Source organism: Staphylococcus sp. 8AQ (assembly GCF_902506595.1).
Lineage (GTDB): Bacteria > Bacillota > Bacilli > Staphylococcales > Staphylococcaceae > Staphylococcus > Staphylococcus pasteuri.
The window spans coordinates 1,268,776-1,384,118 of record NZ_LR733871.1; the positions used below are offsets into that span (position 1 = coordinate 1,268,776).

The 115,343-nt window shown below is 30.7% G+C and carries 105 protein-coding genes, 37 tRNA genes, 1 rRNA gene and 2 riboswitches (2 of these 145 only partly in view); of the genes, 29 read left to right on the forward strand and 114 right to left on the reverse strand.

Annotated features, from left to right (window positions below; translation table 11 throughout):
• Nucleotides 1-988, forward strand: partial view of an NAD(P)/FAD-dependent oxidoreductase gene (locus GVY01_RS06150; RefSeq protein ID WP_017638276.1) — the 3' portion only. It extends 275 nt beyond the left edge of the window; only the last 988 of its 1,263 coding nucleotides appear in the window; the start codon falls outside the window, past its left edge; it ends in the stop codon at nt 986-988.
• A gap of 90 nt (nt 989-1,078) precedes the next feature.
• Here the strand turns inward: GVY01_RS06150 and GVY01_RS06155 are convergent, their stop codons facing one another.
• The 5 genes from GVY01_RS06155 to GVY01_RS06175 all read right to left on the reverse strand — a co-directional run bounded on the left by GVY01_RS06155 (nt 1,079) and on the right by GVY01_RS06175 (nt 17,213).
• Nucleotides 1,079-6,652 carry a YSIRK signal domain/LPXTG anchor domain surface protein gene (locus tag GVY01_RS06155; protein WP_017638277.1) on the reverse strand — a complete coding sequence of 1,858 codons (5,574 nt, stop codon included), beginning with the start codon at nt 6,650-6,652 and terminating at the stop codon, nt 1,079-1,081.
• Nucleotides 6,653-6,898: 246 nt separating this feature from the next.
• On the reverse strand, nt 6,899-12,673 hold the full coding sequence (locus GVY01_RS06160; RefSeq protein WP_159333684.1) for a SasC/FmtB family protein: 5,775 nt from the start codon (nt 12,671-12,673) through the stop codon (nt 6,899-6,901).
• Between the two features lie 318 nt (nt 12,674-12,991).
• Nucleotides 12,992-13,303 carry a rhodanese-like domain-containing protein gene (locus tag GVY01_RS06165; RefSeq protein WP_017638279.1) on the reverse strand — a complete coding sequence of 104 codons (312 nt, stop codon included), beginning with the start codon at nt 13,301-13,303 and terminating at the stop codon, nt 12,992-12,994.
• Between the two features lie 24 nt (nt 13,304-13,327).
• The gene (leuS, locus tag GVY01_RS06170) at nt 13,328-15,742 is read right to left on the reverse strand and encodes a leucine--tRNA ligase (RefSeq protein WP_017638280.1); all 2,415 of its coding nucleotides are present in this window, start codon (nt 15,740-15,742) and stop codon (nt 13,328-13,330) included.
• Between the two features lie 289 nt (nt 15,743-16,031).
• Nucleotides 16,032-17,213 carry an MDR family MFS transporter gene (locus GVY01_RS06175; protein WP_017638281.1) on the reverse strand — a complete coding sequence of 394 codons (1,182 nt, stop codon included), beginning with the start codon at nt 17,211-17,213 and terminating at the stop codon, nt 16,032-16,034.
• Nucleotides 17,214-17,318: 105 nt separating this feature from the next.
• On the opposite strand from GVY01_RS06175, the gene GVY01_RS06180 reads away from it, so the two are divergent.
• Both GVY01_RS06180 and GVY01_RS06185 read left to right on the forward strand, forming a co-directional pair.
• Entirely contained in the window at nt 17,319-18,272 is a 954-nt protein-coding gene (locus tag GVY01_RS06180; protein WP_017638282.1) for a TIGR01212 family radical SAM protein, read from the forward strand.
• Entirely contained in the window at nt 18,269-18,838 is a 570-nt protein-coding gene (locus GVY01_RS06185) for a tRNA (mnm(5)s(2)U34)-methyltransferase (protein ID WP_017638283.1), read from the forward strand. Before GVY01_RS06180 ends, GVY01_RS06185 begins: the two co-directional genes overlap by 4 nt.
• A 52-nt stretch (nt 18,839-18,890) precedes the next feature.
• Here GVY01_RS06185 and GVY01_RS06190 read toward each other — a convergent pair whose 3' ends face one another.
• Together GVY01_RS06190 and GVY01_RS06195 are read right to left on the reverse strand one after the other, a co-directional pair.
• Nucleotides 18,891-19,292, reverse strand: coding sequence for a transcriptional regulator, SarA/Rot family (locus GVY01_RS06190; protein ID WP_017638284.1), 402 nt, complete (start codon nt 19,290-19,292; stop codon nt 18,891-18,893).
• A 363-nt stretch (nt 19,293-19,655) separates the two neighbouring features.
• Entirely contained in the window at nt 19,656-20,483 is an 828-nt protein-coding gene (locus GVY01_RS06195) for an alpha/beta fold hydrolase (RefSeq protein WP_017638285.1), read from the reverse strand.
• Between the two features lie 232 nt (nt 20,484-20,715).
• Between GVY01_RS06195 and GVY01_RS06200 the strand changes: the two genes are divergently transcribed.
• On the forward strand, nt 20,716-21,717 hold the full coding sequence (locus tag GVY01_RS06200) for a proline dehydrogenase family protein (RefSeq protein WP_017638286.1): 1,002 nt from the start codon (nt 20,716-20,718) through the stop codon (nt 21,715-21,717).
• Nucleotides 21,718-21,757: 40 nt separating this feature from the next.
• Here GVY01_RS06200 and ribH read toward each other — a convergent pair whose 3' ends face one another.
• The 7 genes from ribH to GVY01_RS06235 form a co-directional block, all read right to left on the reverse strand.
• Entirely contained in the window at nt 21,758-22,216 is a 459-nt protein-coding gene (gene ribH, locus GVY01_RS06205; protein ID WP_017638287.1) for a 6,7-dimethyl-8-ribityllumazine synthase, read from the reverse strand.
• Nucleotides 22,217-22,228: 12 nt separating this feature from the next.
• Nucleotides 22,229-23,410 carry a bifunctional 3,4-dihydroxy-2-butanone-4-phosphate synthase/GTP cyclohydrolase II gene (locus tag GVY01_RS06210; protein ID WP_017638288.1) on the reverse strand — a complete coding sequence of 394 codons (1,182 nt, stop codon included), beginning with the start codon at nt 23,408-23,410 and terminating at the stop codon, nt 22,229-22,231.
• Nucleotides 23,411-23,426: 16 nt separating this feature from the next.
• On the reverse strand, nt 23,427-24,059 hold the full coding sequence (gene ribE, locus GVY01_RS06215) for a riboflavin synthase (protein ID WP_017638289.1): 633 nt from the start codon (nt 24,057-24,059) through the stop codon (nt 23,427-23,429).
• Between the two features lie 6 nt (nt 24,060-24,065).
• Nucleotides 24,066-25,109 (reverse strand): bifunctional diaminohydroxyphosphoribosylaminopyrimidine deaminase/5-amino-6-(5-phosphoribosylamino)uracil reductase RibD, encoded by a 1,044-nt coding sequence (gene ribD / locus GVY01_RS06220; protein WP_017638290.1) that lies wholly within the window; start codon nt 25,107-25,109, stop codon nt 24,066-24,068.
• A 158-nt stretch (nt 25,110-25,267) separates the two neighbouring features.
• A riboswitch (FMN riboswitch) is annotated at nt 25,268-25,397 on the reverse strand.
• A gap of 198 nt (nt 25,398-25,595) precedes the next feature.
• A complete protein-coding gene (locus tag GVY01_RS06225; RefSeq protein ID WP_017638291.1) occupies nt 25,596-27,095 on the reverse strand; it encodes an FAD/NAD(P)-binding protein in 1,500 nt (499 codons plus the stop codon).
• Between the two features lie 371 nt (nt 27,096-27,466).
• Entirely contained in the window at nt 27,467-28,327 is an 861-nt protein-coding gene (locus tag GVY01_RS06230; RefSeq protein WP_017638292.1) for an N-acetylglucosaminidase, read from the reverse strand.
• Nucleotides 28,328-28,608: 281 nt separating this feature from the next.
• Nucleotides 28,609-28,833: a hypothetical protein gene (locus GVY01_RS06235; RefSeq protein WP_029055630.1), complete on the reverse strand. Its 225-nt coding sequence runs from the start codon at nt 28,831-28,833 to the stop codon at nt 28,609-28,611.
• A gap of 196 nt (nt 28,834-29,029) precedes the next feature.
• Between GVY01_RS06235 and GVY01_RS06240 the strand changes: the two genes are divergently transcribed.
• Nucleotides 29,030-29,518, forward strand: coding sequence for a sigma-70 family RNA polymerase sigma factor (locus tag GVY01_RS06240; protein WP_070454022.1), 489 nt, complete (start codon nt 29,030-29,032; stop codon nt 29,516-29,518).
• A 4-nt stretch (nt 29,519-29,522) separates the two neighbouring features.
• Complete coding sequence (locus GVY01_RS06245) at nt 29,523-29,969, forward strand: competence protein ComK (protein WP_017638163.1); 447 nt, start codon at nt 29,523-29,525, stop codon at nt 29,967-29,969.
• On the opposite strand, the gene GVY01_RS06250 is transcribed toward GVY01_RS06245, so the two are convergent.
• Both GVY01_RS06250 and GVY01_RS06255 read right to left on the reverse strand, forming a co-directional pair.
• Nucleotides 29,944-30,399: a hypothetical protein gene (locus tag GVY01_RS06250; protein ID WP_017638162.1), complete on the reverse strand. Its 456-nt coding sequence runs from the start codon at nt 30,397-30,399 to the stop codon at nt 29,944-29,946. The two genes, GVY01_RS06245 and GVY01_RS06250, sit on opposite strands and share 26 nt — an antisense overlap.
• Before the next feature lie 189 nt (nt 30,400-30,588).
• Nucleotides 30,589-31,302 (reverse strand): transaldolase, encoded by a 714-nt coding sequence (locus GVY01_RS06255; RefSeq protein WP_017638161.1) that lies wholly within the window; start codon nt 31,300-31,302, stop codon nt 30,589-30,591.
• A gap of 265 nt (nt 31,303-31,567) precedes the next feature.
• On the opposite strand from GVY01_RS06255, the gene GVY01_RS06260 reads away from it, so the two are divergent.
• The 3 genes from GVY01_RS06260 (at nt 31,568) to GVY01_RS06270 (ending at nt 32,684) form a co-directional block, all read left to right on the forward strand.
• Nucleotides 31,568-31,873, forward strand: coding sequence for a hypothetical protein (locus GVY01_RS06260; protein ID WP_017638160.1), 306 nt, complete (start codon nt 31,568-31,570; stop codon nt 31,871-31,873).
• A 95-nt stretch (nt 31,874-31,968) separates the two neighbouring features.
• A complete protein-coding gene (crcB, locus tag GVY01_RS06265) occupies nt 31,969-32,331 on the forward strand; it encodes a fluoride efflux transporter CrcB (protein ID WP_017637312.1) in 363 nt (120 codons plus the stop codon).
• Nucleotides 32,328-32,684, forward strand: a complete 357-nt coding sequence (locus GVY01_RS06270) for a fluoride efflux transporter FluC (protein ID WP_017637313.1) — start codon at nt 32,328-32,330, stop codon at nt 32,682-32,684. Before crcB ends, GVY01_RS06270 begins: the two co-directional genes overlap by 4 nt.
• A 63-nt stretch (nt 32,685-32,747) precedes the next feature.
• Here the strand turns inward: GVY01_RS06270 and GVY01_RS06275 are convergent, their stop codons facing one another.
• The 3 genes from GVY01_RS06275 to metK form a co-directional block, all read right to left on the reverse strand.
• Nucleotides 32,748-33,584, reverse strand: coding sequence for an aldo/keto reductase (locus GVY01_RS06275; RefSeq protein ID WP_017637314.1), 837 nt, complete (start codon nt 33,582-33,584; stop codon nt 32,748-32,750).
• Between the two features lie 119 nt (nt 33,585-33,703).
• The gene (locus tag GVY01_RS06280) at nt 33,704-34,612 is read right to left on the reverse strand and encodes a nuclease-related domain-containing protein (protein WP_017637315.1); all 909 of its coding nucleotides are present in this window, start codon (nt 34,610-34,612) and stop codon (nt 33,704-33,706) included.
• Nucleotides 34,613-34,733: 121 nt separating this feature from the next.
• Nucleotides 34,734-35,933: a methionine adenosyltransferase gene (metK, locus tag GVY01_RS06285; protein ID WP_017637316.1), complete on the reverse strand. Its 1,200-nt coding sequence runs from the start codon at nt 35,931-35,933 to the stop codon at nt 34,734-34,736.
• 113 nt (nt 35,934-36,046) lie between these two features.
• A riboswitch (SAM riboswitch) is annotated at nt 36,047-36,162 on the reverse strand.
• Between the two features lie 153 nt (nt 36,163-36,315).
• Here metK and pckA point away from each other — a divergent pair.
• Nucleotides 36,316-37,908 carry a phosphoenolpyruvate carboxykinase (ATP) gene (gene pckA, locus GVY01_RS06290; protein ID WP_017637317.1) on the forward strand — a complete coding sequence of 531 codons (1,593 nt, stop codon included), beginning with the start codon at nt 36,316-36,318 and terminating at the stop codon, nt 37,906-37,908.
• Between the two features lie 23 nt (nt 37,909-37,931).
• On the opposite strand, the gene GVY01_RS06295 is transcribed toward pckA, so the two are convergent.
• The gene (locus GVY01_RS06295) at nt 37,932-38,723 is read right to left on the reverse strand and encodes an alpha/beta hydrolase family protein (RefSeq protein WP_017637318.1); all 792 of its coding nucleotides are present in this window, start codon (nt 38,721-38,723) and stop codon (nt 37,932-37,934) included.
• Nucleotides 38,710-39,177 carry an RNA deprotection pyrophosphohydrolase gene (ytkD, locus tag GVY01_RS06300; RefSeq protein WP_017637319.1) on the reverse strand — a complete coding sequence of 156 codons (468 nt, stop codon included), beginning with the start codon at nt 39,175-39,177 and terminating at the stop codon, nt 38,710-38,712. The genes GVY01_RS06295 and ytkD overlap by 14 nt, the downstream gene beginning before the upstream one ends.
• Before the next feature lie 66 nt (nt 39,178-39,243).
• On the opposite strand from ytkD, the gene yidD reads away from it, so the two are divergent.
• Complete coding sequence (gene yidD, locus GVY01_RS06305; protein ID WP_017637320.1) at nt 39,244-39,501, forward strand: membrane protein insertion efficiency factor YidD; 258 nt, start codon at nt 39,244-39,246, stop codon at nt 39,499-39,501.
• On the opposite strand, the gene menC is transcribed toward yidD, so the two are convergent.
• From menC to GVY01_RS12805, 3 genes are all read right to left on the reverse strand, one after another.
• Nucleotides 39,482-40,498, reverse strand: coding sequence for an o-succinylbenzoate synthase (gene menC, locus GVY01_RS06310; RefSeq protein WP_017637321.1), 1,017 nt, complete (start codon nt 40,496-40,498; stop codon nt 39,482-39,484). The genes yidD and menC overlap by 20 nt on opposite strands.
• Nucleotides 40,488-41,897: an o-succinylbenzoate--CoA ligase gene (menE, locus tag GVY01_RS06315; protein WP_017637322.1), complete on the reverse strand. Its 1,410-nt coding sequence runs from the start codon at nt 41,895-41,897 to the stop codon at nt 40,488-40,490. The genes menC and menE overlap by 11 nt, the downstream gene beginning before the upstream one ends.
• Nucleotides 41,898-42,626: 729 nt before the next feature.
• A complete protein-coding gene (locus tag GVY01_RS12805; protein WP_231290208.1) occupies nt 42,627-42,704 on the reverse strand; it encodes a putative holin-like toxin in 78 nt (25 codons plus the stop codon).
• 770 nt (nt 42,705-43,474) lie between these two features.
• On the opposite strand from GVY01_RS12805, the gene GVY01_RS06325 reads away from it, so the two are divergent.
• Both GVY01_RS06325 and GVY01_RS06330 read left to right on the forward strand, forming a co-directional pair.
• Nucleotides 43,475-44,422, forward strand: a complete 948-nt coding sequence (locus GVY01_RS06325; RefSeq protein WP_029055621.1) for an exonuclease domain-containing protein — start codon at nt 43,475-43,477, stop codon at nt 44,420-44,422.
• On the forward strand, nt 44,415-44,816 hold the full coding sequence (locus tag GVY01_RS06330; protein ID WP_051522835.1) for a hypothetical protein: 402 nt from the start codon (nt 44,415-44,417) through the stop codon (nt 44,814-44,816). The genes GVY01_RS06325 and GVY01_RS06330 overlap by 8 nt, the downstream gene beginning before the upstream one ends.
• 196 nt (nt 44,817-45,012) lie before the next feature.
• On the opposite strand, the gene GVY01_RS06335 is transcribed toward GVY01_RS06330, so the two are convergent.
• The 12 genes from GVY01_RS06335 to hemE form a co-directional block, all read right to left on the reverse strand.
• A tRNA-Ser gene (locus tag GVY01_RS06335) sits at nt 45,013-45,101 on the reverse strand.
• Nucleotides 45,102-45,157: 56 nt separating this feature from the next.
• Nucleotides 45,158-45,229, reverse strand: a tRNA-Glu gene (locus GVY01_RS06340).
• A 1-nt stretch (nt 45,230) separates the two neighbouring features.
• A tRNA-Asn gene (locus GVY01_RS06345) sits at nt 45,231-45,305 on the reverse strand.
• A 7-nt stretch (nt 45,306-45,312) separates the two neighbouring features.
• A tRNA-Gly gene (locus tag GVY01_RS06350) sits at nt 45,313-45,386 on the reverse strand.
• A 28-nt stretch (nt 45,387-45,414) separates the two neighbouring features.
• Nucleotides 45,415-45,490 (reverse strand) — tRNA-His (locus GVY01_RS06355).
• 13 nt (nt 45,491-45,503) lie between these two features.
• A tRNA-Phe gene (locus tag GVY01_RS06360) sits at nt 45,504-45,576 on the reverse strand.
• Nucleotides 45,577-45,589: 13 nt separating this feature from the next.
• Nucleotides 45,590-45,665 (reverse strand) — tRNA-Asp (locus GVY01_RS06365).
• Between the two features lie 15 nt (nt 45,666-45,680).
• Nucleotides 45,681-45,754: transfer RNA gene (locus tag GVY01_RS06370), tRNA-Met, on the reverse strand.
• A 505-nt stretch (nt 45,755-46,259) separates the two neighbouring features.
• A complete protein-coding gene (locus tag GVY01_RS06375; RefSeq protein WP_017638301.1) occupies nt 46,260-46,814 on the reverse strand; it encodes an RBBP9/YdeN family alpha/beta hydrolase in 555 nt (184 codons plus the stop codon).
• Nucleotides 46,815-46,932: 118 nt separating this feature from the next.
• Nucleotides 46,933-48,339, reverse strand: a complete 1,407-nt coding sequence (gene hemY / locus GVY01_RS06380; protein WP_026083532.1) for a protoporphyrinogen oxidase — start codon at nt 48,337-48,339, stop codon at nt 46,933-46,935.
• Nucleotides 48,340-48,360: 21 nt separating this feature from the next.
• On the reverse strand, nt 48,361-49,284 hold the full coding sequence (gene hemH, locus GVY01_RS06385; RefSeq protein ID WP_017638299.1) for a ferrochelatase: 924 nt from the start codon (nt 49,282-49,284) through the stop codon (nt 48,361-48,363).
• A 61-nt stretch (nt 49,285-49,345) separates the two neighbouring features.
• Nucleotides 49,346-50,383: a uroporphyrinogen decarboxylase gene (gene hemE, locus GVY01_RS06390; protein WP_017638298.1), complete on the reverse strand. Its 1,038-nt coding sequence runs from the start codon at nt 50,381-50,383 to the stop codon at nt 49,346-49,348.
• A gap of 338 nt (nt 50,384-50,721) precedes the next feature.
• Here hemE and traP point away from each other — a divergent pair, with 338 nt between their 5' ends.
• Nucleotides 50,722-51,225 (forward strand): signal transduction protein TRAP, encoded by a 504-nt coding sequence (gene traP / locus GVY01_RS06395; protein WP_017638297.1) that lies wholly within the window; start codon nt 50,722-50,724, stop codon nt 51,223-51,225.
• Nucleotides 51,226-51,280: 55 nt separating this feature from the next.
• On the opposite strand, the gene ecsB is transcribed toward traP, so the two are convergent.
• Together ecsB and ecsA are read right to left on the reverse strand one after the other, a co-directional pair.
• Nucleotides 51,281-52,504: an ABC transporter permease EcsB gene (ecsB, locus tag GVY01_RS06400; RefSeq protein ID WP_017638296.1), complete on the reverse strand. Its 1,224-nt coding sequence runs from the start codon at nt 52,502-52,504 to the stop codon at nt 51,281-51,283.
• Entirely contained in the window at nt 52,497-53,237 is a 741-nt protein-coding gene (ecsA, locus tag GVY01_RS06405) for an ABC transporter ATP-binding protein EcsA (protein WP_017638295.1), read from the reverse strand. Before ecsA ends, ecsB begins: the two co-directional genes overlap by 8 nt.
• Nucleotides 53,238-53,368: 131 nt before the next feature.
• On the opposite strand from ecsA, the gene GVY01_RS06410 reads away from it, so the two are divergent.
• From GVY01_RS06410 to prsA, 4 genes are all read left to right on the forward strand, one after another.
• Entirely contained in the window at nt 53,369-53,794 is a 426-nt protein-coding gene (locus GVY01_RS06410; protein WP_017638294.1) for an HIT family protein, read from the forward strand.
• 77 nt (nt 53,795-53,871) lie between these two features.
• Nucleotides 53,872-54,243: a YtxH domain-containing protein gene (locus GVY01_RS06415; RefSeq protein ID WP_017638293.1), complete on the forward strand. Its 372-nt coding sequence runs from the start codon at nt 53,872-53,874 to the stop codon at nt 54,241-54,243.
• Between the two features lie 195 nt (nt 54,244-54,438).
• Nucleotides 54,439-54,996 carry a DUF3267 domain-containing protein gene (locus GVY01_RS06420; protein WP_029056283.1) on the forward strand — a complete coding sequence of 186 codons (558 nt, stop codon included), beginning with the start codon at nt 54,439-54,441 and terminating at the stop codon, nt 54,994-54,996.
• Nucleotides 54,997-55,178: 182 nt separating this feature from the next.
• A complete protein-coding gene (gene prsA / locus GVY01_RS06425) occupies nt 55,179-56,171 on the forward strand; it encodes a peptidylprolyl isomerase PrsA (RefSeq protein WP_017638041.1) in 993 nt (330 codons plus the stop codon).
• 159 nt (nt 56,172-56,330) lie between these two features.
• Here prsA and GVY01_RS06430 read toward each other — a convergent pair whose 3' ends face one another.
• From GVY01_RS06430 to GVY01_RS06470, 9 genes are all read right to left on the reverse strand, one after another.
• Entirely contained in the window at nt 56,331-56,426 is a 96-nt protein-coding gene (locus GVY01_RS06430; RefSeq protein ID WP_108017145.1) for a type I toxin-antitoxin system Fst family toxin, read from the reverse strand.
• Nucleotides 56,427-56,616: 190 nt separating this feature from the next.
• The gene (yhaM, locus tag GVY01_RS06435; protein ID WP_017638040.1) at nt 56,617-57,558 is read right to left on the reverse strand and encodes a 3'-5' exoribonuclease YhaM; all 942 of its coding nucleotides are present in this window, start codon (nt 57,556-57,558) and stop codon (nt 56,617-56,619) included.
• Nucleotides 57,558-60,491 carry an ATP-binding protein gene (locus GVY01_RS06440; protein WP_017638039.1) on the reverse strand — a complete coding sequence of 978 codons (2,934 nt, stop codon included), beginning with the start codon at nt 60,489-60,491 and terminating at the stop codon, nt 57,558-57,560. Before GVY01_RS06440 ends, yhaM begins: the two co-directional genes overlap by 1 nt.
• Nucleotides 60,481-61,677, reverse strand: a complete 1,197-nt coding sequence (locus GVY01_RS06445; protein ID WP_017638038.1) for a metallophosphoesterase family protein — start codon at nt 61,675-61,677, stop codon at nt 60,481-60,483. Before GVY01_RS06445 ends, GVY01_RS06440 begins: the two co-directional genes overlap by 11 nt.
• Before the next feature lie 250 nt (nt 61,678-61,927).
• Entirely contained in the window at nt 61,928-62,272 is a 345-nt protein-coding gene (locus GVY01_RS06450; protein WP_017638037.1) for a YlbF/YmcA family competence regulator, read from the reverse strand.
• Nucleotides 62,273-62,341: 69 nt separating this feature from the next.
• Nucleotides 62,342-63,472, reverse strand: a complete 1,131-nt coding sequence (locus tag GVY01_RS06455) for a DUF445 domain-containing protein (RefSeq protein WP_017638036.1) — start codon at nt 63,470-63,472, stop codon at nt 62,342-62,344.
• Between the two features lie 224 nt (nt 63,473-63,696).
• Nucleotides 63,697-64,161, reverse strand: a complete 465-nt coding sequence (xdrA, locus tag GVY01_RS06460; protein ID WP_002452105.1) for an XRE family transcriptional regulator XdrA — start codon at nt 64,159-64,161, stop codon at nt 63,697-63,699.
• A gap of 250 nt (nt 64,162-64,411) precedes the next feature.
• Complete coding sequence (locus GVY01_RS06465) at nt 64,412-65,035, reverse strand: response regulator transcription factor (RefSeq protein WP_017638035.1); 624 nt, start codon at nt 65,033-65,035, stop codon at nt 64,412-64,414.
• 20 nt (nt 65,036-65,055) lie between these two features.
• Complete coding sequence (locus GVY01_RS06470) at nt 65,056-66,168, reverse strand: GAF domain-containing sensor histidine kinase (protein ID WP_017638034.1); 1,113 nt, start codon at nt 66,166-66,168, stop codon at nt 65,056-65,058.
• A gap of 177 nt (nt 66,169-66,345) precedes the next feature.
• Here GVY01_RS06470 and GVY01_RS06475 point away from each other — a divergent pair, with 177 nt between their 5' ends.
• Nucleotides 66,346-67,176 carry an RluA family pseudouridine synthase gene (locus GVY01_RS06475; RefSeq protein ID WP_017638033.1) on the forward strand — a complete coding sequence of 277 codons (831 nt, stop codon included), beginning with the start codon at nt 66,346-66,348 and terminating at the stop codon, nt 67,174-67,176.
• A 59-nt stretch (nt 67,177-67,235) separates the two neighbouring features.
• Here GVY01_RS06475 and fumC read toward each other — a convergent pair whose 3' ends face one another.
• From fumC to bcp, 42 genes are all read right to left on the reverse strand, one after another.
• Entirely contained in the window at nt 67,236-68,621 is a 1,386-nt protein-coding gene (fumC, locus tag GVY01_RS06480; RefSeq protein ID WP_046466851.1) for a class II fumarate hydratase, read from the reverse strand.
• Between the two features lie 155 nt (nt 68,622-68,776).
• Nucleotides 68,777-69,169 (reverse strand): hypothetical protein, encoded by a 393-nt coding sequence (locus tag GVY01_RS06485; RefSeq protein ID WP_017638031.1) that lies wholly within the window; start codon nt 69,167-69,169, stop codon nt 68,777-68,779.
• A gap of 151 nt (nt 69,170-69,320) precedes the next feature.
• On the reverse strand, nt 69,321-69,497 hold the full coding sequence (locus GVY01_RS06490) for an SAS053 family DNA gyrase inhibitor (protein ID WP_017638030.1): 177 nt from the start codon (nt 69,495-69,497) through the stop codon (nt 69,321-69,323).
• Nucleotides 69,498-69,524: 27 nt separating this feature from the next.
• Nucleotides 69,525-70,124 (reverse strand): 6-phosphogluconolactonase, encoded by a 600-nt coding sequence (locus GVY01_RS06495; RefSeq protein ID WP_017638029.1) that lies wholly within the window; start codon nt 70,122-70,124, stop codon nt 69,525-69,527.
• Nucleotides 70,125-70,305: 181 nt separating this feature from the next.
• Complete coding sequence (gene trmL, locus GVY01_RS06500; RefSeq protein ID WP_017638028.1) at nt 70,306-70,776, reverse strand: tRNA (uridine(34)/cytosine(34)/5-carboxymethylaminomethyluridine(34)-2'-O)-methyltransferase TrmL; 471 nt, start codon at nt 70,774-70,776, stop codon at nt 70,306-70,308.
• Nucleotides 70,777-71,907, reverse strand: coding sequence for a tRNA epoxyqueuosine(34) reductase QueG (gene queG, locus GVY01_RS06505; protein ID WP_017638027.1), 1,131 nt, complete (start codon nt 71,905-71,907; stop codon nt 70,777-70,779).
• Nucleotides 71,908-72,049: 142 nt separating this feature from the next.
• Entirely contained in the window at nt 72,050-72,772 is a 723-nt protein-coding gene (locus tag GVY01_RS06510; RefSeq protein ID WP_017638026.1) for an amino acid ABC transporter ATP-binding protein, read from the reverse strand.
• Nucleotides 72,765-74,225: an ABC transporter substrate-binding protein/permease gene (locus GVY01_RS06515; RefSeq protein ID WP_017638025.1), complete on the reverse strand. Its 1,461-nt coding sequence runs from the start codon at nt 74,223-74,225 to the stop codon at nt 72,765-72,767. Before GVY01_RS06515 ends, GVY01_RS06510 begins: the two co-directional genes overlap by 8 nt.
• Nucleotides 74,226-74,340: 115 nt before the next feature.
• Nucleotides 74,341-75,405, reverse strand: a complete 1,065-nt coding sequence (locus tag GVY01_RS06520) for a PTS transporter subunit IIC (protein ID WP_017638024.1) — start codon at nt 75,403-75,405, stop codon at nt 74,341-74,343.
• A gap of 223 nt (nt 75,406-75,628) precedes the next feature.
• Nucleotides 75,629-75,711, reverse strand: a tRNA-Leu gene (locus tag GVY01_RS06525).
• A gap of 36 nt (nt 75,712-75,747) precedes the next feature.
• Nucleotides 75,748-75,822: transfer RNA gene (locus GVY01_RS06530), tRNA-Gly, on the reverse strand.
• Nucleotides 75,823-75,835: 13 nt separating this feature from the next.
• Nucleotides 75,836-75,910, reverse strand: a tRNA-Gly gene (locus tag GVY01_RS06535).
• Nucleotides 75,911-75,923: 13 nt separating this feature from the next.
• Nucleotides 75,924-75,998 (reverse strand) — tRNA-Gly (locus GVY01_RS06540).
• 12 nt (nt 75,999-76,010) lie between these two features.
• A tRNA-Cys gene (locus GVY01_RS06545) sits at nt 76,011-76,084 on the reverse strand.
• Between the two features lie 5 nt (nt 76,085-76,089).
• Nucleotides 76,090-76,161: transfer RNA gene (locus tag GVY01_RS06550), tRNA-Gln, on the reverse strand.
• An 11-nt stretch (nt 76,162-76,172) separates the two neighbouring features.
• Nucleotides 76,173-76,245: transfer RNA gene (locus GVY01_RS06555), tRNA-His, on the reverse strand.
• 5 nt (nt 76,246-76,250) lie between these two features.
• Nucleotides 76,251-76,321, reverse strand: a tRNA-Trp gene (locus GVY01_RS06560).
• 9 nt (nt 76,322-76,330) lie between these two features.
• Nucleotides 76,331-76,414 (reverse strand) — tRNA-Tyr (locus GVY01_RS06565).
• Between the two features lie 6 nt (nt 76,415-76,420).
• Nucleotides 76,421-76,496: transfer RNA gene (locus tag GVY01_RS06570), tRNA-Thr, on the reverse strand.
• A gap of 8 nt (nt 76,497-76,504) precedes the next feature.
• A tRNA-Phe gene (locus GVY01_RS06575) sits at nt 76,505-76,577 on the reverse strand.
• 10 nt (nt 76,578-76,587) lie between these two features.
• Nucleotides 76,588-76,663 (reverse strand) — tRNA-Asp (locus GVY01_RS06580).
• 15 nt (nt 76,664-76,678) lie between these two features.
• Nucleotides 76,679-76,752, reverse strand: a tRNA-Met gene (locus GVY01_RS06585).
• A gap of 20 nt (nt 76,753-76,772) precedes the next feature.
• Nucleotides 76,773-76,862 (reverse strand) — tRNA-Ser (locus GVY01_RS06590).
• Between the two features lie 32 nt (nt 76,863-76,894).
• Nucleotides 76,895-76,970 (reverse strand) — tRNA-Asp (locus GVY01_RS06595).
• A gap of 10 nt (nt 76,971-76,980) precedes the next feature.
• A tRNA-Ser gene (locus GVY01_RS06600) sits at nt 76,981-77,070 on the reverse strand.
• A 9-nt stretch (nt 77,071-77,079) separates the two neighbouring features.
• Nucleotides 77,080-77,153: transfer RNA gene (locus GVY01_RS06605), tRNA-Ile, on the reverse strand.
• A gap of 28 nt (nt 77,154-77,181) precedes the next feature.
• A tRNA-Met gene (locus tag GVY01_RS06610) sits at nt 77,182-77,255 on the reverse strand.
• A 24-nt stretch (nt 77,256-77,279) separates the two neighbouring features.
• Nucleotides 77,280-77,355: transfer RNA gene (locus GVY01_RS06615), tRNA-Ala, on the reverse strand.
• Nucleotides 77,356-77,381: 26 nt separating this feature from the next.
• Nucleotides 77,382-77,455, reverse strand: a tRNA-Pro gene (locus GVY01_RS06620).
• A gap of 9 nt (nt 77,456-77,464) precedes the next feature.
• Nucleotides 77,465-77,538 (reverse strand) — tRNA-Arg (locus GVY01_RS06625).
• Between the two features lie 15 nt (nt 77,539-77,553).
• Nucleotides 77,554-77,642, reverse strand: a tRNA-Leu gene (locus GVY01_RS06630).
• 9 nt (nt 77,643-77,651) lie between these two features.
• Nucleotides 77,652-77,726, reverse strand: a tRNA-Gly gene (locus GVY01_RS06635).
• 3 nt (nt 77,727-77,729) lie between these two features.
• A tRNA-Leu gene (locus GVY01_RS06640) sits at nt 77,730-77,811 on the reverse strand.
• A gap of 8 nt (nt 77,812-77,819) precedes the next feature.
• A tRNA-Lys gene (locus tag GVY01_RS06645) sits at nt 77,820-77,895 on the reverse strand.
• 6 nt (nt 77,896-77,901) lie between these two features.
• Nucleotides 77,902-77,977 (reverse strand) — tRNA-Thr (locus tag GVY01_RS06650).
• Between the two features lie 8 nt (nt 77,978-77,985).
• A tRNA-Val gene (locus GVY01_RS06655) sits at nt 77,986-78,061 on the reverse strand.
• Nucleotides 78,062-78,070: 9 nt separating this feature from the next.
• Nucleotides 78,071-78,185, reverse strand: a 5S ribosomal RNA gene (rrf, locus tag GVY01_RS06660).
• A gap of 241 nt (nt 78,186-78,426) precedes the next feature.
• Nucleotides 78,427-78,502: transfer RNA gene (locus GVY01_RS06665), tRNA-Ala, on the reverse strand.
• Between the two features lie 19 nt (nt 78,503-78,521).
• Nucleotides 78,522-78,598, reverse strand: a tRNA-Ile gene (locus GVY01_RS06670).
• Between the two features lie 904 nt (nt 78,599-79,502).
• Nucleotides 79,503-79,952, reverse strand: coding sequence for a peroxide-responsive transcriptional repressor PerR (perR, locus tag GVY01_RS06675; protein ID WP_017636959.1), 450 nt, complete (start codon nt 79,950-79,952; stop codon nt 79,503-79,505).
• 93 nt (nt 79,953-80,045) lie between these two features.
• Entirely contained in the window at nt 80,046-80,996 is a 951-nt protein-coding gene (locus GVY01_RS06680; protein WP_017636960.1) for a phosphoglycerate dehydrogenase, read from the reverse strand.
• A 6-nt stretch (nt 80,997-81,002) separates the two neighbouring features.
• On the reverse strand, nt 81,003-81,458 hold the full coding sequence (bcp, locus tag GVY01_RS06685; protein WP_017636961.1) for a thioredoxin-dependent thiol peroxidase: 456 nt from the start codon (nt 81,456-81,458) through the stop codon (nt 81,003-81,005).
• Between the two features lie 79 nt (nt 81,459-81,537).
• Between bcp and GVY01_RS06690 the strand changes: the two genes are divergently transcribed.
• Together GVY01_RS06690 and GVY01_RS06695 are read left to right on the forward strand one after the other, a co-directional pair.
• Entirely contained in the window at nt 81,538-82,827 is a 1,290-nt protein-coding gene (locus GVY01_RS06690) for a glutamate-1-semialdehyde 2,1-aminomutase (RefSeq protein WP_017636962.1), read from the forward strand.
• 265 nt (nt 82,828-83,092) lie between these two features.
• Nucleotides 83,093-84,187 carry an FUSC family protein gene (locus GVY01_RS06695; RefSeq protein ID WP_029055999.1) on the forward strand — a complete coding sequence of 365 codons (1,095 nt, stop codon included), beginning with the start codon at nt 83,093-83,095 and terminating at the stop codon, nt 84,185-84,187.
• Nucleotides 84,188-84,295: 108 nt separating this feature from the next.
• On the opposite strand, the gene GVY01_RS06700 is transcribed toward GVY01_RS06695, so the two are convergent.
• From GVY01_RS06700 to mutY, 3 genes are all read right to left on the reverse strand, one after another.
• Nucleotides 84,296-86,032 (reverse strand): ABC transporter ATP-binding protein, encoded by a 1,737-nt coding sequence (locus tag GVY01_RS06700; RefSeq protein ID WP_017637513.1) that lies wholly within the window; start codon nt 86,030-86,032, stop codon nt 84,296-84,298.
• A 300-nt stretch (nt 86,033-86,332) separates the two neighbouring features.
• Complete coding sequence (gene ntdP / locus GVY01_RS06705; protein ID WP_002452360.1) at nt 86,333-86,875, reverse strand: nucleoside tri-diphosphate phosphatase; 543 nt, start codon at nt 86,873-86,875, stop codon at nt 86,333-86,335.
• A gap of 155 nt (nt 86,876-87,030) precedes the next feature.
• Nucleotides 87,031-88,074, reverse strand: a complete 1,044-nt coding sequence (gene mutY, locus GVY01_RS06710; RefSeq protein WP_159333685.1) for an A/G-specific adenine glycosylase — start codon at nt 88,072-88,074, stop codon at nt 87,031-87,033.
• A gap of 164 nt (nt 88,075-88,238) precedes the next feature.
• Between mutY and GVY01_RS06715 the strand changes: the two genes are divergently transcribed.
• Nucleotides 88,239-89,216, forward strand: coding sequence for a metal-dependent hydrolase (locus tag GVY01_RS06715; protein WP_159333686.1), 978 nt, complete (start codon nt 88,239-88,241; stop codon nt 89,214-89,216).
• A gap of 112 nt (nt 89,217-89,328) precedes the next feature.
• Here the strand turns inward: GVY01_RS06715 and GVY01_RS06720 are convergent, their stop codons facing one another.
• The 7 genes from GVY01_RS06720 to GVY01_RS06750 all read right to left on the reverse strand — a co-directional run bounded on the left by GVY01_RS06720 (nt 89,329) and on the right by GVY01_RS06750 (nt 94,837).
• On the reverse strand, nt 89,329-90,186 hold the full coding sequence (locus tag GVY01_RS06720) for a hypothetical protein (RefSeq protein WP_108016950.1): 858 nt from the start codon (nt 90,184-90,186) through the stop codon (nt 89,329-89,331).
• A gap of 8 nt (nt 90,187-90,194) precedes the next feature.
• On the reverse strand, nt 90,195-91,703 hold the full coding sequence (locus tag GVY01_RS06725) for an ATP-binding cassette domain-containing protein (protein ID WP_108016951.1): 1,509 nt from the start codon (nt 91,701-91,703) through the stop codon (nt 90,195-90,197).
• Between the two features lie 14 nt (nt 91,704-91,717).
• The gene (locus GVY01_RS06730) at nt 91,718-92,032 is read right to left on the reverse strand and encodes a YfhH family protein (RefSeq protein ID WP_017637841.1); all 315 of its coding nucleotides are present in this window, start codon (nt 92,030-92,032) and stop codon (nt 91,718-91,720) included.
• On the reverse strand, nt 92,010-92,828 hold the full coding sequence (gene recX, locus GVY01_RS06735) for a recombination regulator RecX (protein WP_017637842.1): 819 nt from the start codon (nt 92,826-92,828) through the stop codon (nt 92,010-92,012). Before recX ends, GVY01_RS06730 begins: the two co-directional genes overlap by 23 nt.
• Nucleotides 92,829-92,996: 168 nt before the next feature.
• Complete coding sequence (gene sgtB / locus GVY01_RS06740; protein WP_017637843.1) at nt 92,997-93,806, reverse strand: monofunctional peptidoglycan glycosyltransferase SgtB; 810 nt, start codon at nt 93,804-93,806, stop codon at nt 92,997-92,999.
• A 229-nt stretch (nt 93,807-94,035) separates the two neighbouring features.
• Nucleotides 94,036-94,554 (reverse strand): type 1 glutamine amidotransferase domain-containing protein, encoded by a 519-nt coding sequence (locus tag GVY01_RS06745; protein ID WP_017637844.1) that lies wholly within the window; start codon nt 94,552-94,554, stop codon nt 94,036-94,038.
• 121 nt (nt 94,555-94,675) lie between these two features.
• On the reverse strand, nt 94,676-94,837 hold the full coding sequence (locus GVY01_RS06750; protein WP_017637845.1) for an SE1561 family protein: 162 nt from the start codon (nt 94,835-94,837) through the stop codon (nt 94,676-94,678).
• A gap of 234 nt (nt 94,838-95,071) precedes the next feature.
• Between GVY01_RS06750 and yfkAB the strand changes: the two genes are divergently transcribed.
• A complete protein-coding gene (yfkAB, locus tag GVY01_RS06755) occupies nt 95,072-96,214 on the forward strand; it encodes a radical SAM/CxCxxxxC motif protein YfkAB (protein ID WP_159333687.1) in 1,143 nt (380 codons plus the stop codon).
• 95 nt (nt 96,215-96,309) lie between these two features.
• Here the strand turns inward: yfkAB and GVY01_RS06760 are convergent, their stop codons facing one another.
• Genes GVY01_RS06760 through GVY01_RS06770 form a run of 3 tightly spaced genes read right to left on the reverse strand, consistent with a single transcriptional unit; the run spans nt 96,310 to nt 98,332 of the window.
• On the reverse strand, nt 96,310-96,840 hold the full coding sequence (locus GVY01_RS06760) for an acyl-CoA thioesterase (protein ID WP_017637847.1): 531 nt from the start codon (nt 96,838-96,840) through the stop codon (nt 96,310-96,312).
• A 54-nt stretch (nt 96,841-96,894) separates the two neighbouring features.
• Nucleotides 96,895-98,136, reverse strand: a complete 1,242-nt coding sequence (locus GVY01_RS06765) for an aminopeptidase (RefSeq protein WP_017637848.1) — start codon at nt 98,134-98,136, stop codon at nt 96,895-96,897.
• Nucleotides 98,137-98,149: 13 nt separating this feature from the next.
• The gene (locus tag GVY01_RS06770) at nt 98,150-98,332 is read right to left on the reverse strand and encodes a DUF1128 domain-containing protein (RefSeq protein WP_037555624.1); all 183 of its coding nucleotides are present in this window, start codon (nt 98,330-98,332) and stop codon (nt 98,150-98,152) included.
• Nucleotides 98,333-98,493: 161 nt separating this feature from the next.
• Here GVY01_RS06770 and GVY01_RS06775 point away from each other — a divergent pair, with 161 nt between their 5' ends.
• The 3 genes from GVY01_RS06775 (at nt 98,494) to GVY01_RS06785 (ending at nt 100,775) form a co-directional block, all read left to right on the forward strand.
• A complete protein-coding gene (locus GVY01_RS06775; protein ID WP_017637850.1) occupies nt 98,494-98,958 on the forward strand; it encodes a low molecular weight protein-tyrosine-phosphatase in 465 nt (154 codons plus the stop codon).
• 4 nt (nt 98,959-98,962) lie between these two features.
• Complete coding sequence (locus GVY01_RS06780; protein ID WP_017637851.1) at nt 98,963-99,247, forward strand: hypothetical protein; 285 nt, start codon at nt 98,963-98,965, stop codon at nt 99,245-99,247.
• A gap of 289 nt (nt 99,248-99,536) precedes the next feature.
• Nucleotides 99,537-100,775, forward strand: a complete 1,239-nt coding sequence (locus tag GVY01_RS06785) for a YihY/virulence factor BrkB family protein (protein ID WP_017637852.1) — start codon at nt 99,537-99,539, stop codon at nt 100,773-100,775.
• Nucleotides 100,776-100,865: 90 nt separating this feature from the next.
• Here GVY01_RS06785 and vraR read toward each other — a convergent pair whose 3' ends face one another.
• The 5 genes from vraR to map form a co-directional block, all read right to left on the reverse strand.
• Nucleotides 100,866-101,495, reverse strand: a complete 630-nt coding sequence (vraR, locus tag GVY01_RS06790) for a response regulator transcription factor VraR (protein WP_017637853.1) — start codon at nt 101,493-101,495, stop codon at nt 100,866-100,868.
• Nucleotides 101,485-102,528 (reverse strand): sensor histidine kinase VraS, encoded by a 1,044-nt coding sequence (vraS, locus tag GVY01_RS06795; protein WP_017637854.1) that lies wholly within the window; start codon nt 102,526-102,528, stop codon nt 101,485-101,487. Before vraS ends, vraR begins: the two co-directional genes overlap by 11 nt.
• Nucleotides 102,525-103,226 carry a cell wall-active antibiotics response protein VraT gene (gene vraT, locus GVY01_RS06800; RefSeq protein WP_017637855.1) on the reverse strand — a complete coding sequence of 234 codons (702 nt, stop codon included), beginning with the start codon at nt 103,224-103,226 and terminating at the stop codon, nt 102,525-102,527. Before vraT ends, vraS begins: the two co-directional genes overlap by 4 nt.
• 14 nt (nt 103,227-103,240) lie before the next feature.
• Nucleotides 103,241-103,627 (reverse strand): DUF2543 family protein, encoded by a 387-nt coding sequence (locus GVY01_RS06805; protein ID WP_017637856.1) that lies wholly within the window; start codon nt 103,625-103,627, stop codon nt 103,241-103,243.
• A 150-nt stretch (nt 103,628-103,777) separates the two neighbouring features.
• Entirely contained in the window at nt 103,778-104,533 is a 756-nt protein-coding gene (gene map, locus GVY01_RS06810; RefSeq protein ID WP_017637857.1) for a type I methionyl aminopeptidase, read from the reverse strand.
• Nucleotides 104,534-104,698: 165 nt separating this feature from the next.
• On the opposite strand from map, the gene GVY01_RS06815 reads away from it, so the two are divergent.
• On the forward strand, nt 104,699-105,685 hold the full coding sequence (locus GVY01_RS06815) for an FUSC family protein (RefSeq protein WP_017637858.1): 987 nt from the start codon (nt 104,699-104,701) through the stop codon (nt 105,683-105,685).
• 385 nt (nt 105,686-106,070) lie between these two features.
• On the opposite strand, the gene GVY01_RS06820 is transcribed toward GVY01_RS06815, so the two are convergent.
• Together GVY01_RS06820 and GVY01_RS06825 are read right to left on the reverse strand one after the other, a co-directional pair.
• Complete coding sequence (locus tag GVY01_RS06820) at nt 106,071-106,796, reverse strand: type 1 glutamine amidotransferase (RefSeq protein ID WP_017637859.1); 726 nt, start codon at nt 106,794-106,796, stop codon at nt 106,071-106,073.
• Nucleotides 106,796-108,109, reverse strand: a complete 1,314-nt coding sequence (locus tag GVY01_RS06825) for a Mur ligase family protein (protein ID WP_017637860.1) — start codon at nt 108,107-108,109, stop codon at nt 106,796-106,798. Before GVY01_RS06825 ends, GVY01_RS06820 begins: the two co-directional genes overlap by 1 nt.
• Before the next feature lie 194 nt (nt 108,110-108,303).
• On the opposite strand from GVY01_RS06825, the gene ftnA reads away from it, so the two are divergent.
• Both ftnA and GVY01_RS06835 read left to right on the forward strand, forming a co-directional pair.
• Entirely contained in the window at nt 108,304-108,804 is a 501-nt protein-coding gene (gene ftnA, locus GVY01_RS06830) for an H-type ferritin FtnA (protein WP_017637861.1), read from the forward strand.
• Nucleotides 108,805-109,143: 339 nt separating this feature from the next.
• Nucleotides 109,144-109,695, forward strand: a complete 552-nt coding sequence (locus GVY01_RS06835) for a 3'-5' exonuclease (protein ID WP_017637863.1) — start codon at nt 109,144-109,146, stop codon at nt 109,693-109,695.
• Between the two features lie 31 nt (nt 109,696-109,726).
• On the opposite strand, the gene dinB is transcribed toward GVY01_RS06835, so the two are convergent.
• The 5 genes from dinB to gatB form a co-directional block, all read right to left on the reverse strand.
• Nucleotides 109,727-110,797 carry a DNA polymerase IV gene (gene dinB / locus GVY01_RS06840; RefSeq protein WP_017637864.1) on the reverse strand — a complete coding sequence of 357 codons (1,071 nt, stop codon included), beginning with the start codon at nt 110,795-110,797 and terminating at the stop codon, nt 109,727-109,729.
• 140 nt (nt 110,798-110,937) lie between these two features.
• Nucleotides 110,938-111,480, reverse strand: a complete 543-nt coding sequence (locus tag GVY01_RS06845) for a DUF3267 domain-containing protein (RefSeq protein ID WP_017637865.1) — start codon at nt 111,478-111,480, stop codon at nt 110,938-110,940.
• Between the two features lie 144 nt (nt 111,481-111,624).
• Nucleotides 111,625-112,986 carry a 23S rRNA (uracil(1939)-C(5))-methyltransferase RlmD gene (gene rlmD / locus GVY01_RS06850; RefSeq protein ID WP_017637866.1) on the reverse strand — a complete coding sequence of 454 codons (1,362 nt, stop codon included), beginning with the start codon at nt 112,984-112,986 and terminating at the stop codon, nt 111,625-111,627.
• 78 nt (nt 112,987-113,064) lie between these two features.
• Nucleotides 113,065-114,036: a diacylglycerol kinase gene (locus tag GVY01_RS06855; RefSeq protein WP_017637867.1), complete on the reverse strand. Its 972-nt coding sequence runs from the start codon at nt 114,034-114,036 to the stop codon at nt 113,065-113,067.
• Between the two features lie 510 nt (nt 114,037-114,546).
• On the reverse strand, nt 114,547-115,343 hold the 3' portion of the coding sequence (gene gatB, locus GVY01_RS06860; protein ID WP_017637868.1) for an Asp-tRNA(Asn)/Glu-tRNA(Gln) amidotransferase subunit GatB. The gene runs 631 nt beyond the window's last position; the window shows 797 of its 1,428 coding nt (coding positions 632-1,428); its start codon lies off the right edge, out of view; it ends in the stop codon at nt 114,547-114,549.

A 115,343-nucleotide genomic window follows, 5' to 3' on the forward strand; every position in this document is an offset into this window, starting at 1 on the left:
ACTCAAAGAAGAAAATCATGGGCGCATGTTCCCTGTATCAAATAAAGCGCAAGACGTCGTTGATACTTTAGTTGATACGATTAATAAACAAAATGTTACAGTTAAGGAAGAAACCACTGTTCTTAATGTATCACAAGATAATGAGGGTATTTTTTCAGTTGAAACTGCACAACAAACTTATAAATCTAAAAGTTTAATTATAGCAACTGGTGGTACGAGTGTACCCCAAACAGGTTCGACTGGTGACGGATATACTTTTGCAAAATCGCTAGGCCATTCTATTACAGAATTGTTCCCTACCGAAGTACCTATCACTTCTCCTGAACGTTTTATTAAAGATAAAACATTGAAAGGACTAAGTCTCAAAGATGTAGAATTATCCGTATTAAAAAAGAATGGCAAAAAAAGAATTAGTCATCAAATGGATATGATTTTTACACATTTTGGTGTCAGTGGACCAGCTGCATTAAGATGTAGTCAATTTGTTTATAAAGAACAAAAAAATCAAAAGAAACAAGATATAAAAATGGCACTTGATGTCTTTCCAACTATGAACGAAGATGAACTTTCACAACATATTAGAAAATTATTAAAAGATGAACCTGATAAATATATTAAAAACAGTCTACATGGGTTAATTGAAGAAAGATATTTGTTATTTATTTTAGAACAAGCTGAAATTGATAATGAAACAACATCACATCATCTTTCAAATCAACAATTAAATACAATAGTTAAGTTATTAAAAGGATTTTCATTTAATGTTAATGGAACTTTACCAATTGATAAGGCGTTCGTAACTGGTGGCGGTGTTTCTTTAAAAGAGATAGAACCTAAGACTATGATGTCGAAATTGTCTAAAGGCCTTTTCTTATGTGGTGAAGTGTTAGATATCCACGGTTATACTGGTGGATATAATATTACAAGTGCATTAGTTACTGGTCACGTAGCAGGTTTAAATGCTGGAAAATATGATAATTTATTATAAATATTTGTATATAAAAACAGAGTTTAGGATTAATACCTAAACTCTGTTTTATTTATGATTTTATTGTATCAAACTTACAGTTTAACTATTTTATTCTGATTTATCTTTCTTTTGACTTAGTCGTCTGCTAACTATAGCAGCACCAGCCGCAAAGGCAATTCCTGCCACTGGTATGTGACTATCGTTTTGTCCAGTTTCTGGTAATTGTTTAGCTTCTGATGTTGAGTTATTGTCGTTCTCTTCACTTTGTTCAACTGTTGATGAAGTAACTTGTTCATCGATGTTTTCTCCATTTTTTATAGGAGTATTATCTTCATCAGTATTGCTTCCAGTGACTGTTGTTTGTTGAGTTGGAACATCATTATCATTATCTTTGTCTTTTTGAGGTGTTTTTACCGGTTCTTGGTTTGGATCTTTTTGAGGTGTTTTTTGAGTTACTTTTGGAACAATCGCTTCAATTTGTTTGATTGTTTCTTCTTTAACTTTTAACACATCTTCATTTGATTGGGCTTGATCTACTTGTTCACCAATTTTAGAAGTAAGCTGGCTTAATTGACTCAATGCTTTATCTTTTTGTTCTTGATTTGCTTGTGAATTATTAATCTTTTCTTTTTGTTCTGCAATCTTATCATCTAATGCTTTGATTGTTTCTTCTTTAATTATAGCTTTAACATTCACTGATCCTAACTTTAATTGAGCATTTTCAACCACTTCGTTAATGTCATTACTATTATTGGCATTTTTTATTGATGCTAATGATTCATCTTCAATTGCTTTCACTCTATTAATTGCGTCTTCTTTTTCGTCAGTAGTAGCTTTTGTTGAACTTTGAATTAATGCAACTTGGTTATTAACAAATTTCGTTACTTCTGATATAGCTCTAGGTTTAACAACTGTATCCACTTTGATAGCTTTAATTTGATCTATAAAGTTTGATTTTGCATTCGCTACTTCTTCATTAGTATTTTGTACATTTAATACAGCTAAACCTTTTTCTAAAATATTATTCAAATTTTCTTTAGCAGCTAATTTTTCACTTTCTACTGCATCTTCATTTGAATCAATTGTTTCTTTAACTTTATCCGCTTCTTCTCTTAATGCTTTTGCTGCATTAGAAATTTGTTCAACATTAATGACAACTTGATTTAAATCATTCATAGCATTCGCTTTGATTTGAGCTACATCAATGTCAGATGCTGCATTTTCAATTTCATTGTTAGCGTTATTAACAATAGTATCTACTTTTTGTGCAGCTTCTTCAGATTCATCAAGTGTAGCGCCTAATGTTTGTCCAAATGTTTCTTTTAATTGATCAGCAAGTTGATTAATAGATTCAATCGCATTTGGTTTAGTTACAACTTCTGGAGTGACCTGATCAATTTCTGCTTTACCGTTTGACACTGCATCATCAACTTGTTGATTTGTATCAGCGTTATTAATGTTAATAAATGCAATATTTGCTTGTTCTCTAGCACTATTTATAGCATTATCTTTTTCTTGAGAAGTTGCTTTGTTATTTTCATTAATAGAATTTTCTTTAGCTGATAAAGCATCACGAATTTCTGTAATGGCATCTGACTTTTTAGTAAATGTGAATTCAAAACTATTAATATCACTTAAAGCTTGGTCTTTGGCAGTTGTTAATTGTTGTACATTTGTAGCTTGGTTAATCGCTGTGTCATCTTGAGCTTTTATGTTATTTAAATTAATCAATGTAGCTGTAATTTCTTCTTGTGTACCATTCACAGCATCTTGTATTTCATTAACTTTATCATTGTAAACATCATTAACTTCTTTTAATGCATCTCGTCTTAATCCACCTATTGGTTGAACATTTTGTAATGCATTAATTCCATTAGCTTTAGCTTCATCAACTTGTTGATTAGTTTGTGCTTGGTTCACTTGTTCTTTAGCTTTAGATAAAATAGCTTGTACTGTTTGTTTAGCATCATCAATATCTTCTTGACTATTATTTTGAGATTTATCTAACTCAGCTTGTTTTAAATCTGCCGCATCTGTTAATTCTTCATTAGCATTTTCTTTCTTAACAATTGATGGTGTAAATTGATTGATTTCTGTTATTGCATTTGTTTTAGCTTGATCTACATCATTGTTAGTGTTTGCTTGATTAATATTATTGATAACTTTAGAAGATAATTGATCTAATTTATCACCAGCTAATTGCTTTTCTTCAGCAGTAGCATTGGCATTTTGATAAATTGTATCTTTTTGTTGATTCAAGATGTTTAAAGCTTCTTTTTTAGCATTATCTTTGACTGTAGTTTCTGGTTGAATGGCTTGAATGGTTTCATCGTTAGTTTTAACTGCATTATTAACGTCTACAATACTTTGAGCGTTAGTAACATCTGTTAAACCTTGTTGTAATGCATTATCAACTTTTGTATTTGCTGCTTGTTTTTCTTCTTCAGTAGATAAAGGACTATTAGCAATTTCTTGCTTTTTAGCATTAGCTTGATTTTGTAAATCTTGTTTTACAGCAGTTTTAACACCTGTATCTGCAGTTATTTGATTGATATTGTCGATACCTTCATTCTTTTTAGTTTCAACATCTATAGCACTATCTACATCAGTAACAGATTGTTTCGCATTATTAAGAGCTCGATCGATTAATTGATTTGCCGCATCTTTTTCTTCAGTAGTTACATCTTGATTTTGACCTACTAATGCTTTTTGATTTGTAGCAGCTTGATCTAATGCAGCTTTAGCATCACCTTTAGTCTGTGTTGCTGGAAGTGTGTTACTAATAGCTGTTATACCATTTTGTTCAGCTGTAGCCACTTGTGCATTTGTAGTAGCCGCATTAACTTCATTATTGGCGTTTGTAACTACTTGATTTAACTCTTGTAAAGCAATCGCTTTTTCCTCTGAAGTAGCATTTGGTTCGTTGTTTATAATATATGTTTGTTGTTCCTGTTTAGTTTGAATATTTGATAAAGCTGTCGTTTTAGCATTACTTTGTGGTACTACTAAATCTATATCTTGAATGGCTTGATTTTTAACTTGCGCTACCTGTGCATCAGTAGTAGCTTGGTTAATTTGTTCATTTGCTTTTGTAACAATTGCATCAACATTATTTGAAGCTTCTTGTTTTTCTTCATCAGTTGCATGAACATCATTAGGGAAAGTTTGTTTACGTTGATCAGCTACTTGGCTGATTGCGTCTCTCGCATCTTGTTTTACATTCACAAATGCTCTAACTTGGTTGATGTTAGTAATCGCATCATTTTTAGCATTATCAACGGATTGTTTACTCAAAGCTTGGTAAACATTATTAGTACCTTGACCTACTGCTCTATCTACTGAATCAACAGTATCATCACGTTCTTCTTTAGTCATATCAGGATTTTGAGTTAGTTCTACTTTGCGTTGTTCACCTAAATTTTCTATTTCAGCCATAGCATTATTTTTGTATTCTTGTGATGGTAAAATTGAAGCTATTTTAGCTATTTCTTCATTTTTAACATTTTCTACATCCGCATTTGACTGTGCTGCATCTATAGCTTGGTCAGCTTGAGTTTTAGCTGTTTGTAAGGCTTGAAGTGCTTCATTAATTTCTTCAGTAGTTGTACCTCGAGTTGCTTGTATAACCGTTTCTTGTTCAGTAACTTTTTGAGCAATTTCTGCTTTTGCAGCAGGTTTGACTTGAGCATCTTGTTGTATTTGGTTAATCTCTGTTTGGTTAGTTGCAACAGCATTATCTACATCATTATTAGTAGCTGCTTGGTCAATATCATTATTGGCTTTTGCAACTGCTTGATCTATCTTAGCGTTAGCTGCATCATGTTCTTCAGTAGTTGAATTAGTATCTTGATTGATAAGTTGCTTTTGATTATCTGCATCTTGAGCAATAGTTGTTTTTGCTTGTTGCTTTTTAACAGTTGCAGGTTCAATATTATTGAGTTCATTTAAACCATTTGTTACAGCAGTTGACACTTCATCATTAGTTGTAGCTTGATTGATATTATTATCAATTTCAGCTTTTTTCGGATCTAATTGATTAATTGCGTCAGCTTTTTCTTCTGTTGTTGATTGATTTGAATTATTAATCGCTTGTTTTTTATCACTTAGTGCTTGATTAATTTGGTCTCTTGCAGCTGGTTTCTTTGCAACAACAGTGCTAGCATTTTGTAAGGCTTGTACAGTATTATTTTTCACATTATTTACTTCGTCTGTTGTATTAGCAGCTGCAATGTCAGTATGTGCCTCATTGGCTAAACTATCTACTAAATTATTAGCTTCTGTTTTTTCTTCTGTCGTAGCATCTGCATAGTTATTATTATTATGTTCTTTTTGTTGTTGTGCTGCTTGATTAATTTCGTCATTCGCCGAATCTTTTACGGCCGTTTCTGGCGTAATTGCATTAATTTGATTTATACCTAATTCTTTAGCTTGATTAACTTCTTGATTTGAAGAAGAATGATTAATGTTATAAGTTGTAACCCCTGCTAATCCATTTACTTTTTCTTTTGCCTTCGCTTTTTCTTCTGTTGTAGCACCACTATTTCCATCAATAGTACTATTATGTTCAGTTGCAGCTTGATTAACTTCAGAAATAGCAGTTGGTTTCACAGTTGTAGTAGGTTCAACTTTTCCAATTGATGTAACATTTTGATTTTGAATATTATTTATTTCATCTTGTGTATTAGCACCATTGATGTTTTTTAAGGCCTGGTGTTCAACATTATGAACTTGGTTTACTGCTTCTGCTTTTTCTTCATTTGTAGCATTTGGGTTATTATTAATATTTAAGATTTGATCAGCTACCTTTTGAACAATCGCATTACGTGCAGCTTCTTTAGCATGTGTTTGTACAGTAATATTATCAATAGCAGTTAAACCATTATTTTTTGCTGTAGTAACATCGTTTTCAGATGCAGCTTGTTGAATATTATTATTAGCATTAAATTGTTGGTGTTCAACGTCTGTTAATGCAACTTGCTTTTCCTCTTGTGTTGCTTCTGCAGTAGTATTAATTGATTGGTTTTTGTCAGTAGCTTTTTGATTAATTTCATTAGTAGCGACTTGTTTAGCATTATTTAATGTTTGATTTTGAGCATTATCCACTTGGTTATTAGCTACTACATTATTATCGTTTGTACTATCTCCCACGTCACGTTTACTTCTTTTCTTAGGAGACTGACTTGTTTCTACTGTTGCGACTGGTTTGTTTAAACCTTCTGTTGGTACTTTACTATTTTGATTTTCATTATTTAATTCAGTTGGTAATTTTGGTGTTTGTAAGTCATCTAACGAAACGGTAGGTTGTACAACTTCTTCGGCTGGGGTATTAACTTCATCATTTGTAGTAGTATTATCTTGATTACTAACGCCTTCCCCACTATTCACAACAGGATTATTAATATTTTCAGTTGTTGCGTCTTGGTTATTATTCTCAGTAGTAGCTTGATTAACGTTAGGGTCAACTACTTGATTTGGGTCACTGAATTGGTTGTCTACATTATTAGTTTGCTCTTGATTAACGACAGCGTTATCGACTTGGTTATTAGCAACCCCATTCTCTACTTCTGATGCTTCAGCACTATTAGTATTTACGCCTAAAAATGCTACTGTAGCAATTAATGCTGAGAAAATACCAACATTAAATTTTCGAATACTAAACTTTTGTTGTTTAAATAAATTCATAATGATTGTCCTCCTAGGTGTAATTTCATGATGTAAAACATTAGAATTATATTTAGATTTCAAATAGGTTGCACACCTTTGTAATATGCACAACCTATTAAATTTAATAATTATTTTATCATCAACCTAATTATAAATCTAGTATAAAAATATACTTATTTAATAAGAATTAAATATTTATAGCATGAAGAATTAGGTATGTTTTATCTATCTTTATCAAAATTAATTGATGAAGTATCAAACTTTTTATTTTTTATAATCTCTTAGTTTTAAACTTCTTAAATATAACCAAATTCCAAAAGTAAATGTGATTCCAGCTAAAGGTAAATGATTATGACTTAAGCCAGTATCTGGTAATTCACTATTTAAGTTAGAACCAGGTGCTGAAATCTGTTTTTCTATATAGTTTTTACAATTAGTCATTGATCTAACCGTATCTATTTTGATATGAGATTTAAGTGGCGATATTTTAATTCCTTTTAATTTTTCTATCGTTTCAATAACAATTTGTCTAACTTCATCATTTGTTTTTGCTTGTTTGATTCTTATATCTGCTTCTTCTAATATTGACGCGATTTTTCTCATAGCATTATTTACAGCATTGGGATCAACATTTGTTAAAATTCTAATTTGATTTTTAACTTCATCAGCTACTTGATTGATGTCTTTATTTGCTTGAGGTTTAACTTCTATATTAGGTTTAATTGATTCAATGATCTTAGCTTCATCTATATAAACTTGATCCACTTCACTGTTTGACAATGCATTATTAATAAGTTCTTTAGCCTTTTCTAATTCTTTTAGCACTTTAGTAATAGCCAATTCTTTCTCTTCTTTTGTCGCTTCATTTATTTGGTTAATTAATTGTTCTTGATTATTCGCAACTTGTGAAAGAAGTTCATTTGCTTCTGGTTTTTTAACCACTTTAACTTGAACATCATTAATAGCTTGAACCCCTTGTTCTTTTGTTTTATTTACTTGTTGTGTCGTTATATCTTGGTTAATTTGACTTAATGCTTGTTCTAAAATTTTCTCGATTTCTGAAATTGCTGCTTCAATTTCATTGGTAGTGGCGTTTAACGTCTCTTTTATATTTTTAATCTTATTTTGACTAGTTTCATTTAATAATTGTCTTGCATTAGTTTTAACTGCAGTAGATGGCAATATTTGTTGGATCTTATTGATAGCTTCATCTTTTGCTACTTCTACTTGATTATTATTTCTTAGATTGTTGATGTCATTGATTGCCTGATTTGCCAAACGATTAACTTCATCATTAGCTTCATCTTTTTCTTCTTGCGTTGCATCTTGAACTTTACTAATAACTTCATCTTGATTATTGATGGCTTGGTTAATTTGAGTTCTTGCTTCTTCTTTAACTACAATTTTAGGCAAAATAATAGAAATTGCAGATTCTCCATTATTTTGTGCCAGATTAACTTGACTATTCATTGTCGCAGTATTGATTTGGTTAATAATATTTTCAACAGTAGCTTTAAGTTTTTCTAAAGCATTATTTTTTTCTTCATTTGTAGCATCTTCACTATGATTAATTAATTCCGTTTGCTTTTCAGCAAATTCTTGTATTTTAATTCTTGCATCTTGTTTTACAGTTGGTTGAAAAACAGACTGCTCAATACTTACTAATCCATTATCTTTAGTAGTTGCTACTTCTTGATTTGTAGTGTCTTTTGTAATTTGTTGATTCAAATCATTTAATAACGTATTCATTTTAGTCATAAATTGATTTTTTTCTTCTTGTGTAGCTTCTTGATTTTCAAGTACTGGTTTCTCTTTATCTTGAATGGCTTTAGATATAGTTTGTCTTGCATTAGTCTTAATAGCAGTAGATGGCGATATCTGTTGTATACTTTGTATGCCATTATTATATGCCGTTTCCACCTCTTGATTTGTATGAGCTTGATCTATATTTTTAATTGATTGTTCTTTGGCTTGATTCACCAATTCTTGTGCCTCATTTTTCTCTTCAACCGTGGATTCATCACTATTTTGAATGAGCTGAGTTTGTTTATTAGATTGATTTTCTATATTATTTCTTGCATTAGTTTTCACTGTTGTCTCAGGTAATGTATTATGAATCATTTCAATTGATTGCTGAGTAGCATCTGTTACTTGTTGATTTGTTTGCGCTTGATTAATAGCATTATTTGCTTGATTGAATATTTGATTTAATTTTTGTAATGCTGTATTAATTTCTTCAACAGTTGCATCAGGTGTTGCATTAATCACTTGTTGTTGTGCATTTTTTGCAGACTCTAACGAATGTCTCGCATCTGGTTTCACCACTACATCAACTTGAACAGCATCTATGGTTTGAATAGCTTGTTCTTTGGCTTGATCTACATCGTTGTTAGTTTGTGCTTGATTTATAGCTTCTAGAGCCTGTTTCTTTTGCTCGTCTAGTAATTGAATTGCAGCTGCTTTCTCGTCAGTCGTTGCATCGGGTGTTTGATTAATTTGAGATAATTTATCATTATAATGTTGATTAATTTCATTACGAGCATCAGGTTTTTTAACGATTTGTTCTTGTATATTGTTAATCGCTGCCGTTCCATTTTGTTGTGCTTCATCTACTTGAGCGTTAGTGTCTGCTTGATCAATATGATTAAGTGCATCTGCTAGTTGTGTATCTACTTCATTAATTGCGGCTTCTTTTTCTTCAGTAGTTGCATTAATATTTTGATTTATGTCTTGTTTTTTATCAGTAGCTAATTGGTTTAATATCGCTATTGCTTCTTGCTTTTTAGTAACATGTGGTTGAATATTTCCTAAATCATTAATTGCTGCATCTCTTAAAGCTTCAACCATAGGTGTAGTACTTGATGTATTAATATCATTTATTACTCTATTTAATAGTGTGTTTACTTGTGCAATAGCTTCATCTCTTTCTTCCTTAGTAGCACCTGGTGTGGCGTTAATATTATTAATTACTTCTGTTGCTTTTTCATTAACTGCCGTTCTAGCATCTGATTTTACCTTTGTGGCTGGTTGAATACTTTGAATATTTTGTATAGACGTATCTTTTGCATTTTCAACTTCTTGATTAGTATCCGCGTTTTCTATATTTTGAATACCTTGATTAAGTTCTGTATCAAGTATTTGTTGTGCTGCTTGTTGTTCTTCTATAGTTGCATCGTTATTATTTGCAATTATATTAAGTTGTTCTTGTGCTTTTAAATTCAATAAATTTTTAGCATTTGTTTTTACTTGTGTTTCTGGTTGAATGCTTTGAATTGTATTTATAGAATTATTTTTAGCTTGGTCAACTTCATCATTTGTATTTGCATTCGTAATATTTGTATTAGCTTCTGTTAAAGCTTGGTCAACTGCTTGAATTGCAGCTTGTCTTTCTTCTAACGTTGCATCTGTATTGGCGTTAATTTCATCCTTCTTTTGTTGTGCTACATTAGCAACTGCATCACGAGCATTTTGTTTAACTATGGTAACTGGATTAATGATATTAATTGCATTTACACCATTATCTTTAGCTTGATCTACGTCGCTATTTGATACACTATTATCAATTTCACCTATAGCTTGATTAGTTGTTTGATTAAGTTCATTAAGTGCAGCCTCTTTTTCTTCTTGAGTAGCTTCATTATTTTGATTAATTTCTTGACGTTTCGCTGTTGCTGCTTGGTTAATTTCAGCTTTTGCGTTGGCTTTATAAATATCAGCTGGTCTATCTGTATTAATCTTATTAATTGCATTATTTTTAGCTGCTTCTACCTGTGCGTTGTTTTGAGCATTATCAATATTAGCTAAAGCAGTAGTTACATCATTATCTAATTCTTCTAGTGCCGCTTCTTTTTCTTCAGTCGTAGCAACTGTATCTTGATTAATCAATGCTCTTTGTTCAGTAGCTTTATCGTTTACAGCCTGTCTTGCATTAGGTTTTGCTATAGGTGTTCCTGTATCTCCATTTAATATATTTAAACCTGCATTTTTTTCATTTGTCACACCATCATCAGTTGTTTGATCATCAATATTATTGATAGCATTATCTCTATCTTGTTCAATTTTATTAATTGCCGCTTCTTTTTCTTCATCTGTTAGTTCATTATCCTGATTAACAGTATCTGTCATATCATCGGCTTTGTTATTAACTGCACGAGCCGCTTCTACTCTACTAATTAAAGTATGTTGCAATTGATAAGTTAATTGATCAATGTCTGCTTGAGAGACTCTCTGATTAATTGGAACATTATTTCTAGATTCATCTAAGATGGTTTGAGCTCTTGCTTTTAACGTATTATATTCATCTACAGAAGCAATGGTATAATTCGAAGCTATGACTTTAGTATCTACAGCTCGTTGTAATTCATCTTTATTCATAACAATATCTATATTATAAGGTTCTAAATTGACATCACTCGGTGTTGGAGGAGTATCGAAATATTCTTCAGCAAAAGTTTTATATACTAAATTGTCTTGGAAAGTAACTTGTCTTGGTGTTGGAACATTATTAACACGTAATTTATAGTTAATGTTCAAATTTTTATTAGGCATTAATGATGCGTTATTTGAATTCGTTTCATCGCCATTACTTTTTATAGTGATTGTACGAGTTGTTGGGTCATATGTAGTAATCATCGGATTTAACATATTTCCTGAACCATTACCAAATGGCAATTCTGTAGTAAGTGATTGGTCGACATATTCTATACCTTCTGGTAAATGAATAGTATAAACAAATTCGTTTGTATTCATTGAGGCTGCAAAATCACCATCGTTTTTCAATGAAGTTGAAACATTGAATTCTCTATTATTTACTGCCTTTGTTTCTATATTTCTATTTTCAACATATATATGCGAACCAGAAAATAGACCTACATTATCTATAAAATCATAATATTTATAGCCATCTTTGAGTTGATAAACACCCGCAATATCTGTGATAGCATCGTTATTAGGTATAAATTGAATTTTTAAATGTGTAACATTATCAGGTACTTTAAATAATCTCGATTGAGCTCTTGTTGATACTGTTTTTTCTCCAATTATATTATCGTCATCAGCATTTCTAATAACAATATTTACAGCACCTTGCCTATTTTTAGTTAACATTGTAGAAAAATCAAAGACTAATTCAGAATTTGGATTGACTGTTAAAGTCTTCTCAATTCCATTAAAATCTCCATGATCATTAGGATCAGCACCATTGGCTCTACCTAAAACAATGACATTGTTTTGAGCTTGATAATTTTTTTCGTCACTTGAATTAAACATACCAGACCTAACCAAAGTATGACTTATAACACCAACTTTACCTCCGTTTATAAGATTAAATCCGGGTAATTGTTCAACAATAGTAACTGTAGGGTTATTTCTACTTTTACTTGGAGTGACCCCAATATCATCAAAAGTTAATACCTCGTTGATTGCGTTAGGACCAGTATTATTTATTTTTGGATCAATCACAGTGGTTGAATTAACTGTACCACCTGCATTATTATCAACAACTGCACGTCGACTTCTTTTCTTAGGTCTATCTGCTTTAGGCCTTGATTCTGTTACTAATTTAGGTTGATTTTGTTGAGTTTCTCCATTCACTAAATTTTCAGGTAATACAATATCATTATTTATGCTATCGAGTTGAAGTTTTGTTGAATTGTTTGTGCTAGGGTCAAAATTATTATTAGTTGATGATTCAGTCGACTGTTCTTTACTTAAATCAGGATTTGTTTCAGAGATAGATTCATTTCCTAGTAAGTCATTTGCATTGCGTTGATTATCATTAACTTGATTGTCTATCGTACCATCTGATGTATTAGCGACATTATTATTTGTCACATTATTTTGATTAGCAGTTGTTAATTCATTAGTATTTGTTTCACCTGTAAGTGCAGTATTAGGCGTATCACTATTGGTATTTAATTCATTTTCTTCTGCTAATGCTTGATGAGTTTGACTTAAAAAAAGTGTAGTACCAATAATAGTTGAAAAAATGCCTATGTTAAACTTTCTAATACTGAATTTCTGTTTCCTAAATAAATTCATTAATTGTTCCTCCTAGTTGTATCGTCTTTGTTGTTTATAATTAATGAGCGTTTATGATGCATATGTATTAAATGAATCAATTTGCTATTTTAACCAATATAATGAATTGATATTCACTTTGATTTTATCATCAATTTTATTCAAATTCTAGTATACATAAATTAAATATTATAGTACACGTTTTAATTTATTTTTAACATATTTGTCATGTAAATTTTTCAACGTTATCAAATAAGATTTCATAAAAAAAGAGTTAGATTTGAATACCTTAATATAAAAGGCATTCAAAATCTAACTCTTAAAAATCACTTTCCAATATTAAATGTTTTTAATTTCTAATCCTTCTGTTCCCCATTCATTCATGCCACCTTCTACATTAACAGCATGAATATCATTATCTTCTAAATATTCAACAACTCTAGCACTGCGTGCGCCAGCAGCACAAATTATATAATAAGTTTGATTTGAATCGAATTCTTTTAAGTTATCAGGAATTTCATTCATAGGAATAGTCTTTGCACCAGGAATAATCCCCATTGCAGTTTCATTATCATTACGTACATCTACAATATTAATTGGATTTGAATCCAATATTTTTTCTTTCAACTCATCAATTGTAATTGATTCCATTATTAAAACTCCTTTTAAAATATTCTATTTAGCAACAATGTTGACTAATTTTTGTGGTACAGCAATTATTTTTTTAATTTCTTTACCTTCAATACTCATTTTAACATTATCATTTGCTAATGCTAAATCTTGCATTTCTTCTTTAGATAAGTCTTTAGGAATTTCAATTTTTGCTCTTAATTTTCCATTAACTTGGACCACGATTTCTACTTCATCATCGACTAGTAGCGATTCATTATAAGTTGGCCAAGGTTGATAAGTAATAGTATCAGTATGACCTAATCTTGACCATAGCTCTTCTCCGATATGAGGGGCTATTGGTGCTAACATAGTTACAAATCCTTCAATATAAGGTTTGTAAATTTCTTCTGCTTTGTAACAATCATTGATAAATACCATTAATTGACTAATAGCAGTGTTGAAACCTAGGCTATCAAAATCTTCTGTTACTTTTTTAACAGTTTGGTTATATGATTTATCTAAAGATTTATTATTAGTGTCAACAATTTTGTCAGATAAAGTGCCGTCTTCTTTAACAATTAAACGCCATACTCTATCTAGAAAGCGACGTGAACCATCTAGTCCCTTATCACTCCATGCTATAGCTGCATCTAATGGTCCCATAAACATTTCATATAAACGTAATGTATCAGCACCATGAGAATTCACTATATCATCAGGGTTAATAACATTTCCTTTAGATTTACTCATTTTTTCATTACCTTCACCTAAAATCATTCCTTGGTTATATAATTTTTGGAATGGTTCTTTTGTAGGGACAACACCTAAATCGTAAAGTACTTTATGCCAGAATCTTGCATATAATAAATGCAATACTGCATGTTCTACGCCACCAATATATAAATCTACTGGTAACCAGTGTTTTAATTTTTCAGGATCAGCAATCATTTTATCGTTTTTAGGATCAATATATCTTAAATAATACCAACAACTACCTGCCCACTGAGGCATAGTATTCGTTTCACGACGACCTTTCATTCCAGTCTGTTCATCAACAACATTTACAAACTCATCTATATTAGCTAATGGAGATTCACCAGTACCTGATGGTTTGATTTCGTCAGTTTCTGGAAGTAATAATGGCAGTTCTTCTTCAGGTACTGTAGACATAGAACCGTCTTCCCAATGGATAATTGGTATTGGTTCACCCCAATAACGTTGTCTACTAAATAACCAATCACGTAATTTATAATTAACTTTCTTTTCTCCTGCATGATGATTTTCTAATAATTCAATAGCCTTAGAAATTGCTTCTTCATTATATAATCCATTAAGTTCACCGGAGTTAACATGTGGACCATTGCCAGTGTATGCTTCAGTTTGAACATCTCCACCTTCAATCACTTCAATGATAGGTAATTCGAATTTCTCAGCAAATTCATGATCACGTTCGTCATGACCTGGTACTGCCATAACTGCACCTGTGCCATACGTAGATAGAACATAATCTGCAATCCAAATTGGTAGTTGATCACCAGAAATAGGATTGATTGCATAAGCGCCTGTAAACACACCTGTCTTTCCTTTAGCTAAATCTGTACGTTCTAAATCAGATTTTTTTGAAGCTTCTTTTTGATAAGCTTTGATTTCTTCTTCTTTATCATCACTAGTAATTTTATTAACTAGTTCATGCTCTGGACTTAATACTAAAAATGAAGTTCCGTAAATTGTATCTGGTCTAGTTGTAAAAACTTCAATTTTTTCATTAATACCTTTAATATCAAATGAAACTTTAGCGCCTTCTGAACGTCCAATCCAGTTACGTTGCATATCTTTAATTGATTCAGGCCAATCTAAATCCTCTAAATCTTCTAATAAACGATCCGCATATTCTGTAATTTTTAGTACCCATTGTTTCATAGGCTTTCTATAAACTGGATGACCTCCTCGTTCAGATACACCATCCACAACTTCTTCATTTGATAAAACAGTACCTAAAGCTGGGCACCAGTTTACAGCTACTTCATCAACGTAAGCTAAACCTTTGTTATACAATTGTATAAATATCCATTGTGTCCATTTATAATATTCTGGGTCAGTTGTATTAACTTCTCTATCCCAATCATAACTAAAGCCTAATTCTTGTATTTGACGTTTAAATGTTTGAATGTTTTGTTGAGTGAATTCACGAGGATCATTACCTGTGTCTAATGCATATTGTTCAGCAGGTAATCCGAATGCATCCCATCCCATCGGATGAAGCACATTATATCCTTGCATTCGTTTATAGCGTGAAATAATATCAGTTGCAGTATAACCTTCAGGATGACCTACATGTAGACCTGCACCTGATGGATAAGGAAACATATCTAATGCATAAAATTTCTTTTGACCTAAATTATCCTGTGTTTTAAACGTTTTATTCTCTTCCCAATATTGTTGCCATTTCTTCTCAATTTCGTTGTGATTGTAATTCAATACGTTTCCTCCTATTCAATAAAAAGACACCTCTCACTAATGATAAAGGGACGACCTAAGCCGCGTTACCACCCTTTTTCGCATTTTCAGCGCACTTCATTCAATAGTAAGAGATGTCATAATTAAATTCGTTATATTTTATAATGTTATTTTAGTCCTTAACACTAGTTCTCACCACACTAGCTCTCTGTAGAAAAGCGTCTAATAACATGTTATTACAAATTAATAGTATGTGATTATGCGTTCGATTGCAAGAGGTTACTACTAATTTTTAATTAATGTAGATATATTAATAATCCAGATATTTTTTAGCTGCTTTACTTTTAGTAAATAAACTTAAAATAATAATTGAAATACCAAGTAATAAAATGATTGTTAAAAACATTATTCTCATATTAAACATATCTACTAACACCCCACCAAATAATGGTCCAAGTGCTTTACCAACTGTAGAAGCTGAATTGACTATACCTTGATATTGTCCCACTTTGCCTTCTGGAGCTAATTGATTAGCTATCGTTGGAACAGCCGGCCATACAAACATTTCACCAAACGTTAAAATAACCATACCTATAACAAATATAGAAAATTGATGCGCAAAACTAGTAACTAAAAATGAACACATAAAAATAATAATACCAACAAACATTTGCTTTTTTAAATTACCTTTTAAAAGAACGATTACTGGTCTAATTAATGGTTGTGCAACTAAAATCATAATACCGTTTATTGTCCATAACACACTATATTGCGACATAGAAATATGGATAGATTGTGTGAATGACGCTATAGTTGTTTCCCATTGAATATAACCAATCCAACAAATAGCAAAGACAACACAAACTAAAATTAATGAAACAAATCGGCTAACGTTCTCTTGATTTTTCAAATCAATATTATCTTGTCGCTTAAGTTTAGCATTTATTTCTAAATTAAATTGTGTGATTGCAACTAATGCAAATAGAACATACATAATTAAATTTGCCATAAAAATATAATTAAAACTAAATTCAGCAACAAATCCACCTAACGCTGCACCTAATGCTACGCCGATATTTTGAGCTAAATATATTGCGTTAAAGGTTTGTCTACCACCATTAGGCCAAACAGCTCCGGCCATGGCATAAATAGCGGGTATAATCATTCCGCCACCGAACCCAAGCAACACAAGCCATACAGCGTACCAAGGCCAACCATGGAATAAATTTAATAACGTCGTACTAAATAAACATGTAAATGTACCAATAAGTATTGTTTTATAACCACCAAGTTTATCAAATAATACACCGCCAAGTAGGTTGCCTACAACCATACCTAAAGAATTAATTAATAAAACTACACCAGCAATTGTTAAACTTTTATTAAGTTCTTCTTTCATGTAAATCGTATTTAATGGCCACAAAAAGCTGGCGCCCGTAATATTTAGAGCCATCCCAATTACAAGCCACCATACTGATTTTGGTATATTCATTTATTGAGTCCCCTCTTTATATTTTTCTCAATCTATAATAGACACTATAACATTAAAGTATGTTAAAATCTTTACTTAGATACAAAATAGAAAGGAAAATGTCTTATGGGTAATTACTTCCCGTATGCTTTTGAAGATAAAAGATATCATACTTGGAACTATCATTTGAAAAATAAATTTGGTCGCAAAATTTTCAAAGTAGCTTTAGACGGTGGATTTGACTGTCCCAATAGAGATGGCACTGTAGCGCATGGCGGTTGCACATTCTGTTCTGCTGCAGGTAGTGGCGACTTTGCAGGAAATCGTGCTGACCCAATTGAAGTTCAATTCCAACAAATTAAAGAACGTATGCATGAAAAATGGAGCGAAGGTCAATATATCGCCTATTTCCAAGCATTTACAAATACACATGCACCTGTAGAAGTATTAAAAGAAAAATATGAGCCAGTATTAAAAGAAGAAGGTGTTGTTGGTTTATCAATTGCAACACGTCCAGATTGTTTACCAGATGATGTTGTAGAATATTTAGCTGAATTAAACGAGAGAACTTATTTATGGGTAGAGCTTGGATTACAAACTGTTCATCAATCCACTTCTGATTTAATAAACCGTGCACATGATATGCAAACGTATTATGAAGGTGTAGCTAAGCTACGTAAACACAATATCAATGTTTGTACGCATATCATTAATGGTTTACCAGGGGAAGATTATGAAATGATGATGGAAACTGCTCGAGAAGTTGCACAAATGGATGTTCAAGGTATCAAAATTCATTTACTCCACTTATTAAAAGGTACTCCAATGGTGAAACAATATGAAAAAGGTATGTTAGAGTTTATGTCACAAGATGATTATACTAATCTCGTATGTGATCAACTTGAAATTTTACCTCCAGAAATGATTATTCATCGAATTACCGGTGATGGCCCTATTGATTTAATGGTAGGTCCAATGTGGAGTGTTAATAAATGGGAAGTTTTAAATGAAATTGATAATGAACTAGCACGTCGTGATTCTTATCAAGGTAAAAAATTTGTGCAAAAGGTGAATTCATGAAATTAGAACGTATATTACCTTTTTCTAAAAGTTTAATTCAAAGCCATATCACTGAATCAAGTGTTGTTATAGATGCTACTTGTGGCAACGGTAATGATACCTTATTTCTTGCACAAAATGTACCTAACGGCTTTGTTTATGGTTTTGATATTCAACAATTAGCAATCACAAATACAGAGCAGAAAGTAGCTACATTTTCTAATGTAAAATTAATTAAAGATAGTCATAACAATGTAAAACAATATATTAAGGCTGAACATATTGGTAAAATTGATGCAGCTATATTTAATCTTGGCTATTTACCTAAAGGTGACAAATCGATAGTCACTACACCTAATACAACTATTAGTGCTATTAATAATATTTTTGATATTTTAAGTGACGAAGGTATTATTATTTTAGTGATATATCATGGACATGATGAAGGTAAGATTGAACGTGATGCCTTAATGGATTATTTAGTACAAATAGATCAAAATCAAGCACATGTTTTACAATATCAGTTCATTAATCAAAGAAACAATGCGCCTTTTATATGTGCATTAGAAAAACGTGCTAACGTTTAATATAGTAAAAGGATCCGAAGTTACTTCGGACCCTTTTTTTACTATTCAGATGTTAAACTGATAAAATTGAATTTAAACTTGTCTGCATATGTTCTGATTTGCCTGTAATCGTCTTAGCAATAAAATCTAGCAATCCATCTTTTTGTTTAGCAAGTTTCTCGTTGAAATGAATAATTACTGTACGTTCATCATCTTGTGGACGCTCTTTATAAATCCATTCTGAATTCACTAAATTGTTATAAGTTCTTGTTCGTTTATAAGGCTTAATTTCAACAAACTCATCCATTTCTTTTAACGTCATTGAACCTTTTTCCCATAGGTTTAATAAAATTAAAATTTCTTCTTTTGACATATCATATTCTCGTTGAATAGTTTCAAAAATAGAGCTAACATCTGATAATAGTTTGTCTAATTGCAAAATACCGTAAACTCTTTCATTTTCCCTTTGATTCATAGTAAACTCTCCCAAATTACAAGTATAAATTAATATTTCCTAAAGTAACCGATCCCCGAAATGACGCTATCGGTTAATCAAAAAATATGCTTTATAGCTTGTACAAATTTAACTGAATGCTTAATAAATGAAATGATTAACTGAGACATATGCATATGTTATAAATAAAAATATAATTTTGTAAAAATTAGAAACACTTTAATACACATAGCCTCTTTACATATTAAAATTATATTTTTTATCCAAACAAAATATATCAATACTACAATAAAATTGCAACTACAAATTAAAAAACATTCTACGTATTTTTGCCTATCAACCTTATAAAAAAGTGAATTAATATCCTACTATTTAAGTAGGTGTTTATATATCTTCTATCTCTTCTTCCTCAACGATGAAGCCCATTGTGTTAACACTATTATTTAAAAATGTAAGTACATAACGCATGACTTGATCACGTTCTGGTTCATTATGTATTTCATGATACAGACCATTCCATACTTTATAATATAATTCATTAGTAGCAAGCTTATCTTTTAGTTCTTTTGTGGCAGAAATATCAGAAATAATATCTTCTGTACCAAACATAATTAATGTCGGTAGTGATTTAATATCTTTAATGTGTTCCATTGTTTCTTTCATTGTTTCACTGACTAAGTTATACCAATGATATGTCACTTTTTTTAACATTAAAGCATCATTTTCAGTTTCTTCAATGACCTCATCATTACGAGTTAAATCTTGCGCTGTGATACCAATTTTAAAACGAGTATCTTTAGATGCTTTACCAACATTAGAAAGCAATTTATTCTTTCTACCTTTGCCTGATTGATTAAATTCTAATAGTGGTGAAATTAACATTAGTCCTTCAATAGGTAATTCAACACGTTCAAGTAAATTTAATAAGATTAACCCACCTAAACCAACTCCAAGTACAAATGTTGGAATTTTATATTCATTGGCTATCTTAATCCACTCTAGAACATTTTCATGATATTCATTAAAATCTTCAATTTGACCTTTATTTGCTCGAGATGTCTGTCCTTGTCCAGGTAAATCACCCATAATAACATGATAACCATTTCTTCTTAACATCGTAATGACATAAGCATATCGACCTGTATGTTCTAATATATTATGAGCAATGACAACAACGCCTTTCGCGTCATTTTCAGTTTCCCACTTCCACATTCTATAATTGCTCCTTTATCAATAGTCTTTAGTATCATAATTATAGCAAAACATAACAATTGAATGCCATTTTAAATAATCAACTTATTTATTTGGTATCAAACCATTTACTTTTGATGTAATTTTGCAATAAATTTTATTAATTTCTTTATGTAAACGCTTTCTTGAATAAATGTTTCATGATACACTATTTTTAAACAATGATTGTTATTGGGTTATGGAGGTATGTACGATGGGAGTTTTTAAAAATATATTTATAGCTTTGTCTAATAACAAATTTTTAAATGACGCAGCTAAGCAAGTCGGTCCTAGAATGGGTGCTAATAAAGTTGTTGCTGGGAACACAATTCCACAATTGATAGAAACAATTGAATATTTAAATGAAAATAAAATTTCAGTTACTGTGGATAATTTAGGGGAATTTGTTACGACTGAGAAAGAAAGTCAAAAAGCTAAAGAAGAAATCCTTGAAATAATGGAAGCTATCAATCAATATAATGTTGATGCACATATGTCTGTTAAATTAAGTTTGCTAGGAAGTAATTTCGATTTAGATCTTACATACCAAAATTTAAGAGAAATTTTACTAAAAGCTAACGAATATGACAATATGCATATTAATATTGATACTGAAAAATATGATAGTCTTCAACAAATTGTAGAAGTATTAGATAAATTAAAAGGTGAATTTAAAAATGTAGGAACAGTTATTCAAGGTTATTTATACGATGCCGAAAAACTGATAGATAAATACCCTAATTTACGATTAAGATTAGTTAAAGGCGCATATAAAGAAGATGAAACAATTGCGTACCAAACTAAAGAAGACATCGATGCTAACTATATTAAAATTATCGAAAAACGTCTTTTAAACGCAAGAAATTTTACGTCAGTTGCTACTCATGATCATGAAATCATTAGCCATGTAAAACAATTTATGAAAGAAAATCATATTGAAAAAGATCAAATGGAATTCCAAATGTTATACGGTTTCCGTTCTGACCTAGCCCAATCAATTGCAAATGAAGGCTATCATTTCACTGTTTATGTTCCTTATGGTGATGATTGGTTTGCTTACTTTATGAGAAGATTAGCTGAAAGACCTCAAAACTTATCATTAGCTGTAAAAGAATTCGCAACGCCAGAAACGCTTAAAAAAGCAGGATTATTTTCAGCAATTGTACTAGGATCTGCTTCTATTTTAGGCTTAATTTCAAAGTTTATTCGTAAATAAGAAAACAAAAACTCGGTTGAAAACAACCGAGTTTTTATAATTAAAATTGTTTTATTAAATTAGCCATTTCGATTGCGCTTACTGCTGCTTCTGCACCTTTATTACCTGCTTTAGTTCCAGCACGTTCAACAGCTTGTTCAATACTTTCAGTTGTTAATATACCAAAAATGACTGGTACATCTGTTGCTTCATTTGCTTTGGAAACGCCTTTCGCCACTTCATTACAAACATAGTCATAGTGTGATGTTGCACCTCTAATTACACATCCTAATGTAACAACCGCATCATAATCACCTTTTTGAGCTAGTTTTCTTGCCACCATAGGGATTTCAAATGCACCTGGTACATAGGCAACATCAATATTACTTTCATCAACATCATGTCTAATAAATGTATCTTTTGCACCTTCTAATAATCTACCAGTGATAAAATCATTAAATCTACTAACTACGATAGCTACTTTTAAATCTTTACCTATTAATTTACCTTCAAAATTCATTTTAATATCCTCCTAAATTAAATGTCCCATTTTTTCTTTTTTAGTTGTCATATAATCATGATTATATTTAGTTTCTGGTACTATAAGTTCTATACGTTTTTGAATATTAATACCGTATTCTGTTAAGCCTTCAAATTTCTTAGGATTATTACTTAACAAATTTACTTTTTCAACGTTAAAGTATTTAAGAATTTGTGCAGCAATATTATAATCTCGTAAATCATCATCAAATCCTAAAGCTAAGTTAGCCGTTACAGTATCATAGCCTTTTTCTATTAATTCATATGCTCGTAATTTGTTCATTAGGCCTATACCTCGACCTTCTTGAGGTAAATAAATAATCATTCCACCATGTTGTTCAATATATTCCATTGAAGCTTCAAGCTGTGCACCACAGTCACATCTTTGACTATGGAAAATATCTCCAGTAAGACACGCTGAATGGATACGAACATTTTCATGAGGACGAACTTCTCCTTTAGTCACTACAACAATTTCTTCATCACTAAAGTCAGTCGTAAAACCATACATATCAAAAGTACCAAAGTCTGTCGGCATTTTAACTTTTGCATTTAAATTCACATGTGATTCATTAATACGTCGATACTCTATTAAACTTTCTATAGTTATCATTACCAAACCATGTTTTTCTTTAAAAGCTTGAAGATCTTCGCCTTTTGCCATTGTTCCATCTTCATTCATAATTTCACAAATAACACCAGCAGGTTTAGCACCTGTCATTTTTGCTAGATCTACTGCCGCTTCTGTATGGCCATTTCTTTCAAGTACGCCATTGTCTTTAGCAATTAATGGGAACAAATGGCCAGGTCGGTTAAAGTCTTCAGCTTTAGATTCATCATTAATTAAAGCTCTCGCAGTTAATGTTCTTTCATGAGCACTAATACCTGTTGTTGTATCAATATGATCAACACTTACAGTAAAATTAGTCCCGAATACATCTGAATTGTTTGTTTCCATTGGATTTAAAGATAACTTATCACTGATACTTGAACCAATTGGTGAACAAATTAAACCTCTTGCTTCTTTAGCCATAAAATTAATAGTTTCATCTTTCATCCATTCAGTAATTGCAATAAGGTCTCCTTCATTTTCCCTATCTTCGTCATCGACTACAATTATACTGTCTCCTTTTTTTAAAGCATCTAATGCATGTTCAATTTTGTCGAATTCCATATATTATTTCCTCCCCCTAAAAACCAAATGCTTTTAGTTTTTCTTCAGTCAAATTAGATTTATTTTGCTTAAATATATTTTCTACATATTTAAAGAGCACATCTGATTCTAGATGAACTTTATCTCCTACCTTTTTATTCGATAAAATAGTAGATCGTCTTGTTTCAGGAATCAAATGAATATCAAAAGCATCTGAATGGAGATCAAAAATAGTTAAACTTGTTCCATCGACAGTTATAGATCCTTGCTTAACCATTTGATTAAGTAATGACTTGGATGCTTGAATTTTAATAATCATAGAATTAGCAGATTCATTAATTTTTATTATTGTGCCTAAGTCATCAACATGACCTAAAACAAAATGGCCACCAAAACGTCCATTTCCACTCATAGCACGTTCTAAGTTTACTTCGGTATGACGCTGTACGTCAGCAAGATAGGTTTTATTTTCTGTACCTTTAATCACTTGTACAGAAAACGATTGTTCATCAAAATCTATAACAGTCAAACATGCACCGTTTACACTAATTGAATCGCCAACATGCACATCTTCTAATATTTTGTCTGCAGCAATAACTAAAGTTCTAACTGATTGCTGAGTACGAACTTGTTGAACAGTACCAACTTCTTCAATGATGCCTGTAAACACCTGCAATCACTTCTTTCGCAAGATTAATTTAATATTTTGATTAATTAACGTGGAATTAACAATTTCAAATTGTGTAGTGTCTGGTAGTGCTATCGTTTTATCAGTTTTGAAAAATTGATATTTACCAGAACCACCTATTATTTTCGGGGCAAAATAAAGTACTAGGTGATCTAGATGATCAGATTGGAGAAATTCTGAAGTAATTTCGGGACCTGCTTCGACTAACAATTTCCCGATACCTTTTTGATATAAGTCTTTCAAAATTGACTCAATATCACATTGATTCATATATATTATAGTTATATTATTTTTTTCTGTTGTTAACGTTTTATTCTCTGTGTAAATCCAAATTGGAGATGAGTCATCATTGAAAAGTTGTTGTTGAAAATCCAACTTACCACTTTTACTTAAAATGACACGAACAGGATGTTTACCATCTTCAATCCGAGTAGTATATAAAGGATCGTCTGCTTCAATCGTTTTTCTTCCTGTTAATACTGCATCGTGGTTATGACGTAATTGATAGACATCCTTTTTAACATCTTTGTTAGTAATCCATTTACTTTCACCATTATCTGTAGCCTGTTTCCCATCTAAGCTTGCTGAGACTTTAACTGTTAATTCTGGTATCTCATTACGTTTAGCAGTAAAGAAATCTTGATATAGTTGTGCGGCTACAGCGTTATATTGAAATTCAACTTCAATACCTGCATTTTGTAATATGTCATCACCTTGTGATATTAATGTTGTATCTTTAACAGCATAAATCACTTTTTGAATTCCTGCTTCTATAATTTTATTTACACAAGGAGGAGTAGAGCCATGATGTGTACATGGTTCTAATGATACATATATTGTTGCACCTTTTGCTTCTGATTTCGCCATGTCTAAGGCTTGAACTTCAGCGTGTTTATCGCCTTTACGCAAATGTGCACCAATACCTACAATTCTGCCATTTTTGACTACTACAGAACCTACAGGTGGATTTACACCAGTTTGACCATCAACCATTTGTGCAAGTTGGATGGCATAATTCATAAAATTACTCAATATATCACCTCTAAAATTAAAAAACCTTATACCATTGAAAATTATTGTTTCAAGGCATAAGGCAATTTATATATCTTTATAAAAGCATATTTATACTTAACATAAACATACTTCATTAAACACATACTTATACAAATATATGTTAGTGTCGATAATCGTCATTCTTTCTCCCATCCAGACTTTAACTGTCGGCTCTAGATTCTCACTAGATCAGCCACTAACAAATGTTAGCAGGTCGCAGGCTTTATCACTGCCGGTTGGGAATTACACCCTGCCCCGAAAGAATTGAATATGAAATTGTTAAAGGTTAATTGAGTATCGTAATCTCAATGACTACAATTCAAATTCTACTACACCTATTTCAAAAAAACAATTACTATACATTGTACTTAATTAAAGAGATAGATTTAATTTTAATTATCAAATTTTATTTTTAACTATAATCAAATACCAGATAAGTATTTAATTTTATTAGATATTTAAGGATTAATGATTCTCTTTATCAAGGTTATCCAAATCTTGTTGTGTTTCATATAATCTATCAACAGCGTTGGCTACTTGATTCACAATCATTTTGACACCGTTTCTAAGTTTATTAACCCCATTAGTCATTTGACCTATAGCAATAACATTCGTTAGTGTACCAAATCTAGGGCTAATCACTTGGTTTGTCTCTGGTATGATTTGAATACCGCCCATTGGATGTGCCTGAACAATTTGTCTATTTTCAAGATTTAGTATTAATTGATCATCTTCATCCAGTTCATTTAAATGAGTTTTAGAACCAGTAGCGTTAATAACCACATCAAAATCTTCAATATCTTTTTCCTCTTCATATTGTAAATGGAATAATCCATCGTCGTGATAAATGTTTCTTAAATTTTTACGAATAATTAATGCTTCGTTTTCTAATAAATCTATAAGTAAACGGGCAGTTCTAGGAGGCATAGGATTGGAATTAAGTTGAATTATTTTTGTATAACGACGATTAAATTCTTGTTGATCTTCAATACTTAAACTATTCCAAATCCAATTTAAATTCTCTTTTAACAGTTCAACGATACTTTGAAATATGCCAATTTCCTTTTCATGTTCCAAATCAAATTGTAAATCTTTAATGTGGTCTCCAGTTCTTCTATTAACTAGTTTTTCAAAATTAATGCCATAATCTTTGCATTCTTTTAAAAATAAATCAACTGCTGTATCTAAAGGCACATTGCCATAATTTTGAGCTTGTATATCATTGAATCGTTGTTTAGTTAAATGAGTAAATTCTATATCAACCATTTTACCTCTTACACTAGGTAAATTTGCTGAACGACTTGTCATTAGTATAGGCAATTTAGGATGGTGAGCAGAAACATATCTGATGACATCTAAACTTGCCAGTCCAGTTCCTATAATTGCAATACTATCATTTTCACTAACATCATCGAGAGAATGATATGTAGGATAAGGTGTCGGTTTAAACCCATCTATCCCTTTTAGTCGATATGGATCATGATATGCAAAAGTGCCAAAAGTTAAGAATAAATAATCATATTCTCTCCATTCTTTCATATCATCTGACGTACAAACATAATATTTTAGATTCGTTTCATCAACTTTAGAACTTGTAAAAACTTCATGAACTTTATTGTTAATGATTGTAATATTTTCATATTGATTATTAAATTGAGACAAGTATGATTTCATATAATGTCCAAATACAAATCTCGGTAGATATGTAGGATTATCGAATACAAATTCATTTTGATCTTGATACCATTTCCAAAATTCTTCTTCATCGTCTAAATTCAAGCTCATCTTTTTAGAAGGTAAATTGATTAATAATTCACTACTATCATTTTGGAATGGAACTCCTTGTCCCATATTTATACGGTCATCATAGACATCTACTTTTAATTTTTCAAAATGTTCATGTTTTACAAGTTGTCGTAAAACACTAACACCTGCAGTGCCCATACCAATTATAGCTACACGCATTATGACATCATCCTTTTTTCATTTCTATATCTCTAATTTGATTACAACAACATATATATTTCAGAGATTTTATAACTGTTGTTATTGATTTCACATTATTTCTTATATATCCTAATCAGGCAAAGTTTAATCTTCTATTATCTGTGATAAAATTTCTTTATGAGGTGATTGATATGAAATTAGTGGCAAAAATCATAGTTCTGACAGTTATTATATTTGCTTGGATAACAAGAAACAACAAAGCCAAATAATCAGCACATAAAAAACACCTGCGCCAATTAAATGCCGCAGGTTAAATTACATATCCTTTTTTATTTAAAATTCAAACTTGATTTTATTCTTATTAGAAAATTAAACATTCAAATAGATTATTATTTATTATCTTTTAAATGACTTTTATCATCTTTATACACATAAAGTTTGAAGTATTTACCTTCTGTTTTCATGTCTTTATAAAAATCAGCAATGATACTGGCATTACTTTCAGCCCATTTAATATCTGTAGCATATTGATGTTCACCTGGATTTTTAGGATTCCATCTCATGCTATATAATGTGTCTTGATCTTCGTGTTTTAAGAAATGATTATGAATGAAATCTGCACCACCGTAAATTGCTTTTTGCGGTGTATCCCAACCATGTTTCTTCGCATATTCTGCACCTGTTTTTACAGGGTCACTATCTAATGCGCCAACACCATAGAAGTTATAGTATTTCTTACCATCAATTTCTACACCTTTAGACAATTCACTTTTAGCAGAACCTGTTTCTAATAAAGCATGTGAAATTAAGTAAACTTCATTTACATGTTTTTCTTTAGCTGCTTTTGTAAAATCATCAGTGTGTTTTAATAAAGTTGGTCTATCAATTAACATTCTTTTAATTCTTTTTTCATCAATACCTTGATATTTAGATAAATCTAAAAATTGATACTTTTGTTTGTCATTGTCAATAAATTGACTACTATCCATAGCTGTTTTAATTTCAGTTGATGATGCATCTCTCCACGCATCATTATTTTTATTAGATACTTGTTGACTCGTATAGTTGTCTATTTGTTTCTTCGCAGCTTTATCTAATGTTACATCTAATTTCTCAACTTTTTGTTGTTCTTTAACATGTTTAAAGAATATTTGGTCAGAAACCATTGAGAAAAAGATAATAGCACCTACTGCAAATATGATAAGCAATCCTAAAATTGCAACTATAGATCCCTTTTTGTGCTTCGTCATATTCACACCTCTTAGGTCAATGTTGTTATACTTTTCATTTGTATTACGATAATAAAGTTTAACATTATTAATTATGAATCACAATTTAATATATACTTTGTTACAAATTCATAAATAAAAAGTAATAAAATTGAAACTTTTGAGTATAAAAAAGAGAAATAGACATGATTTTGTATCCATTAAATAGATTGATTAACACTTCAATCAATTGTATTGAATATGTTAACTATTGTCATTTAGCAATATCTATTCAATTAAATTGTCTAAATCTCATCCCATTTTTATTTATTATGATTTTTATAATCCATCATTATGAAACTTGCAGCTTGTGATCTATTCTTATAAAAATATTGATTTAAATCTATTGTACCTTCAATACTTCCTTCTCTATACTTCATTTCATTAGTAAAATTATTAATCATCACAAAGTCTGAACGATCTTTAATTCTATCTAAATCATCATTACGTGCGAAAAAATGTTCTAAATTTAAGTGTGCGTAATCCATTTGTACCTCCTATTAAATTTTGCTCTATATTAATAATACGACATGTTTTTGGTTGTTTTTGAATACATATTTATTTACTATGACTTCTATTTAACACCTATTTTAATAATTTAGCAAATGAAAATTTTCCCAATCTATTTTAAATTCAATGTATCCGGAAATATACACTTTTATGTACATAAAACTGGAGTAAATCTTGGAATTTAATATTATTTATCAAAAGTATAACAAAATCATACATTATTTGTTAACTAGGTATCAAATCACTTATAATTATGACGAGTTTTATCAATTACTATTAATTCAAATGTGGCACTTATCGAATAACTATAATCCCTCAAAATCCAACAAATTTTCCTCTTATCTATTCATCAGATTAAACTACTATCTTATTGATATATTCAGAAAAGAAAGTAACAAAATTAAAACTAGTGATATTGATGATTATATTTCTAGTGAAATAGAACCATCTCAACACATCAATAATGAATCACTACTAATACAAGATATTCATTATTTATTAAACTCAAAAGAAAAGGAATGGCTATTACTAAAATTATCTGGATATAAACAATATGAAATTGCAGAAAGAATGCATCTATCTTTGACTACTATTAAAAAAATTAAGAAGTCAGTGCAATCTAAAATCTCAAAACATTTACATTATACTCTTAAAAAGGAATGAAACAATGAATCATTTAACTACAACTAACTTACTATATATACAAACAGAAATAAGCGATAAGCTATCCACTAAATGGCAATATAAGCAATATGACATTTCTCTCCCTATTTCAATCAACAATACGTTAGACTATATGCTAGAATTACATCAAAAAACGTTACCTCTTCAAAAGAAAATCGCCAAACGCTTACTTCATATAAACAAAAAAATTCCTATTTATGTATGTGATCAACTCATTTTATTTCCTCTAAAACATCGTCGTTCTCCCATTCAATATTACATAAACGCTTATCATATTACTGGTATACAAACCAAAAATAATGGCACATTAATTATGTTTTCAAATGCTACTCATCTTTTAGTAGATGAACCTTATCATGCTATATTAAAAAAATGGCAAGAAAGTTTACTTCTTTGCCATTTAATTACACAGTCGTATTCTTCTTATTGAATTTATATTCTAATAATTTTTTAGTAAAAAATGCAGTTACTTTCTTAATTAAGAATATCGCTATTAACATTAATATAATAGCGCCTATAATGATGAGTACAACAGTCACAGTTGATAAGTTAACCTGGGGATGAATGAAATAATTTACCGCTGTTAAACTTGTTATAAGGCCAAATAAAAAGCCACCTAATAAAATGACATATGTAAATACAATTCCAATCAATAATATAAATAAACTAGCTGAACTAATATGTTTTTGGCTATACACATGATCTTTTAAAAACTGATTTGAAAACCTTATTGGTTTATTCAGCGTGTCACTATCATTATGATTAACTTTACTAATTTCATCATTTAATTGAGCTTTCTCTTTGTTATTTAAGAACCATAACTGCTTTTGTACTCTAGCACTAAACGAATTTTTATCCATAGCTAGAATTGCACCTCATATCTATTAGATTATCTTTACATCATAGATGAAATTTCTAATTCAATCAATTCAAATATTCAAATTACATTAATAAAAAGCCAACCTTGTGTACACTATAGACAATCAATTCTAATAGTGCCACTAGCTTGGCTTTTAAATTTAATCCGATAAAGATACTAATTAAAGCAATTATAAAATTGATAATCCTGAACTTTGGATATCTTTAGCAAAACCTTTAACAGTATCAATTGATAGTTCTTCAACGTCTCTACCTAAATTATTGTTAACTTTTTTAACTACATCGGCTGGACAAGTAATGATGTCAGCACCAATTTCGTCTGCTTGAATAACATTAAATAATTCGCGGCAACTTGCCCATAATAATTTAACACCTTTTTTACTATGAGTTATCTCTACTGATTCTTTCATTAATGGTAATGGATCTACACCAGTATCTGCAATACGTCCTGCAAATACTGACACATATGTTGGTACTCCTTCTGTGACAGCTTCAGTAATTTCTTTAACTTGTTCAATTGTATAAACTGCAGTGACATTTAAACGTACTTGTTTTGCAGATAATTCTTTGATTAATGGAATTGTTGAAGTACCGTTAGTAGTAACAATAGGAATCTTAACAAAAACATTGTCACCATATTGTTTAAGAATTTCCGCTTCTTTAGCCATTGTCTCTAAGTCATCTGCGAACACTTCAAATGAAATAGAAGCGTCAGGAATTTCTCGAACAGCCTCTTCCGCAAATGCTTTATAATCTGTTACTCCTGCTTTGGCCATTAAACTAGGATTCGTTGTAAATCCATCAACCTGTTTATTTTTATAAGCAGCTTTCATTTCTTCGATATCTGCTCCATCCGCAAATACTTCTACATTTAGTTTTCTCACTATGTATTCCTCCTTCAATTTCAATACTAAATTTGGATTTCCAATGTATTGAATATCAAATTCATATATGATTTATCTTTGGTTTTTATTTTCGTTAACAAATCATTTATAAATAATTTATATCATGCTTTTGAAATGTAAGCGAATTATTTGCCTATATAAAAGCATTTTTGTATTTTACATTTTATTTTCTATACATTTATACTATTCTCATATCCTAAAAAGTGGTAGTATATTGTAATGATATCCATCGAGGAGGTTACGCATGTCAAAATCTAAACTCTACTTTTATATAACTTTATTATTATTAGCGATAAGCTTTTTCTTTAATACAAATAATCCATTTTTAAATAATGTGTTGGGTTCTTTCGTCAAATTAATTATTGCATGTAGTGTCATTAATGTCATTGTTCTAATCATTTCAATCATTTTTGCGGACAAATCCATTAAACATTCACGAGACAAACAAGGTTGGATTAGAATTGGTAGTAAACTATTACCATTTATCATTCTTATTGTGATTATTATTCATATTGTATCGTCATTAAATACTTACGGATTCCTTTCTTAAAATTTATTGACGTATACTTTATTTGTTAGAGCCATTTCAGATTGAAGTGGTTCTTTTATTTATTTGAGTAAATGTTTATTAAAGGAGTTATTACTTTGCAATATTTATACATTTTTGTAGGTGGTGCGTTTGGTGCTTTATTAAGATATTTATTATCATTTTTTAATCATGGTCACCAATTACCAATAGGTACATTAACAGCAAATATCATCGGTGCTTTTTTAATGGGATTTTTCACAGCACTATCTATTAAATTATTTCAATCACATCCCCTATTTAAAAAAGCTATAACAACAGGTTTCATGGGAGCTTTAACTACATTTTCTACTTTTCAATTTGAATTAGTTCAAATGTACAATCAACAAAACTGGATGTTATTAATTATTTATGCAGTGATTAGTTATATTCTTTGTATTTTATTATGTTTATTAGGTAAGAAATTAGGTGAACGTTTATGATTACTACAATTTTGTTAGTCATGTTAGGTGGAGGTATTGGAGCAATTCTACGTGCTAGTATTTCTAACTATTTCAATCAGTTTCAATCTGTGTTGCCAATAGGTACGCTTATAGTTAATATTGTAGGTTGTATATTCATTGGTACCCTATCTGGTTTATCATTACATATACAATGGATAAACCCTTTTTTAATCACAGGTATATTAGGAGGTTTAACTACATTTTCTACCCTCTCTAATGAACTCGTCGGAATGTTATCACCTAAATTCAAACCTACATTGTTTATTGTATATTCTACTATTCAATTCATAGGATCATTCTTAAGCTGTTATTTAGCTTATCACCTTATTTAAAAAATAGAAGAAGATACTTTTAAAGCCACGTCCTCTTTATGAGAAACGTGGCTTTAATTGAATTTATTGTCCGTTAAATTCTGCAGGATCAGGACCAATTCTTCTATCTTCATTTAATTGGTCAAGACGATTCATTTGATCTTCGTTAAGTTTGAAGTTTAGAATATCTAAATTTTCATCTATACGATGTGGTGTTACTGATTTAGGGATAACTACTACATCATGTTGATAATTCCAACGAATAATCACTTGTGCAGGTGATTGATCAATTTCTTTTGCAATAGCATTAACAGTGTCATCATCTAAAATTTGTGCGTTCATTAATGGTGACCATGATTCCATAACAATATTTTGAACTTCCATATATTGTCTTAATGAACTTTGTGTTAAATATGGATGAAATTCAACTTGATTGATGACAGGCTTTATTGATACTTGTGCTAGTAGTGCTTCAAAATGGTCTACATTAAAATTGCTTACACCGATATTTTTAACACGGTCTTGTTTATATAAATCTTCCATCCCTTGCCATGTATCTATCATTAGTGCTTCGTTAGTACCTGGCCAGTGCATTAAATATAAATCTAGATAATCTAAGCCTAATCTTTTTAAGCTACCTTCATACGCATCCTCTACATTAGTTCTACCAAAATCTTCTAACCATAATTTTGAAGTAATAAATAAGTCTTCTCGTTTTAGACCTGTAGTTTCTAATCCTTCTTTAATACCTTGTCCTACTTTTTCTTCATTACTGTAAACTTTTGCTGTATCAATGCTTCTATAACCATTCTCTATAGCATGTTTAACAGCCTTAGTACAATCATCATTATTTTCGACTCTAAACGTACCTAGTCCTACTCTTGGCATTTCATGACCATTATAAAATTTAATTTTATCCATGGATTTTCACTCCTTACATATAAAAATATTTATACATTATCTATACCCGTATCCGATGATTAAAATTCAATATTATAAAAAAGCTAGTAAAGTGTCATACACCCTACTAGCTAAAATAATTAGTTAAATGATTCAATTTTATCCATAATATCTTGTAAATCATCGACGTTATATTGAATACGTCCATGGAATACAAATTTATTAAAGAATTCGTTAAGTTGTTCAGGTCCAACTAATACTTTTACATTACTATTCTGAGCATAATTTGAAATCGTTACATCATCTTCATTTTTAGGATTAAAGTATAAAATAGAAGTTGGTGTGTATTTAGTATTCAATTTATTTTGTAAATCTCCAGCTAATTGTTGTATTTGCTGAATTTTATCTGAATAGTTAACAAATGATAATGATTTTTGATCATCATTTTGATCTAATACCAATGTTTGTGGCGTAGATTTATCTAAATCTAGCGTATTAAATACTTGTTCCATAGTTGGTAACTCTGAAAATTGTGCGCCACTAATACCATTATAAACATGACCTTTTAATAATTGAGAATCAATGATGTATAAACCAGTTCGTGTTAATACGAGGTGACTAATTCTTTCAATATTATTAAATTCATTAGTTGGCAAGAAAATATTTGCCATTATATGCATATCTTCTGGGCGAATACGCTTTTCATTAACAAGACGTTCACGAATACCAATTAATCTCATGTCTGTAACATATTCACTATGATTTTTAGAGAATAATTTTAATGCATCAATTTCTCTTTCTTTACTACTTACTGTAGCTTCATAATCTTCTTTTTGTTTAGTGACTGTCTTTTTGTTTTCTATACGTTCTTTTTCTAATGTTTCCTCATGAGATGCTTTTAAGTTTTGTTCTTTTTGTTGATATTCTTCTTCAGTTTGTTTCTTTATCTTTTTCTTTTTATTTAACGTGATTAAAAATAAAACAAAAAAGATAATTGCAATCACTACTGCAACGATTAATCCTATTCCAATGGGTGAAGATAAACTCATCACATCAACGCTCCTTTTAAATTATCAATACAATCAATTATAAATCATAACTATGATATTTTCGACATTTCGTTATAATTTAATTGATTATATTTTACCTATCCCAAATATTTTAATTATTTTAGGCTTGGTTTATTGAATCTTTCAAAACGTTGACTTTATCTAATTTTTCCCAAGGTAATAAAACATCAGTACGTCCGAAATGACCGTACGCAGCAGTTTGTTTATAAATAGGTTGTTTCAACTCTAACATTTTAATAATTCCTGCAGGTCTTAAGTCAAAGTTCTCTCTAACTGCTTCTACTAATTCTGTTTCACTGACTTTACCTGTACCAAATGTATCAATTGAGATTGACACAGGTTCAGCTACACCAATAGCGTATGCAAGTTGTACTTCACATTGTTCAGCTAATTCAGCTGCAACAATATTTTTAGCAACGTATCTTGCTGCGTATGCGGCAGAACGGTCTACTTTAGTTGGATCTTTACCACTGAAGCATCCTCCACCATGTCTAGCATATCCACCATAAGTGTCAACGATAATTTTACGACCTGTTAATCCTGCATCACCTTGAGGTCCACCAATTACAAATCTTCCTGTTGGATTGATATAGAATTTTGTTTGATCATCTAGTAAATTTTCTGGAACAGTAGGATAAATGACATGTTCTTTAATGTCATTTTGAATGTCTTCTAATGTTTTATCTTCAGCATGTTGTGTTGAAACAACAATTGTATCAATACGTTTTGGTTTGTCATTTTCATCATATTCAACTGTTACTTGAACTTTACCATCTGGACGTAAATAATCTAGTATTTTATCTTTACGAACATCTGATAAACGTTTAGCTAGCTGGTGTGATAAGAAAATTGGTAAAGGCATATACGTATCTGTTTCGTTAGTTGCATAACCAAACATTAAACCTTGATCTCCTGCACCTGTTGCTTCAATTTCTTCTTCAGTAATATCATCGCGATATTCTAATGCTTTATCTACACCTTGCGCAATATCTGGTGATTGTTCATCAATTGCTGTTAATACAGCCATTGTTTGTGAATCATAACCATATTTTGCACGTGTGTAACCAATTTCTTTAATTGTTTCTCTTACTACTTTAGGGATATCAACATAAGTTGTTGTTGAAATTTCACCAGAAATTAAAGCCATACCTGTAGTTACTGTTGTTTCACATGCTACACGCGCATTAGGGTCATCTTTAAGAATTTCGTCTAAAATGGCATCGGAAACTTGATCGGCTATTTTATCCGGGTGTCCTTCAGTTACTGATTCTGACGTGAATAATCGTTTATTGTTAGTCATGTTTTGCTCCTTTTAAAAATTTATTACGATAATTCTCTTTTATTTGAGCTAAATAAAAGAGCCTTCTGCTAACTAGTATCTAGATAGAGAGAAGGCTCTTATACGTCCATTCGCTCTTATCGTTCAGACAATATAGGTCTGCAAACGGTTTGGCACCTTTCTTTTCTATACAAAAAAGAGGTTGCTGGGTTTCATTGGGTCCATGTCCCTCCACCACTCAGGATAAGAGAATCCGTTAAAATTAATACTACATAATTAGCGAATTAATGTCAATTTTAGAATTAAGTTATTTTAATGAAAATTTACGGTGGATTAATTAACTTAATATGTTATACTATTGAAATGTAAAGGCTTACATTACAACTATCTGGAGGGATTAAGTATGTCGATCGATACATACTCTGAAACTATTAAAATCAAACAATTATTAGAAAAACCATCTACACAGTTTCAATTATCTACAACTCAACTTTACAATAAAATCTTAGATAATAATGAAGGTGAACTTACTGAGTTGGGCGCTATTAATGCAAGTACCGGTAAATACACTGGGCGTTCACCTAAAGATAAGTTTATCGTTACAGAACCTTCATATAGAGATAATGTTGATTGGGGAGACGTTAATCAGCCGATAGATGAAGAAACATTTTTAAAACTTTATAACAAAGTATTAAATTATTTAGGTAAGAAAGATGAACTATACGTATTTAATGGTTACGCTGGAAGTGACAAAGATTCACGCTTAAAACTAACTGTAATTAATGAATTAGCTTGGCATAATCTTTTTGCACATAATATGTTTATACGTCCTGAATCAAAAGAAGAAGCTAAATCTATCAAATCAGACTTTACCATTGTATCAGCACCTCATTTTAAAGCTGACCCAGAAGTCGATGGTACAAAAACAGAAACTTTTGTTATCGTTTCATTCAAACATAAAGTCATTTTAATTGGTGGTACTGAATATGCTGGCGAAATGAAAAAAGGTATATTCTCAGTTATGAACTATTTATTACCAATGCAAGATATTATGAGTATGCATTGCTCAGCAAATGTTGGTAATAAAGGTGACGTAGCATTATTCTTTGGTTTATCAGGTACTGGTAAAACAACATTATCAGCTGATCCTGATAGAAAATTAATTGGAGATGACGAACACGGCTGGAATAAAAATGGTGTGTTCAATATCGAAGGAGGTTGCTACGCTAAAGCAATCAACCTTTCAAAAGAAAAAGAACCACAAATTTTCGATGCAATTAAATATGGTACCATTTTAGAAAATACTGTTGTCAAAAATGATGGCACGGTTGATTTTGATGATAATAAATTCACTGAAAACACAAGAGCGGCATACCCTATTCACCATATAGATAATATTGTATTACCTTCCAAAGCAGCTCATCCTAATACAATTATCTTTTTAACAGCGGATGCTTTTGGTGTCATTCCTCCAATTTCAAAATTAACTAAAGACCAAGCAATGTATCACTTCTTAAGTGGATTCACATCTAAATTAGCTGGTACAGAACGTGGCGTTACTGAACCTGAACCATCATTCTCTACTTGCTTTGGTGCACCATTCTTACCATTACATCCTACAGTTTATGCTGATTTATTAGGTGAATTAATTGATAAGCATGAAGTTGATGTTTACCTTGTTAACACAGGATGGACAGGTGGTAAATATGGCGTTGGTAGAAGAATAAGTTTACATTATACACGTCAAATGGTTAACCAAGCTATTTCAGGTAAATTAAAAAATGCAGAATATACTAAAGATGCTTCATTTGGATTAAATATTCCAGTGGAAGTAGAAGATGTTCCTAAAACTATCTTAAATCCAATTAATGCATGGAGTGACCCTGAAAAATATAAAGCACAAGCTAATGACTTAATTCAACGTTTTGAAGAAAACTTCAAAAAATTCGGCTCTGAAGTAGAACATATTTCAGATAAAGGTGCATTTAATAAATAATGGTAAAAAGCGCGACAGAAAATTCATTCTGTTGCGCTTTCGTTATCTTTATCATTTTCAATTTGATTCATCCATTGATGAATATATTCAAGTGTTTCTTTCAAAGCAAATGGGCGTGGTACATGTCCTTCTTTCATTTGATAAAAAGTATCAAAGTTTGCTCCAATCTCATTTAAGCGTCGTTCTAAATAATAAGCTTGATGTATACCAACTTGCTTATCATTTCCACCATGAACAATAAGTATTGGCGGACTTTGTGGCGTAATATTATGTATTGCCTCTCTATCAGTATAATTTTGAGCATCTTTAATAGGATGTCCAACCATTCGTCTTAACATCCCTCTTAAATCAACACGTTCCTCATACATTAAATAAATATCAGATACCCCACCCCATATAATATAACTATTTACAGGTAAGTCTTGAAAAGTTAATAATCCTTGTAAACCACCACGTGAAAAACCAATCATATGAATAAAGGCTTGTGGATGCTTTGAATACAGTAAACGAATGAGCTCAGTGACATCATTTAAATCTCCACGATAAAATTCATCTTTGCCTTCACTACCATTGTTACCTCTATAATATGGACCTACAACTAGAGTTTCATCATTAGCAAACTGCATTAGCCTTGCAGCTCTGACACGCCCTACTTGTCCTTTACCACCTCGCAAATAGATAACAATGCGTTTTACTTTTTTATAAGGTGTCATCATTAAAGCTTTGACATTAAGATGATCAACTTGATAGGTTATTTCATCAAAATGATGTGTCCTCATCTCTATTGGCATTTTTTTAACTTTAATAAAATCCAAGTGTCTTCACCCTTTCATAACAATGCAAGATAGCATCATCTTTAAGTAAAAAGCTTTTTTTATTATCGGGAATTGATTCAACTGATTGAAATAAACATGGACCATCTGTTTCTAGATAGTCAGATTGTTCTTTTAGCGTATCAACTTGTATAAAATATACATCTTTCACAAAATCTATATTACTATTTGTTTCAACTTTATATTGTGCTATATATTTAATATCGATAGCATGAGCACCAGTTTCTTCATACAATTCTCTCCGTATAGCATCAATACTAGTTTCATTGAGTTCTCTTTTGCCACCAGGAAATTCAATACCTCTAATTTTATGACAAGTAAACAATAATTGATGTTGATATACTGGAATAGCAAGTACATGATTACCCGTAGGAACATCTTTATTTGTTTTATATGTTAGGTGTACCTCTCTTTGGTCTTTATCTAAAAACTTCATGTACATCACATCCCTTTATAATATGTTAAAATACCTATATTCTAAAATTTGCTCGGAGGCATTATTATGAAAAAATTATTTCTTGCCTTAATACATTTTTATCAACGTTTTATCTCGCCATTAACGCCACCAACGTGTCGATTCTATCCAACATGTTCAGAATATACACGAGAAGCGATACAATATCATGGTGCATTCAAAGGATTATACTTAGGCATACGTCGAATATTAAAATGTCATCCTTTACACAAAGGTGGATACGATCCAGTGCCACTTGCAAAAAACAAATCGAAATCACATCATGCTAAACACAATCATCATTAATACATTCTAATTTTGTACGATTAACTACAGGGGGATTGAATTCTATCATTCCCTCTTTTAATATACCTTCATTTTCTACAAAATCATTTTCAAAATAATAACCCATTGGTGTCACATCTCCAGGATAATCCCCATGTTGAGCTAACATTGCAGTAAAATATCGGCTTAACCCATATTCATACATACCACCAATCACAACTTTCACCCCTTCTTTATGAAGGGTTTGTATTGCATCTAATACTCGATCAATACCACCAAGTCTAAATGGTTTCAATATAACTACCTCTATTGGATATTCAGATATAATATTTTTGATTTCTTGAGTGGAAGTGGCCTTTTCATCAAGAGCAATAGGTGGATAAGGTTTTCCATTAATGCGTTTGATATCATCTAATGATTGAAATGGTTCTTCAATATAAAGAATATCATGGTCTATATTTTCTATAATAGATTGATATTGTGTCAGATTAAGGGATTCATTGGCATCTATAGCCAAATCAAAACTAAAACTAAGTGATTGTAAATTATCGATGTCTGAAATTAATTGATTTGAATACTTTAATTTAATTCGCTTAGGTTGTGTTTGAGCCAAACGATTTAATTGTATTTCAGTCATACCGTTTACAGTTGCACCATACGGAACTTTAAATGATTCAAGTTTATAATATTTTTGATAGATAGCCATCATAATTGTACATCTTGCTGCTGGATAATCATTTAAAAGCTCGAGTGATGATTGCCATTCTTTAAAAGTTGACATTTCTTTATTCTTTATACGATCATACCATTGTTTAATGTTTTCTTTTACGGAATCAATAGTTTCATTATCATACCATTGAGTTTGAAATGCATTACATTCTCCAAAATATGCATCCCCGTGATTATCAATGAATTCAATGACTAATGTTTTTCTTGTTTCTAATTTTACTTTAGGCGTTACAATTGGTGATTTAAAAGGCTGATTATATAAGTAAAAATTTAATTGATTAATAATCATTTTTTTCTTCCTTTTGTATCATTTTATTTCTTTGGAGTTTACCTGTAGAAGTATATGGCAATTCTTCAACTTGATAAAAAGACTTTGGTACTTTGTACTTTGCTAAATGATCCAACATATATTGTCTTAATTCGATTTCATTAATTTTTGTATCGGCAATATAATATAATATAGGTACTTGTCCCCACGTATCATCTGATTGACCAATACAAACAGCATCTTCAATGTTTGGATAATATTTAGCTATAGATTCAATTTGATAAGGATATATATTTTCGCCACCACTGATAATTAAATCCTTACGTCGATCATAAATCATAACAAAACCATCTTCATCTATTTCAGCTATATCCCCTGTTTTGAAAAAGCCATCTTCAAATGTATCTGTTAAATTAACAGGATATAAATAGCCATTCATTACGTTGTTTCCTTTAATTAATAATTCACCATGTCCATTTTGATTAGGTTGCTTAATTTTCACTTCTACTTTATCACTAGGCACCCCTACAGTATCATAACGTTGTGCTAACATATCTGGCGTTGCTGTTAAAAATTGTGAACACGTTTCAGTCATACCAAATGAATTATAAATAGGTAGTTTGTAGTTTAAAGCTTGTTGAATTAAATTTGCTGATAGCTTTGCACCACCCAATAAGATTTTTTCTAATTGATATGGACTCTGTAATCCAGCATCCATTAACCATTTTAAAGTTTGTGGTACAAGAGAAACATGCGTAATATTTTCATTTTGAATAATTTGAAGCATTGTATCAGTATTATACTTTTCTAAAATACGTACTGTAAATCCTTCTATAACACTTCTTAAAATGACACTCAGACCTGATATATGATATATCGGTAATACAGATAACCAAATCGTCTGCTGATTATAACCTAAACTTTCCTTACAACCTATTGCACTTGCGAGATGATTTTCAAAAGTTTGAGGGACAGCTTTTTGAGGACCAGTAGTGCCAGATGTAAACATGATAGAAGCAATGTTTTCTAATTGAAATACATTAGAATTTATATTTTGAGGAGATAAATTTTGAATATCCTCAAGCGTATATATATCAAATTGATCCATTTCGAGTGTAGTTGTCGTTACTATTGTGCTCACTTGTATAGAATTCATTTGAGCAATAATTTCATTCTTTGTTAATCGTGTATTTATCATAGCAATTTCGATATTGGCGATCCAACATGCATGTATCAATACTAAAGATTCAATACGATTATTTATATGTAACCCTATTCTCGTTTGATTAAGGTTTTGTAGTTGCTGTGCTAAATGAAATGCATCATCATATAATTCCTTAAATGTCATTTGATGTGCGCCATCTGTAACAGCTATTTTATCTTTATTTTTTACTGATTGATCTTTTAACCAGAAGTTCACAAGTCATTCCTCCAATTATCATTACAAAGATAATTATAACGATTTTAACGCATTCTATCAGTGATTAAAGCTTGAATTTAGAAATTTGAATTTAATAATAAGATATATCACTCTTTGTTAACACATTTGAATTCATAACTGTCTAATTTCGCAGAGAAATGTTACGTTTATGAAAATAAATTTATAAAATAAGAATAAATAATCTATGATAATTAAAAATGATTTATATTAAAAGTAGCTTACATAGGAGGTGAATAGTAATGGAAAATATCACAGCTATCATCAAAAAAGCAGTAGAATTTTTCAAAGGTTTATTTGAAAATAAATAAACTACATTTATTCATCTAAGGACATAACAATGTAAGACCTATATAAATTAATCCTAGAATTTACCTTTGGGTATGATTCTAGGATTTTCTTTATAAAAAACTAAATCAATTGAAAACTTTACCCTTTCTTTATAAATTGAGTCAATTTTCAATAGACTCAACTAACACCTGATTACTTTAACTTTTTATTTAGAACTTACACTTATAGAAGCAGATTTAATATGTTGTAATTCTTTCTACAATAGAAAATTTTAATACTGTTATGCTAATATAAAATTATAAAAATCAAAAAGACGACATGCTATAACATGTCGCCATTGAACCCGTTAAAAAGACGGTGACTCAAATTATATTAGCTATAAAAATAACCATCTAACTCAGTCAAAGTTATAAATGATGGTTATTTTTTATGATTTATTTTAATTATTGTAACCATTACCTCAATGTGTGTAACGATAAATGTACCGAAACCTATCATAAGGCTTAATGCGTCTACAATAGAAATCACAATAGGCGTCCCTTTCTAAAGATTTAAGTAATGCCATCATAGGCACCACCCTCTTATACTCAGATAGCCACCATCAACTTAACTTGTCCAAGATATATTATAACATTTTTATTTTGTTTTAATCATATTAATGATAAGTAAAATCAAAGTTGCTATATTAATATAGAATGTTAACTTTTTTCTCAATTCTCTGCTCATGACTTTCACCTCTTATAGAACAATTTTTATTATAATTTATAGAAATTTTCAGATATAGTATAAGATCAAGGTTTACTACTTATATACCTTTCATTTAATACGGATCTTTACTTCCACTTTCATTTATTTTAAATCCTCAATGATATCTAAATTATCTCTATTTACGAATAATCAGTTCACATTTAATCTATTTTTCTTCTTAAATTTAAAAATATCGACTTTCGATTGTGATGATTTTACTTTTTATTTACTAAAGTTATAATCATTCTACACCATTATATTATTTTAGTATATAATAATATAATATAGATATACAATTTTTATAAAAATAACAGAGATATCTTTGCTTAAGAATATATAACATAAGTATGTTTATGTTTATATAAAAATTCACACAAAAACAAGACCATATATTGAAAACTCAATTTAACAGTGATTAATACTTAAATAATTACTTATTTAAGTATGTTAAAAAAGAAATAATTATGTTTGTAACTTCAGGTATGTACGCTTAAATTTATAATTATAACTGGAGGAAATTAATGAAGAAATATGATGTAGCTATAATTGATTTTGAAATTATGAATAATGAAACAAATAGTCCTTGTGAAATTGCTATTAATTTAGTGAAAGGATTAAAAATTATTGATACATATAGTACATATATAAATCCTAAAAATAATTACTATGATAATGAAATTGCACTTATTCATAAAATACCTAAGAAAGTAATAGAAGCAGCGCCAAAATTTGAAGACGTTTACGATCAAATTAAACATTATATAGAAAATAGTAGCTATGTAATAGCTCATAATGCACACTTTGATGTATCAGTTTTATTATCAACTATAGAACATAATAAATTCCCTATGATCAAATTCATATACATAGATAGTATTGCAATATTTAGAAAATATCTTAACCTTAAATCTTTCAGTATGAGTAGTTTGTGTAAAACATTCAATATATCAACAGATAACTTGCATTCAGCTCAATATGATGTAAAGGCATTAACTGCTATTTTACTAATAGTATCGGAAACAAATAATTATAAAAGTATGTTAGAACTTATACAAAATATGGATCATTCATATATAAAGTATAGTGAATTCACTAATATTCAATATGCTTTGCCATCATTTAGAAAATATAAAAGGCCTACTCTATCAGTTATAAATCAGTATAAAATTTTACATCCTAATAACATTCATTTACTAGATAAAAATATTGTATTCACTGGAGAATTCAAGTCTGGTAAAAGCAATTTAATGATCAAAGCTAGAGAAAACGGAGCAATAATACGTAGTGATGTATCTAAAAAGACAGATATTTTAATTGAAGGAATTCAAGAAGAAAGATTTAAAGGAACTGATGGATTAGTTAGTAAGCAAAGAAAAGCACGAAAACTGATATGTGAAGGATACAATATTAAATTACTTTCTGAAAATGAGCTATTAAATTTATTAGAAAGCGAGAAAATATATGATTAAAAAAATAACAACAACTAAACACACATATTTAATTGAAGAAACATATTCACAAGGCGATAGAGATTGTTATTTTGGTAGATCTATTCTACTATCGATTTATGTATCCTTTAATATAAAAACAAAGTCAAAATCTGGTGAATATTACTTAAGTAACATTCCTAAAAGAATAGTATTAAGAAATAAAGTAATTAAAGAAGAAAAGCCTACTGATTTAGAAATTAAGTTTTGGCAATTTATGAATACAAAGAAAACAATAAATTATTCACAAGAACTAGCACTAAAATACAAAATAGTAAATTATATAAAATTTTATTTCATATTAAGTAATTTTAAATTCGACGAGTCCTCTAGCTGTAGAATTTATTATGACTATAACAATCTATTTAATAGATGAGGCCTAATTAAAAAACAGTAAATAAACTAAAGTTACAACAATAAAAAACATGTTATTTTAATTCGATTTATACACTTATTTGCTAAAAATCTCACAACATAAAGTTATAGATTTCCTCAAAATAAAAAAGAACGTTGATTTAACAACGTTCCCCTATTTCAAGCTTATCAGATTTTCACTGATTTTAAAGTATGTACGGAGAGTGAGGGATTCGAACCCTCGAGACGCTTGTGGCGCCTACACACTTTCCAGGCGTGCTCCTTCGGCCAACTCGGACAACTCTCCATAATATATAATATGATAAATAAAAAAACAGAAGCGATATTTCACTTCTGTTTGTATGACTCCTACGGGACTCGAACCCGTGTTACCGCCGTGAAAGGGCGGTGTCTTAACCGCTTGACCAAGGAGCCATGGCTCCACAGGTAGGACTCGAACCTACGACCGATCGGTTAACAGCCGATAGCTCTACCACTGAGCTACTGTGGAATAATAATGGAGCGGGTGATGGGAATCGAACCCACAACATCAGCTTGGAAGGCTGAGGTTTTGCCATTAAACTACACCCGCATATAAAATGTGAAATGTAATACGATTATGGGGCGGTTGAAGGGAATCGAACCCTCGAATGTCGGAACCACAATCCGATGCGTTAACCACTTCGCCACAACCGCCAAAAATGACGAATGGTTCAGGACAGAGTCGAACTGCCGACACATGGAGCTTCAATCCATTGCTCTACCAACTGAGCTACTGAACCACAATAATAATGATGGCGGTCTCGACGGGAATCGAACCCGCGATCTCCTGCGTGACAGGCAGGCGTGTTAACCGCTACACTACGAGACCTATTAAAACTATGTATTGCGGGAGGCGGATTTGAACCACCGGCCTTCGGGTTATGAGCCCGACGAGCTACCGAACTGCTCCATCCCGCGATAATATTATTTTTGACTACTTGATTATTGTACCATTATTAACTTAACAAAGTCAATACATTTTTTAATTTAAATTTACAATCTCTTAAATTTCAAAATGTTTGATACATCAAATTAGCTTTAAATCGCTCTCGCTTAACACTTTATTAGTATATTAATTTTAAAACTAATAGTCAATAATTATTTACAATTAAAATGTGTAATAATTAACTAGTTAAATCATTTTATAACAAAAGTGTGCAAATGGTCACAAAATCACTTGCCAACATCATCAAATTAAACTTTTTACACATGTTATAAATCTTAAAAAGAAACATTTCTTAATAAAGCTTATTGATTTTGCGACGTATCTACTGGAACATTCCTTCAAATAAATCCTACTAACATTGGTTTAATATACATGTTTAGTTATCTTTTAGCACTATATTAACACCGATAACAAAACACTTATTGTTTATATCTGATTAAACTTTATAAATACCTCCCCTCCCCTACTCATATCAAATTATTGTGTCATTAGTCCTTGCATACGATCTTGTAAAGCGGTAAATGTTGTAAAACCATCTTCTTCCATGAAATGACCGCCTTCTTCAACAACACGAATATGACCTTCTAGTGTATCCATAAGTCTTTTTGTTTCTTTATATGAAACATGCTTGTCACTCTTTGAACAAAGTCCATAAAAGTAGTCTACTTTATTTTTGACAGTATCATAATCTATGGTTACATCTTGTAAATCTATATTTTCATCAATATCTTGTGCATCGTCTCTAAATCCAGCAATACTGAATAAACCTTCAATATTTTGATTTAAACTTTCAATAAATTTTAAACTTGTGATTGTTCCAAATCCATGTGTCACAAAATATGTATCTTTTTTCCTAACATTTATTTGCTGTTGCATTTGTGTTACCCACATATCTAGATTAGCAGGTGTATCTGCTTCTAAATTAAATAATGTAACCTCATAACCTTCTAATGTTAAATTATGTCCTAACCATTCATACCAATGATTATGTGCATTGCCTACACTTGAATGAACTATTATTACGTCTGTCATTATTATCAAACCTCACATTATATAATTTAAAAAATAATCATGACTCATTTTACTTTATTTTATAATAAAAGCACTTTAAAAAGATATATTTATCCCTTCAAAGTGCTTAATTGATTTGTTAATTGATCAACTTTAATTCTTCTAGCATTTCATCAACTGCTTTATGTCCTTGTTGAATACAATCTGGTAGTCCAACTGCTTCAAATGGTGCACCAGTAATTTTTAAACGTGGATAAGTTCGTTTAATATGCTGTTGTATTTCTCTAATTTGCTTAATATGACCTACATGGTATTGAGGCATACTCTTAGGCAAACGATTAACAATGGTAAATTCTGGGTCACCTTTGAACGTCATCATCTGTTGTAAATCTTGACGTACAATAGATACAATTTCTTCATCTGTATGATCATCAACAACTGTATCTCCTGGTTTACCAACATAAGCTCGGATTAACACTTTTCCTTCTGGAGTTGTAAATGGCCATTTTTTTGAAGTCCATGTACATGCTGTTATGCTTGTATTACTTGTTCTAGCAATAACGAAACCTGTTCCATCATAAGTATTTTCAATATCCTTTTCATCAAATGCAAGTACCACTGTTGCTACTGTCGTTGAATCCATTGTATTGAAATAATCAAATGCTGGATCATGGTTAAACCAGTCCATAAAGACTTGTTGTGGTGTTGTTACTAATACCCCATCATAAAATTCTTTTTTGCCATCGACAATTACTTGATAGTCAGTTTGAGATATAATAATATCTTCAACCTCTGTATTATATTCAATATTGACACCTTGTTTTGTTACAGCTTCAACTAAAGCCTCTATGAACGAACTAAGTCCGTGTCTAAATTGCTTAAATTGACCTTTAGGGGCACCTGGATATAGTTGGCGTTGTTTAATACGTTGTTCCTTCTCATCTTTCATGCCTTTGATTAAACTACCAAAAGCTTCTTCTTTTTCTTTAAAATTAGGGAAAGTACTCATCAAACTTAAATCATCAATATTTGTACCATAAATGCCACCCATTAGTGGCTCAATTAAATTTTCAAGTACTTCATCACCTAAACGCTGTCTAAAAAAGTCACCTACTGAAATGTCATCTTCAATCTCTATAGGCTTTTTAAATAGATCTAGACCTGCTCGTAACTTACCTAATGGAGAAATCAATTTTGTTTTTATAAAAGGTTCTATATCCGTAGGTATTCCCATAATAGAACCACCTGGGATAGGATATAATTTATTTTTAGCATAAATGTATGATTGACCTGTAGTATTCGTAATCAAATCATCGCCTAATCCAATCTCCTTAGCTATATCAGTCATAATAGTTTTTCTACCTAAGTATGATTCGGGTCCTAATTCAATAGTATAACCATCTTTACGATACGTTTGAATTTTACCACCTGGACGATTATTTGCCTCATAGATAGTAACATTTAAGTTAGGATTTTGTTTTTTCATATAGTAAGCACTTGTTAAACCGGTTATACCTGCTCCGATGATTGCTACATTCTTACTCAAAATCATTCACGCTTCCTTCTATTAAAATACTGTTTTAATTTCGTCTACAATCGCACCAATAAATAATGGATGCGTATTAGGCATCTCTGGACGATAGTAGTTTGCACCTATGTCATCGCACACTACTTTACATTCATGGTCATTGTCATATAACACTTCAAGGTGTTCGCATACAAATCCTACTGGCGTATAAATAAAATGTTTATATCCATGTTCATTAAATAAATCTCTTGTTAAATCTTGAACATCAGGTCCTAACCAAGGTGTACCTGTATTACCTTCTGATTGCCAACCTTCTGCTACGTGGATAATATTTGATTGCTCTTTTAATTGTACTGCAGTATCATGTAACTCATTTGGATAAGGGTCATTATTTTTCTCAATTAAACCTTTTGGTAAGCTATGAGCTGATACTACTAATACAGTGTCATCATGTTCTTCTGTAGGAATTTGTTCTAATGTGTGATTGATTTGATTAGTCCAAAACTCTAAGAATTTAGGTTGATGGTAATAATGTTTTACATGATGTAATTGAATACCATATTTTTCAGCTTCTTCTTCTGCACGTTCATCATAAGATCCTACTGAAAAACTTGAATAATGTGGTGCTAATACAACAGTGACCGCTTCAGTAATTCCATCTTTATGCATAGATTCAACCGCTTCTTCTATATACGGTGAAATATGTTTTAGCCCTAAATATAATTTAAACTCTACATCTTCATAAGATTCATTTAATGCATCTCTTAATGCTTCTGCTTGTCTGTCTGTTGTTCCAGCTAATGGAGATAATCCCCCAATAAATTCATAACGATCTTTTAAATCTTGTAGCTCGTCATCTGTTGGTTTTTTACCATGTCTAATGTCAGTATAATACGGCTCAATGTCACTTTCTTTATAAGGTGTACCATATGCCATTACTAATAAACCTATTGTTTTACTCATTTATAAAACCACCCTTTAGTCTATTGCTATTACTTAATCTATTGAAATTCATAATGCTAAATTACTGATGTGTATAGTCGTGAACGAATTGGCTTACTTTACGTAAAGTTTCTGGTTGAACTTCTGGGAACACACCATGTCCAAGGTTGAAAATATGTTGTCCTCTTTCCATGCCTTGATCTAAGATATCTTTTAATCTTTCTTCTATTACATCCCATGGTGCTAATAATAATGAAGGATCTAAATTACCTTGTAGCGTCTTAGTTACACCAAGCTGTTGTGCTTGTTGTATTGATGTTCTCCAATCAAGTCCCAATACATCTATAGGTAAATCATTCCATTCATTGATTAAATGACTAGCACCCACTCCGAACAAAATAACTGGAACATCATGTTTTAATTTAATGCCTTTAACTAACTTGTCCATACCTGGTTTAATATATTTTCTATAGTCTTGAACATTTAATGCGCCGACCCATGAATCAAAAATTTGAATTAATTCAGCACCAGCTTCTACTTGTGCATTAGCATAATCTATCGAAACCGCTACTAAATGATCCATTAAAGCAAACCAAGTCGCTTCATCACTGTACATCATAGCTTTTGTTTGATTATAGTTTTTAGAAGGGCCACCTTCTATCATATATGAGGCTAGTGTAAATGGTGCGCCAGTAAATCCAATTAAAGGTACATTTAATTTTTCTTCAGTTAACAGTTTGATTGTATCTAAAACATATGGCACATCTCTTTTCGGATCTATCTGTGATAACTTTTCCACGTCTTGGACTGTTTTGATTGGATTTTGAATAACTGGACCTATTCCAGATTTGATTTCTACATCTACACCAATAGGTTTTAAAGGTGTCATAATATCTTTATATAAAATTGCTGCATCCGTATTGTAATTATCAACTGGTAAATGTGTCACATAAGCACATAGTTCAGGTTGATGAGTAATTTCAAACAGTGAATATTTCTCTTTTAATTTACGATATTCAGGTTGAGATCGCCCTGCCTGACGCATAAACCAGACTGGTGTATGAGAGGTCTTTTCACCTTTAATCATTTTTAAAATAGTATCATTCTTACTATGTACCATATAGTCCTCCTAAATTAAAATCATTCTTATCTATAATAGCATATACTTAGTTCTTTCGTATTTTAATGTGCTTAAATGTCATAAAAAAGACATAGTAAAAAGTTTTATAAATTAATTGTATCTACCTAGCTTATCTCATAATTTTTCATTTTGTTAAAGTGTATTAGTATTTTAATTAAACATTTAACAGTAATGATATAAATTAATAGCAATTAATTTTAGTTTATTTTGTAAAAAATCAATTCATTTTTATACATTTATTTCAAAATTAAGACTTTGAAGGTAGAAAATAAAAATTTATAATCGTATAATTAATTAAAATAAGGGAGGTAAGGATCATGAATTTATATACATCGTATGGTACTTATGGTTTTTTAAATCAAATTCAAATTAATAATCCAGATCATAATCTATTTCAATATTCTGCTTCAGATACATCAGTTATTTTAGAAGAAACTGAAGGCAAATCTGTACTGAAACATCCAAGTGCTTATGAAGTTTTATATAGTGTGGGTGAATTTAATGAAGAACATTTCTATTCTGCACTCTTCATACCTTCATCTGAAGATCATAAAAATCAATTAGAAAAACAACTTCTTCATTTTGGTGCTCCATTTGATAACTTTGGCGGTTTCAAAAGTTATCGATTATTGAGACCATTAGAAGGTAATACTTATAAATTATATTTTGGTTTTGCGAATAGAAGTGCTTATGAAGATTTCAAATCATCAGATTTATTCCAAGAGCACTTTTCTAAAACTGCTTTAAATCAATTCTTTGGATATAGCGGTCAACATTCAAGTTATTTTGAACGTTACTTATATCCTGTAGATCATCAATAATAAAAAAGGTTGTCCTATAGCGAAGTAATTCAATTTCGCAAATAGGACAACTTTTTTAATCTCGTAATAACGTTTCTTGATATTTTAGTTTTTTAATTGTACTTCTAATAGTCAAATAGCCTACTAAGAAAAATACAATTGAGAAAAAGAATAATGTAGGATTCATAATTGAAAATGCTATTGTGAATACCACACCTATAACTATCATAAGTCTATAAAGAAATTTTTCGTATCCTTTAATTACAATAGTATCTGGTGCTGGCCAAACTTGAGGCCAGAGACCATAAGCTTGTTGCGTATAAAACTGTGACATTTGCAATAGCGTGATATACATAAATAAACTTCCTATTAAAATACCTACAATAGGATGAGAAAGCCATATGATTAATACAACTGCGATTAACATTAATCTTATTATAATGCTAAAAGCATCTCTCCCTCTTACAAAACTTCTCATAAATAAATATAAGTACATTTGATTGGCATTAAATTTTTTGCCTTTTGGTACTGGTAAAATAAAATCTAAATAACTACGACGTACTGCTGTCTCTCTTAAATGTTTAACATCTGTAAACATATTCACGAATTTATAATAATTCGTATGATGTCTTTGCTCAATCGCAATCATTCTTTCCCACGGGTATAATTGTTTAGCTACCTTACCTTTTAGTACAACAATTAACACTGCCATTGCAATCGTAATTAATATCCCTAAATAAAAATGTAAGCCTAATATTATATAAAAATTAAGGCTTAAAATAATGAAAAAACTCACATTAACTATCCAAGTAGATACACCTAATTGATATAAACACCATCTTAAATGCAATACTATATATGGTGTTAATAAGGCAACTAACGCAAATGCAATATAATATTGAATATTACTTTCACTTAATTGATAGAATAATGGGAAGGGAACAATAAGAATAAGTAATAACATCATTATTCTAGTGAAATAACTATAATTAATACTTAATGTCATGTATCGTTTCATATATTTTTCAAATGGTAATAGAAAAATTTGGTCTGCTTCTTTTAATAATGTTCTTAATGGAAATAATGATAACAAGGCGATAATAATACTTGTAATCATAGCATAATCAATATGTTGAGGTATATGCTTCAACCATTCGCCATACCCCATTATAAAAGCACCAAATAATATTAATAAAAATACTGTAAAGTGACCATTGAAAATGAATTTATTATAATAATTCTTTTCCTTTCGAATCGCTTTCTGACGTTTCCTGAATAATGTAGTTGCCTCATTAATCATTGGCATTTCCACCTTGAGTGACGTGAATATAAATATCATCTAGTGTGTGTTCTTTCAATCCTGTTTGTTCTCTTAACTCTTCTAAATTACCAAATGCTACAACTTCACCTTTATCTAAGATAATAAATCGATCACAATAACGCTCTGCAGTAGCTAAAATATGTGTACTCATAAGAACTGTACGTCCTTCATTTTTCTTTTCTACCATTAAATCGAGCATTGATTGTATACCTAATGGATCCAATCCTAGAAATGGTTCATCGATAATGTATAATTCAGGATTCACAATAAATGCACATATAATCATGACTTTTTGTTTCATACCTTTTGAAAAATGACTTGGAAAAACTTTTAATTCATCTTCAAGTCTAAATACTTTTAATAAAGGCTTTGCCCTTTCCATTGCTACTTCATGTGTAAGACCATAAGCCATCGCAGTCATTTCTATATGTTCTTGTAAAGTCAATTCTTCATATATTACTGGTGATTCTGGAATATATGAAAGTTTTCTACGATATTCTTCTATATCGTCATTTATATTTGTTTCTGAAATTGATAGTGACCCTGATGAAGGCGTTAATAATCCTAACATATGTTTAATTGTAGTACTCTTTCCAGCCCCATTTAAACCTATCAATCCAACTATCTCACCTTTATTTAATTCAAAATTGATATCTTTAATAACTGGTCGTTTTCCATAACCACCTGTTAGATGTTCTACTTTTACTGTCATAAGGCACCTCCACGAAAACTATTGTACCAAAAATTATGTTTTACTCCTAAAATTAGCTATGAAGAATGACGTTTTTTCCTAAGTAATGCTATAATGTATTTTAAGATGAAACGAAGAGGAGTGTTATCAAAATGTCTGAAACAATTTTCAGTAAAATTATTACTGGTGAAATACCAAGCTTTAAAATATATGAAAATGACTATGTCTATGCATTTTTAGATATTTCTCAAGTTACAAAAGGACACACATTATTAATTCCTAAAAAAGCTTCTGCAAATATTTTTGAAACAGATGAAGAAACAATGAAACATATCGGCGTTGCGCTACCTAAAGTAGCGAATGCAATTAAAAAAGCATTTAATCCTGATGGTCTTAATATTATTCAAAATAATGGTGAGTTTGCTGATCAATCTGTATTCCACTTACATTTTCACTTAATTCCAAGATATGAAAATGATATTGATGGTTTCGGTTATAAATGGGAAACACACGAAGATGAATTAAATGATGATGCTAAAAAAGAAATTGCTGCTCAAATTCAAGCCCATTTCGAATAATCATGCATAATCTGTATTAAAATGGGTATAAGATGAATAATACTATTATCCGAGATATAAAAGTGAGGAGAATTATAATGAAAGTAACACGCGTATTATTTGGTATTGGCGTAGGTGTTGCCGCAGGTTTCGCAGTATCTTTAAGAAATCGTGATGACCAAAGCGTTAAGAACAATACTATTGATGGTAGCCAACCTACTGGCGCTCAATCTGAGTTACAACGTGAACTTGAAACTATGAAACAATCATTTAACGATATTTTAAATTATAGTTCACAAATTAAAAATGAAGGTACTGAATTTGGTAGTTCAATTGGTGACGAAATCAAAACTTTAATTGGTAACTTCAAATCTGATATCAACCCTAATATCGAAAAATTACAATCTCATATTGAAAATTTACAAAATCGTGGCGAAGAAATTAGTAATACATTTTCTAAAGAGAAATAATTTTTTGTACTATAATGTTTCCCCCTATTCAAGAATAATTATTTGGATAGGGGTTTTTATTTTATTAATAACTTTGGAACATAAGTATTAAATTAAGAATGTTCATTTAATCTAATCTGCAAATAGATATTGACTTCATACAAATTTCAATAGATAATACGAATCATATATTGATTAAGAAGTGAGGCATGACTCATGTTTTTATGTACAAGACAAATTGATATTCATGAACGTTTTGGCATACCTAGAATTGCCTTCATGAGTATTGTTGGTACTATTATAATGTTTTTAGTTAGTTATGAAATCATGTATTTCTTTAGTGATACACCATTATCTGACAAACATTTTCTTATTGTTTTAGCAATTACATTCTTTATGTATCCACTACATAAAAGTGTACATCTGTTATTTTTTATTCCTTATTATAAATCTTTTAGAGTACATAAATTAACGCGAAGAAAATGGATTCCATATTTTAATACTTACGTTAATACACCTATTCATAAAATTTATTTTTGTATTAATTTGATTTTACCTTTCATTTTAATATCAATGTTGTTCATCGCTTTGTGTGTGAAGTTCCCGCAATATGGACATTATTTTATGTTTTTATTGGCACTTAACTTTGGTTTTTCTATTTTAGATTTAATGTATTTAAAGATACTTATTTTCTCTAATTATGGAAATTATATTGAGGAACACCGATCTGGTATCCACATATTAAAGAAAGAGAAATTTGTTACAACAGTATAATGATCTTTATATTAAAATTGGACCCTCTCATATGGTCCAATTTTTATTTTATATAACAAAATTATTCATATGTTTTTTAATAAAACTAGTACTATAGTCCTAAAGAGAGGGTTATGAATTGGTACGCCTCATTTTATATGTTATATTTTACTTGATTATATACATAAAGGAGTTAACAACTTATGAAAGCATTTAATAAAATTATGATACCTGTAACTGCAAGTGCCCTTTTATTAGGCGCATGTGGATCTGATGCAACTGATTCTAAAGAAAATACTCTTATTTCATCAAAAGCTGGCGATGTTAAAGTAGAAGATGTGATGAAGAAAATTGGTAAAGACCAAATCGCTAGTAAATCCTTTAGTATTGTATTAGATAAAATTCTTGCAGATAAATATAAAGACAAAGTGGATACTAAAGATATCGAAAAAGATATTAAAAAAGAAGAAAAACAATATGGCGGTAAAGATCAATTTGAAAGTGTCTTAAAACAACAAGGAATGTCTATGGATGATTATAAAGAACAAAAACGTTTATCAGCTTATCAAAAAGAACTATTGAACGATAAAGTTAAAGTGTCAGATAAAGAAATCAAAGATAATACTAAAAAAGCCTCTCATATCTTGATCAAAGTAAAATCTAAAGATAGTGACAAAGAAGGTTTATCAGATAAAAAAGCAAAACAAAAAGCTGAAGAAATTCAAAAAGAAGTATCTAAAGATCCAAGTAAATTTGGAGAAATCGCTAAAAAAGAATCTATGGATAAATCAAGTGCCAAAAAAGATGGTTCTCTTGGTTATGTAACTAAGGGCCAAATGATGGATAGCTTCGATAAAGCACTATTCAAACTTAAAGAAGGCGAAGTATCTAAAGTAGTTAAAACAGACTACGGTTATCATATTATTAAAGCAGATAAAGAAACAGACTTTAACTCTGAAAAATCTAACCTTAAATCTAAAATTTTAGAACAAAAAATTCAAAAAAATCCTAAATTATTAACTGATGCTTATAAAGATATATTAGACGAATATAATGTAGACTATAAAGATAGAGATATTAAAAAAGCAGTTGATGATACTATTTTAGATCCAGACAAAATAAAACAACAGCAACAACAGTCTTCTCAAGGTGGCGCTAGTTCACAACAAGGTACAACTGGAATGACTGGCTCTTAAGATATATCTTCACTAAAATCTTTTTTAAATGTAACATTTTGCAATAGTACAAACGCATGTTATAATGTAATCAACAAAGATTTCAGTATGGAAACACCAATCCCCTCACTATTTGCGGTAGTGAGGGGATTTTTTAGTGTGACTACAATTGTCGCCTATTTACTTATCGTTACGATGCCGTAGCCAATGTGCAAACAACGTAACCATACAACCACTGATAACAGTAGTCATAATATGAACAAAGATTTCAGACATGGAATGAACACCCCCTCTCATCGTCGAAGTGACGCCTGAGAGATAGGCGACATGATTATTATATCATCAAAAAATACATTTTAAATATAAAGATTGTCTGTTTAGTTTAAATTACTTTTGAATAACAAATATTTATAATTTAAAAAGGTGATGTAGCTCTTCATTGAGCTATATCACCTTTTCTGAACTTCTAATCTAATTGTGTTGGATTGTAAAATTGTCTATTTTCAAGTCCAAAAATTCGTTCTGTAAATTGACCTTTTTCAGTTTTCTTAAATGCTTTTTCAAACATATTCATTTTAGCATCAATATTATCTATGAAAAATAAAATCTCAGCCTCTTTCAAATGAGGCATTTTAGGTGATCCAAATTCTAATTTACCATGATGAGCAAGAATCATATGTCTAAGCAACATTACCTCTTCTCCATCAATACCAAGCTCTTTAGCTGCTTCAGCTACTTCATCACTTGCAATAGAAATATGGCCTAATAAGTTTCCTTCTACAGTATAAGTAGTTGCTACTGGTCCACTAAGCTCTTTTACTTTTCCTAAATCATGTAAAATAATAGCACTATATAAAAGACTTCTATTTAATAATGGATAAATATCGCATATCGATTTAGCAACACGTAACATCGTTAAGACATGATAACTTAAACCACTAGCAAAATTATGATGATGGGAACTTGCTGCCGGATACGTAAAGAAGCTTTCTTGATATTTTTTAATTAAATGTCTTGTTATGCGTTGTAAACTGGCATTCTCAATATCAAGCATATAATGAGAAAGAGCTTCTTGAATTTCTGCTGGTGTCATTGGTGCGCCATCAACAAAATCTTGTGTATTCATATTTTCTTCAGGCGTGGCTAGTCTTATTTGATTTACTTTCATTTGTTTACGACCACGATAATTAATAACATCACCTTTAACATGCACTATTTCTTCAGGTTTTAATGTTTGCATGTCTTCTTTAGTCGCAGTCCATAATTTAGCTTCAATGTCCCCACTCTTATCTTGCAAGAACAGTGTCATATAATCTTTACCTTGAGCTGTTACACCTTGCGTTGCTCTATGAATTAAAAAGAAGTGATTAACCGAATCACCGGGATTTAATTTTTCTACATTTCTCATTATTTCCCGCCTTTCTCAAATTTATTTAAAGTAATCATTTCTTTATTTGGAATGATATTATCATTTGTACATGTAAAGTATAAGACTTGATAATCTTGAGATAATTCTCTTAAATAGTTCAACATTCTTTCTTTACGTGCTTTATCAAAATGTACAAATGCATCGTCCACTATAATTGGGAATGGATAATATGGTTTTAAAACTTTGATTAAACTTATTCTAAGTGCAACATATAATAATTCTTTTGTAGATTGACTTAGTTCTACTGGTTGGAAAATTTGGCCATTTTCATGTTTCACTTGAATTGCCTCTTCTGAGTAATAAATATTTGTATAAGCATGATTAGTAAGATTTTTGAAAATAATAATCGCTTCATTGATGACTTGTGGCAAACGTTTATCTTTAATTTGTTTAATATGCTCATCTACTAAACTTTGTAAGTAGCTTAAACTTGCCCAATCTTTAGCAATATCATTCATTCTATTTTTCAAGCTATGATATTCATGACGTAAATTAGTTAGTGTCGTATCTGTTTCCATATTATTAATTTGCGCATTTAAATCACTAACTTCAGCTTGCATATCAAGATATTGTTCATTATATTGATCTACTTGTTGCGCTAAAAGTTGATTTTCTTCGTTTAATTGTGCGCTAGTTTTTTCACTTAGTTGTGAACTAGATTCATAAGAATAATTTTGATTTTCTAGATATTTAGTTAAATCGTTAAAACGTGTCATTTGATTTGTATAAGTTTGGTAATTTTCATGATGTTGATAAAAAGCTTCTTCATTTGAAACATTTATATGATTAAATAATTCTTTAATCGTATTATTACTTTCATCTAAATGTGAACGTAATTGAGTTAATTCATTTTTAAGTAATTTGCTCTGTTCACTATTTTTATACCATTTCTCATTATTTTCTTCTGCATTTTTTAACCATTGTTTGACATCATGGAAGAATGACATCTTATTGAAATAAGTAAATTGAGATTGAGTTACTGCTTCAGCATGATTGTAGAAAGCTTCTATATCATTTACTAGTTGATGTCGTTTGCTATTAAGATCATCTAAATATTGGTCATTTGACTTAATTTGACTCATTGTGCTAATACTTTCAACAATAAGATTATCTGATATTTTAGGTGATAAATGTAACTCTTGTTTAGCTACTTCAATACTATTATTGATTTCTTCTAAACGTTGTTGTGCTTTAGATAATGAACTTTCTATATAGCTTGACTTCTCAGCTAAAACGTCTTTATTTTTCAAAGCGTGTTGCCAATGGTCACGAATACGAAATTGTTCATCTAAATCGAAGTCTAAATTATAATCTTTTTCCAATTCTTGTAATTGATTTTCTAAATCATCAATTTCTTGAGTAATTGTTTCGCTATAATCAACTTCTTTAGATTTCACTAAGAAAATACCTACGATAAATACTACTGTTAAGATTGCAAAAATAATACCAAACAACATATTTTGAGAAATAAATGCAAAGACAGTTAACGCTGCACCTACAATAGCTAATAAAATAAAAGCCCATCGTAATATATTCTGGCGTTTATTTTTTCTTTCTTGTTCGAGTTCAAATGTCTCTTTTAATTTTTCATATAAGTTTTCTTTTTCGTTTAATTCAACGATTTGTTGTTTATGTTCTTTTTTCTTCTCGAATGTTTCTTCGGGAACAAGTTGACTTTCTAATTGTTCAAGTTCATTAGTATTCGCACTCTGATCTATTTTATTATCTTCAAGACTTCTTTCTAATTGTTGAATATATGCAACTTGTTCTTGCTTATCCTTCACTTGGTCACTAATGTGACTCTTCATAGCTTCGGAACTATCTACTTGGTGATGCGTTTCATTCCACCCAATATTTGACTGCATACTTTCTTTATCACGTTGTTTATCAGAAATTTCTTTTTCAATAGATCTTAATTCATACTCTTTTTGTTTAATCTCATTTTCTTGTTGATATAAACTATTAAACGCATCAATATCAGATTGTTTTACCGGTTGAAGTGATTGATTTTCTTGTTCAATTTGTGATAATTGTTGTTCTCTTAAATCAATATCTCTTACTAAGGATTGTTTATGAGCTTTAGCAGTTTCATAACGATCGATACCTTTTTCAGGAAAATGTAATGGTTCTATATTAAGTGCTTGTTCAAGTTGTTTCCATTCTTGAGTTTGATCATGTAAAGCTACTTCTTTCTGCTTAGCTTCATGCATTTTAGAGAGTTGATTTAAGTTTTGTTTTAGATTATCAAGTCTTCGAGATGACTTATCTTTTTCATCTACTAATCTATGATAAGTATCTAACTTTGCTTCTTCTTCACGTATTTGTGCTTCTAATTGTTTCAATTGTTCGACTTGTTGATTGATAATTGGATTTTTACCAGATTTTTTATAAAATTCGTCTTTTTTTAAGCTGATTGTATCTCTCATACTTGTAAATTCAGTTGAGCCTAACGCACCCGCTTCTAACAAATAATCTTGTAATTGTTTTTCATCTAAATTGCGATGAATATCTTGTAAGCCTAAAACGTCAAAAGAGAAGATACCTTGATACGTTTTCTTAGAAATATAATTCAATTTCTTTTGAAGCCATTCTTCATCTCTAACTGTACCATCTTCTAGATAAACTTTAACGTCACCTTGGGCGCTTCCTTTAATACGTTCAACTTCAACGATACTATTATCATCTAACTGAAGCTTCAGTTTACCGCCATATTGATTACCTAATCTAGGCTCTAAACGAGGTTCTTTAGACTTTTTAGTAGGAAAACCAAATAAAATTGAATGTATAAATGCTTGAATTGTAGATTTCCCAGTTTCATTATCACCAAAAATTTCAGTAAATGACTGATTAAACTCAATTGTACGTTGAACAAATTGTCCATATCCATATATTTCAAGTGATTTAATTATCATTATGTTCACCTCTCATGTCTGCCTTTAATAAATCTTCAGCATGATTAACTAATTCAGTTTTATCAAATGAAGTATAGTCATCTAAATATTTAGATGCTCGTGGATTTAAATATAAATCAGACATAGCTTTATCAAAAACAGAACTGTCATCTAATAGGTCTTTTGAAAACTCTTTGACTAATGGAGGTTCATCATTTGTTGCATATTGGATGTTCAAATCTTCAATAAAGACAAAGTCTTTTTCATGTTCTTCATAGTCTGAAATCATTTCTTCAACTTGTAATACATCTTGAGGGGATAACATCGTTTCACTCTTGATAACAACATTTAATCTATAGAATGCTTTACCTTCATCGCGTACTTTATCTTTAAAAGATTGTATTGCTTCATATAACCCTTGCTTTGTAGTTTGTGTCGTTTCAATTGTAGCTTCTTCAAATTTGATATATTGTGTCGGATAAAATTTAGTTTTTAGTTTTAAATTGTCCCCTTGTATAAGTAGACAACCTTTTTCACCTTTTTCATTAAAATGTCTTCCTTGAATATTACCAGGATAATTAATTACAGGCATATCACTTAACTGTTGGCGTTCATGAATATGACCTAACGCCCAATAGTGATATAGTTTATTATTTAAATCTTCTAATCTAAATTCAGTATATCTATCTTTAACTGATGATTTACTATAAGTTCCATGAAGTACACCTATATGTATTCCTTGCTGACCTTGACTTGATGGGAAACTATCAATTTTATTTTCATAGCTTGCCTCATTTTGGTAACTAAAACCATGGATAAAGATTGTTTCTCCATCTTTAGTAATTGCTTGATATGTTTCTACTTGATTTGAGAATACCGAAACATTTTTAGGCCAATTTGATGAAATTTTAGTAGATAATGGATCATGATTACCATGACAAATATAGACAAAAATTTGTTCTTTTTGTAAACGTTCAAATTGTTCTTTTAAAAATACTTCTGCTCGTAATGTACGATTTTCTTTATCAAATAAATCTCCAGCAATAATAATAAAGTCCACTTCTTCTTGTAGTGCTAAGTCAACAATTTGTTGGAAACTTTCATATGCGCTTTTTTGTACATCCTCAAAAATCTTAGGACTTAAATGGCTTTTAGATTTAAAAGGACTGTCTAAATGTAAATCCGCACAATGTATAAATTTGACCATAAGCTTTATTCTCCTTATTTAAGACACTTTATAACTGCATTAATTAAAAAATGTAGTTAAAGTTATAAAAACGAATTATCTTTTTAATTATTAAGTTATAACTATTTATAATTTTCCTTTATATCTACTCATTTTACCATATGTGAAACGCTACAGTCGATGCAGAACCACGTTATTAATAAATTACATAAAAATAAGCTACAGTACTTTATCTCAGTACTGTAGCTAGTATAAATCATTACGCGATTAATTAGTCAGCGTAAATTTCATCTAATGGTTTAACGATGATTTGATTGATTTCTTGGAATACTTGGCTCATTTTTTGCTCAGCTTGCATTAAAGCTGAAATGTTTTCATCTTTTTCGATTGCTTGAGCTTGTTCTTGAGCTTTTTGTAAGTCTTCCTCAGGAATTTCTTCACCTTGCATTTGTTTTTGTTGGAAGCTCATTTGAGTTTCACGGAATTCATCAAATAATTTTTTTGATTCTTCATTATCTTTTACTTTAGCGTAAGCATCTTTGATAGCTTTGTATTCATCACTATCTCTTAATGCTTGTTCTAATTGGTTTGCATAATCATATAAATTTACTGCCATTGTTAATTGCACTCCTTTGAGTTAATTTGTGTTTTAACACTCTTCAATAATGTAACACATATTATTTAGTTAGACAAAGATTGCGACTATTCCTTGGAATATACCTATTATTCCTCCAAGTATGAATCCTAGAGACATAATTAATTTTAACTCTTTATTAGCTATATCTATAATAATTTTTTCAATATAGTCTAAATCAAACGTATTAATCTGATCTTCTATAAGTTGTCTTAAATTAATTTTACGCATGATAGTTGATAAGTTACTTGATAACTGGTCGATAATTATCATAGTGAGTTTACCTGACAATTCATTTTCTATATATTTAATGAATTGAGGTGCCAAGTTATTTATTGGTTGTCTTGCTTTATCATGCAAATTGAAATGTGTGATGATTAATGTAGAGGTTGTTGTTGCCATTTGTTTAAATTGATGATTTGCTACTAACTCACCTAATCGTTTATTTTTGAATGTTTCAACTTCATTTTTTATAATTTGCTCAATAATGATTTTAGCTTTTGGATGTCTTGTCAAACGAATTAATTCTTGTTGAATACGATCAGCAATACTTTCTCGTGTCATGAACATTTGTAATAAGCCTATTATCTTACCTTTTTCATTAAAGAAAGTATCTAACATTTCATTTATATCACGAGTTCCTTTAGGTGATGATAAATAAACACGTGCACGGTCACAAATTAAATCCCCTACTTCATCTAACCTCTCATCAACAAGATTAATTAATTCTTGGGGCACGATATCTTTGATAGCTTTTTGCTGATTGGATTCATAATATTGATTCAGTATCTTTTCTACTTTGGCTGGCATTTGATGATCGATGACATCATCTATATTAAAATCAAATTTATTAGCAATATTATAAATAGTCATATCATCAGACTTCAATTGAGTTAATTGATTCATAATCATTTCATTTATCGCATCTTTAGCTTGTCCATCATTCAACTTTTGTCTGATAAGCTCCTCAGTGAGTAAATGTTCTTCTATGACTTGCCCAATTTTATTAGCAATTTCATCTCTTCTTTTTGGAATTAAACCAGGTGTGAATGGAATACGCATTTTAAAAATATAATATGGATTAAATGGATGAAACAACATTTTTATTGCAATCACATTAGTTATACCACCAATAATAGCACCGACTACCATCATAAATAAGATGATAAATAAAGCATGCATGACAAAGACTCCCTTCTTTTTGAAAATCATGATTCATTATAGCATGTTACTGATTTAATTAGAGATAATTAAAATTATTAAAAACTTACAGGTTATATAAATAAAAGCCTAAGTCTTCATAATCGATGACCTAGGCTAATATGTATAACGAATAACTAAAACATCTTCTAACTATTTAAAAGTGATTAAATCGTTTTAAGATTCTACTGTCACTTTTACAGAAATTAAATATGAACTAACTCTTCTTTAGCATTTCTATTGAAATAAGTTTCTGCTTCTCTCATTTTTGAAGTACCAAAAATAGGTTGTTTTTCAGGATTTAACACACGATAAATATTGCTTACTTTATTACTTTGTAGAATATAACCGCTTCTAGTTTCGATTGTATTCCAATAAATATCACTAGTAGTTGAGTGATTTGGGTAAGCACAGTGGTTTCTAGAAATAGTTTGTACGATTTCTAAAGGATCACAACCAAATGTACTATTCAATACATCAGAATCTCTAAACAAAGCACAAATAGAAACACATGTTGTCCAATTAGGTAATACGCGTTCTTTTTCTATTTGAACTAATGTTTTCTTTGATAGTCCAATTGTTTGAGCCATTGTATCTTGTGTATATCCTGCTTCTATACGAACCATTTTAAATTTTGTTTGAATTAAATCTGTAAAACTCTGTCTATCCATTCTATTATCTACCTTTCTTGAAAAGAATTTATATCCGGACACAAGAAATTGCAATTATACACATTTCTTGAAACACAAATTACATCTTAATATATTTTTAAAGAAAATAAAAGAGTCAATTTTGTTTTATCGGTATTTTTATTAAAGGCAAAATTATCAAAATAATTAAACTTTTAACATTATTGATAGTTAGAAAGTTATTTTTACATTAAAAATTGAGCTTGATTTTTAGTGGTTAAAACTACATTTATTAAATCAATTTATTTTCCATAGCATATATTGCTGCTTGTGTACGATCGCTCACTTGTAATTTACTAAATATGTGACTAACATGGGTTTTTATAGTCTTTTCTGATACAAACAATGTATTCGCGATTTCTTTATTTGTTTTTCCTTTGACCATTTCTTTTAATACTTCAGTTTCCCTCTTAGATAACTTATTAGTAAAATGTGGTTTTGTACTCATAGTATCGATGACACGTTTAGCATTGAGATGAATGATTTTTTCTCCGTCAAGCACTTTATGAATTGTTTCAATAAGTTTCTGAGGTTCTACATCCTTCATTTCATAACCATCCGCACCTTTTTCTAATGCTGATATCACGTGTTCATCATCTACATAGCTTGTTAACACTAAAATTTTAATATTGGGATAATGTTTCTTTAAATATTCTGTAATTTCAATACCATTCATATCAGGCATTACTAAATCTAGTAAAACGATATCTGGTAATTCATTTTTCTCTAAATAATGTATAAATGATTTTCCTTCAGCAAATCCTTGAATTACTTCAATATCATCTACAGTAGATAATAAAAATTCTAAACCTTGTCTCACAATATGATGATCATCAACTAATATAATTTTATGCATAGTTATACTCCCTTAAAAACTTAGTTCAAAGGTATTTCAATTTTAATACGCGTACCTTTATTTATTTTTGATTCTATTTGTAATTGTCCTTTTAATAAATCAGTTCGTTGTTGAAGATGCTTAAGACCATTTGAATTGTCTTTGGATTGATGATTATTATCAAAGCCTTTGCCTTCATCTTGAACAATTACAATAAGCGTTTCTTTAGTTTGTTTTAATATTAATTCGACATCTTTAGTATTAGCATGTTTTCTTACATTATTTAAGCATTCCTGTACCATGCGATATACATTTTCCTCTACTAGATTAGATACATCTACTAATCCGTCCACATGTACAGTTAAATTAAGTTGTAGTACATTACTATATTGATTCAAAGCTTGTAACATACCTTGTTCTAATCCGACCGGTTTTAATTGCCATATGAGGGCACGCATTTCATTTACGGCATTTTGACTCGTTTCTTCAATCGTTTTAAACGCTTTTTTAGATATTTCTTCATTTGATATCTCATAAGCTGCATGGGCAGTTAATTTTAATGAAAATAACATTTGATTTACCGAATCATGTAAATCTCGAGCTAATCTATTTCTTTCATTTATTCGAGCATTTTCTTTCTCTCTATCAGTAAGCATAATCCGTTTTATTGCTGAGCCTATTTGAAAAGCAACAGATTCTAGTAATGCTAAATCTTCTTCGTTGTAACGAACTTTATGTGGTGTCGCAACGTTTAATAAACCAAATTGTTCTTCCCCAGATCTTAATGGTACAGTCGCATGATGTGTGATACCATCTGTTTCTTCATGGTGTGCACGATTCGCTAAATTAATTCTAGAACAATTAATAATATTAGATGCTTTTGTTAATTTTCCATTATGATATGATCTCACACACCAACATGAACCATTTGTCATATAATGACATTGATTATTTGTTAATGCTCCAGGTAAATTTATGCTCGATACTAATTCGTGATTACCCGCTTCATCAATAAAGAAAATCCAACCCGTTGTAAAATCGCTGCCCTCAATTAAATATTGAATTGCTCCTTGCATCATACTATACACTTCTGTTTCTTCATTTAAAAATTCAGCAATTTCTTTAAGGAGTGCTAAACGTGTTGGTTTTTCCATAGTTACCTCCGATTTTAATTTATATATCTATTCTATTATAGCGTTTAAGTTTATATAAACAAACATATCACCAAATTCTTTAAATTATCAATTAGTTAAAGGACTCTGATTTCAATTAATTTTATATTGCTGTCATATATTTTGTGATATGATAAATAGTAACTATAGGAGGATTTTATGAAATTTACAATACCTGAAAATTATGATCAATATACATTGAGAGAGATTTTCCAAGATTTGAAGTTACCTAAGAAGGACTTACATTTATTAAATATGTCTAAAGAAATCACTATTAATGACGAAGCTAGCCAATTATCTAATAAAATACATACAGGTGATCATATATTTATACCTACGCCTGATGAGAAAAGTAATTATTTACCTAGTTATCGTTATGCACAAGTTTTTTATGAAAATGATGATTTTGCAATCGTCCTAAAACCTAAAGGTGTCAAAACACATCCTAATGACTTAAAAGAAAGTAATACATTAATGAATCATGTTATATATACGATTGACAGCGAATATGTTGAACCTATTCATAGATTGGACCAAGAAACGGTTGGTTTATTAATTGTAGCTAAAAATCCTATAATGAAGAAAATACTAGATAGAATGCTTGAAGAAAATCAAATCACACGAATTTATAAAGCGCATGTTAAAGCGTTATTACCAGTTAAACCACAAACTATCGATAAACCAATCGGTAAAGACAAATTCCATCCAAATAAGAAACGTATTTCTAATACTGGACAACGTGCTATTACTCATATACTTTCATCAAATATGATTAAAGAAAATGTTTGTGAATTAGAAATTAAATTAGATACTGGTCGAACTCATCAAATTCGTGTTCATTTGGCTGAAATTGGACATCCTGTTATTGGTGATCCATTATATGGTGATTCAACTTTAAGACAATTGGAATTACACAGCTACAAAATTGAGCTGCAACATCCTTTTACTAAGGAATTCATTTCAGTTAGTTTAGATGACGATATCTCATAAATAAAAGCTAGGTTGATTATTAATATAATTCAACCTAGCTTTTTGAAATTTTTATACCTCTAATGTGGATCTACCATATCTTCTGGTTTAATCCATTCTTCAAATTGTTCTTCAGTTACATGGCCTGACTGAATTGCTGATTCTTTAAGCGTTAATCCTTCTTTATGTGCTTTTTTAGCAATTTGAGCTGCTTTTTCATAACCGATATGAGGATTTAATGCAGTAACTAACATTAATGATTGATTTAAATAATTATTGATGTTTTCTTCTATAGGTTCAATTCCAACTGCACAATTATCATTAAATGTTTGCATACCATCTGCAAGTAAATAAATTGATTGTAAAGTATTGTGTAAAATAACCGGTTTAAATACATTTAATTCAAAGTTACCTTGAGAACTTGCAATTCCGACTGCAGTATCATTACCCATGACTTGAACAGCTACCATAGTTAACATTTCACATTGTGTTGGATTAACTTTACCCGGCATAATTGAAGAACCTGGTTCGTTTTCTGGTATAGAAATTTCAGCTAAACCAGCTCTTGGACCTGAAGCTAACCATCTAACGTCATTAGCTATTTTCATTAAATCTGCTGCTAATGCTTTAAGTGTTCCATGTAATTGGACAACTTCATCGTGTGCTGTTAAAGCATGGAATTTATTTTCAGAAGATACGAATTCATAACCAGTATTTTTTGAAATAAATTTAGCAACTTTATCTCCAAATTCTGGATGTGCATTAATTCCTGTACCTACTGCTGTACCACCAATAGCTAAGTTTAATATATGTTTTTTAGATTCACTTAGTAATGTTTCACATTTATCTAACATGTATCTCCAACCGCTAATTTCTTGGCCTAATTTAATTGGTGTAGCATCTTGTAAATGTGTACGTCCGATTTTTATGATAGATTCAAATTCATCTTCTTTTTGTTTGAATGTTTGACGTAAATTTTTTAATGCAGGTTCTAATTTAGTTTCAACTTCGTGATACAAAGCGACATGCATTGCAGTTGGAAATGTATCATTAGAACTTTGTGATTTATTAACATCGTCATTAGGATGAATTGATTCATCGCTATTATGTTCTTTTAAATATTCATTAGCTACATAACTTACGACTTCGTTAACGTTCATATTACTTTGAGTACCGCTTCCTGTTTGCCATACTACTAATGGAAAGTGTTCGTCCAACTCACCATTTAAAATTTTATCGCATGCATATACGATTGCGTCTTTTTTAGCATCACTAAGTTTACCTAATTCATTATTAGCTAATGCAGCACCTCTTTTTAATTGTGCAAAACCATAAACTACTTCAATAGGCATTTTTTCTTTACCTACTGGGAAATTACGTTTACTTCTTTCTGTTTGCGCACCCCAATATTTATCTGCAGGTACTTCAATTTCTCCAAATGTATCATGTTCAATACGTACTGACATTTTATTCTCCCCTTATTTATATTGTTTGATACCAGTATATCACTATTTAAATTACCTTATCAATTTAGAACTAAACCGTTTACATAATAAAATTTTACAAAAAAATCTAGCTTCAACAATTTTATTTAACTGTTGAAACTAGACTCTATTATTTTTTATTGAAATTTTTGTTTTGTTGCTTGAACAGTAGCAATTGCAGTTAAAATATACAATATCGCACTTAAAATAACTGTAACTGGACTTATTTGAATTAAAATTCTCAAGAAGCCTGTTAAACCATTATAAAAATCATTTAATGTGTAGTATAAAATTCCAGTTATAGCTAAACAACAAATTACACTTATAATGATTCCAGATTGATTACTCTTAATAAAAGTTTGCGCATTGACATCATCAATTAAGCCATTTGAAAGATTCAATTGCAATTGCACGATTTTGAATAATAATGGTAAATATAATGCGCCAAGTGCTAATGGAAATGCTTTAATTGATATTAAACTTATAATGACCGTAGCTATCATTAAATGTTTCCAATACTTTCCTAACATACACGTTCTCCTTATATATATGACTATTCAATATCATATCATAATATAAGTAGATATTTTATGCATTTTTGAAATACAAATTGTAAAAATATCATACAATTAATAAAAGCGCTTGTAGTAGACTATGCTAATACAAGCGCTTGATTAATGATTATTCTTCTAAATCAGAACGAACATCTGAATCATGTGATTGGTTTAATTTATCTTCATCATTTTCCTCAGAAATTTGTTCCATTTCTTTACCTAAATCTTTTAAATCATCTAAATCAGTTACCATAGCATTTTCTTCTTCATGATAATTAGTTTTAGAATCTTTATTTTGTGTCATACATAGAACCTCTTTTTCACTTAGTAATTAAGCAAAGCGAGCAGTGAAGTATTCTTTAACATCTTCAGGTAATCCAGCCGCTGCTTCTTTATCTAAAATAACGTTAACCATGCGATGAGCTTTTAAATCTGCTGGTTCATAATTAGACTTACCATTTTCATTATATAATTTTTCAACTACTTCGCGTTTATTGCTACCAGTAACAACTAAGAAAATTTCACGCGCTTCTAATAATCCTTGTCTTACGCTTACATCAAGGTTGCCATTCTCATCAATAGAAACTACTTGTAACACTAATTTACCTTTATTTTCTTTTGTTTTAATTTTATCAGAAATAAATTCATTAGCATCTTGATTATAAGATAATGAATAAATTTGGCTTTGAGGTACGCCTAAAGCTTCATAGTATGATTTATTTTCATCATAATCTAAAATGTTAATTTGACTAAAATCAACTGCATGTAACTCAACGTTCTTTTTAAGTTCATCTAATACAGGTGCATGGTCTTTAGTTAAGTGAACACCAGCGATAGTCATAGGATTGTTGTTAAACTGTTTTCTCAAAATGTCTGCTGTATATTCAGCTACTCTTTGTTTATCTTCGAATACTTTAAAGTTCATTGCCATTTTAAAATACACTCCTCTTAGTTTGCTATACATAGAATAGTATGGTTAATATTAATTCATTTATACCCTTATTATATTTAGGTTAAACTAACCTATGTTTATTGAATATTATTTTCTCATCAATAAATATAACATGTTGATATAATATCCTTCATCTACTTTGAACTTAATCTATCATTTTTTAAGATAAATCAGGGAAAGATTGTTGTCTTAAAGCTTCATAAATAAGTAATGCTGCCGTGTTAGAAAGATTTAATGATCTAATTTTATCACTCATAGGTATACGTAATGCTGTTTCTTGATATTTTTCTTTAACCCAATCCGGTAACCCAGTTGTTTCTCTTCCGAAAATAAAGTAATGATCGTGACTTGTATCTGAAAAATCAAAATCACTATATGTTTGTTTACCAAATTTAGTAAGTAAATAATAATCTCCTTCAGTTTCATCAAAAAATGATTCTATATTTTCATGGTATGTAATATTAACATGTTCCCAATAATCTAATCCTGCTCTTTTTAACATTTTATCGTCAGTACTAAACCCTAAAGGTTTAATTAAATGTAAATGTGTATTGGTACCTGCACACGTTCTAGCAATATTGCCAGTATTGGCAGGTATTTCAGGTTGAAATAAAACAATGTGATTTGTCATTTATTTTTCTCTCCTCATTTCCAAGCCTTTCTTCATTTCAACTTGGACTTCTTCTAATTCATCATGATAATGTGTTTGAATAAATTCACGTGCATTTTCACCATCAATTTGTCCAATTGCCCAAAATGCTGTTCCTCTTATCATTGGTCTTGGATCATTTAATGCTACTTCTTTTAACTCAGGTATAGCACTTTCTTCATTAAAATGTGCTAAAGCTAAAATAGCATTACGTTGAATTGGTTTTTTTCCTCTCCAAGCACCTGCTAAATGTCCATAGGTTGCTTTAAATTCTTTATTACTCATTTGTAATAACGGTATTAATCGAGGTTTCAATATTTCTGGTTCTAAAACTATATCATCATGTTGAGTATTGATTCCTTTATTTTTTGGACATATTTGTTGGCACGTATCGCAACCATATAAACGATTACCTATTTTATATCTATATTGATCATCTAAATACCCTTTTGTTTGCGTTAAGAAGCTAATACATTTTTGACTATTTAATTGACCATTACCTACTAATGCTCCAGTGGGACATCTATCAACACAAATAGTACAGTCACCACAACTATCAATTAATGGATCATCAGGTTCAAATGGAATACTAACAAGCATTTCTCCTAAATAAGTCCACGTACCTAAATCTGGATTAATTACAAATCCATTTCGTCCTACAAATCCTAAACCAGCTCGTTCTGCAACCGCTCTATCAGATAATACACCAGTATCTACCATAGATTGAATCTCAACATCTGGAACAACTGATCTTATATACTCACTTAGTTGATCGAGTCGCTTTCTCATAATTGTATGGTAGTCTTGTCCCCAAGAAGCTCTTGCAAACATACCACGTCTATCACCACGAACACTTTTAGGTGCACCTTTAAGTTTATTTGGATAGCCTACAGCAATTGCAATAATGGATCTTGCAGTTGGTAAACTTAATTTGGGTTCAGTCCTTAGTGCAATGTCAGACTCTTCAAAACCAGATGCATATCCCTTAGCATGATAGTCTTCTAGTTTTTGTTTTAATTCGTCAAAAGGATCGGCAGTAGTAAAACCTATACTGTCGATACCAATAGTATGCGCATAATCAATGATATCTTGTTTTAACTGCTTTACATCCAAAATTTTGCCCCCACAATAAAAATATACTCTTGTTATTCTAACATATCAGTAATTAATGATGTATGTATCAGATTTAAAAAACAAGCAAACACACAAAATGTTCACTTGTTTATTGACAAATTATATATTATTTTTCATATAGTTATAAAACTCTTGCTAAGAAATTTTGAGTTCTTTCATTTTGTGGGTGTTCAAATAGTTCGTTGGGTTTACCAGATTCTACTACCACTCCGTCAGCCATAAATATTACTTTATCACTTACCTCTTTAGCGAATCCCATTTCATGTGTAACCACAACCATAGTCATACCTTCTTTAGCTAGATCTTTCATTACTTTTAATACATCACCAACAACTTCTGGATCTAGGGCTGAGGTAGGTTCATCAAATAGCATAACATCCGGTTGCATTGCTAATGCACGTGCAATAGCAACTCTTTGATTTTGTCCGCCTGACAACTGACTTGGATATACTTCGGCTTTTTCTTTTAAACCCACTTTTTCAAGTAATTCCAAAGCTTGATTATTCAACTTATTTAACTCTCTCTTTTTTAAAAGTTTTGGAGCTAATATGATATTATCTTTAACCTTTTTATGTGGAAATAAATTAAAATTTTGGAATACCATACCTATTTTCTGGCGTAACTGGTCTAATTGTATACCTTTATGCGTTAAATCATTACCTTCAAAAATAACTTGTCCTTTAGTTGGTATTTCTAGTAAATTCATACATCTCAGTAATGTACTTTTACCACTACCAGAGGGTCCAATAATTGCTACAACTTCTCCTTGCTGTATTTCTAAATTAATGTCTTTTAAAACTTCATTATTACCAAATTTCTTATTTAAGTTTTTAATTTTAATCACTGGCCATCATTCTCCCCTCTATAAAATTCATGATTCGTGATAAAGTAAATGTAAGAATAAAGTACATACCTGCTGCTATTAATAATGGTGTGAAAGGATCAAATGAAATACCTTGGACAACTTGAGCATTAAACATTATTTCACCTACACCAATTGTAGATACAATTGATGATTCTTTTATTAATGTGACAAATTCATTACCAAGAGCAGGTAGAATATTTTTAATTGCTTGAGGCATAATGACAGATCTCATTGTTTGATTGTAACTTAAGCCTAAACTACGAGCAGCTTCTGTTTGTCCTTTGTCAATTGAATTAATACCTGCACGAAATATCTCTGCTATATATGCTGAAGCGTTAATGACTAACGCAATGATTCCACAAATTAACGCAGAAATATCTAGTCCAAGTGCTGCGGTAGTACCAAAAAATACTATAAAAACTTGTACTAATAGTGGTGTTCCCCTTAAAAATTCAATGTAAATTGATGCCAACCAAGATAAAGGTTTAATTTTGCTTAATTTCATAAGCGCAATAAAAGCTCCTAAAATAGCTCCTAACACTACCCCAATAATTGAGATTAAAATCGTATTTTTTATACCTTTAATGAAAAAGCTTTTATATTTTGTATAAAAATTACCATCATCTTGCATATCTTTTGATGCTTGAGTCATATATTGATCTATTAAATGTTTATCATTGACTTCATCGATAGTTTGATTAAGCTTTTTTAATAAAATGGGAGAATTTTTAGGAAGCGCAATACAAGTGGGTTTCTTTTCTTCATTAAATGTCACATCTGAAAAAGCAAGTTCTGGATTTTGTTTTATGTATGCTTCTGCTACCGGCTTTTCTAAAATAGCTCCATCTGCTTTATTGCTTTTGACAGATAATATTGTTTCAGGCAATTTATTTAAAGAAGTCACGTCAGCATTTTCTATCTCTGTTTTTGCTATTTTTTCTTGATCTGTACCCTTTTGGACAGCAATTCTTTTATTTTTAAAATCGTTAATATCTTTTAAATGACTCTTTTCTTTTTTCTTAACCAACATAATATTATTAGTCATCATATAAGGCTTTGTAAAATTTACTTCTTTTTCACGTTCAGGGGTTGTTGTCATTCCTGAAATGATAATATCAATTTTTCCTGTTTTTAATGCACCTAGTAAACTATCAAATTGCATATTAATAATCTTTAATTTCAAATGATTATCTTTAGCTATCTTTTTGGCTAGTTCAATATCAACACCAGCATATTCAGTTTTACCGTTTATATTCTTTTCAAATTCCATTGGTGCGTAATCTGCTGATAGACCAACACGCAATACGCCACTTTCTTTGATTTTTTTCCAATGTTCGTCGTTTTCTTCAGCATGAGTATTGTTTTGAGTATTTGTCAATAATGAACCTACAAGGATTATAAATACCAAAAATACTTTAATAATATATTTCATTAAAGCATCCTTCCTTTTTAATATTCATTATTATACAAATTTATACATTAATATGCAATATAAATTTTTAAATACATAAAAAAAGCATAGCCATTAGGCTACACTTTAAGCAAATTTATTCTTTTGGAATTTCAAATTTATATATTTCATCATTGTAAGAGTGTATAAATTTTTTGCATAATTCATGGACTACAAATCCACTTATGAAAGGAACTATAAAGTATCCAACAAATAATAATATAATATTAGTCATTTGGTCACCAGACATACGATTTAATGCATTAATAGGTCCAACTAAGCCTGTATATCCAAATCCAGCTGAAAGTGGCGTCCCTTTAATTCCAATCAAATACGCAGTTATACCAGTCACTATTCCGTTAATTATCAATGGTACTGCAATAATTAAGTGTTTTAAATAAACAGGAATCATCATTTTTGCTGCTCCAATTAATAATACTAAATTAACCCCAATAGAATTTATTCTTAATGAACCAAATAAAAATGTTACGCATGCAGCTACAATTCCCATATTAGCAGCACCACTTCCCAAACCAGTTAAACTAATAGCAGTGGCAATTGCTACTAATGAAATAGGTGTTACCATCAATAAAGAGAAAGTTACGCTTATTAAAATTGACATAGTTAAAGGATTCAAATCAGTAAATGAATTAATAACTTTACCAATAGTATGAGTGATAATTTGAACATAAGGTAATGTAATGAGTCCTATTGTTCCACTGACTACCGGAATTAAAACAGGTAAAATAATCATTTCGAAAGATCCCAATTTACCTTGAAGAATTAAATATAAAAAACATGCTATAATCACGACTAAAATAATATTAATAATATCTCCAATACCTTTTAACATGATAGTCTGACCATCAAAAACAATTGCCCCTGACCCTAACATAGCAGAAGCTCCTATTATCGCTGCTCCTGATCCATTAAATTTAAATTGATGCGCAGCAAGTACACCAACAATAAAAGCCATGAATGATTGTACTACAGTAACAAGTCTAAAAATACTTTCAAGCAGCTCGTTACCATCTTTAAAAAATTTCAACAATTCACCAAGTAAAGCATTTGGCAATAATGCAATGACTACTCCTGCCCCTACTGCATTTAAAATATTACTAAAAAAACTTTTACTACCCATTTTCGAGCTAGTATTACTCATTATAGACCTCCAATTAATAATGTTAGAATTATCATATTATAAAACTCTTTCTACTACAATCACACTTTTTAACAAAGATAAGACAATATTTTTAAACGTTTTAAATTCTTCAAATCATTAGTATTTATTCCTCTATTCTTTAAAATATCTAAAAGTATAAAAAAAGAGTGAAAACATTGGTTGAACAACATTTTCACTCACAATACATAAGGTATTTATATAATACCGGCGGTCGGGATCGAACCGACACTCCAAAAAGGAACGGGATTTTGAGTCCCGCGCGTCTGCCAATTCCGCCACGCCGGCTCAATATAAAGAAAAAACTTCCCACTTGGAAGTAATTGGAGCGGAAGATAGGACTTACACCTATACCTCATTCCGGGAAGGAATGTGTTCTAAGAGTTGAACTACTCCCGCTTAATATAAAATTTGGAGCGGAAGATAGGACTTGCACCTATACCTCATTCCGGGAAGGAATGTGTTCTGAGAGTTGAACTACTCCCGCTTAATATAAAATTTGGAGCGGAAGATAGGATTTGCACCTATACCTCGTTCCGGGAAGGAACGTGTTCTAAGAGTTGAACTACTCCCGCTTAATATAAACCTGGAGGCGGCAACCGGATTTGAACCGGTGATAAAGGTTTTGCAGACCTCTGCCTTACCACTTGGCTATGCCGCCAATAACTGGGCTAGCTGGATTCGAACCAGCGCGTGACGGAGTCAAAGTCCGTTGCCTTACCGCTTGGCTATAGCCCATTAATAATAAGGGCGGTTGAAGGGAATCGAACCCTCGAATGTCGGAACCACAATCCGATGCGTTAACCACTTCGCCACAACCGCCATGACAGGGGCAGTAGGAATCGAACCCACACCAAAGGTTTTGGAGACCTCTATTCTACCGTTGAACTATGCCCCTATTTAAATATGGTGGAGGGGGGCAGATTCGAACTGCCGAACCCGAAGGAGCGGATTTACAGTCCGCCGCGTTTAGCCACTTCGCTACCCCTCCAAGAGATGGTGCCGGCCAGAGGACTTGAACCCCCAACCTACTGATTACAAGTCAGTTGCTCTACCAGTTGAGCTAGGCCGGCTTGTTAAATGGTTCAGGACAGAGTCGAACTGCCGACACATGGAGCTTCAATCCATTGCTCTACCAACTGAGCTACTGAACCATAATAATAATGGCGGTCTCGACGGGAATCGAACCCGCGATCTCCTGCGTGACAGGCAGGCGTGTTAACCGCTACACTACGAGACCTATTAAAACTATGTATTGCGGGAGGCGGATTTGAACCACCGACCTTCGGGTTATGAGCCCGACGAGCTACCGAACTGCTCCATCCCGCGTTAATAATAAATAATAAAAACGGAGGAAGAGGGATTCGAACCCCCGCGGCCCGTTAAGGCCCTGTCGGTTTTCAAGACCGATCCCTTCAGCCGGACTTGGGTATTCCTCCATGATTATAGGTAAAATGCTATTAAAATAAAATGGCGGTCTCGACGGGAATCGAACCCGCGATCTCCTGCGTGACAGGCAGGCGTGTTAACCGCTACACTACGAGACCAAATATAAAACGGAGGAAGAGGGATTCGAACCCCCGCGGCCCGTTAAGGCCCTGTCAGTTTTCAAGACCGATCCCTTCAGCCGAACTTGGGTATTCCTCCAAAATTATATGGACCTTGCAGGACTCGAACCTGCGACCGAACGGTTATGAGCCGTTAGCTCTAACCAACTGAGCTAAAGGTCCTAAATATAATCTTACAACTAATAAGTAGTGGCGGTGGAGGGGATCGAACCCCCGACCTCACGGGTATGAACCGTACGCTCTAGCCAGCTGAGCTACACCGCCGTTATCTAGTTTGTAAATTTAATATGGTGGAGACTAGCGGGATCGAACCGCTGACCTCCTGCGTGCAAAGCAGGCGCTCTCCCATCTGAGCTAAGCCCCCATAATTAAACTAATTAATTGTTACTATCGGGAAGACAGGATTCGAACCTACGACCCCTTGGTCCCAAACCAAGTGCTCTACCAAGCTGAGCTACTTCCCGTAGAATAAGCGCGCCCGATAGGAGTCGAACCCATAACCTCTTGATCCGTAGTCAAACGCTCTATCCAATTGAGCTACGGGCGCATATTAACAATATTATGGTGCCGAGGACCGGAATCGAACCGGTACGGTGATCTCTCACCGCAGGATTTTAAGTCCTGTGCGTCTGCCAGTTCCGCCACCCCGGCACTATAAAATGGAGCAGAAGACGGGATTCGAACCCGCGACCCCAACCTTGGCAAGGTTGTATTCTACCGCTGAACTACTTCTGCATATGCGGGTGAAGGGAGTCGAACCCCCACGCCGTAAGGCGCTAGATCCTAAGTCTAGTGCGTCTGCCAATTCCGCCACACCCGCTATTAAAATGGTGAGCCATAGAGGATTCGAACCTCTGACCCTCTGATTAAAAGTCAGATGCTCTACCAACTGAGCTAATGGCTCTAAAACTGGTGCCGGCCAGAGGACTTGAACCCCCAACCTACTGATTACAAGTCAGTTGCTCTACCAATTGAGCTAGGCCGGCTACTAAAATGGTGGAGAATGACGGGTTCGAACCGCCGACCCTCTGCTTGTAAGGCAGATGCTCTCCCAGCTGAGCTAATTCTCCAATATATTTGCCTGGCAACGTCCTACTCTAGCGGAACGTTAGTCCGACTACCATCGGCGCTAAGGAGCTTAACTTCTGTGTTCGGCATGGGAACAGGTGTGACCTCCTTGCCATTGTCACCAGACAAATGGAATGTATTATACATTCAAAACTAGATAGTAAGTAAAATGATTTTGCGTCGCAAAACATAAAATTGATTAAGTCTTCGATCGATTAGTATTCGTCAGCTCCANTCTTGTGAGTGTTCTTTCGAACACTAGCGATTATTTCTTATGAATTCAAGCTTTAAAACTCTAATTCACTCGGTTTTGCTTGGTAAAATCTATATTTTACTTACTTATCTAGTTTTCAATGTACAATTTATATGGTGGAGACTAGCGGGATCGAACCGCTGACCTCCTGCGTGCAAAGCAGGCGCTCTCCCATCTGAGCTAAGCCCCCAAATAAAATATTGAATTAATGGTGGGCCTAAGTGGACTCGAACCACCGACCTCACGCTTATCAGGCGTGCGCTCTAACCAGCTGAGCTATAGGCCCATTAATTATTTGTAAAACAAACAATCAAAACTGAATACAATATGTCAATGTTATTCCTTCATCTTCTACGAAGATGTTCCGAATATATCCTTAGAAAGGAGGTGATCCAGCCGCACCTTCCGATACGGCTACCTTGTTACGACTTCACCCCGCCAGGATCAAACTCTCCATAAAAAATTATGATGTTTGATTAGCTCATAAAACTAAATTAATTGTTGTAACTTTCGTTACATTATTGGAATTAACGTTGACATATTGTCATTCAGTTTTCAATGTTCGTTTTTTTCACTTACAATATCTTATTATATCGTGTCCGTTTTGTTAAGTCAAGAATAAATTTAATTTCTTTTTTTAAAATTAAATTGTTGTTTAATAACTCAACAAGAACTATAATATAATGTTTAAGTTGAAAGTTCAATAGTCAAAATTACACTTTGTTAATATTTCATTTAAAAAGTTAATAAAACCTTTCAAATAACTTAACATCATTTTGACGACTTTTATATAGTATCAATTAATTTGTTTATCGTCAACGAATTTCATACACTATTTTGGTTTAAATTTACCACTATAGTAACTATTAATTGTTTGAGTGCACAATAATCTCATATATTCTCTATTTTAATATACAGTATATTAATCTAACTAATCTTTTGTAATTCTCCCTACATTCTAGTTTGTTTATTTAACATTAACGATTTCTCTTTTATTTTAATCTGTCTTTCCTAATAAGCGTCTAAAATATAAATCTAATTGTCACATCATAATTTCGTAATTAATCAGTGCTCATGTTATACAGATTGTTCAAGTAAATAAAAACCATGTCTATTCTTATTTAGAATAAACATGGTTTTATTTAAAACTATTATTTGTGTAAGAATATAATGTATAAGTAAACAACTTATTATTCTTTTTCCTTACAATCTTTACAGATCCCATAAATTTCCATACGATGATGTGTTACGTCGAACTCTGTTACGTGCTGTGCTAGTTGTTCTACCTCATCTAATTGAGGATAATGAAAATCAACAATCTTTCCACACTTTTCACAAATAATGTGGTAGTGATTATGAGTATTGAAATCAAAGCGACTTGATGAATCACCATATGTGAGTTCTTTAACTAAGCCAATGTCTTTAAATACTCTTAAATTGTTGTAGATAGTCGCAACACTTATATTAGGAAAATCTGGTGAAAGTGCTTGATATATTTCGTCGGCACTTGGATGTGTTTTTGAAGAAATCATAAATTTAATAATTGCTTGTCTTTGAGGAGTAATACGGATTCCCGCTTTTCTCAATGATGTAATTGATTCTTCAAGCTCATGTTCTATAGATTCTAATTCCGCACTCATTTTTTCACCATCTTTCTAGTTAATAATTATTATTACTTAATATTAATATAACTGTTGCGAATTAAAATTGTCAATATAACTGCAGTATTTTAATTAATATCCCTTATTTAAATCAACTATATTCTCAATTAAATCTTTGTTATTGAGAAAATGTTTCAAGTTATTCACAAATATATCCGTTACTTCTTTATTTATATTATTATCATTACCAGTAATGTGTGCTGTTATTGTTACATTATCTAATTCATATAATGGATTGTTTTCATCTAATGGTTCATTTTCAAATACATCTAAATAAGCATGTCTAATTAAGTTTTCTTTCAATACTTTTAGAATTGTAGTTTCTTTAACTATAGTACCTCGTCCAACATTAATAAAAAGTGCATCGTTACTCATTTGTTTAAAGTGATCATATTGTAATAAATGAATTGTTTTATTTGTTTCAGGTAAAGCATTGATAATAATATCAACTTCTCCAATAACTTCATTCAATTTTTCTATTTTATATACTTCATCGAACCACTCTTTATCTTTTCCGGAGTTACTCAAACCAATTACCTGCATATCAAATGCTTTGGCTAACTTTGCAGCACGACTTGCAATCGCACCAGTACCTAAAAATAATACTTTGTCCCCACTTAATCGTCTTCCTACCATTTTAGAATCATACACTTTATTTTGTTGGTTAATAAATGATGTTCTCATTTTTTTATAATCATCTAATATGAACGCTAAGATAAATTCAGAAAGTTGTTTTGCTTGTACTCCCCTACTATTAGTTAGTTTAATATTATGATTTTTCAAATAATCTAATGGTAATGAATTAACACCTGTCGCATACCATGCGATCCATTTAAGATTTGGGCAATCTTTTAAAAATGATTCATCTAATTCACCATCATAACCTATTAATATATCTAAAGATTGTCTGTCTTCAAATGGTATATTTTTAGATTTTTTAATAAACTTAAAATCTACTTGTGGGAATTTCTCTACTAACTCATCTTCTAATTCGCCTAATCTAAACAGACTTACAACCTTCATAGATTATCACTCCAATATATTTTTTAACTCATCAATCTGTGTTTTAACCTTAACTTTCTCGATAACATCTTTTATAATTCCTTTTTCATCTATAACAAATGTTGTACGAACTATTCCCATACTTTCTTTACCAAATGATTTTTTCAGTTGATAAACCCCAGTCTCTTTAGAAAGTAAGAAATCTTCATCTACTAATAAATCAAAGTTTAACTGATGTTTTTCTATGAAATTTTGATGTTTTTTCTTAGAATCTCCACTAACACCATAAATATTCACGTTTAAATCATTAAAAAGTTCGATATTATCTCTAAAATCACACGCTTCTGTTGTACAAGTAGGTGTATTATCTCTTGGATAAAAGTAAAGTATTGTCGTTTGTCCTTTAATTGTTTCGTTCGATACTAATTCTCCATTCTGATTTTCTAGAGAAAACTCTGGGAACTTATCACCTTTTTTTAACATTTAATCACCTATTTCTTCATTATGTTAATTTTATGATACGATAATAGTCGACAATATTAAATTAAAAGAGGTTGATAAAATGAAATTTACTGAAAGCGAAAGACTTCAGGAATTATCTAATGAATATATATTAGGTGGCGTTAATTCACCTTCTCGTTCTTATAAAGCAGTTGGCGGTGGAGCTCCTGTAGTAATGAAAGAAGGTAAAGGCGCTTATTTATATGATGTAGATGGTAATAAGTTTATTGATTATTTACAAGCTTATGGACCAATTATTACTGGTCATGCTCATCCACATATAACTAAAGCTATCCAAGATCAAGCTGCTAAAGGTGTGCTATATGGTACACCAACTGAATTAGAAATCGATTTTAGTAAAAAGTTACGTGAAGCTATTCCTTCATTAGAAAAGATCAGATTTGTTAATTCTGGTACAGAAGCTGTTATGACAACGATTAGAGTTGCTCGTGCTTATACAAAACGTAATAAAATCATTAAATTCGCTGGTTCTTATCATGGCCATTCTGATCTAGTATTAGTTGCTGCTGGTAGTGGTCCTTCACAATTAGGTTCCCCCGATTCAGCTGGTGTTCCTGAAAGCGTGGCTAGAGAAGTAATCACAGTACCATTTAATGATGTTGAATCTTATAAAGAAGCTATTGATCATTGGGGAGATGAAATTGCAGCCGTTTTAGTTGAACCTATTGTTGGTAACTTTGGCATGGTTATGCCTGAACCAGGATTTTTAGAAGAAGTGAACCGTATTACTCATGATAATGGCAGTTTAGTAATTTATGATGAAGTCATTACAGCATTTAGATTCCATTATGGTGCAGCACAAGATTTACTTGGTGTGATTCCTGATTTAACTGCATTTGGTAAAATCATTGGTGGCGGACTACCAATTGGTGGATACGGTGGAAGACAAGACATTATGGAACATGTTGCCCCACTAGGCCCTGCATACCAAGCCGGTACTATGGCAGGTAATCCACTATCAATGAAAGCTGGTATTGCATTACTTGAAGTATTAGAACAAGATGGCGTTTATGAAAGATTAGATCAATTAGGTAAACGTTTAGAAGATGGGCTACTAAAATTAATAGACAAACATAATATTACTGCTACTATCAATCGAATTTATGGTTCATTAACGTTATACTTCACTGATGAAAAAATTACTCACTATGAACAAGTAGAAAATTCAGATGGCGAAGCGTTTGCTAAATTCTTTAAATTAATGCTTAACCAAGGTATTAATTTAGCACCTTCAAAATTTGAAGCATGGTTCTTAACTACGGAACATACAGAAGAAGATATTGATAAAACACTAGAAGCAGCTGACTATGCATTTAGTCAAATGAAATAAGTGCTATATCATTAACCATATTTGCTCCCTCATTGTAATCATTTTAAATGGACTTTGAGGGAGCTTTTATCATTTTATAAAAATATCTTTAGTTAAACTGATTGTGTGTTCATTTAAAATAATTTGACTAGCGATTTGTTATATAATGTTATATTTCAAAAGCTACACTATTGTATTCACTTGAAATTTATGATTAGTCAGTGTATAACAATAATGAATACGAATTTAAAATTTTATTCAATAAAAATAAAAGGAGCGCTTCTTTTTGAGACTAGGAGCTCGGATTTTTAAAACAGGTATAGCAATCATACTAGCTATGTCTATCGCTTCTTTACTTCCTAATAATATTGGTCTAAAAGCATTAGCCGGTGTCAGTGCAGTTGTCGCAATGCAACCTAGTGTTTATAAGTCTATTAAAACTGTTTCTGATCAAGCTATCGGTAATATTATTGGCGCATTATTAGCTGTTACCATGGTTACAATCTTTAGTAATAATTTTATAATTATGGGTGTTACAGTTATCGTATTAATCGCAATTTTATTCCGATTTAATCTTGCACATGTTGCTACATTAGCAAGTGTCACAGCATTAATCATTATGGGCCAAGTCTCTGGTTCATTTTATGTCGCTGCATTTTACAGATTTGTTTTAGTTATGATTGGAGTACTAAGTTCTTCAGTAGTAAATTTATTATTCTTACCTCCAAAATTCGAAACTAAAATTTATTATAATTCTGTAAATATTACCTCCGATATCTTCGTTTGGTTTAAATTGGTATTAAATGACACTTCTGAATTTAATAATATTAAACAAGATGGCGATCAACTGAATTCTAGAATCGATAAACTCGAAAAGATTTACGACTTCTATCATGAAGAAAGACCTTTATTAAAAAAGAATATATTTGAACAATATAGAAAGAAAATTCTATTTAAAGAAGTAGTAAGAACGACTAGATTAGCTTATGAAGTATTAAACAAAATGTCACGTTACCCAAATGATTTACATCAACTAAATAATCAATTGTTATTACAAATTAAATTGGAATTAGACTCATTAATTGCTTTCCACGAGCAAATTTTAAAAAGTTTATCTAAAAAGGCTAAATTTAAAGTCACACAATTGCAATATGAAGTTGATAACCCACTTAAAAAAGAACTTATGACTGCTTTTCAAAATGAATTAATTCAAAATCCATATCAAACTAATTATTCTTATGCTAATATTATGCAAATTATCGCAGCAATAGAAGAATATAGATATCATTTGGAACATTTAGATAGACTTCGTATTAGTTTCTTTACTTACCATCGCAATGATACTGATATTGATATTGCTGATGAAGATTTTGACTTATAGCTTTTAAACTTATTTAATTATCAATCTAAGCTATTTATAAATTAATTAGAACTATATAGCAAAAGAGCTTAAGGCAATTCAACATTTGCCTTAAGCTCTTTTTTATTATTATAAATTTTGTATGCTATATAAATGCTCATAAGCACCTTTTTTATCAATTAATTGTTGGTGTGTACCCATTTCAACAATTTCACCATTTTCTATAACTACAATTTTGTCTGCATGAGTAATTGTTGAAAGTCTATGTGCTACGATTAACGTCGTACGATCTTTACTTAAAACATCTAGTGCTTCTTGAATAATTGCTTCACTTTCTAAATCTAATGCACTAGTAGCTTCATCTAAGATTAAAATTGGTGGATCATTTAAGAATATACGTGCAATAGATAGTCTTTGTTTTTGACCACCTGATAATTTCACGCCACGTTCACCAACTTCTGTGTCGTATCCATCTTGAAGATTCATTATAAATTCATGAGCATTAGCCATTTTAGCTGCTTCAATAACTTCTTCGTCTGAAGCATCAGGTCGGCCTAGTAGAATGTTCTCCTTAACCGTATCGGAAAATAAGATATTATCTTGTTGAACTAAACCAATTTGATTTCTTAGGCTACCTGTTAAGAAATCTTTAACATTGTGGTTATCAACAAGAATTTCTCCTTCTGTAACATCATAAAACCGAGGTATTAAATTAATAAGTGTTGACTTACCTCCACCACTCATTCCTACGAAGGCAACGGTCTCACCTTTATGAATAGTCAAATTAATATCTTTTAAAATGTCTTGTTCATTTTCATTATATTTGAACCCAACATGTTTTAATTCAATTTGACCTTTTTTAATTTCGATTGGTTGAGCGCCAATACCATTTTTTATGTCATAATCTTCATCTATTAATTGGAAGACACGATCCATTGACGCAAAACTTTGAGTTAATGTTGTAAAAGAAGATACTAATCGTCTTAAAGGACCGAATAATTGTTCTAAATAACCAACGAATGCAGCTAATGTCCCTACTGTAATAGAACCACTTATTGCTAAGTAAGCACCGACACCAATGACAATAATTGGGCCTATATCTGTCACAGTATTAATTGCAGCAAAAGAATATGCATTCCATCTCGTATGTTGAAATGCTTTTTGTAAAAAGTTTTTATTACGGTGATCGAAATTACCCGCTTCATTATCTTCAATTGCAAAGCTTTTAATAACAGACATTCCTTGTACACGTTCATGTAAAAATCCTTGAACTTCTGCTAAAGCTTGAGATCTTACTCTTGTTAATTTTCTTAAACGACCAAAGAAGAAATAAACCGTTAAGATATAGAATGGGAAAATAAATAATGCAGCAAAAGTCAGTTTAACATCAAGGAAGAACATAATTGTTAATGCTATTATTATTGTTATGCAATCAAGCCAAATATTCATTAATCCTGTTAAAATAAAATCTTTTGTTTGTTCCACATCATTAATCACTCGTGAAATAACTTGCCCTACTTGGTTATTAGCATAGAAACGTGCACTCAATGCTTGTAAGTGATTATAAAGTTGCTTTCTTATATCATATAATATTTTATTACTTGTCCATTGAGCTAGATATTGTCTTATAAATTCAATTGGCGGTCTAACAATTAAAAAGATAAATAGGGCAATACCTATAACTATGGCTAGGTGTGAGTATTTTTCGCTATCACTAAGTGAATGATTATTGATAACACCATCTATTGCATATTTAATAAGCAATGGAATTAACATTGGTATACCAAATTTAATAATACCAACTATAATAGTAGCAATAATACGATATTTATATGGTTTAACAAACTTTAAATATCGTTTAATCATTATTTTAATCCCCCCATATAATATTTTTTAAATTGATCTTTTTAAAATTGAACAGAGGTTGGATATGATGAATCGCCTTGGAATATCATTTCAATTAATCATTAGTATACATAAGCTAATAATTAATTAAATTATTCCGCAACAATTGACTAACATATCTCAACCTCTGATTGATACGATTAACAAATATAATTTTAGTTAATAGAGATTGTTTTATCTAAACTATCAATGTTTATTTAATTAAATCAATGCAACATTGAATAATATAAACCATCTCATATCGTTTTACATCTAATTTGCTTAATAATCCCTAATTTTTTTATATCGCTCTTTCCAAACTTTGATAAAATCAGGAGCGAAAGGCCCTTTTTTCTGTTCTATCCACTGTTGTAAAATATCTACACTTCTTCTTAAAATAACATCTATATCGTGAGGATAATTCATTTGATTCATATGTTGCTCATACTCATCTTCATCTAATAAATGGTATTTCCCATTAGGATAAACTTTAATATCCAAATCATAGTCGATGTATTTTAAGGCTTCTTCATCACAAACAAATGGTGAAGATAAATTACAATAATAATAAACACCATCTTCACGAAACATACAAATCACATTAAACCAATATTCAGAATGAAAATAGACAATAGCTGGTTCTCTTGTAATCCAAGTGCGGCCATCACTTTCTGTTACTAACGTGTGATCATTCCCACCAATAATCACATGATCTGTACCTTTTAAAATGGTTGTTTCAGACCAAACGCGATGAATATTTCCATCATGTTTATAACTTTGAATTTTGATGTCTTGTCCTTCTTTAGGTATGGATTCTTTTACCATACTCCACACCACCTTTATACTTTTTAACCATTTAGATTATATCATATTTTCAAACTACTTCTGTACTTTCACGCCATTAAATTTAAGTATTAGTTAGATTTTATTGGATTATAAATAAGTAAAATGATTTATTATTATTTCTGTTTTGAAGAAACCTATCCTTCAATAAATTGATATATTTTATCCATTGATACTGGAAATGAATAATCATCTCGATTAGATAAATCAAACCAAACCATATTATCAGGTAAAACCTTTTCATTTATATCTATAGTTTCAGGCACACTATAGACTTTAATATTCCAAGTTAAGTGTGTAAATTGATGTTTTAATTTAAATATATGTTCTGGTAAAGGTTCTATGTCATGTTTTAGTTTATGAGATATTTCTGAAATAGCATTAGAGGCTTCAAACATTGGAAATTCCCACATACCATTCAATAACCTTTCCTGTCTTTTTTCTAATAAATATTGTCCTTTATGATTTCGAATTAAAAAGACACTTTGTTCAATGGTTTTCTTTTTAAGATTTTTGGTTTTAACTGGTAAATCTAATACTGTTCCTTTATCAAAGGCTTCACAATTTTCTTGAACTGGACAAAACATACAAAGTGGGTTTTGAGGTGTACAGATAAGCGCACCTAATTCCATCATTGATTGGTTAAACGTTCCAGCTTCCTCTTGAACATAAGGTAATAACTGTTGTTCAAATGTTTTACGTGTAGATTGGAGCTTTATATCACTGCTATCATTATTTAATCTTGACCAAACTCTAAAAACATTACCATCAACTGTAGGGAGTGGATGGTCAAAGGCTATACTCATTACTGCTGCTTGAGTATATGGTCCGACACCTTTTAAAGATTTAAAATTTTCAGGATCAGATGGGACTATTCCATTATAATCACGTTGTACTTCTTTGACTGCATGATGAAAGTTTCTTGCTCGGCTATAATAACCAAGTCCTTCCCAATATTTGAGTACCTCATCCTCATTTGCTTCACTCAAATCGGCTATTGTAGGAAAACGATGAGTGAATCTATCATAATAATCTATAACTGTTTTGACTTGTGTTTGTTGTAACATAACTTCACTTAACCATATATAATAAGGATTAGTAGTCTCTCTCCAAGGCATTGAACGTTGATTGTTATTAAACCAATGTACAATATTATCTTTGAAATTTTCTTCTAAATACATATATTTCCTTTCCTGAACAATGATTTAATGTTTCAATTTGATTTTAATGGATATTTTACTTACATGATAAATAAGAATAACACATTATTAATGTGAGTTGATTTTGTTATTCTAACTTTTAGATTATAATATATTATAAATTAAGATGAAAAGAGTGAACATAAATGGACACAGCCACGCACATTGTTATTGGAGTTGGACTTACTGCACTTGCAACTCAAGATCCAGCGATGTCAGGCACATTCGCGGCAAGTGCCACAACACTGATTGCAGGTTCCCTTATACCTGATTGGGATACGGTTTTAAAATTAAAAGATAATTCAACTTATATTTCCCATCATAGAGGCATTACGCACTCTATTCCATTCACTATATTATGGCCAATATTAATTACATTTTTAATATTTGTTATATTCAACCACACATCCCCATTACATATATGGATGTGGGCACAATTAGCAGTTTTTTTACATGTGTTTGTTGATATTTTCAACTCATATGGAACACAAGCTTTAAGACCAATTACTAATAAATGGATACAACTCGGCGTTATTAACACGTTTGATCCAATTATATTCATTATATTATGTATAGGCGTGGTGTTATGGGTATTAGGAGTACATCCTTATTTGGCATTCTTTCCAATAATCGGTATTTTAATCATTTATTATATAATCCGATTTAAAATGCAATCTTTCTTAAAGAAACAAGCATTAAAGCAAATTAAACAAGAGCATAACCCTGTAAAAGTATTTGTAATTCCTACAATGAAATTTATGGAATGGCGTATTGCTATTCAAACAGACGAACATGATTATGTTGGTAGATCACATGGTCGAAATATTGTTTTTAGTGATAAAGTTAAACGTCAACATTTATCTATCGACTCATTATTATGGAAAGTTAAAAGTAATAAAGATATAAGAACATTTTTAAACTTTTCTTCTATATATCGTTGGCAAACAACGCCATTAGATGATGGTTCTACAGAAATTCGATTAATGGATTTAAGATATTTAAATAATGATCATTATGCATTTGTTGCTATTGCCCATCTAACATCTCAAAATGAAATAGATCATTCTTATATTGGTTGGGTATTTAGTGAAGACAAATTACAACGTAAATTATTCGCAAAATAATAATAGCCAAGGTTCAAGGACATGTAATAATGTAATCCTTAAAAGTAAACTGCTTAAGTTAACTTGATGGATATGCAAAATACATGAGTCCTATACCTTGGCTTTTTATATTTTAATTATTATTTTTATCAATTTCACTATTGTCACTATCTTTTATATGATTAGCATTACTTGAAAAATGATTAGATTGAATAGTTGATTGTGTATTTTTATTTCTATATTTAGCATGAGCTACAAAACGAGATAACGCAAAATTAATTAAACATAATATCAAGATGAAACATAGTATATATAAGTGATATGGTATATTAGCTAGACTTACTCTGCCAAACAACACTGATTGTGCTAAGCCATTAGTTACATAATAAAATGGATTTAACATCAATACATGTCCAATCATTGTCAAATGTGTTTTAGGAACATAAATAATTGGTACTAAAATAAATTCTATAACACAAAATATATAAAAATATATATCCGCTTTATGATTTAAGATTTTTACTAAACCAAATAACACTGATAGGAAACAATTTAACACTATTGTTACTAACATAAAATATATTGTAGCTAGTAATGAACTTTCAAAATTAATTGGTTTCCATATTGCAATAATTGTCATAAGTACAAATAGTAAAATACCTCCAGCAATTGTAGTAACTACTATGGGTGTTACTGGGGATATTTTAAACGATTTAGTAATCATATAATCTTTAGCGTATATTTTATAACATAAAAATAAGCTGAGGACGATGTACCCAAATGCTAATAAAGTTAAAAGTCTATATAACCATACACCTTGTATCATTTCTGTTGCGTTTGTCACCTTGAAAAATATTTCTACCGCAAATATTAAGACTAATCCAACTATAAAACTTACCGTAAACCATTTCCATAAGTTTTTAACATGTTTTAAAGAATAATTTAAAACGTGTGGTAAATTTTTAAAATAAATAATTATACTATCGATCATACTTACACCTACAATTCAATATATATCCACTTATTATCTTTCATATCGGCAATAAAGTATCCATCACCAGATTTACAAATCCAAACATCTTTATTAATGTTGAATTTATCTTTCAATTCTTTTTTATTAACAATAGGCATCACAAAACCGTTTAACTGATCATCATCATTAAAAATCATCTTAATCGGTTGAGAAGTTACATCAGCAACAAAACGATTATCTTCTTCAGGGACTAGTGATTTTTTTACTGTATCGTGGTCTTTGTGTAAATGACTATTGAAGTATTCTACATACTTACTATAGTTGGATTTAATATATGGAGATAAAGTTTTGAAACTATGCTTTTCATACAAACCAGCTGGATTAAAATACTCTAGTTTACTTTTAGCTACGGTATAATTTTTTCCACTTTCATTTAATCGATAATTTTTACTATTTTCTCCATCAATAGTAACGACACTATATTTAGGTAAGGTTAGATTATTTGAACCTGAAATTTTAACGCTTCCTTTTAATGCTATTCCATAAGCTAATTTATTTTCATATGTATCTTTAGTTTGTGTTTGAAGTGGAGTTTGATTCCCCGCTGAGATATTTATTATTCCTAAATTATTAAATAAAAGAATGCCCATAAGTGCTAATCCAATTATAAAACTGGTCATTAAAGTCCAAAATCTTACCAAAAATATTGGTGGTTTGGCATGATTATAGCGTTCAATTCTTTTAAAATTATAAGTCATCTCAGGCATTCTTGTTCGACTTTTTTTCCAATCAAGATCAAATGATGAAAGTTCTTCTTTTGATTCAATACTTTTTCGGTCTCTTTCATGATCTTTAAATACAGGAATTACTTGTTTAAGAGACCCTTCCATACGAATCTGTCCGTGTGAGACCCAAGTAATATAGTTACTCACTTGTTCTATTTTATCAACGTCATCATCAATAAAAACAATCGTTTGGTTATGATTGATATAATCATTTGATAGCTCTATCGCTCGATTTGTAAAAGATTCATCTAAATATTGAAGAACATGATTCAAAATAATGATATTGGATTTAGATGATCTGGCTATACTTAGTAGTAACTGAGCAAATTCTTGTTTGGTTAATTGTGAAACGAGTTGTTTTTCATCTAAATGGGCATATTGAATGACTTGATCGTATTTATAATCAGAGACTTTATATGGAAATAGTTCAACAATGTGCTTAACGTAATCTTTCACAGTTTGGTTTACAATTTTTCGGTCTTCAATATCTCCATAATATACATGATCACTTTGAACTAATTTTCCTTTATCAGGGTGAATAGATCCTGATAATAATCTACCTATTAATTTTTTAGAAGAACCTGGTTCACCGATAATACCTAAGGCCTCACCTTGATAAATATGTAGTGAGACATTATTTAAATCAATATCTTCAGCGGCGTATCCAAAAGGTAAGTACCATTTTTTAGTTTTTTTATTTCTATAATAATGAGTAACTTTAAGTAACTTTAAAACGATTGAACTTCCCATTTCTTTTCATCCTTCTATAATTTTAATAATGCAATTGGTAAACCTTCTTCGGGTTCGCTACTTTTAATTCTAAATCCCCAAGCGAATATACCTTTTAATCTTTCCACTTTAAAATATTGATCACTGCCATCATTTAATTGATAGATTCTGCCTAATTCAATTTTATTACGATCAACTAAATAACTTTCAGCTACAATTACTTTACTTTGATAAACGTCATATTCATTCAAAATACCGTTCATTTCTGCTTTTCTCATTTTTTCTTTATAAGTTTGTATTTCATGTCTTAATTCTGGCTCAGACATTTCACTCAATTTCTTCTGTTCCATTTTCGATACCACTTTCTTCTAATTTAGATTTAATTTTATCATATTTATAGCCTTTTCTCATAAGCGTTTCTATCGTTTTTCTTACTAGTTGTTGCCCTTCATATTTTCTTTGATGCTTTTGATATGTTTTTTCTAAATCAGTTTGTAACATATCGTCAAGTTGTTCTTCGTCCTGTGAAAAATCAAGTTCATCCATGGCTTGTTTGATTTTTTCTATCGTAAATCCTTTTTGCATTAAAGCAGTCATTGTTTTTTGTTTAACTTTTGAAGTTGGACCTTTTTTAGTTTTAATTACTTTACTCGCTACTTTGATGATATCTTCCATTGGTTGTTGTTCTATGTATAGAGCAGTATATTCATCTATAATATTAGTTTCAATACCAGCTTGATACAATTTTTGTTTATAAGTTTCAGGTCCCTTATCCGTTGTATTGATCATAGTGTTTTTCAAACTTTCAGCATAATCATAATGATCTATTAATTTTTCTTGGTAACAATAATCTATCACTTGTTGCAGCGCTTCTTCAGAAATATCATTTTTTATTAAATGTTGACGTACTTCTCTTTCAGTACGCTTTCTAAATGAAAGATATTGAATTGCTATATTTAAACCTCTTCGATAATGGTCATATTTTTGAATCTGCTCCATTTCTGCAGCTTCTAGTACTTGATCTTTCTTTAAATTAAATTTAACAAGTGTATCAATATCTATCCCCATCTCAAATTGATTATCGAGATATAGATTAAAACGTTCTTTGTTCTTCTTTTGTACTTCTAATTTAGTGATTTTAGGCATGATACACCTCCTCATAAACATTGTATATATCATATTATGACATAGTTCAATCATTAGCAATAAAGTCACGCTTTATAAAAAATAAAACCCCTATCATATTTACAATGTTCAACATTACATAGTTACTGTAATTTATTCGTACTAACATTGCATATGATAGGGTAATTGTTATTGACCTAGTTGGGCCATTGCTTCCTCATATTGGTCATCGGATATATAATCAAGTTGTTTCATTTTTTCTAAATTGGTTTTAACTCTATTCGTAAAATTATCTGACATGTCATTAATATTATATACACTTGGCGCATTAACTTTGCTTGCTAAAATTGCGCTTTGTAATACACTAATTGTATTCAAATTTTGATTGTTTTTATTAGTTGTTGCGCCGAAGTAATGATTTGCTGCACCTTCAACAGTATATTGATTATCTCCAAAATATATATTATTTAAATAAAAACTAAGTATCTGATTTTTATCATATTGTTTTTCTACTTTATGTGCTACAAACAGTTCTTTTACTTTTCTTGTGAAAGAACGTTCGTTATCATAATAATAATTTTTAACAACTTGTTGTGTTATTGTACTACCACCTTGAACATCATGATCACTCAAAGTAGAAAATAAAGCTCTTGTTGTTCCTTTAAAATCAAATCCATGGTGTTTATAAAATCTTTCATCTTCTAATGAAATAAAAGCACCTCTGACATATTTTGGCATTTGATCTGCCGAAACATAATCACTTTTATTTTCAATCGATTTTAAATCGTCTACATTAGCTCTCGATGATAAAAAAAACATTAATCCTAAGAATAATACTAATATAATCGCTAATGTAATAAGTATTTTTAAAAAGATACGTTTACTTTTCTTTTTTTTAGGTGGTTTCCCTATTGGTTGATAATAAGTATTATAGTGAGGTTCACGCATATCTCGTTGAGGGAATTCATTAGATTGTGCATATCTGTCGCTTCTTTTCATGCATTTACTCCTTTACTCAAACTCACTGTTATAATGTGAGTTTACCAGTAGTTGAAACCATTAGCTATAGTTTATAGTAAAAATCAGTCCCAAGGTGTACATATTTGACTATTATTTAATATATACAATTCACTCATTTATTACTTCCATATCAACTTTTACAAATAAAAAAGACTTATTGAACAAAATCAATAAGCCTTTAGATTTAATGTTTTATACTAAACAATCATTAGTCTTCTAATTGTTTTACGATTTCTCTATTGAAATCATCTAAATCATCTGGTGTACGACTTGTAACGATATTGTTATCAACAACTACTGATTCGTCTACAACGTGCGCACCAGCATTAGATAAGTCTTTACGTACATTTAATACTGCAGTTAATGTACGACCTTTTAAGTCATCAGTATCAATTAATACTTGTGGTCCATGGCAAATTGCAAATGCTGGAACATCATTAGAAGTGAAGTATTTAGCGAATGTACCAAATCTACCTTCTGCATCACCACGTAAATGGTCTGGTGCAAATCCACCAGGAATTAGAACAGCGTCATAATCTTCTGGTTTTGCTTCGCCGATACCAACTTGAACAGTTGCTTTTTCACCGTGTTTACCAACGACTTCTTCGTTAGCATTAGTGCCAATAACTACTGTTTCAAATCCAGCATTTTCTAATGCCTCTTTCGGACTTGTAAATTCTATATCTTCAAATTCATTTCCTAATAGAACTGCTACTTTTTTACTCATAATATGATCACCTTTCTATTGTGCGATTATATTTATTGTATTCACGTTTAAGTTTAAAGTTAAACATCTTGTACTAAATTTTTTAATCGTCACTAAAGTGTCATTAATTATGATTAGTGAATTATTTGGAAACTTGTTTTACTTTTTCTTCTAATTGATCTAGTAAACCAATCCATTCATCAATGTCTTCAACACGCACTTCATCAGGGTTTACATGATCAATATCCTCGATAAATTTGTTTAATCTCGTTTTGATTTGTTCTATAGTTTGTTGTTCACTCATTTAAAATAGAGCTCCTTTGAAATTTATTTTTGTTATATTTATCCTAACAGAATTTGACAAAAAGAGATATAATCTTAATAATGTTTACTGTACTTTTTACAAATTTTAAAGAGCTGACACAGGTTTTGAGGAAACTTGAAACATAGTATTTATAATATGGATATATTGAAAAATTTTAACTAGTATATATGTTCACAACTCCTCTTTGTCACACTCTTTTTAGGAGAAGTTTTAATGATAATAACAAATAAAAAACCTATTTCAATACACAATGATCCTTGGGAAGCTTATAACGATGTCATTGATAATGGCCAACTCACTTTAAGTAATATCGAATTTACAACAACCAATTTATGTAATATGAGATGCAGTCATTGTGCTGTTGGTTACACTTTACAAACTAAAGATCCAGATCCTTTACCAATGGATATTATATATCGCCGTTTAGATGAAATTCCAAATTTACGTACATTGTCTATAACAGGTGGCGAACCTATGTTTTCGAAAAAGTCTATTAAAAATGTAGTGAAACCACTATTAAAATATGCACATCAACGTGGGATATATGTACAAATGAACTCTAATTTAACGTTACCACAAGACCGATATCTTGATATTGCAGAATATATAGATGTTATGCATATTTCACATAACTGGGGAACCATTCAAGAATTCACAGATGTTGGCTTTGGAGCTATGAAAAAGCAACCGCCAATTAAAGCAAAATTAAAACTATACGAGCAAATGTTAGACAATGCAAGAACTCTTTCTGAACAAGGAATGTTTGTATCTGCTGAAACAATGCTCAATCAAAGCACATTACCTTACTTGGATAAAATTCATAATGAAATTGTTAATGATATGAAGTGTAGTCGACATGAAGTACACCCTATGTATCCAGCTGATTTTGCAAGCTCTTTAAATGTCTTATCTTTAAAAGAAATGAAAGAAGCGATACATCATTTATTAGATATACGTGACCAGGATACTTGGATGTTATTTGGTACATTACCTATTTATCCATGTATTAATGATGAAAACGATCAACAATTATTACAACGTTTAAGAGATGCAAAAAATGTCACAATGAGAAATGACCCTGATGGGCGTAGTCGTTTAAATGTAAATGTATTTACAGGTAATGTCATTGTTACTGATTTCGGAGATGAAAATGGTACTATTTCAAACATACAAAAAGACAGATTAACAGATGTATTTAATCAATGGCTCACTTCTGATTTAGCCCAATCTTTAAATTGTCATTGTTCTGAATATCATTGTCTGGGACCAAATGTGTTAGTGAAAAATATGTATTACCCTGATACTGATTTCCGCCAAAAAGAAATTGAAATGCATGCAAAACATATCTTTTCATAATTTATAATCATAATGCTTAGCAAACTAAAAAGACCTAATGAAAAATTTATAGTTTCATTAGGTCTATTTATATGCAATTCTAAATAAGCTTTTATCTAATTTTCAATATGTTGAATTTTAGATAAATACTCAATAGTGTTTTTACTTTCATCACGTCGTTCTTTGCGACGAGCGACACGTTGAGGAGCTGTTTCATGGAACCATTTTTCAACTTTATCTTCTGGATACACTTGAGGAACGCGTACAGGTTTACCATTCTCATCTAAAGCTACAAAGGTTAAAAAGCTAAGTGCAGCTAATTTACGTTCTCCTTCAAAGACATCTTCAATAATAATTTGCACACAAATTTCCATTGAACTACTACCCGTATAAGAAACCATTGCTTCGTATGAAAGGATGTCCCCATTCTTGATTGGTAATAAGAAATCTACTGAATCTGTTGAGGCAGTTACTACTGAATTACCAGCATGTTTCACAGCAGTAATTGCTGCAATTTCATCTACATTTGCCATTAAAATACCGCCAAACATCGTATGAAGATGATTAGTATCTTGTGGATACACTTGACTTGTTTTAATACTTTTAGATTCAGACATTGCTTTTTTATTTACTTGTTCTTTAGTCATTCATATCTTCCTATCTCTCTATGAAATTTCCCTACTGTACTTGGTATTTACGACTTATTTTGCCCAATTTCCGTTTTCGAAAACGAGTTCTTTTGAGCCATCTTCTAAAATACCATAAATGGTTAAATCAGCACTACCTATCATGAAATCTTCATGAACATTTGAATCATTTAAACCACTTGCAATTTTTTCTTCAGTTGTCATTTCAGTTCCACCTTTAATGTTGAAACCGTAAGCAGATCCTAACGCTAGATGACAGGATGCATTTTCATCAAATAACGTATTATAAAAAATAGTGTTTCTATTTGAAATTGGAGAATCATCTGGTACTAGTGCTACTTCTCCCAATCTACGTGCACCTTCATCTGTATTTAATAAATCTTTTAAGACATCTTCGCCCTTTTCTGCTTTAAAATCAACAACAACTCCATCTTTAAATGTTAAAGTGAAACCGTCAATGATATTACCGTTAAAGCTTAATGGTAATTTATTTGTTACATAACCATTTACATTATTTCTATCTGGCGCTGTGAACACTTCTTCTGTAGGGATATTAGCAATAAATGCTTGTTGATTTCCATTTACATAGCTAGTAGCATCTTCCCATATATGTCCCTGTGGTAACCCTACAACTAAATCTGTACCTTCAGAAATATAATGTAACGCTTTATATTGTTTATCTTGCATTCTTTTAGCATGTTTACTTAAATTACTTACATGTATTTTCCAATTTTCTACAGGGTCATTACCATCTACTCTTACTATATCAAACACTTCTTCTATAAATGTTTCATAAGCTTCTTCTACTGATTTATCAGGGTATACTCTTTGAGCCCATGCTTTTGATGGAAATGCTGCAACCACCCAAGGAAATTGATTTTTTTGGCTTGCTTCCATATATCCTTTATAACCTTTGGAATATTGCAATTGAAATGCTTTCAATTTATTAGAATCAATACCATTTAATAAATCTGGGTCTTCAGTTAATATTGCAAGGTTTGCAGCGCCTCTTTCTACATAATCCATACGTGCATTAACATCATAAGATTTAACTTCATTATTCTCAAAATGGTCTACAGTTTCGTATTCAAATTTCATACGTTTTAATTTTGGGTCTGAATAATCGACTCTTACATCTGATGCACCAGCTTTATATGACTCTTCTACAACTAGATGAGTTAATTCTAAAGCTTCGACAGATGAGCGTATAAATACTGGCTGTTTTTCTTGAACATTCATGCCTACTTTAACTAGTAGTTTGGCATACTGTTTCAATTTTTCTTGGTAGTTACTCATTTAGACTCCTCCTTTATTGTCTTAATTCTCCTAGTGCATCTGCAATAGCAGTCACTTCGCTAGGTGAAAATGAATCTTTTGAAGTTACAAATTGATGTATTTCTTTAATTTCATTTTGATCAGCATCTTTAAATTTATCAGGATCAATAAGCGCTTTATTAACTATATTTAACTTTTGTCTTATTTCGGTAATCATTTCTTCATTTGTAGTTGCCAAACTTCTCACCTCTTTACCTTAGTATTCTATCAAACTAACATAATTTATGGAACTTTAATAGAATTTGAAAAAATTTGCTTTCTAATTGTTTGAAGAACCAGTAAAATGGGGATATAATTACATAGTTTGGAGGAATTAATATGGTAGACGTAGCTTTCGTATGTCTTGGTAATATCTGCCGTTCTCCAATGGCTGAAGCAATCATGAGGCAAAGACTACAAGACAGAGGTATAACTGGTGTTAAAGTTCACTCTCGTGGCACTGGAAAATGGAATTTAGGTGAGCCCCCTCACGAAGGGACTCAAAAGATTTTAAATACACACGGCATTCCATTTGATGGTATGATTAGTGAACTTTTTGAACCAACAGATGATTTTGACTATATTATTGCAATGGATCAAAGTAATGTAGAAAATATTAAAGCAATTAATCCTAGCATAAAAGGACAATTGTTCAAATTACTAGAATTTAGTAATATGAAAGAAAGTGATGTACCTGATCCATATTACACTAACAATTTCGAAGGTGTTTATAAAATGGTACAATCATCATGTGATAATTTAATTGATTACATCGTCAAAGATGCAAATTTGAAAGAGGGGTAAAATTATGGAAAACAAATTCATTCCTGGAGTATTATTAGGCGCTGTTATCGGTGGCGTAGCAACATTAGCTGATAAATCAACTCGTAATTCTTTAAAACAATCATTCTCAAATGTTAAAGAAGGTAAAAAATCTCAAAAACCTTCTAAAGTAAGTAGCATTAAAGATGAAGTTATGTACTGGAAAGATGTTATCGAAGAAATTCGTCGTAATAACCCAGAGTTAGAACGTTCTATTAAAGATGCAAAAGATACTTTTGTTAATAGAAAAAATGAGCGTATTGGAAAATAATAGTTAATTATTAGATGAATTATGAATTAGAATTTTGTAATAATAAATCACTATTTCTTAATTAACTATTCAAATAGAGTGAAGATATTCAATAACTGTTATCCCACTCCATTGAAACGGGGGTGAGTTTAGAGGTTGAGCTATTAAATGATTTTTAGCTTATTGGTAACTAAAATTAGTCTCCAATAACCAAAAATTAACTCAACTTCATCTCACTCCCTTTCTTTACAATTTTAATTAAATTAAAATGTGTTTAAATATAATATTCAAATTATTAAAGGAGATTGTTATGTCAAAGAAAGAAAAAACAAGTTCCAACTTCCTTAATTCTGCTAAAGAATATGAAGATAACAAAGATCAACAAAATAGTGATAACAAAATTAAAGTCGATCGTACATACATTGAACCTCAAGAATTTCAATCTAAGACACCAAAAAAGAAGAATCAGGTATTCTTCCTTTCAAGATTAAACAAACCTGCAAAGTATACTAAAGATTCGAACTTTTTCTCTTATTTGGTATATAGAATTGGTAAGGACGATGCATCAGGTTTAGCAGCTCAAATGACATATCACTTTGTTCTTGCTATGTTCCCTATGCTCATTTTCTTATTGACTTTATTACCAGTTTTTAATATCGATCAAAGTCGTATTACTGATATGTTAAGTAGTGCACCATCAGAAACATCATCAATTATTAAAAGTGTTATAGGCGATGTTACTAAAAATTCAAGTGGCGGCTTACTATCTGTCGGTCTGATCTTAGCAATATGGTCTGCATCAAATGGTATGACTGCCATTATGAATTCATTTAACGTTGCTTACGATGTTGAAGATAGCCGAAATGGTATTTTACTTAAGCTTTTAAGTGTTGTATTTACTATTGTAATGGGATTTGTATTTTTAATAGCTATGGCTTTACCTACCCTTGGTTCTGCTATTAGTCATTATTTATTCGGTCCATTAGGTTTAGACTCACAAATTAAATGGATATTTACTTTACTTAGAGTGGTATTACCTCTAATCATTATTTTACTATTATTTATAGTATTGTATTCGGTAGCACCTAATGTTAAAACTAAATTTCGTTCAGTATTACCAGGTGCAATATTTACATCAGTCATTTGGTTACTAGGTTCATTTGCATTTGGATGGTATATTTCTAACTTTGGTAATTATTCTAAAACTTATGGTAGTATCGCTGGTATTATTATTTTACTGATCTGGTTATACTTAACAAGCTTTATTATTATCATTGGAGCAGAAATTAATGCTATCATTCATCAACGTAATGTAATTAAAGGCGAAACACCTGAAGAAGCTGCTTTAAAACATGATGATAACAACCAAAATCATTATAATGAAGATACAACTTATGAATATAATGATAACCGTGAATTAGGTTCACAAGAAGATTATAATATCGATAAAGATGCTAAAGATAAGTACCAAGAAGATCAAAGTACAATTAAAGATAAAATTGTAGATAAATTTAAAAATAATGATTCCGAAGAAGATAAAAATTCTTAATTATTATATATTAAAGGCCAAGACGGATTGATGTTCATCAACCGCTTGGCCTATTTGTTTGTAAAATTTTATATCATGTAATAACTATCTTTATTGGATAAGATTATGTTGAAATGCATAAATTACAGCTTGTGTTCTATCTTGTACTTCTAATTTACTTAATATATTACTAACATGTGTTTTAACAGTTTTAATTGTAATATGTGAAGCACTAGCAATTTCCTGATTGGAATAACCTTTTGCAATTAATAATAAGATTTCCATTTCTCTTTCTGTTAACATTTCATATAATTCTGCACGTTTTTTCATTCTATTTCGCATTTTCACTAATACTTCTGGTTCAAAAACAGATTCACCATTATAAGTTTTACGAACCGCTTCAGCTATATCACTTGCACTAGTTGTTTTTAAAATATAACTATCTACACCTGCATCTAAAGCACGATAAACTTCTTTATCTTCAATAAAACTTGTTAACATAACTACTTTAATTTGTGGTAAATCTTTTTTTATTTCTGTTGTAGCTTCTACACCATCCATATCATCCATTAGTAAATCCATCAATATTAAATCGGGTTGCAATTCATGCGCTTTAGCTATTGCATCTTTACCAGATTCTCCTTCACCTACTACTTCAATGTCGGATTGTGTTGATAAATAACTTGATATCCCTATCCTAACCATTTCATGGTCATCTACAAATAATACTTTAATCGCCATAAGAATCCTCCTTGTTCAATGGGGCTTTAACTTCTATACGTGTTCCGGAATCAGGTAACGAAACGATATGGAATGTAGCACCAATTTCTAATGCACGTTCTCTCATATTTTTTAAACCATAGCTTTGTTCCAATTTTTCATCTACATTAAAGCCTTTACCATTATCTTGTATACGTAATAATAAATAATCTTGCTTATTAAATAGTTCAACCGTCACTCTAGTGCCATTAGAATGTCTTAATGTATTTGAAATAGCTTCTTGAGTAATTCTAAATAAATGATCTTCGATACCTTTAGGAACTTTAAATTCTTGTATTTCATGTACAACTTTCATCGGAACTTTCTTTTGAAGATCTATAACTAAATCTTTAATTCCTTCACCTAAGGACTTATCTTTCAACCCTAGAGGTCGTAAATGTAATAATAAAGCTCTCATTTCAAGTTGTGAATCTTGTACCATTTTCTCTAAAACTGGAATTTGTTGGTCTAATGGGGGTTCTAATTTAGTTTCTTTAATCGCTGATAACATCATACTCGCAGCGAATAATTGTTGACTTACTGAGTCATGTAATTCTCTAGCTAGACGCTGCCGTTCATCTTCAATAATCTTTTTAACTTTTACATCGTTCATGTTGTAGTTTTCATTTGTTAAATTTTGTGTTTTCATTCTTAATCGATGTAATTCCTGATTTAATGGTACAAGTGTATGATATATTTCCAGTGTTTCACTATATAATTCTATATTTTGGTCATTGATACCAACTGTTTCACCTTCAATAGATCGTTCTATTTGAGAATTAATCCAGTCATTCTGTTGATTAATTTTATAAGCTAAAACAGAGCCTACAATGATACATAATAATATCACTATGATATTTAAAAATAAGAATACAGGTATGCCAAAAATCTGTGTATAGAACATACCTTGAAAATAGATGATGTTAACAAATACTTTATCAATAAATAAAAATGCGGTTAACATACTATACGTTAAAATGAGCATAGAGCCTATTGCTCTTATATAGTGATTCATCTATAAATCACCTCTACGTCTCCAATAAATGTTGATACGTAGACATTGACAGTGTAATTTTCTTCTTTAGTTTTCTCTTCAACATGTATATTATTATTCTCTATTTTATATGATTTTTCATTAACATATGCTGATCCATAAAATGCAGCTGCATGTATATTGATATTATAATTTAATGGTACGATCACTTGTACCTTACCTAATATATGTCTAACAACAATAGTATTATTATCTTTGATATTTGCTGCTTTTGTTAAATCAATATGAATGTCACCAATTCCATGTTGAATTTGGACATCTTCCCATTTATATACATAGACAGGTGTTCGTTGTTCTCCAAACCATTTCTGTTTAATGAATGCTGGAGATGACACTTCCTCTTCTGTTGCCGTTACTTTTAATGGTTTGAATTTAAAAATTAAGTATCTAACAATTAGCAATAATAAAAATATAAATAAAATGATAATCGTATATTTATTAGACAATAAAGTGAAAGCGATTAATAGTGCACCAATCCAAAATGCAAGCAAGCCCCTCACTTTATGAAAATATATATATCCTACATAAACTAGCACGCATCCTAATAGTAAAACGAGTAGGAACCCTATCTTTTCAAAGAATATATAATAAAAATTAGCAATAATCATTAATGCTGTAAAAACTATCAACAATTCTGTTGATATATATTTATGGGTCATGGTTCGCCACCTTTCTATGCCACAGCACTCATATAATGAATTAAATGACACTCTTTTTCAATAGTCATTTTTTCTTTTGTCTGTTCACTTATTTTAGTTTCTATTTGTGCATAATAAGCCTCAATATGATTTAAGTAATTTCTTAATGCTGCAATTTCATGATCATGTACTTCTTCTGCACATTGGATATTATATAAATCTGCTATATCTATATATTTATTTTCTAATGCTAAAGATATACTGTCAATTAACTTTTTGAGCTGTGCTCTCTTCCCATTTAAATATGCTATATAACTTTCAATACTTTTTATTTTTTTATCTAGTTTCATTTTATATTCATCGATATTATATCTTAATGACGATTTAAAAATGTGATTTAAATAATTCTCCATATAATTCATAGAACCACCTCACCATTGATTAGGTTCTATTATAAAACAATTCCGAAACCTTAAGTAATAGGCTCCGGAACCATATCGTATTAGTCCTTTAGTCCTAGATTAAATCATAATCATTTACTTTAATTATTTAAGGACTGTCTTAATTTTATATTAATTATCTATTTTTGTTGTTAGTAAAGGACCATCTTTAGTAACAATGACAGTATGTTCAATTTGAGCAACATAACTTTTATCACTTGTTTCAAATGCCCATTCATTTTTACCTTCAGTTACAAACGTAGCTTTAGATGAAATAAATGGCTCAACTGCAATGACAAGTCCTTCTTTTAATAATGTTTTATCTTTTGGATCATAGTAGTTCATGACATGATTAGGTGCTTCATGTAATGATTGACCTACTCCGTGACCTGTTAAATTCTTAATAACTGTTAAATCATTTTGACGCGCAGTTGCATGAACTGCTTTACCAATATTACTTAATTTCGTGCCTGGTTTCACTTTAGCCATTGCATTTTCAAATGCCATTGTCGCTACATCACATACCTTTTGTTTTAAAGGATCTGATGCTTCACCTACAACAAATGAAATGCCTGTATCAGCATAAAATCCGTTTTTTAGTGCTGATACATCAATATTAACTAAGTCACCTTCACGAATAATACGTTTCCCTGGAATACCGTGAGCGACTTCTTCATTCACACTAATACATGTTTGACCTGGGAAGTTTTCGTCATGAATTGGTGCAGATAATGCGCCATGTTCTTCAAACAATTCTTTTGCAATATTGTCTAATTCTTTAGTTGTAATGCCTGGTTTAGTTTCAGCTTGCATTGTATCTCTTACTTTAGCGCAAATATATCCAATTTCTTTTAGAGCTTGTAGTTCTTCATCTGTTTTTACAATCATTTTTATCCCGTTCCTTTATATTTATATTCTATCTTATTATAGCAAAAATTTTTTGATATACTAAATATGAATGCATTATAAAGTATTTATTTTGTTTGTATAAGAAAGAGAATTTGAAAAAGCGATCTACGTTTTAAAAATTCCCTTTTTAAGGGGGACAACAACTTGAATGAAAAATGGTATAAACATATTATTGGTGCACGTACAATTAAGACAGGCTTAGCAACCTTCTTTACTACTGTGTTTTGTATGTTATTAAACTTAACACCAATTTTTGCCATATTAACAGCAATCGTAACCATAGAGCCTACTGCTAAAGCATCTATTAAAAAAGGCTATCGTCGTTTACCAGCTACAGTTATTGGAGCTTTATTTGCTGTTGTATTTACATTTATTTTTGGGGATCAATCACCGTTTGCATACGCCTGTAGTGCAACGTTTACGATATTGGCTTGTACTAAATTAAATCTACAAGTTGGTACAACAGTTGCTGTTTTAACTTCAGTTGCTATGATACCTGGTATACATGAAGCTTATGTATTTAATTTCTTTTCACGTTTATTAACTGCTTTAATTGGACTTGTTACTGCAGGACTTGTAAATTTTATGATTTTACCGCCTAAATACTATAGTCAATTAGAAGATAATCTATATAGATCTGAAGATAAAATGTATGACTTATTTAACCAACGTTGTCATGAGTTACTACTTGGACGATTTCAATCTGATAAAAGTAATAAAAAAATCATTCAAATTAGTAACTTAAACCAAAAAATTGACTTATTAACTGGATATCAACGTGATGAACTTACTTATCATCAAAATAAAGCCGAAGATTGGAAAAAGCTTAATAAACTAACTAGTAGGGCTTATACTAATAGATTATTAATGACACACCTAGCCAATATTATTTATTTACCTAAAGATGCCTATGTATTCTTTACTCCAGATGAAAAGTTAGCAATATTAAAAATAAGTACAAGTATTAGCCACATTCTATGTGATGGTACATTTAAGCGTGAACGTAAATCAGCTTCAACTTTAAAATCTTCAGTAAAACAACTTGAAGAATTCGATCAGAATCAAATTAAAAGTCATCTTATATATGTAATTTTATTAATTTATAAAATATTAGATCATCGCTATGCGTAAAAAATATTTTCAAATGAAAGAGACTAGGACATAAATCCTAGAAAAATAGCCAGTCAATGAGTTTATCCAAAAAACTCATTGACTGGCTTCTTTATTTATAATACTTCGTATTATCGGCTCGCTTTCTTAGGGGACAGCTTCAGCCTGTAGTCTTCAGCTTGTCCTGTTCCCTTAAGTGTCTCGCCAAAATACATCGAATTTATATGTAATTTTACATCAAAACACTTTAAAAAATAAGGCCCTTTCGTATAATTTAATAAACATCACTAAACTAAATTAACGAGGTGCCTTATGTATAAAGATTATAACATGACTCAACTTACACTACCAATGGAAACTTCAGTTCTTATCCCCACAAATGATATGTCACGACATGTTTTAATACTTATTTATTTTTGTTTGCACGATCAATTAAAACTTGTTTAGCCGCTTCTTCTTCTGTGTTGTCTAATTGTTTTGGTTCAAATGGAATACCTTTTCTTTCACAGGCTTTCTCTAATAGGTAATCAGTGATTTCATGATTTTTAGGTAAAATCGGACCATGTAAATATGTTCCTAATAAGTTCTTATAATGAATACCTTCTTGTCGATCTGTATCATTATTACCGTATCCATGTGTCACATGTCCTAAAGTACCAAAATTATGGAATGTTCTACCGCCATGGTTTTCAAATCCTACAATTGTACCAAATGTATCACTTTCTATAATAATATCTCCAGTTAAGCGATCTTCTTTGGATTCAGTATAAAAGTCTAAAATGCCTAAACCATCAAGTTCTGTCCCATCAGGTGTAATATATTTTGTTCCTAAAAATTGATAGCCACCACAAATTGTCAGACCTGGCATACCATCTTCAATTGCTTCTTTCAGTGGTGTTTTAATTTTACTTAATTGTTTCGTTGCTAGTGATTGTTCACGATCACTTCCCCCACCGATAAAGAAGATATCACAGTCATCAAATGTAACATTGTCTGTTTCATTGATCTCAACAACTTTAAGCTGAATATCACGTTTTTTAGCTCTCATTTTTAATGCGATAATATTACCTATATCGCTGTATAAGTTTAATTTATCAGACATAAAATGATAAATTGTCAATTCATGCTTCATTATGATTGTCCTCCTTCAAAAGAACGATTCAATTGTTCTAGCATTGGTGATAATGAAGTATAGTTTGGAATGGCAACAGTAAATCCTGTGTAATCCATTGTTTTAGCAGTTGCTTTATAAATATCTCTTTCAAGTACTACTGGAACATCTACTTCTGCTAATTTCAATCTTAATTGTAATTCTTCAGCACGATTTCCTGTTACTATGATAGCTTCTATATCTTGATTACTTAACTTCTCAAAATCAGCATCATATATCCAAGAAGTGTCTCGACCATCTGCAGCATTGTCATTTAAACTAATAACATACACTTTACGTCCTTCTAATTGTTCACCTACTGATAAGCTAGCATTCATTCCAGCTGGATTTTTCGCTAAATTAATCATTGCTTCTTTTTGGTTCAATGAGAAGTATTGCATACGTCCATTGTCAGAGGTATATGTTTCAAAACCTTTTTGAATAGATTCATCATTTAAACCAAGTTCTCTTAAAACAGTATATGCTGCTAGCGCATTATAAGCATTAAAATCCCCTGCTATTTTCATATTAAATGACGTTTCACCAATATTTAATTTAAGGAATGGTGAAGTTTCAAATGAAGTCACTTCATATTTAGGTTGTTCACGCTTAAATCCGCATTCACAATGATAATGACCGATTTGATTGTAATGGATATAATCGTATTCAAGTAAACGACCACAATTTGGACAATATCTACTTTCGTTCATAGTACTTTGTTCAAATTCATGTGCGTGTGCTTTCATGCCATAATAAACACGTGTTTCACTAGCAATTTTAAGACGACTAACAAACGGGTCATCGGCATTTAATAATAATTTGATACCTTTATCGCTAATTGATTTAGCAATATTGTTAACCATGATGTCTATTTCACCAAATCTGTCCATTTGGTCTCTAAAGAAGTTGGTAAATACCATCATTGACGGCGTTACTTCTTTAAGTACTCGTGGTATTGATCCCTCATCTATTTCAATAATTGCAATTTTTGTTTGCTTTGTTGTTTGCATAATAAAGGCGGATGTAATTCCTGCTGCCATGTTCGCACCTTCATTGTTATGGATAATATCGATATGATTGGCTTTTAATGTGTGTCCAATTAAGTTAGATGTCGTCGTTTTTCCGTTAGTACCACTAATAAATACAATATCATCTACTTGTTCGGCTAATTTTCTTAATATATTTTGATCGACTCTACGTGCGATTTGACCTGGTAAGTCAGTTCCATTTTTACCCACGGCTCTACTTGCCTTACGCGCTAACTTCGCTAAATGGGTTGCAGTCCATTGTCTCATTTGTTTCCTCCCTATTACTATTCACTCGCATAATTATAACACGCAGAGGGTATAACTAAAAAGATTCTCAATTAAAAAGATAAAAATGCACCCTAGATTATAATAATTATTATTTACGAATGAGAATAAGTTTGTTATACTCAGTTTAGTTAGTAAGGAAAGTAATTAAATTATTTAATATGAGGTGAATAAAAATGTTAAACAAAGAACTTTTAGATGCATTAAATGAACAAATGAATCATGAGTATTTTGCTGCTCACGCATATATGGCGATGGCATCTTATTGCGATTCAGAATCATATGAAGGTTTCGCAAATTTCTACATTCAACAAGCAAAAGAAGAAAGATTCCATGGTAAAAAAATCTATGACTACATTAATGATCGTGGTGGTCATGCTAAATTTACAGCATTACCAGCACCTAAAGTTGATTTCAATTCTATTTTAGAAACATTTAAAGATGGTTTAGCTCAAGAACAAGATGTTACAAAACGTTTCTATAATTTATCTGAAATTGCACATAGAGAAAAAGACTACGCTACTATTTCATTCTTAAATTGGTTCTTAGATGAACAAGTTGAAGAAGAATCAATGTTTGAAACACACATCGATTATTTAAATCGTATCGGCGACGATTGCAATACTTTATATCTTTATGAAAAAGAACTAGCAACACGTTCATTCGACGAAGAATAATACAATTAGGTTTTATTGAACTCTAAAAGTTATTTTTTAATAGTTGAATAATAACTAAAAGGTTTGTTTCCTAACTTATTTAGGAGACAAACCTTTTCTTTTTTGAGGAGGTTGTGGTGCTTTCCTTATTACTTCTTTAATTGGTTGTTCTACATAAGTGATATGTGTCATTTTGGTATAGACCATCTATTCATCCTTTTCCTATTTTAATAACTATTAACTCATCTCTTTCTCTAATTTAAAATATGTTTTATGAAGTCTGATTTATTATGATTTAAACTCATTTTGATGTAAAGTAAATGATATTAGTCATGTATTAAAGGAGTTGTCATATACAAAATGAAAAATGCATTTGTTGCGTTGGACTTTGAAACTGCTAACGGTAAACGTACCAGTATCTGTTCAGTAGGTATGGTCAAAGTCATTGATAATAAAATTACAGAATCATTCCATACATTAGTTAATCCAAATGATTACTTCTCAGAACAAAATATTAATGTTCATGGTATTCACCCTGAAGATGTAGTCTCTTCTCCTGATTTCGCTTATGTATATCCATATATGATGCAATTTATAGAGGAACTTCCCGTAGTTGCACATAATGCAGCATTTGATATGAATGTATTGCATCAAAGTATTCAATCAATTGGTTTAGAAACACCCCATCTTACCTATTTCTGTTCATATCAATTGGCCAAACGCACGGTTCAATCTCACCGATATGGATTGAAACATATGATGGATTTTTATAAGTTAGATTTTCACGGTCATCATGATGCATTAAATGATGCTAAAGCTTGTGCTATGATTACATTTCGATTATTAAAACACTATGATGATTTGTCTAGTATGTTAAATATTTATGGTAAAGATTTAAAAGATAAAGGCTAATAATGAAGTATTTTACTTACATTACTAGCCTTTATAAAAAGTCATATATTGTCATATTTCGATAAGCTGATTGCTCTAAATTTCCTACTGTTACACCAATTAATCGGATTGGTATATCAGGATCTTTTAATTCTGTATAAAGCGTATAAGCAATATTATATATATCAGTCTCTGAATTAACTGGATCTCTTAGACTTGTCTGCTTTGAGAGTGTTTCATATTGGTATGTTTTAATTTTAACTGTCACCGTTTTTCCGGATTTTTGTAATTTATTAAGTCTCTCTGCTGTTTTCCCTGATAATTCCCAAACCTTTCTCAAGATTTCATCATCATCATTTACGTCTGTTGCAAAAGTACGTTCAGTTCCAACTGACTTACGTATTCTTGTAGCTTTCACCTCATTGTAATCTATACCTCTTGCCTTATTATATAGACCTCGTCCTCTCTTACCAAATAAACGTATTAATTCAAACTCATCCTTATTATATAAATCTTGCCCTGTAAAGATATTATTATTATGCATAACCTTTTCAGACGCTTTACCTACTCCTGGAAATTCCCCTATGTCCAAATTCATTAATATATCGTGAACGTTGTTATAATCTATCACTGTAATACCATTGGGTTTATTCATACCACTTGCTAATTTAGCTAAAAATTTATTATAAGAAACTCCTGCTGAAGCAGTTAATTCTGTTTGTTCTAAAATATCTCTTCTAATGAAATTAGCAATTGTTGACGCAGGTAAATCCGGTCTAACTAGATGTGTTATATCTAAATACGCTTCATCTAATGACATAGGTTCAACTATTTCAGTATAACTACGAAATATATCCATTATTTGTTTAGATGCTTCTCTATATGCATCAAATCTACTCGTAACATAATAACCATTCGGGCATAATTTATGCGCTTGAGACATGGGCATAGCTGAATGTACACCGTATTTTCTTGCTTCATATGATGCTGTGGAAACCACACCCCTATTACTTGCTTTGCCACCGACGATCACAGGTTTTCCTTTTAATTTTGGATTATCTCTCATTTCAACTTGTGCAAAAAAGTAATCCATATCAATGTGTATAATCCTTCTTTCTTCCATGTATTCACCGCCTTTCGTTCAATATTATCTATTACTCTCATTATAAATTGTAAGACAACATTTCACGAACTTCATGCTTTGTTTTACAAAACAAAAATACCACCTCCTCAAATTAGAGGGGCGGTATTATACCTTTTTCATTATTCATGATGCATTTCATTAGGTTTATGTTGGTATAAATATAAACCTTCATCGTATTTTTGAATATATTTAAATTTACTAGCAAGTGCAAGGGAAACTAATAAAATATCAAATACACAATAACCAACGTGAATACTAAACATAAATATTAATGATGAGTAGGCATATGTGCTAATAAGTACTAACAATATAGAACTAATGATAATTAATGGAGCTAACATGATTATGCTAAATTGCCATCTATTAAAGCAACTTTCAGTATATTGCAATATCATTGTTCCCTTTTTATATTTCAATTGAGGCTTTTCACCTTTAGAAAATAAAATGAATAAAATATGATGTATAAATTCATGAACAATTAATAAAATCACAAATCCCGCAAAACCATAAACTAGATTTAATAAAATATTTTGTTCTATAATATGAGTTATTTTGTAAGCCCATTTATATGTAAATAAAATAACAAACATAACTAGTACTATTTGCATTAATACAAAACGACGTAAGTTTATTTTATCTGGAAACAAATCAATTTTATGCACAACCAACCCTCCATTTATCTCTAAATTTAACATTAGTATACAACGTTTAATAGCGATACTAAAGCTATTTTCAAGAAAGTAAGTTGCTTGTAATATAATTTTAATAATCGTCTTTATATAGCAATCAACAATAGTTAAAACAGACTATTTTCTTTCAAATAATGCAACTGTTTCTATATGAGTCGTTTGTGGGAACATATCTACTGGAGTAATTTCTTTCAAATCATATTGTTGACTAAGTAATTGTGCATCACGTTGTTGTGTAGACGGATTACAAGAAATATATACAATACGCTTAGGATTTAATTCTAATAACGTTTTAATGAAAGTTTCATCGCAACCTTTTCTTGGTGGATCGACCATTACTACATCTGGTCTTATTCCTTCTGCTTTCCATTTTAGAATAACTTCTTCTGCTTTCCCACAGACAAAAGTTGTATTTTCTAATTGGTTTATAGTCGCATTTTCTTCTGCGTCTTTGATTGCAGATGGTACGACTTCCACACCATAAACGTGCTTAGATTTTCCTGCCATATATAAACCAATTGTTCCTATACCACAATACGTATCCAAAACAATTTCATTGCCCGTTAACTGAGCGTATTCTAATGCTTGGTTATATAGTTTTTCAGTTTGATGTGAATTAATTTGATAGAAAGATTGATCGCTAATATTAAATGTTATTTCACTTAGCTTATCTTCAATTTCATCAGTACCATAAAGTGTAATAGATTTACGCCCCATAATAACATTTGAATGTGCATCGTTGATATTTTGTTTAATACTTGTTACATTGGGATGCAATTTAACTAACGCTTCTACTAATTGATTGGCTTGTTTGAATGCTTTGCCATTAGTAACTAATATAATCATCATTTGATTTGTATAATGACCTGTTCGTACAACCAAATGACGTAGTAAACCTTTTTTAGTCTTTTCATTATAAACACTGATATTAAGTTCAGATATGAGTTGTTTTACATCATTCATAACTTGTTGATGTTTCTCATCTTGAATTAAGCAACTATCCATGTCAATAATGTCATGGCTACGTTGGCGGTAAAACCCCATTATAGGTTTTTTATTATTATTTAAACCAATTGGTATTTGTGATTTATTTCTATATCTCCACGGGTCTTCCATTCCAACAGTATCGTGTATAACTGTATCGTTAAATGATCCTTTTCGATGAAATAAATTGATGACTTGCTCTTTTTTCATTGTGAGTTGAGCTTGGTAAGTCATATGCTGAAGCTGACACCCACCGCATTTATCATAATAAACACAAGGGGGTTCTACACGAGAATCACTCTCTACAATTACATTTAGAAGTTTACCTATCGCAAAATTTTTCTTCACTTTAATAATTTTGTATTCTATTGTTTCGTTAATTAAGGCATTAGGAACAAATATAGGATATCTATCAATTTTGACAACGCCATGTCCTTCATGAGTTAAATCTAAAACTTGGCCTGTTTTTATTTCATTTTTCTTTAATGTTTCCAATTTCTTTCCCCCACATATGAAAAGGCTAGGACATGTTATTTTTACTATCCTAACCTTGTGTTAATTTCATATTTATTATTATTTGTCTTCATTCTGTTGATGATCTTCTGATTTTAACTGTGGTGTTACTGTTGGTTGATCAATTAATTCTTCATTATGAATGTCATGAGGTGTAAATACATCAATATGTCGTTCTAAATTCAAGAAGTTTGCTGGTAATTTACCACCATATTCGCCATCAACATTAAGTTGCATATCTGTAAACGATGAAATATTGATTGATTTTGCTTTTTCATATATTACTTTAGGATGTTTTGTATGTTCGCCTCTTGATGCTAAGGTCATGATATGCCCTAATTCTGCTAGGTTAGCTTTTTCAACAATAATTAATGTGTAATAACCATCGTCTAATTTTGCATCAGGAACTAATTTTTCAAATCCTGCCATAGAATTTGTTAAACCTAATAAGAATAATAATGCTTCACCTTGAAAGACTTTATCATCATATTCAATGCGTAAGTCAACTGCCTTCATTTGTGGTAACATTTCGAATCCTTTAATGTAATAGGCAAATGATCCTACGATTGACTTTAATTTACTAGGTGTTTCATATGATACCTGTGTAAGTTGGCCACCTGCTGCTAAATTGATAAAATAACGATTGTTCATTTTACCGATATCAACTTTAGTACTATGACCTTCAATAATCACATCTAAGGCACCCATAATATCATTTGGTAAATGTAAGGCACGTCCAAAATCATTTACTGTACCCATAGGTATAATACCCAATCTAGGTCTATTAGGTTGTTCTGCAATACCATTTACAACTTCATTTAAGGTTCCATCCCCACCAGCAACAATTAAGATATTATAATTGTTATAGAGTGCACGTTCTGCTTCAAGCGTCGCATCACCTTCACGCTCTGTTGCATAGGCACTAGTTTCATATCCAGCTTTTTCTAATTTTATTAAAACATCAGGTAACATTCGTTTAAAAAGTTCTTTACCAGATGTCGGGTTATAAATAATTCTTGCTCGTTTTCTCATATCATATCCCTCGACTTCATATACTCATATTCAATATTAAATGATTTACTCACGAGTTAAAAGTATTTTTTAGAAAAACTTGGTACTTTAGTACCTTAGTTTTTCTTATGCATTAGCTTTAGCTAAGGCGTTCCTCTATTTTCTTAGCAATTTATTGCTTAGAAGTTCTTATGCATTAGCTTTAGCTAAGGCGTTCCTTAGCTTTTCTGGTACTTTAGTACCTTAGTTTTTCTTATGCATTAAATTCATCTAAGGCGTTCCTCTATTTTCTTATGCATGAACTTTAATTCAAATGTTATTTTATGTACCTAATAGCTTTAACTATTAGGTAAGTCATACTAATTTTGCTTTGCAAAAAAGTATGGCTTTGTATGAATGAACTTTAATTCAGTCGTTCTTATATATATCTATTAACTAAGTCATCACTCTTCATTCTACAAAAAGAAACACTAAAAAACTCCTACAACAATTAGTTTACACTAATCGTTATAGGAGCAAAAATCAAACCTATTATCTTTTATCTAATTCTTGTTTTAATAATTGATTTACTTTTTGAGGGTTAGCTTGTCCTTTTGAAGCTTTCATAATTTGTCCAACTAAGAAGCCCATTGCTTTACCCTTACCATTTTTATAATCTTCGACTGATTGAGGATTATTATCTAATGCTTCATTAACAAATTTTAATAAAGTTGCTTCGTCAGAAATTTGAACTAAGCCTTTATCTTCCATAATTTGTTTAGCATCTCCACCGTTTTCAGCTAATTCTGGGAAGACTTTTTTAGCAATTTTACTGCTCATTGTTCCGTCTTCGATTAATTTAATCATACCTGCTAAGTTTTCTGGAGTTAATTTAGTATCTAGTAAATCAACTTGATTTTTGTTCAAGTATTCGTTTACGCCACCCATTAACCAGTTTGAAGTTAATTTTACATCTGCTCCATGTTCAATTGCACCTTCAAAGAAATCAGACATTTCTTTTGTAAGTGTTAATACATGTGCATCATATTCGGGTAATCCTAAATCATTAACATATTTAGCTTTACGTTCATCAGGTAATTCTGGAATAGTTTGACGAACACGTTCTTTCCACTCATCATCAACATATAAAGGTACAATGTCTGGTTCTGGGAAGTAACGATAATCGTCAGATCCTTCTTTTACACGCATTAAAATTGTTTTACCAGTTGATTCATCAAAACGACGTGTTTCTTGGCCAATTTCTCCACCATTTAATAATTCTTCTTCTTGACGTTTTTCTTCATACTCTAAACCTTTACGAACATAGTTAAATGAGTTTAAGTTTTTCA

Excerpts from the sequence above, each read along its gene's own strand:
- GVY01_RS06155 (WP_017638277.1), bottom strand. The coding sequence starts at position 6,652 with ATGAATTTATTTAAACAACAAAAGTTTAGTATTCGAAAATTTAATGTT.
- GVY01_RS06160 (WP_159333684.1), bottom strand. The coding sequence starts at position 12,673 with ATGAATTTATTTAGGAAACAGAAATTCAGTATTAGAAAGTTTAACATA.
- GVY01_RS06165 (WP_017638279.1), bottom strand. The coding sequence starts at position 13,303 with ATGGAATCAATTACAATTGATGAGTTGAAAGAAAAAATATTGGATTCA.
- GVY01_RS06175 (WP_017638281.1), bottom strand. The coding sequence starts at position 17,213 with ATGAATATACCAAAATCAGTATGGTGGCTTGTAATTGGGATGGCTCTA.
- GVY01_RS06180 (WP_017638282.1), top strand. The coding sequence starts at position 17,319 with ATGGGTAATTACTTCCCGTATGCTTTTGAAGATAAAAGATATCATACT.
- GVY01_RS06185 (WP_017638283.1), top strand. The coding sequence starts at position 18,269 with ATGAAATTAGAACGTATATTACCTTTTTCTAAAAGTTTAATTCAAAGC.
- GVY01_RS06190 (WP_017638284.1), bottom strand. The coding sequence starts at position 19,292 with ATGAATCAAAGGGAAAATGAAAGAGTTTACGGTATTTTGCAATTAGAC.
- GVY01_RS06195 (WP_017638285.1), bottom strand. The coding sequence starts at position 20,483 with ATGTGGAAGTGGGAAACTGAAAATGACGCGAAAGGCGTTGTTGTCATT.
- GVY01_RS06200 (WP_017638286.1), top strand. The coding sequence starts at position 20,716 with ATGGGAGTTTTTAAAAATATATTTATAGCTTTGTCTAATAACAAATTT.
- ribH (WP_017638287.1), bottom strand. The coding sequence starts at position 22,216 with ATGAATTTTGAAGGTAAATTAATAGGTAAAGATTTAAAAGTAGCTATC.
- GVY01_RS06210 (WP_017638288.1), bottom strand. The coding sequence starts at position 23,410 with ATGGAATTCGACAAAATTGAACATGCATTAGATGCTTTAAAAAAAGGA.
- GVY01_RS06225 (WP_017638291.1), bottom strand. The coding sequence starts at position 27,095 with ATGCGTGTAGCTATAATTGGTATGGGCACTGCAGGTGTTAGTGTTTTA.
- GVY01_RS06230 (WP_017638292.1), bottom strand. The coding sequence starts at position 28,327 with ATGACGAAGCACAAAAAGGGATCTATAGTTGCAATTTTAGGATTGCTT.
- GVY01_RS06235 (WP_029055630.1), bottom strand. The coding sequence starts at position 28,833 with ATGGATTACGCACACTTAAATTTAGAACATTTTTTCGCACGTAATGAT.
- GVY01_RS06245 (WP_017638163.1), top strand. The coding sequence starts at position 29,523 with ATGAATCATTTAACTACAACTAACTTACTATATATACAAACAGAAATA.
- GVY01_RS06250 (WP_017638162.1), bottom strand. The coding sequence starts at position 30,399 with ATGGATAAAAATTCGTTTAGTGCTAGAGTACAAAAGCAGTTATGGTTC.
- GVY01_RS06260 (WP_017638160.1), top strand. The coding sequence starts at position 31,568 with ATGTCAAAATCTAAACTCTACTTTTATATAACTTTATTATTATTAGCG.
- GVY01_RS06270 (WP_017637313.1), top strand. The coding sequence starts at position 32,328 with ATGATTACTACAATTTTGTTAGTCATGTTAGGTGGAGGTATTGGAGCA.
- GVY01_RS06275 (WP_017637314.1), bottom strand. The coding sequence starts at position 33,584 with ATGGATAAAATTAAATTTTATAATGGTCATGAAATGCCAAGAGTAGGA.
- GVY01_RS06280 (WP_017637315.1), bottom strand. The coding sequence starts at position 34,612 with ATGAGTTTATCTTCACCCATTGGAATAGGATTAATCGTTGCAGTAGTG.
- metK (WP_017637316.1), bottom strand. The coding sequence starts at position 35,933 with ATGACTAACAATAAACGATTATTCACGTCAGAATCAGTAACTGAAGGA.
- pckA (WP_017637317.1), top strand. The coding sequence starts at position 36,316 with ATGTCGATCGATACATACTCTGAAACTATTAAAATCAAACAATTATTA.
- ytkD (WP_017637319.1), bottom strand. The coding sequence starts at position 39,177 with ATGAAGTTTTTAGATAAAGACCAAAGAGAGGTACACCTAACATATAAA.
- yidD (WP_017637320.1), top strand. The coding sequence starts at position 39,244 with ATGAAAAAATTATTTCTTGCCTTAATACATTTTTATCAACGTTTTATC.
- menC (WP_017637321.1), bottom strand. The coding sequence starts at position 40,498 with ATGATTATTAATCAATTAAATTTTTACTTATATAATCAGCCTTTTAAA.
- GVY01_RS12805 (WP_231290208.1), bottom strand. The coding sequence starts at position 42,704 with ATGATAGGTTTCGGTACATTTATCGTTACACACATTGAGGTAATGGTT.
- GVY01_RS06325 (WP_029055621.1), top strand. The coding sequence starts at position 43,475 with ATGAAGAAATATGATGTAGCTATAATTGATTTTGAAATTATGAATAAT.
- GVY01_RS06330 (WP_051522835.1), top strand. The coding sequence starts at position 44,415 with ATGATTAAAAAAATAACAACAACTAAACACACATATTTAATTGAAGAA.
- GVY01_RS06375 (WP_017638301.1), bottom strand. The coding sequence starts at position 46,814 with ATGACAGACGTAATAATAGTTCATTCAAGTGTAGGCAATGCACATAAT.
- hemH (WP_017638299.1), bottom strand. The coding sequence starts at position 49,284 with ATGAGTAAAACAATAGGTTTATTAGTAATGGCATATGGTACACCTTAT.
- hemE (WP_017638298.1), bottom strand. The coding sequence starts at position 50,383 with ATGGTACATAGTAAGAATGATACTATTTTAAAAATGATTAAAGGTGAA.
- traP (WP_017638297.1), top strand. The coding sequence starts at position 50,722 with ATGAATTTATATACATCGTATGGTACTTATGGTTTTTTAAATCAAATT.
- ecsB (WP_017638296.1), bottom strand. The coding sequence starts at position 52,504 with ATGATTAATGAGGCAACTACATTATTCAGGAAACGTCAGAAAGCGATT.
- ecsA (WP_017638295.1), bottom strand. The coding sequence starts at position 53,237 with ATGACAGTAAAAGTAGAACATCTAACAGGTGGTTATGGAAAACGACCA.
- GVY01_RS06410 (WP_017638294.1), top strand. The coding sequence starts at position 53,369 with ATGTCTGAAACAATTTTCAGTAAAATTATTACTGGTGAAATACCAAGC.
- GVY01_RS06415 (WP_017638293.1), top strand. The coding sequence starts at position 53,872 with ATGAAAGTAACACGCGTATTATTTGGTATTGGCGTAGGTGTTGCCGCA.
- GVY01_RS06420 (WP_029056283.1), top strand. The coding sequence starts at position 54,439 with ATGTTTTTATGTACAAGACAAATTGATATTCATGAACGTTTTGGCATA.
- prsA (WP_017638041.1), top strand. The coding sequence starts at position 55,179 with ATGAAAGCATTTAATAAAATTATGATACCTGTAACTGCAAGTGCCCTT.
- GVY01_RS06430 (WP_108017145.1), bottom strand. The coding sequence starts at position 56,426 with ATGTCTGAAATCTTTGTTCATATTATGACTACTGTTATCAGTGGTTGT.
- yhaM (WP_017638040.1), bottom strand. The coding sequence starts at position 57,558 with ATGAGAAATGTAGAAAAATTAAATCCCGGTGATTCGGTTAATCACTTC.
- GVY01_RS06440 (WP_017638039.1), bottom strand. The coding sequence starts at position 60,491 with ATGATAATTAAATCACTTGAAATATATGGATATGGACAATTTGTTCAA.
- GVY01_RS06445 (WP_017638038.1), bottom strand. The coding sequence starts at position 61,677 with ATGGTCAAATTTATACATTGTGCGGATTTACATTTAGACAGTCCTTTT.
- GVY01_RS06450 (WP_017638037.1), bottom strand. The coding sequence starts at position 62,272 with ATGGCAGTAAATTTATATGATTATGCAAACCAATTAGAACAAGCATTA.
- GVY01_RS06455 (WP_017638036.1), bottom strand. The coding sequence starts at position 63,472 with ATGCATGCTTTATTTATCATCTTATTTATGATGGTAGTCGGTGCTATT.
- xdrA (WP_002452105.1), bottom strand. The coding sequence starts at position 64,161 with ATGGATAGACAGAGTTTTACAGATTTAATTCAAACAAAATTTAAAATG.
- GVY01_RS06465 (WP_017638035.1), bottom strand. The coding sequence starts at position 65,035 with ATGCATAAAATTATATTAGTTGATGATCATCATATTGTGAGACAAGGT.
- GVY01_RS06470 (WP_017638034.1), bottom strand. The coding sequence starts at position 66,168 with ATGGAAAAACCAACACGTTTAGCACTCCTTAAAGAAATTGCTGAATTT.
- GVY01_RS06475 (WP_017638033.1), top strand. The coding sequence starts at position 66,346 with ATGAAATTTACAATACCTGAAAATTATGATCAATATACATTGAGAGAG.
- fumC (WP_046466851.1), bottom strand. The coding sequence starts at position 68,621 with ATGTCAGTACGTATTGAACATGATACATTTGGAGAAATTGAAGTACCT.
- GVY01_RS06485 (WP_017638031.1), bottom strand. The coding sequence starts at position 69,169 with ATGTTAGGAAAGTATTGGAAACATTTAATGATAGCTACGGTCATTATA.
- GVY01_RS06490 (WP_017638030.1), bottom strand. The coding sequence starts at position 69,497 with ATGACACAAAATAAAGATTCTAAAACTAATTATCATGAAGAAGAAAAT.
- GVY01_RS06495 (WP_017638029.1), bottom strand. The coding sequence starts at position 70,124 with ATGGCAATGAACTTTAAAGTATTCGAAGATAAACAAAGAGTAGCTGAA.
- trmL (WP_017638028.1), bottom strand. The coding sequence starts at position 70,776 with ATGACAAATCACATTGTTTTATTTCAACCTGAAATACCTGCCAATACT.
- GVY01_RS06515 (WP_017638025.1), bottom strand. The coding sequence starts at position 74,225 with ATGAAATATATTATTAAAGTATTTTTGGTATTTATAATCCTTGTAGGT.
- GVY01_RS06520 (WP_017638024.1), bottom strand. The coding sequence starts at position 75,405 with ATGAGTAATACTAGCTCGAAAATGGGTAGTAAAAGTTTTTTTAGTAAT.
- perR (WP_017636959.1), bottom strand. The coding sequence starts at position 79,952 with ATGAGTGCGGAATTAGAATCTATAGAACATGAGCTTGAAGAATCAATT.
- GVY01_RS06680 (WP_017636960.1), bottom strand. The coding sequence starts at position 80,996 with ATGAAGGTTGTAAGTCTGTTTAGATTAGGCGAATTAGAAGATGAGTTA.
- bcp (WP_017636961.1), bottom strand. The coding sequence starts at position 81,458 with ATGTTAAAAAAAGGTGATAAGTTCCCAGAGTTTTCTCTAGAAAATCAG.
- GVY01_RS06690 (WP_017636962.1), top strand. The coding sequence starts at position 81,538 with ATGAAATTTACTGAAAGCGAAAGACTTCAGGAATTATCTAATGAATAT.
- GVY01_RS06700 (WP_017637513.1), bottom strand. The coding sequence starts at position 86,032 with ATGATTAAACGATATTTAAAGTTTGTTAAACCATATAAATATCGTATT.
- ntdP (WP_002452360.1), bottom strand. The coding sequence starts at position 86,875 with ATGGTAAAAGAATCCATACCTAAAGAAGGACAAGACATCAAAATTCAA.
- mutY (WP_159333685.1), bottom strand. The coding sequence starts at position 88,074 with ATGTATTTAGAAGAAAATTTCAAAGATAATATTGTACATTGGTTTAAT.
- GVY01_RS06715 (WP_159333686.1), top strand. The coding sequence starts at position 88,239 with ATGGACACAGCCACGCACATTGTTATTGGAGTTGGACTTACTGCACTT.
- GVY01_RS06720 (WP_108016950.1), bottom strand. The coding sequence starts at position 90,186 with ATGATCGATAGTATAATTATTTATTTTAAAAATTTACCACACGTTTTA.
- GVY01_RS06725 (WP_108016951.1), bottom strand. The coding sequence starts at position 91,703 with ATGGGAAGTTCAATCGTTTTAAAGTTACTTAAAGTTACTCATTATTAT.
- GVY01_RS06730 (WP_017637841.1), bottom strand. The coding sequence starts at position 92,032 with ATGGAACAGAAGAAATTGAGTGAAATGTCTGAGCCAGAATTAAGACAT.
- recX (WP_017637842.1), bottom strand. The coding sequence starts at position 92,828 with ATGCCTAAAATCACTAAATTAGAAGTACAAAAGAAGAACAAAGAACGT.
- sgtB (WP_017637843.1), bottom strand. The coding sequence starts at position 93,806 with ATGAAAAGAAGCGACAGATATGCACAATCTAATGAATTCCCTCAACGA.
- GVY01_RS06745 (WP_017637844.1), bottom strand. The coding sequence starts at position 94,554 with ATGAGTAAAAAAGTAGCAGTTCTATTAGGAAATGAATTTGAAGATATA.
- GVY01_RS06750 (WP_017637845.1), bottom strand. The coding sequence starts at position 94,837 with ATGAGTGAACAACAAACTATAGAACAAATCAAAACGAGATTAAACAAA.
- yfkAB (WP_159333687.1), top strand. The coding sequence starts at position 95,072 with ATGATAATAACAAATAAAAAACCTATTTCAATACACAATGATCCTTGG.
- GVY01_RS06760 (WP_017637847.1), bottom strand. The coding sequence starts at position 96,840 with ATGACTAAAGAACAAGTAAATAAAAAAGCAATGTCTGAATCTAAAAGT.
- GVY01_RS06765 (WP_017637848.1), bottom strand. The coding sequence starts at position 98,136 with ATGAGTAACTACCAAGAAAAATTGAAACAGTATGCCAAACTACTAGTT.
- GVY01_RS06770 (WP_037555624.1), bottom strand. The coding sequence starts at position 98,332 with ATGATTACCGAAATAAGACAAAAGTTAAATATAGTTAATAAAGCGCTT.
- GVY01_RS06775 (WP_017637850.1), top strand. The coding sequence starts at position 98,494 with ATGGTAGACGTAGCTTTCGTATGTCTTGGTAATATCTGCCGTTCTCCA.
- GVY01_RS06780 (WP_017637851.1), top strand. The coding sequence starts at position 98,963 with ATGGAAAACAAATTCATTCCTGGAGTATTATTAGGCGCTGTTATCGGT.
- GVY01_RS06785 (WP_017637852.1), top strand. The coding sequence starts at position 99,537 with ATGTCAAAGAAAGAAAAAACAAGTTCCAACTTCCTTAATTCTGCTAAA.
- vraR (WP_017637853.1), bottom strand. The coding sequence starts at position 101,495 with ATGGCGATTAAAGTATTATTTGTAGATGACCATGAAATGGTTAGGATA.
- vraS (WP_017637854.1), bottom strand. The coding sequence starts at position 102,528 with ATGAATCACTATATAAGAGCAATAGGCTCTATGCTCATTTTAACGTAT.
- vraT (WP_017637855.1), bottom strand. The coding sequence starts at position 103,226 with ATGACCCATAAATATATATCAACAGAATTGTTGATAGTTTTTACAGCA.
- GVY01_RS06805 (WP_017637856.1), bottom strand. The coding sequence starts at position 103,627 with ATGAATTATATGGAGAATTATTTAAATCACATTTTTAAATCGTCATTA.
- map (WP_017637857.1), bottom strand. The coding sequence starts at position 104,533 with ATGATTGTAAAAACAGATGAAGAACTACAAGCTCTAAAAGAAATTGGA.
- GVY01_RS06820 (WP_017637859.1), bottom strand. The coding sequence starts at position 106,796 with ATGAAGCATGAATTGACAATTTATCATTTTATGTCTGATAAATTAAAC.
- GVY01_RS06825 (WP_017637860.1), bottom strand. The coding sequence starts at position 108,109 with ATGAGACAATGGACTGCAACCCATTTAGCGAAGTTAGCGCGTAAGGCA.
- ftnA (WP_017637861.1), top strand. The coding sequence starts at position 108,304 with ATGTTAAACAAAGAACTTTTAGATGCATTAAATGAACAAATGAATCAT.
- GVY01_RS06835 (WP_017637863.1), top strand. The coding sequence starts at position 109,144 with ATGAAAAATGCATTTGTTGCGTTGGACTTTGAAACTGCTAACGGTAAA.
- dinB (WP_017637864.1), bottom strand. The coding sequence starts at position 110,797 with ATGGAAGAAAGAAGGATTATACACATTGATATGGATTACTTTTTTGCA.
- GVY01_RS06855 (WP_017637867.1), bottom strand. The coding sequence starts at position 114,036 with ATGAGAAAACGAGCAAGAATTATTTATAACCCGACATCTGGTAAAGAA.